The sequence below is a fragment of the Chromobacterium sphagni genome, from assembly GCF_001855555.1.
In the GTDB taxonomy this organism is placed as follows: Bacteria; Pseudomonadota; Gammaproteobacteria; order Burkholderiales; family Chromobacteriaceae; genus Chromobacterium; species Chromobacterium sphagni.
Genome location: NZ_MKCT01000001.1, coordinates 891,492 through 1,001,626, shown reverse-complemented (window position 1 = coordinate 1,001,626; position 110,135 = coordinate 891,492). Strand labels below are relative to the sequence as shown.

At 66.7% G+C, this 110,135-nt stretch carries 113 protein-coding genes (1 of these 113 only partly in view); 44 read left to right on the top strand and 69 right to left on the bottom strand.

Annotated elements, in window-relative coordinates:
- Window positions 1-13: 13 nt before the first annotated feature.
- From BI344_RS04870 to BI344_RS04845, 6 genes are all read left to right on the top strand, one after another.
- Window positions 14-616 (top strand): substrate-binding periplasmic protein, encoded by a 603-nt coding sequence (locus BI344_RS04870; RefSeq protein WP_158021031.1) that lies wholly within the window; start codon window positions 14-16, stop codon window positions 614-616.
- A 255-nt stretch (window positions 617-871) separates the two neighbouring features.
- Window positions 872-2,251, top strand: a complete 1,380-nt coding sequence (gene argH / locus BI344_RS04865) for an argininosuccinate lyase (protein WP_071111791.1) — start codon at window positions 872-874, stop codon at window positions 2,249-2,251.
- Window positions 2,252-2,391: 140 nt separating this feature from the next.
- The gene (locus BI344_RS04860) at window positions 2,392-3,930 is read left to right on the top strand and encodes an EAL domain-containing protein (RefSeq protein ID WP_071111790.1); all 1,539 of its coding nucleotides are present in this window, start codon (window positions 2,392-2,394) and stop codon (window positions 3,928-3,930) included.
- 244 nt (window positions 3,931-4,174) lie between these two features.
- Window positions 4,175-5,107 (top strand): IS5 family transposase, encoded by a 933-nt coding sequence (locus BI344_RS04855; protein WP_071111789.1) that lies wholly within the window; start codon window positions 4,175-4,177, stop codon window positions 5,105-5,107.
- Window positions 5,108-5,183: 76 nt separating this feature from the next.
- Entirely contained in the window at window positions 5,184-5,930 is a 747-nt protein-coding gene (locus BI344_RS04850; protein WP_071111788.1) for a zinc-dependent alcohol dehydrogenase family protein, read from the top strand.
- A gap of 24 nt (window positions 5,931-5,954) precedes the next feature.
- Window positions 5,955-6,722, top strand: coding sequence for a DeoR/GlpR family DNA-binding transcription regulator (locus BI344_RS04845; RefSeq protein ID WP_071111787.1), 768 nt, complete (start codon window positions 5,955-5,957; stop codon window positions 6,720-6,722).
- Between the two features lie 70 nt (window positions 6,723-6,792).
- On the opposite strand, the gene BI344_RS04840 is transcribed toward BI344_RS04845, so the two are convergent.
- Window positions 6,793-7,539, bottom strand: coding sequence for a BPSS1780 family membrane protein (locus BI344_RS04840; RefSeq protein WP_071111786.1), 747 nt, complete (start codon window positions 7,537-7,539; stop codon window positions 6,793-6,795).
- A gap of 241 nt (window positions 7,540-7,780) precedes the next feature.
- Here BI344_RS04840 and tkt point away from each other — a divergent pair, with 241 nt between their 5' ends.
- From tkt to moaE, 9 genes are all read left to right on the top strand, one after another.
- Entirely contained in the window at window positions 7,781-9,769 is a 1,989-nt protein-coding gene (gene tkt, locus BI344_RS04835) for a transketolase (RefSeq protein ID WP_071111785.1), read from the top strand.
- A 96-nt stretch (window positions 9,770-9,865) separates the two neighbouring features.
- Entirely contained in the window at window positions 9,866-10,876 is a 1,011-nt protein-coding gene (gene gap / locus BI344_RS04830; protein WP_071111784.1) for a type I glyceraldehyde-3-phosphate dehydrogenase, read from the top strand.
- Window positions 10,877-11,068: 192 nt separating this feature from the next.
- Window positions 11,069-12,154 carry a zinc ribbon domain-containing protein gene (locus BI344_RS04825; RefSeq protein ID WP_071111783.1) on the top strand — a complete coding sequence of 362 codons (1,086 nt, stop codon included), beginning with the start codon at window positions 11,069-11,071 and terminating at the stop codon, window positions 12,152-12,154.
- Window positions 12,155-12,162: 8 nt separating this feature from the next.
- The gene (locus BI344_RS04820; RefSeq protein WP_071111782.1) at window positions 12,163-13,338 is read left to right on the top strand and encodes a phosphoglycerate kinase; all 1,176 of its coding nucleotides are present in this window, start codon (window positions 12,163-12,165) and stop codon (window positions 13,336-13,338) included.
- Between the two features lie 136 nt (window positions 13,339-13,474).
- Window positions 13,475-14,104 (top strand): LysE family translocator, encoded by a 630-nt coding sequence (locus tag BI344_RS04815; protein ID WP_071111781.1) that lies wholly within the window; start codon window positions 13,475-13,477, stop codon window positions 14,102-14,104.
- 82 nt (window positions 14,105-14,186) lie between these two features.
- Window positions 14,187-15,251: a class II fructose-bisphosphate aldolase gene (gene fba / locus BI344_RS04810; protein WP_071112071.1), complete on the top strand. Its 1,065-nt coding sequence runs from the start codon at window positions 14,187-14,189 to the stop codon at window positions 15,249-15,251.
- 328 nt (window positions 15,252-15,579) lie between these two features.
- Window positions 15,580-16,455 (top strand): type 2 periplasmic-binding domain-containing protein, encoded by an 876-nt coding sequence (locus tag BI344_RS04805; protein WP_071111780.1) that lies wholly within the window; start codon window positions 15,580-15,582, stop codon window positions 16,453-16,455.
- Window positions 16,456-16,566: 111 nt separating this feature from the next.
- Window positions 16,567-16,818 carry a molybdopterin converting factor subunit 1 gene (gene moaD, locus BI344_RS04800; protein ID WP_071111779.1) on the top strand — a complete coding sequence of 84 codons (252 nt, stop codon included), beginning with the start codon at window positions 16,567-16,569 and terminating at the stop codon, window positions 16,816-16,818.
- Between the two features lies 1 nt (window position 16,819).
- Complete coding sequence (gene moaE, locus BI344_RS04795) at window positions 16,820-17,302, top strand: molybdopterin synthase catalytic subunit MoaE (RefSeq protein WP_071111778.1); 483 nt, start codon at window positions 16,820-16,822, stop codon at window positions 17,300-17,302.
- Window positions 17,303-17,311: 9 nt separating this feature from the next.
- Here moaE and thpR read toward each other — a convergent pair whose 3' ends face one another.
- The 5 genes from thpR to BI344_RS04770 form a co-directional block, all read right to left on the bottom strand.
- Window positions 17,312-17,842 (bottom strand): RNA 2',3'-cyclic phosphodiesterase, encoded by a 531-nt coding sequence (gene thpR / locus BI344_RS04790; protein WP_071111777.1) that lies wholly within the window; start codon window positions 17,840-17,842, stop codon window positions 17,312-17,314.
- Window positions 17,843-17,850: 8 nt separating this feature from the next.
- Window positions 17,851-19,464 (bottom strand): response regulator, encoded by a 1,614-nt coding sequence (locus tag BI344_RS04785; RefSeq protein ID WP_071111776.1) that lies wholly within the window; start codon window positions 19,462-19,464, stop codon window positions 17,851-17,853.
- A gap of 114 nt (window positions 19,465-19,578) precedes the next feature.
- Window positions 19,579-21,192, bottom strand: a complete 1,614-nt coding sequence (locus BI344_RS04780) for a response regulator (protein WP_071111775.1) — start codon at window positions 21,190-21,192, stop codon at window positions 19,579-19,581.
- Window positions 21,193-21,216: 24 nt separating this feature from the next.
- Complete coding sequence (locus tag BI344_RS04775; protein WP_071111774.1) at window positions 21,217-22,353, bottom strand: PilT/PilU family type 4a pilus ATPase; 1,137 nt, start codon at window positions 22,351-22,353, stop codon at window positions 21,217-21,219.
- Window positions 22,354-22,448: 95 nt separating this feature from the next.
- Entirely contained in the window at window positions 22,449-23,486 is a 1,038-nt protein-coding gene (locus BI344_RS04770) for a type IV pilus twitching motility protein PilT (protein ID WP_071112070.1), read from the bottom strand.
- 134 nt (window positions 23,487-23,620) lie between these two features.
- On the opposite strand from BI344_RS04770, the gene BI344_RS04765 reads away from it, so the two are divergent.
- The 6 genes from BI344_RS04765 to aroG all read left to right on the top strand — a co-directional run bounded on the left by BI344_RS04765 (window position 23,621) and on the right by aroG (window position 28,046).
- Entirely contained in the window at window positions 23,621-24,316 is a 696-nt protein-coding gene (locus BI344_RS04765) for a YggS family pyridoxal phosphate-dependent enzyme (protein WP_071111773.1), read from the top strand.
- 50 nt (window positions 24,317-24,366) lie between these two features.
- Window positions 24,367-25,167, top strand: coding sequence for a pyrroline-5-carboxylate reductase (gene proC, locus BI344_RS04760; RefSeq protein WP_071111772.1), 801 nt, complete (start codon window positions 24,367-24,369; stop codon window positions 25,165-25,167).
- A gap of 9 nt (window positions 25,168-25,176) precedes the next feature.
- Window positions 25,177-25,761, top strand: a complete 585-nt coding sequence (locus BI344_RS04755) for a YggT family protein (RefSeq protein ID WP_071111771.1) — start codon at window positions 25,177-25,179, stop codon at window positions 25,759-25,761.
- Between the two features lie 78 nt (window positions 25,762-25,839).
- Complete coding sequence (locus tag BI344_RS04750; protein WP_071111770.1) at window positions 25,840-26,145, top strand: c-type cytochrome; 306 nt, start codon at window positions 25,840-25,842, stop codon at window positions 26,143-26,145.
- A 282-nt stretch (window positions 26,146-26,427) separates the two neighbouring features.
- Entirely contained in the window at window positions 26,428-26,838 is a 411-nt protein-coding gene (gene dksA, locus BI344_RS04745) for an RNA polymerase-binding protein DksA (RefSeq protein WP_021478430.1), read from the top strand.
- Between the two features lie 143 nt (window positions 26,839-26,981).
- Window positions 26,982-28,046 carry a 3-deoxy-7-phosphoheptulonate synthase AroG gene (aroG, locus tag BI344_RS04740; protein WP_071111769.1) on the top strand — a complete coding sequence of 355 codons (1,065 nt, stop codon included), beginning with the start codon at window positions 26,982-26,984 and terminating at the stop codon, window positions 28,044-28,046.
- Between the two features lie 67 nt (window positions 28,047-28,113).
- Here the strand turns inward: aroG and BI344_RS04735 are convergent, their stop codons facing one another.
- Complete coding sequence (locus BI344_RS04735; protein WP_071111768.1) at window positions 28,114-29,106, bottom strand: extracellular catalytic domain type 2 short-chain-length polyhydroxyalkanoate depolymerase; 993 nt, start codon at window positions 29,104-29,106, stop codon at window positions 28,114-28,116.
- A gap of 268 nt (window positions 29,107-29,374) precedes the next feature.
- Window positions 29,375-30,646 (bottom strand): deoxyribonuclease II family protein, encoded by a 1,272-nt coding sequence (locus BI344_RS04730; protein WP_071111767.1) that lies wholly within the window; start codon window positions 30,644-30,646, stop codon window positions 29,375-29,377.
- 399 nt (window positions 30,647-31,045) lie between these two features.
- Between BI344_RS04730 and BI344_RS04725 the strand changes: the two genes are divergently transcribed.
- Window positions 31,046-31,780: a class I SAM-dependent methyltransferase gene (locus BI344_RS04725; RefSeq protein WP_071111766.1), complete on the top strand. Its 735-nt coding sequence runs from the start codon at window positions 31,046-31,048 to the stop codon at window positions 31,778-31,780.
- Between the two features lie 154 nt (window positions 31,781-31,934).
- Here BI344_RS04725 and BI344_RS04720 read toward each other — a convergent pair whose 3' ends face one another.
- Window positions 31,935-33,956: an oxidoreductase gene (locus BI344_RS04720; protein ID WP_071111765.1), complete on the bottom strand. Its 2,022-nt coding sequence runs from the start codon at window positions 33,954-33,956 to the stop codon at window positions 31,935-31,937.
- A 199-nt stretch (window positions 33,957-34,155) separates the two neighbouring features.
- On the opposite strand from BI344_RS04720, the gene BI344_RS04715 reads away from it, so the two are divergent.
- Window positions 34,156-34,722, top strand: coding sequence for a carbonic anhydrase (locus tag BI344_RS04715; protein WP_071111764.1), 567 nt, complete (start codon window positions 34,156-34,158; stop codon window positions 34,720-34,722).
- Window positions 34,723-34,801: 79 nt separating this feature from the next.
- On the opposite strand, the gene BI344_RS04710 is transcribed toward BI344_RS04715, so the two are convergent.
- The 17 genes from BI344_RS04710 to lptM form a co-directional block, all read right to left on the bottom strand.
- Window positions 34,802-35,413, bottom strand: a complete 612-nt coding sequence (locus tag BI344_RS04710) for a glutathione S-transferase family protein (protein WP_071111763.1) — start codon at window positions 35,411-35,413, stop codon at window positions 34,802-34,804.
- Between the two features lie 18 nt (window positions 35,414-35,431).
- Window positions 35,432-36,370, bottom strand: a complete 939-nt coding sequence (locus BI344_RS04705; protein ID WP_071111762.1) for an alpha/beta fold hydrolase — start codon at window positions 36,368-36,370, stop codon at window positions 35,432-35,434.
- A 17-nt stretch (window positions 36,371-36,387) separates the two neighbouring features.
- Window positions 36,388-36,558 carry a hypothetical protein gene (locus BI344_RS24305; protein WP_158020681.1) on the bottom strand — a complete coding sequence of 57 codons (171 nt, stop codon included), beginning with the start codon at window positions 36,556-36,558 and terminating at the stop codon, window positions 36,388-36,390.
- 25 nt (window positions 36,559-36,583) lie between these two features.
- A complete protein-coding gene (locus BI344_RS04700) occupies window positions 36,584-37,165 on the bottom strand; it encodes a GNAT family N-acetyltransferase (protein WP_071111761.1) in 582 nt (193 codons plus the stop codon).
- Between the two features lie 174 nt (window positions 37,166-37,339).
- Window positions 37,340-38,218 carry a phosphoribosylaminoimidazolesuccinocarboxamide synthase gene (locus BI344_RS04695; protein ID WP_071111760.1) on the bottom strand — a complete coding sequence of 293 codons (879 nt, stop codon included), beginning with the start codon at window positions 38,216-38,218 and terminating at the stop codon, window positions 37,340-37,342.
- Window positions 38,218-38,910, bottom strand: a complete 693-nt coding sequence (locus BI344_RS04690; RefSeq protein WP_071111759.1) for a DNA alkylation repair protein — start codon at window positions 38,908-38,910, stop codon at window positions 38,218-38,220. The genes BI344_RS04695 and BI344_RS04690 overlap by 1 nt, the downstream gene beginning before the upstream one ends.
- Window positions 38,907-39,326: a VOC family protein gene (locus BI344_RS04685; RefSeq protein ID WP_071111758.1), complete on the bottom strand. Its 420-nt coding sequence runs from the start codon at window positions 39,324-39,326 to the stop codon at window positions 38,907-38,909. The genes BI344_RS04690 and BI344_RS04685 overlap by 4 nt, the downstream gene beginning before the upstream one ends.
- 45 nt (window positions 39,327-39,371) lie before the next feature.
- On the bottom strand, window positions 39,372-40,502 hold the full coding sequence (locus BI344_RS04680) for a 5-(carboxyamino)imidazole ribonucleotide synthase (RefSeq protein WP_071112069.1): 1,131 nt from the start codon (window positions 40,500-40,502) through the stop codon (window positions 39,372-39,374).
- Window positions 40,502-40,990, bottom strand: a complete 489-nt coding sequence (purE, locus tag BI344_RS04675; protein ID WP_071111757.1) for a 5-(carboxyamino)imidazole ribonucleotide mutase — start codon at window positions 40,988-40,990, stop codon at window positions 40,502-40,504. Before purE ends, BI344_RS04680 begins: the two co-directional genes overlap by 1 nt.
- A 123-nt stretch (window positions 40,991-41,113) precedes the next feature.
- On the bottom strand, window positions 41,114-41,935 hold the full coding sequence (locus BI344_RS04670; protein ID WP_071111756.1) for a CPBP family intramembrane glutamic endopeptidase: 822 nt from the start codon (window positions 41,933-41,935) through the stop codon (window positions 41,114-41,116).
- A 74-nt stretch (window positions 41,936-42,009) separates the two neighbouring features.
- Window positions 42,010-42,342 (bottom strand): cytochrome c, encoded by a 333-nt coding sequence (locus tag BI344_RS04665; RefSeq protein ID WP_139166886.1) that lies wholly within the window; start codon window positions 42,340-42,342, stop codon window positions 42,010-42,012.
- Window positions 42,339-43,565, bottom strand: a complete 1,227-nt coding sequence (locus tag BI344_RS04660) for a molybdopterin-dependent oxidoreductase (protein ID WP_071111754.1) — start codon at window positions 43,563-43,565, stop codon at window positions 42,339-42,341. Before BI344_RS04660 ends, BI344_RS04665 begins: the two co-directional genes overlap by 4 nt.
- A gap of 136 nt (window positions 43,566-43,701) precedes the next feature.
- Window positions 43,702-44,001 carry a hypothetical protein gene (locus tag BI344_RS04655; protein ID WP_071111753.1) on the bottom strand — a complete coding sequence of 100 codons (300 nt, stop codon included), beginning with the start codon at window positions 43,999-44,001 and terminating at the stop codon, window positions 43,702-43,704.
- Window positions 44,002-44,089: 88 nt separating this feature from the next.
- A complete protein-coding gene (locus tag BI344_RS04650; RefSeq protein WP_071111752.1) occupies window positions 44,090-44,464 on the bottom strand; it encodes a hypothetical protein in 375 nt (124 codons plus the stop codon).
- 62 nt (window positions 44,465-44,526) lie between these two features.
- On the bottom strand, window positions 44,527-45,333 hold the full coding sequence (locus tag BI344_RS04645; RefSeq protein ID WP_139166885.1) for a hypothetical protein: 807 nt from the start codon (window positions 45,331-45,333) through the stop codon (window positions 44,527-44,529).
- 90 nt (window positions 45,334-45,423) lie between these two features.
- The gene (locus BI344_RS04640; RefSeq protein ID WP_071112068.1) at window positions 45,424-46,518 is read right to left on the bottom strand and encodes a pyridoxal phosphate-dependent aminotransferase; all 1,095 of its coding nucleotides are present in this window, start codon (window positions 46,516-46,518) and stop codon (window positions 45,424-45,426) included.
- A 101-nt stretch (window positions 46,519-46,619) separates the two neighbouring features.
- Window positions 46,620-46,793, bottom strand: coding sequence for an LPS translocon maturation chaperone LptM (gene lptM, locus BI344_RS24720; RefSeq protein WP_206600321.1), 174 nt, complete (start codon window positions 46,791-46,793; stop codon window positions 46,620-46,622).
- Between the two features lie 89 nt (window positions 46,794-46,882).
- Between lptM and cyaY the strand changes: the two genes are divergently transcribed.
- The gene (gene cyaY / locus BI344_RS04635; RefSeq protein WP_071111750.1) at window positions 46,883-47,200 is read left to right on the top strand and encodes an iron donor protein CyaY; all 318 of its coding nucleotides are present in this window, start codon (window positions 46,883-46,885) and stop codon (window positions 47,198-47,200) included.
- Window positions 47,107-47,649 carry an ammonium transporter gene (locus tag BI344_RS04630; protein WP_139166900.1) on the top strand — a complete coding sequence of 181 codons (543 nt, stop codon included), beginning with the start codon at window positions 47,107-47,109 and terminating at the stop codon, window positions 47,647-47,649. Before cyaY ends, BI344_RS04630 begins: the two co-directional genes overlap by 94 nt.
- Here BI344_RS04630 and BI344_RS04625 read toward each other — a convergent pair.
- Window positions 47,646-48,443, bottom strand: a complete 798-nt coding sequence (locus BI344_RS04625; RefSeq protein WP_071111748.1) for a sulfite exporter TauE/SafE family protein — start codon at window positions 48,441-48,443, stop codon at window positions 47,646-47,648. The two genes, BI344_RS04630 and BI344_RS04625, sit on opposite strands and share 4 nt — an antisense overlap.
- Before the next feature lie 122 nt (window positions 48,444-48,565).
- On the opposite strand from BI344_RS04625, the gene BI344_RS04620 reads away from it, so the two are divergent.
- The gene (locus BI344_RS04620) at window positions 48,566-49,426 is read left to right on the top strand and encodes an MBL fold metallo-hydrolase (RefSeq protein WP_071111747.1); all 861 of its coding nucleotides are present in this window, start codon (window positions 48,566-48,568) and stop codon (window positions 49,424-49,426) included.
- 10 nt (window positions 49,427-49,436) lie between these two features.
- Here the strand turns inward: BI344_RS04620 and BI344_RS04615 are convergent, their stop codons facing one another.
- Entirely contained in the window at window positions 49,437-50,063 is a 627-nt protein-coding gene (locus BI344_RS04615) for a tetratricopeptide repeat protein (protein WP_071111746.1), read from the bottom strand.
- 139 nt (window positions 50,064-50,202) lie between these two features.
- Here BI344_RS04615 and cysE point away from each other — a divergent pair, with 139 nt between their 5' ends.
- The 3 genes from cysE (at window position 50,203) to BI344_RS04600 (ending at window position 53,653) form a co-directional block, all read left to right on the top strand.
- Entirely contained in the window at window positions 50,203-50,985 is a 783-nt protein-coding gene (gene cysE, locus BI344_RS04610) for a serine O-acetyltransferase (protein WP_071111745.1), read from the top strand.
- 106 nt (window positions 50,986-51,091) lie between these two features.
- Window positions 51,092-51,934: an isopenicillin N synthase family dioxygenase gene (locus BI344_RS04605; RefSeq protein WP_071111744.1), complete on the top strand. Its 843-nt coding sequence runs from the start codon at window positions 51,092-51,094 to the stop codon at window positions 51,932-51,934.
- Window positions 51,935-52,111: 177 nt separating this feature from the next.
- Entirely contained in the window at window positions 52,112-53,653 is a 1,542-nt protein-coding gene (locus BI344_RS04600) for a sensor domain-containing diguanylate cyclase (RefSeq protein WP_071111743.1), read from the top strand.
- A gap of 15 nt (window positions 53,654-53,668) precedes the next feature.
- Here BI344_RS04600 and BI344_RS04595 read toward each other — a convergent pair whose 3' ends face one another.
- The 8 genes from BI344_RS04595 to hemC all read right to left on the bottom strand — a co-directional run bounded on the left by BI344_RS04595 (window position 53,669) and on the right by hemC (window position 61,524).
- Window positions 53,669-54,103: a MarR family winged helix-turn-helix transcriptional regulator gene (locus BI344_RS04595; RefSeq protein ID WP_071111742.1), complete on the bottom strand. Its 435-nt coding sequence runs from the start codon at window positions 54,101-54,103 to the stop codon at window positions 53,669-53,671.
- Window positions 54,096-55,682, bottom strand: a complete 1,587-nt coding sequence (locus BI344_RS04590; RefSeq protein WP_071111741.1) for an MDR family MFS transporter — start codon at window positions 55,680-55,682, stop codon at window positions 54,096-54,098. Before BI344_RS04590 ends, BI344_RS04595 begins: the two co-directional genes overlap by 8 nt.
- 92 nt (window positions 55,683-55,774) lie before the next feature.
- The gene (gene gcvA / locus BI344_RS04585; RefSeq protein WP_071111740.1) at window positions 55,775-56,695 is read right to left on the bottom strand and encodes a transcriptional regulator GcvA; all 921 of its coding nucleotides are present in this window, start codon (window positions 56,693-56,695) and stop codon (window positions 55,775-55,777) included.
- 363 nt (window positions 56,696-57,058) lie between these two features.
- Window positions 57,059-58,267, bottom strand: a complete 1,209-nt coding sequence (locus tag BI344_RS04580; protein WP_071111739.1) for a heme biosynthesis protein HemY — start codon at window positions 58,265-58,267, stop codon at window positions 57,059-57,061.
- A gap of 3 nt (window positions 58,268-58,270) precedes the next feature.
- Window positions 58,271-59,308: a uroporphyrinogen-III C-methyltransferase gene (locus BI344_RS04575; protein WP_071111738.1), complete on the bottom strand. Its 1,038-nt coding sequence runs from the start codon at window positions 59,306-59,308 to the stop codon at window positions 58,271-58,273.
- Window positions 59,305-60,036: a uroporphyrinogen-III synthase gene (locus BI344_RS04570; RefSeq protein ID WP_083338605.1), complete on the bottom strand. Its 732-nt coding sequence runs from the start codon at window positions 60,034-60,036 to the stop codon at window positions 59,305-59,307. The genes BI344_RS04575 and BI344_RS04570 overlap by 4 nt, the downstream gene beginning before the upstream one ends.
- Window positions 60,033-60,563: a DUF1697 domain-containing protein gene (locus tag BI344_RS04565; protein ID WP_071111736.1), complete on the bottom strand. Its 531-nt coding sequence runs from the start codon at window positions 60,561-60,563 to the stop codon at window positions 60,033-60,035. Before BI344_RS04565 ends, BI344_RS04570 begins: the two co-directional genes overlap by 4 nt.
- Window positions 60,564-60,594: 31 nt before the next feature.
- A complete protein-coding gene (gene hemC / locus BI344_RS04560) occupies window positions 60,595-61,524 on the bottom strand; it encodes a hydroxymethylbilane synthase (protein ID WP_071111735.1) in 930 nt (309 codons plus the stop codon).
- Between the two features lie 235 nt (window positions 61,525-61,759).
- On the opposite strand from hemC, the gene ppc reads away from it, so the two are divergent.
- Entirely contained in the window at window positions 61,760-64,456 is a 2,697-nt protein-coding gene (gene ppc / locus BI344_RS04555) for a phosphoenolpyruvate carboxylase (RefSeq protein ID WP_071111734.1), read from the top strand.
- 94 nt (window positions 64,457-64,550) lie between these two features.
- Here the strand turns inward: ppc and BI344_RS04550 are convergent, their stop codons facing one another.
- From BI344_RS04550 to BI344_RS04530, 5 genes are all read right to left on the bottom strand, one after another.
- On the bottom strand, window positions 64,551-65,816 hold the full coding sequence (locus tag BI344_RS04550) for a M28 family metallopeptidase (protein WP_071111733.1): 1,266 nt from the start codon (window positions 65,814-65,816) through the stop codon (window positions 64,551-64,553).
- 94 nt (window positions 65,817-65,910) lie between these two features.
- Entirely contained in the window at window positions 65,911-67,383 is a 1,473-nt protein-coding gene (locus tag BI344_RS04545; protein WP_071111732.1) for a M4 family metallopeptidase, read from the bottom strand.
- A 630-nt stretch (window positions 67,384-68,013) separates the two neighbouring features.
- Complete coding sequence (gene pdxH, locus BI344_RS04540) at window positions 68,014-68,655, bottom strand: pyridoxamine 5'-phosphate oxidase (protein ID WP_071111731.1); 642 nt, start codon at window positions 68,653-68,655, stop codon at window positions 68,014-68,016.
- A 107-nt stretch (window positions 68,656-68,762) separates the two neighbouring features.
- On the bottom strand, window positions 68,763-69,587 hold the full coding sequence (locus tag BI344_RS04535; RefSeq protein ID WP_071111730.1) for a S1/P1 nuclease: 825 nt from the start codon (window positions 69,585-69,587) through the stop codon (window positions 68,763-68,765).
- 123 nt (window positions 69,588-69,710) lie between these two features.
- On the bottom strand, window positions 69,711-70,622 hold the full coding sequence (locus tag BI344_RS04530) for a LysR family transcriptional regulator (RefSeq protein ID WP_071111729.1): 912 nt from the start codon (window positions 70,620-70,622) through the stop codon (window positions 69,711-69,713).
- A gap of 94 nt (window positions 70,623-70,716) precedes the next feature.
- On the opposite strand from BI344_RS04530, the gene BI344_RS04525 reads away from it, so the two are divergent.
- Window positions 70,717-71,637 carry a DMT family transporter gene (locus tag BI344_RS04525; protein ID WP_071111728.1) on the top strand — a complete coding sequence of 307 codons (921 nt, stop codon included), beginning with the start codon at window positions 70,717-70,719 and terminating at the stop codon, window positions 71,635-71,637.
- On the opposite strand, the gene BI344_RS04520 is transcribed toward BI344_RS04525, so the two are convergent.
- The 11 genes from BI344_RS04520 to BI344_RS04470 all read right to left on the bottom strand — a co-directional run bounded on the left by BI344_RS04520 (window position 71,611) and on the right by BI344_RS04470 (window position 83,081).
- Complete coding sequence (locus tag BI344_RS04520; RefSeq protein WP_071111727.1) at window positions 71,611-74,337, bottom strand: DEAD/DEAH box helicase; 2,727 nt, start codon at window positions 74,335-74,337, stop codon at window positions 71,611-71,613. The genes BI344_RS04525 and BI344_RS04520 overlap by 27 nt on opposite strands.
- 113 nt (window positions 74,338-74,450) lie before the next feature.
- A complete protein-coding gene (locus BI344_RS04515; protein WP_071111726.1) occupies window positions 74,451-75,791 on the bottom strand; it encodes a hypothetical protein in 1,341 nt (446 codons plus the stop codon).
- A gap of 54 nt (window positions 75,792-75,845) precedes the next feature.
- Window positions 75,846-77,174: a hypothetical protein gene (locus BI344_RS04510; RefSeq protein ID WP_071111725.1), complete on the bottom strand. Its 1,329-nt coding sequence runs from the start codon at window positions 77,172-77,174 to the stop codon at window positions 75,846-75,848.
- 197 nt (window positions 77,175-77,371) lie between these two features.
- The gene (locus BI344_RS04505; protein ID WP_139166884.1) at window positions 77,372-78,673 is read right to left on the bottom strand and encodes a hypothetical protein; all 1,302 of its coding nucleotides are present in this window, start codon (window positions 78,671-78,673) and stop codon (window positions 77,372-77,374) included.
- Window positions 78,674-78,821: 148 nt separating this feature from the next.
- Window positions 78,822-80,099, bottom strand: coding sequence for a glutamate-1-semialdehyde 2,1-aminomutase (gene hemL / locus BI344_RS04500; protein ID WP_071111723.1), 1,278 nt, complete (start codon window positions 80,097-80,099; stop codon window positions 78,822-78,824).
- Between the two features lie 212 nt (window positions 80,100-80,311).
- A complete protein-coding gene (locus tag BI344_RS04495; RefSeq protein WP_071111722.1) occupies window positions 80,312-80,773 on the bottom strand; it encodes a CYTH domain-containing protein in 462 nt (153 codons plus the stop codon).
- A gap of 4 nt (window positions 80,774-80,777) precedes the next feature.
- Window positions 80,778-81,239, bottom strand: a complete 462-nt coding sequence (locus BI344_RS04490; protein WP_071111721.1) for a hypothetical protein — start codon at window positions 81,237-81,239, stop codon at window positions 80,778-80,780.
- 14 nt (window positions 81,240-81,253) lie between these two features.
- Window positions 81,254-81,670: a CopD family protein gene (locus BI344_RS04485; RefSeq protein ID WP_071111720.1), complete on the bottom strand. Its 417-nt coding sequence runs from the start codon at window positions 81,668-81,670 to the stop codon at window positions 81,254-81,256.
- Between the two features lie 63 nt (window positions 81,671-81,733).
- Window positions 81,734-82,087, bottom strand: coding sequence for an MmcQ/YjbR family DNA-binding protein (locus BI344_RS04480; protein WP_071111719.1), 354 nt, complete (start codon window positions 82,085-82,087; stop codon window positions 81,734-81,736).
- A gap of 2 nt (window positions 82,088-82,089) precedes the next feature.
- Window positions 82,090-82,911, bottom strand: coding sequence for a M48 family metallopeptidase (locus BI344_RS04475; RefSeq protein WP_071111718.1), 822 nt, complete (start codon window positions 82,909-82,911; stop codon window positions 82,090-82,092).
- Window positions 82,912-82,916: 5 nt separating this feature from the next.
- A complete protein-coding gene (locus BI344_RS04470; protein WP_011133707.1) occupies window positions 82,917-83,081 on the bottom strand; it encodes a rubredoxin in 165 nt (54 codons plus the stop codon).
- Between the two features lie 74 nt (window positions 83,082-83,155).
- Here BI344_RS04470 and thiD point away from each other — a divergent pair, with 74 nt between their 5' ends.
- The 4 genes from thiD (at window position 83,156) to BI344_RS04450 (ending at window position 85,348) form a co-directional block, all read left to right on the top strand.
- Window positions 83,156-84,001, top strand: coding sequence for a bifunctional hydroxymethylpyrimidine kinase/phosphomethylpyrimidine kinase (gene thiD, locus BI344_RS04465; protein ID WP_071111717.1), 846 nt, complete (start codon window positions 83,156-83,158; stop codon window positions 83,999-84,001).
- Window positions 83,985-84,614, top strand: a complete 630-nt coding sequence (gene thiE, locus BI344_RS04460) for a thiamine phosphate synthase (protein ID WP_071111716.1) — start codon at window positions 83,985-83,987, stop codon at window positions 84,612-84,614. Before thiD ends, thiE begins: the two co-directional genes overlap by 17 nt.
- A 121-nt stretch (window positions 84,615-84,735) precedes the next feature.
- Window positions 84,736-85,083 (top strand): hypothetical protein, encoded by a 348-nt coding sequence (locus tag BI344_RS04455; protein WP_139166883.1) that lies wholly within the window; start codon window positions 84,736-84,738, stop codon window positions 85,081-85,083.
- A 58-nt stretch (window positions 85,084-85,141) separates the two neighbouring features.
- A complete protein-coding gene (locus BI344_RS04450) occupies window positions 85,142-85,348 on the top strand; it encodes a hypothetical protein (RefSeq protein WP_071111714.1) in 207 nt (68 codons plus the stop codon).
- Window positions 85,349-85,401: 53 nt separating this feature from the next.
- On the opposite strand, the gene BI344_RS04445 is transcribed toward BI344_RS04450, so the two are convergent.
- The 6 genes from BI344_RS04445 to zwf form a co-directional block, all read right to left on the bottom strand.
- Complete coding sequence (locus BI344_RS04445) at window positions 85,402-85,770, bottom strand: hypothetical protein (RefSeq protein ID WP_071111713.1); 369 nt, start codon at window positions 85,768-85,770, stop codon at window positions 85,402-85,404.
- A 160-nt stretch (window positions 85,771-85,930) separates the two neighbouring features.
- Window positions 85,931-87,574 (bottom strand): glucose-6-phosphate isomerase, encoded by a 1,644-nt coding sequence (pgi, locus tag BI344_RS04440; RefSeq protein ID WP_071111712.1) that lies wholly within the window; start codon window positions 87,572-87,574, stop codon window positions 85,931-85,933.
- Between the two features lie 10 nt (window positions 87,575-87,584).
- Entirely contained in the window at window positions 87,585-88,433 is an 849-nt protein-coding gene (gene hexR, locus BI344_RS04435; protein WP_071111711.1) for a transcriptional regulator HexR, read from the bottom strand.
- Window positions 88,426-89,472, bottom strand: a complete 1,047-nt coding sequence (locus tag BI344_RS04430) for a glucokinase (RefSeq protein WP_071111710.1) — start codon at window positions 89,470-89,472, stop codon at window positions 88,426-88,428. The genes hexR and BI344_RS04430 overlap by 8 nt, the downstream gene beginning before the upstream one ends.
- Complete coding sequence (gene pgl, locus BI344_RS04425) at window positions 89,453-90,130, bottom strand: 6-phosphogluconolactonase (protein ID WP_071111709.1); 678 nt, start codon at window positions 90,128-90,130, stop codon at window positions 89,453-89,455. Before pgl ends, BI344_RS04430 begins: the two co-directional genes overlap by 20 nt.
- A gap of 102 nt (window positions 90,131-90,232) precedes the next feature.
- Entirely contained in the window at window positions 90,233-91,711 is a 1,479-nt protein-coding gene (gene zwf, locus BI344_RS04420; RefSeq protein WP_071111708.1) for a glucose-6-phosphate dehydrogenase, read from the bottom strand.
- Between the two features lie 254 nt (window positions 91,712-91,965).
- On the opposite strand from zwf, the gene edd reads away from it, so the two are divergent.
- Both edd and eda read left to right on the top strand, forming a co-directional pair.
- On the top strand, window positions 91,966-93,798 hold the full coding sequence (edd, locus tag BI344_RS04415) for a phosphogluconate dehydratase (RefSeq protein WP_071111707.1): 1,833 nt from the start codon (window positions 91,966-91,968) through the stop codon (window positions 93,796-93,798).
- A 14-nt stretch (window positions 93,799-93,812) separates the two neighbouring features.
- A complete protein-coding gene (gene eda, locus BI344_RS04410; RefSeq protein ID WP_071111706.1) occupies window positions 93,813-94,439 on the top strand; it encodes a bifunctional 4-hydroxy-2-oxoglutarate aldolase/2-dehydro-3-deoxy-phosphogluconate aldolase in 627 nt (208 codons plus the stop codon).
- A gap of 159 nt (window positions 94,440-94,598) precedes the next feature.
- Here the strand turns inward: eda and BI344_RS23695 are convergent, their stop codons facing one another.
- The 5 genes from BI344_RS23695 to BI344_RS04390 form a co-directional block, all read right to left on the bottom strand.
- Window positions 94,599-94,850 (bottom strand): hypothetical protein, encoded by a 252-nt coding sequence (locus BI344_RS23695; protein ID WP_139166882.1) that lies wholly within the window; start codon window positions 94,848-94,850, stop codon window positions 94,599-94,601.
- A gap of 361 nt (window positions 94,851-95,211) precedes the next feature.
- Window positions 95,212-95,712 carry a DUF2867 domain-containing protein gene (locus BI344_RS04405; protein ID WP_071111705.1) on the bottom strand — a complete coding sequence of 167 codons (501 nt, stop codon included), beginning with the start codon at window positions 95,710-95,712 and terminating at the stop codon, window positions 95,212-95,214.
- Between the two features lie 81 nt (window positions 95,713-95,793).
- Window positions 95,794-96,621 carry a helix-turn-helix domain-containing protein gene (locus BI344_RS04400; protein ID WP_139166881.1) on the bottom strand — a complete coding sequence of 276 codons (828 nt, stop codon included), beginning with the start codon at window positions 96,619-96,621 and terminating at the stop codon, window positions 95,794-95,796.
- Between the two features lie 120 nt (window positions 96,622-96,741).
- Entirely contained in the window at window positions 96,742-98,130 is a 1,389-nt protein-coding gene (locus BI344_RS04395) for an aminopeptidase P family protein (RefSeq protein ID WP_071111703.1), read from the bottom strand.
- Window positions 98,131-98,231: 101 nt separating this feature from the next.
- Window positions 98,232-99,440 carry a benzoate/H(+) symporter BenE family transporter gene (locus BI344_RS04390; protein WP_071111702.1) on the bottom strand — a complete coding sequence of 403 codons (1,209 nt, stop codon included), beginning with the start codon at window positions 99,438-99,440 and terminating at the stop codon, window positions 98,232-98,234.
- Between the two features lie 116 nt (window positions 99,441-99,556).
- Here BI344_RS04390 and BI344_RS04385 point away from each other — a divergent pair, with 116 nt between their 5' ends.
- The 5 genes from BI344_RS04385 to BI344_RS04365 all read left to right on the top strand — a co-directional run bounded on the left by BI344_RS04385 (window position 99,557) and on the right by BI344_RS04365 (window position 104,257).
- Entirely contained in the window at window positions 99,557-100,981 is a 1,425-nt protein-coding gene (locus BI344_RS04385; protein ID WP_071111701.1) for an aminotransferase-like domain-containing protein, read from the top strand.
- Complete coding sequence (locus tag BI344_RS04380; protein WP_071111700.1) at window positions 100,978-101,490, top strand: GNAT family N-acetyltransferase; 513 nt, start codon at window positions 100,978-100,980, stop codon at window positions 101,488-101,490. Before BI344_RS04385 ends, BI344_RS04380 begins: the two co-directional genes overlap by 4 nt.
- A gap of 17 nt (window positions 101,491-101,507) precedes the next feature.
- Window positions 101,508-102,602 (top strand): NAD(P)/FAD-dependent oxidoreductase, encoded by a 1,095-nt coding sequence (locus BI344_RS04375; RefSeq protein ID WP_071111699.1) that lies wholly within the window; start codon window positions 101,508-101,510, stop codon window positions 102,600-102,602.
- Between the two features lie 47 nt (window positions 102,603-102,649).
- Complete coding sequence (locus BI344_RS04370; protein WP_071111698.1) at window positions 102,650-103,414, top strand: DeoR/GlpR family DNA-binding transcription regulator; 765 nt, start codon at window positions 102,650-102,652, stop codon at window positions 103,412-103,414.
- Window positions 103,415-103,477: 63 nt separating this feature from the next.
- Window positions 103,478-104,257, top strand: coding sequence for an EAL domain-containing protein (locus BI344_RS04365; protein WP_071112067.1), 780 nt, complete (start codon window positions 103,478-103,480; stop codon window positions 104,255-104,257).
- Here the strand turns inward: BI344_RS04365 and BI344_RS04360 are convergent.
- Window positions 104,212-105,384, bottom strand: coding sequence for an MFS transporter (locus BI344_RS04360; protein ID WP_071111697.1), 1,173 nt, complete (start codon window positions 105,382-105,384; stop codon window positions 104,212-104,214). The genes BI344_RS04365 and BI344_RS04360 overlap by 46 nt on opposite strands.
- 177 nt (window positions 105,385-105,561) lie before the next feature.
- Between BI344_RS04360 and BI344_RS04355 the strand changes: the two genes are divergently transcribed.
- Complete coding sequence (locus tag BI344_RS04355; RefSeq protein ID WP_241499250.1) at window positions 105,562-106,440, top strand: LysR family transcriptional regulator; 879 nt, start codon at window positions 105,562-105,564, stop codon at window positions 106,438-106,440.
- Here BI344_RS04355 and BI344_RS04350 read toward each other — a convergent pair.
- The 5 genes from BI344_RS04350 to BI344_RS04325 all read right to left on the bottom strand — a co-directional run bounded on the left by BI344_RS04350 (window position 106,437) and on the right by BI344_RS04325 (window position 109,626).
- A complete protein-coding gene (locus tag BI344_RS04350; RefSeq protein WP_071111696.1) occupies window positions 106,437-107,105 on the bottom strand; it encodes an O-methyltransferase in 669 nt (222 codons plus the stop codon). The two genes, BI344_RS04355 and BI344_RS04350, sit on opposite strands and share 4 nt — an antisense overlap.
- A gap of 35 nt (window positions 107,106-107,140) precedes the next feature.
- Entirely contained in the window at window positions 107,141-107,758 is a 618-nt protein-coding gene (locus BI344_RS04345) for a glutathione S-transferase family protein (RefSeq protein WP_071111695.1), read from the bottom strand.
- A 275-nt stretch (window positions 107,759-108,033) separates the two neighbouring features.
- Window positions 108,034-108,519, bottom strand: a complete 486-nt coding sequence (locus tag BI344_RS04335; protein ID WP_071111693.1) for a hypothetical protein — start codon at window positions 108,517-108,519, stop codon at window positions 108,034-108,036.
- A 166-nt stretch (window positions 108,520-108,685) separates the two neighbouring features.
- On the bottom strand, window positions 108,686-109,162 hold the full coding sequence (locus BI344_RS04330) for a hypothetical protein (protein WP_071111692.1): 477 nt from the start codon (window positions 109,160-109,162) through the stop codon (window positions 108,686-108,688).
- A gap of 194 nt (window positions 109,163-109,356) precedes the next feature.
- The gene (locus tag BI344_RS04325) at window positions 109,357-109,626 is read right to left on the bottom strand and encodes a hypothetical protein (RefSeq protein ID WP_071111691.1); all 270 of its coding nucleotides are present in this window, start codon (window positions 109,624-109,626) and stop codon (window positions 109,357-109,359) included.
- 432 nt (window positions 109,627-110,058) lie between these two features.
- Between BI344_RS04325 and BI344_RS04320 the strand changes: the two genes are divergently transcribed.
- Window positions 110,059-110,135, top strand: partial view of a hypothetical protein gene (locus BI344_RS04320; RefSeq protein WP_139166880.1) — the 5' portion only. Its footprint extends 625 nt past the window's final position; 77 of the gene's 702 nt are visible here — the first part of the coding sequence; it begins with the start codon at window positions 110,059-110,061; the stop codon falls past the right edge of the window.

Sequence of the window (110,135 nt, the reverse complement as noted above, 5' to 3'; positions counted from 1 at the left end):
AAGCAAAACCACCGTGAAGACACTGCTTGCCCTGTTGCTGTGCTGGCTGGGACTCGCTGTCCAGCCGGCGTCCGCCGCCGTCGACGGTCCGCGCCCGCTGGTGCTGGCCTACAACGCCTTCGCGCCGTGGAAGAACTACGACAGCCAGGGCCAGCCGACGGGACCGTACACCGAGATCGTGCGCGAGCTGGCGCGCAGGCTGGGAATGCCGCTGCGCTTCCTCCACTGCCCGTTGCCGCGCTGTCTGGCGGCGATGCAGCATGGCCGGGCCGACCTGATGATAGGCGTGCAGTACAACCCGCAGCGCGCCCGCTATCTCGACTATCTGGAGCCGCCCTTCGCCAGCGGCAACCGGCTGGCGCTGTACCAGCGCAACAGCGATCCGCGCAGCATCGGCCGCTATCAGGACCTGCTGCCGCTGAAGGTGGGCGTGGTGGAGGGAGTGCAGTATCAGGAAGACTTCGACAACGATGCCCGCCTGCGCCGCGACACCGCGCTGACAATGGAGTCCAGCTTCCGCAAGCTGGCCGCCGGCCGCATCGACGCGCTGATAGGCAACGAACAGCAAACCGCGTTGCTGGCGTCCAGCCGCGAATTCGCCGGACGGGTCCGCTGACGCTGGACGACACGCGGCCGCACCGGCTGGCGCTGGCGCTGAACTCGCCGCTGCACGCGGACAAAGCCCGCTTCGCGCAAACGCTGCGGGCGATGCTGGACGACGGCAGCGTCGCCCGCATCCTGAGCGGCCTGCCGCTGCGGCCGACCGCGCCCGCGGCGCCGCGCTAGGCGCGCGGGGAAAACCATGCTGGCCCTGAGCGATGGCGGCTGGCATAGTAGGGTCTTTGCACTATCACCAGTGGGACGCAACGCCATGCAAGACCAACACGCCTGGTCCGGCCGCTTTTCCGAGCCGGTATCCGAACTCGTCAAGCACTACACCGCCTCCATCGGCTTCGACTACCGGCTGGCCGCGGTCGATATCGAGGGCTCGCTGGCCCACGCCGCGATGCTGAACCGCGCGGGCGTGCTGTCCGACGCCGACCTGGCCGCCATCCGCCGCGGCATGGGCGAAATCCTGGCCGACATCGGCGCCGGCAAGCTAGCGTGGAGCGTGGACCTGGAAGACGTCCACATGAACGTCGAGCGCCGCCTCACCGACAAGATAGGCGACGCCGGCAAGCGGCTGCACACCGGCCGCTCGCGCAACGACCAGGTGGCCACCGACATCCGGCTGTGGCTGCGCGGCGAGATCGACGCCACCGTCCACCTGCTCGCCGAACTGCAAACCAGCCTGCTGGAACTGGCGGAGCAGCACGCCGCCACCGTGATGCCGGGCTTCACCCACCTGCAGGTGGCGCAGCCGGTCACCTTCGGCCACCACCTGCTGGCCTATGTGGAGATGCTGGCGCGCGACGCCGAGCGGATGCAGGACTGCCGCAAGCGCGTCAACCGCCTGCCGCTGGGCGCGGCCGCGCTCGCCGGCACCACCTTCCCGATCGACCGCCATTACACCGCGCAATTGCTGGGCTTCGACGACGTCTGCCACAACTCGCTGGACGCGGTGTCCGACCGCGACTTCGCCATCGAATTCACCGCCGCAGCCAGCCTGGTGATGGTCCACCTGTCGCGGTTGTCGGAAGAACTGATACTGTGGATGAGCCCGCGCGTCGGCTTCATCGACATCGCAGACCGCTTCTGCACCGGCTCGTCCATCATGCCGCAGAAGAAAAACCCCGACGTGCCGGAGCTGGTGCGCGGCAAGTCCGGCCGAGTGGTCGGCCACCTGATCGCGCTGATCACGCTGATGAAGGCGCAGCCCTTGGCCTACAACAAGGACAACCAGGAAGACAAGGAGCCTTTGTTCGACACCGTGGACACGCTGCAGACCACGCTGCGCATCTACGCCGACATGATGCGCGGCATCACGGTGAGGCCGGAGGCGATGCGCGCCGCGGTGCTGCAGGGCTACGCCACCGCCACCGACCTGGCCGACTACCTGGTGAAGAAGGGCCTGCCGTTCCGCGACAGCCATGAAGTGGTGGCGCTGGCGGTGCGCCACGCCGAGCGCCAAGGCGTCGATCTGGCCGAGTTGCCGCTGGCGGTGCTGCAAGGCTTCAGTGCGCTGATCACCGACGATGTCTATACCTTACTGACGCCGGAAGGCAGCCTGGCGCAACGCGACCATGTGGGCGGCACCGCGCCGGTCCAGGTAATGGCTCAGATCGCCCGCCATCGCAGCAGGCTGGGATGAACTGAGCCCGCCTGCGTGTTGAATCCAAGCCCTCCCGTCGGAGGGTTTTTATTTTTGGTTTAAAATAAAGTGGCAATTATAAATTAATCAGCCCAGCCACTCGCCCGCCAGCCTGGTTGCGGCCACGTTTCGGAGACTGGATGAACCCCCTGCACCCACGCCGCAAGCACCGGCTGGCACACCTGCTGCCGGCCCTGCTGGTCGGCCTGCTGCCGCTGTTGACCGTAACCCCCACCCTGCTGTGGCAGGAAAGACAAGACCTGCGCCGCCTGGCGCGGCAGCAGACGCAGCAGGGCCTGGAACTGGTGGACGAAATACTGGGCCAGGCCGACCTCGCCGCCCGCGCCATCCTGCCGCAAGCTGGCCAGCCCTGCGGCCAAGCGGTCTACAATCTGCGCCGCCAGGTGGCGGTAGTGCCCTTCGTGCGCAGCACCGCGCTGGCGCGCGGCGACGCCTTCTACTGCACCTCGCTGAGCGGCCCCATCGCGCTGCCGCTGCATAGCGGCCAATTCGTCAACGGCCTGCTGCAACTGTTGCCCGGCAACAGGATCACGCCCGACGTGCCGCTGCTGTACTACCGGCTGCAAGGGCCGAGCGGCGACGCGGTGGCCACCATAGACGGCCGCTATCTGCAACTGGCCTTGCAGGACGCCAGCAACAACAATCCAGTGTACCTGCAGATAGGCCGGGAATGGCTGGGTCCGCGCAAAGTGGGGCGAGGACAAGCGCCGCAGCCCTGGCAAATCCAGGAAAGCCGCCGTTCGCAACGCTATCCGTATACCGTGCTGACCGGCTACGACATCCCGCCCTGGCACCTTCTGCTGTGGCAGCACCACACCTCGCTGGCCATCGTACTGCTGCTGCTGGGCCTGTCGGCCGGCGTCACCCTGTACTGGCTGCTGGGGCGGCCGGCATCGCCGACGCGGGAGCTGCAGCGCGCGCTGGAGGGCGACGAGTTCGAAGGCTTCCTGCAGCCGGTGGTGAAGCCGGGCCAGCCCGGCTGGCAGGGCGCCGAGGTGCTGATGCGCTGGCGCCACCCGCGCGAGGGACTGATCCGTCCCGACTTGTTCATCCCGCGCGCCGAGGAAAGCGGCATGATTGTGCCGATGACGCGCAAAATGATGCGGCAGGTGGTCGGCCAACTAAGCCGGCAGCCGCTGCCGCCGGGCTTCCACCTGGGCTTCAACATCAGCCGCGCCCATCTGCAGGACAACCGGCTTTACGATGACTGCCAGGAACTGCAGCGCATGCTGGCCGGCAGCCAGGCCACCCTGACCCTGGAGCTGACCGAGCGCGAGATGATAGAAATCACGCCCGCGGTGGAAGAGCTGTTCCGCAAGCTGCACCTGTTGGGAGTGAAGATCGCGCTGGACGACTTCGGCACCGGCCATTCCAGCCTGGTCTACCTGCAGCAGCTGGCGGTGGACGGCCTGAAGATAGACCAGGGCTTCGTCGCCGGCATCGGCAGCGACGGCCTGTCCGGCCACATCGTCGACAGCGTGGCGGAGCTGGCGGCCAAGCTGGGATTGGAAACGGTGGCGGAAGGCGTGGAAACCGCCGAGCAGATGGAATACCTGAGCCGGTTGGGGGTGGGCTGGCTGCAAGGCTATCACATCGCCAGGCCGATGCCGCTGGCCGAGTTCATCCAACGCTTGCGCCAGGGCGACACCTGGAAATAGGTAAATGACATTGCCGTTGGCATGCTGGCTGCGTACACTGGGCCGCTTCGCGTCCGTCAGCGACGATCACCCGCAAGGGCTTTGTTGCATAACCCCGCCCAGAAATGAGCATCCCCTTACCCCTGGCGGATTTAGCCCATCGCGGCCACCGCCACGGCCTTCGGGGGGCCCAGAGCGGTAAAATGGTTCAACAACGGCTTTGTTGCACAAATACTCCCCCACCGCAGCTTGGTAAGATAGCGGCATGACCAAGCCCGCTCCAAAACGCTACCGAACGACCAACTGGAAAGCCTACAACCAAGCCCTGATCCGACGCGGCTCTCTGTCCGTCTGGTTCGACACAACCATGTCATGGCAGGCGACTCCGCAGGGCAAGCGCGGACGGACACAGACCTATAGCGATGTAGCTATTCAGTTCTGTTTGACCATCAAGAACCTATTTGGACTGCCTTTGCGGCAAACCATCGGTTTCATCCAAAGCCTGCTCAAGCTGGCGGGCCTGGACTGGAGCGTCCCCGACTACAGCACGCGATCCAGACGGCAGCAAACGCTGCAGGTCCAAATTCCCTACCAGAAAGGCTCGGGCGCGCTGCACCTGCTGGTGGATAGCACAGGCATCAAGATGCTGGGCGAAGGCGAATGGAAAACCAAGAAGCACGGCGCGGAATACCGCCTGCAATGGCGTAAGGTGCATCTGGGCATCGATGCGGAAACCCTGCAAATCCGCGCCATTGAAGTGACAGACAACCGCCAGGGCGATGCGCAAATGTTGCCTTCGCTCTTGGCGCAAATCCCGGCTGATGAGCCGATAGCCTGCGTGAGCGGGGATGGGGCTTTTGATACCAAGGCATGTCATGAGACGATTGCCGCGCGAGGCGCAACCGGATGCATTCCGACCCGCAAGAATGCGAGACCGTGGAAAGGAAATTCGCTGGGTGTGCGGGCTCGCAACGAGATTCTGCGGGCGACCAAGCGACTAGGCAGGGCAATCTGGAAACGCTGGAGCGGCTATCATCGCCGCAGCTTGGTGGAAACTAAGATACATTGCTTCAAACGGTTGGGGGAAAGGGTGACGGCACGGCGTTTCGATGGTCAAGTGGCAGAGCTGCAAGTGCGCGCAGCGATCTTGAACCACTTCAGCATGCGGGGCCGGCCGTGCACGGTGGCTATGGCATAAATCGGTTTGGGGAAAGGGGAAACTCGTCCTGCCTGGGATTTGTGCAACAGAGCCACTGCAACGCCATGACGAAGCCATGCCTCAGCCCGGCCGCGGCGAGGTCTTGCTGCAAGTGCGCGCCAGCTCGCTCAACTACCGCGACTTGGCGCTGCTCAACGGCCGCTATCCGATGAGCTATCAGGACGGCCTGGTGCCACTATCCGACGCCGCCGGCGAAGTGGTGGAGCTGGGCGCGGACTGCCGCCGTTTTACCGTCGGAGACCGCATCTGCAACACCTTCTTCCCGGAGTGGTTCAGAGGGCCGTTTCCGTTGCCGACGGCGGCGCGCCAGTACGGCAGCAATCTGGACGGCTGGCTGTGCCAGTACAAGGTAGTGCGCGAAGAGGCGCTGGTGAAGGCGCCGCAGCACCTGAGCTTCGCCGAGGCCGCCACCCTGACTTGCGCCGCGCTCACCGCCTGGACCGCTTTGCACGGCCCGCAGCCGATCCGGGCCGGCGACACTGTGCTGACCCAAGGCAGCGGCGGCGTATTCTTGTTCGCCATCCAGCTGGCCAAGCTGCTGGGGGCGCGGGTGATCGCCACCACATCCAGCGCCGCCAAGGCGCAACGGCTGACGGAGCTGGGGGCGGACGAGGTGATCGACTACACCGCCCGGCCCGATTGGGACGCGGCGGCGCGTGAGCTGAACGGCGGCCCCCCGCGATCCGGGCAAGGTAGTGATCCCGCACTGGGCCTGCGCCGCCGTCGTCGTGGCGGCGGCCGGAAACGGCTGAATTTGCAGCCGGCATTTGCTATCGGAGGGAAAAATATGTTACTAAAGTAACGTGATTTTCGATTCCGAATAGTTATGAGCCGCTCTCCACGTCACGACAAGATACTGCAACTGGTCCGCGAAAACGGCTTCATGCCGATCGAAGAGCTGGCCCGTCTGCTTGATGTCACGCCGCAAACCATCCGCCGCGACATCAACCAGCTGTGCGAAGCCAATCTGCTGCGCCGCTACCATGGCGGCGCCGCGCTGGGCAACAGCGTGGAGAACGAGGACTACTTTGCGCGCAAAGGAAAATTCCAGAGCGAAAAGGCCCACATCGCCGACATGATCGCGCGCAGCATCCCCGATCATGCCTCGCTGTTCATGAGCATAGGCACCACGATAGAGGCGGTGGCGCAGGCGCTCACCGCCACCCACAAGGGCCTGCGCGTGATCACCAACAACATCCACGTCGCCTCCATCATGTCCACCAACCCGGACTTCACCGCGATGATCACCTCCGGCACCGTGCGCGCGTCGGACGGCGGCATCACCGGCGTGGCGACGCTGGACTTCATCAACCAGTTCAAGGTGGACTACGCCATCATCGGCGTGTCCGGCATCGAATCCGACGGCTCGCTGCTGGACTTCGACTACCGCGAAGTGCGGGTGGCGCAGGCAATGATGAACAATGCCCGCCACCGCTACCTGGCCGCCGATCACAGCAAGTTCGGCCGCAACGCGCTGGTGCGCATGGGCCACATCAGCGAATTCCACACCGTATTCACCGATTCGATGCCGCCGGAGCCGGTGAGCAAGCTGCTGGAAGAACACAGCGTGCGGCTGGTGCTGTCCGAAGCCTGAGCCCCCAGCTCTGCCCACGCGAAAACGCCGTCCGCCCGAATAGGCCGACGGCGTTCGCTTTGGCGCGGCGTCAGCTCGGCTGGGCCTGCTGGCCGAAGATGTCCTTCCAGCTGGTGTAGGCGGTGACGTAAGCCACCGGAAACCACAGCAGCAGGCCCAGGCCCAGCGGCAGCAGCGCCAACAAGCCCAGCACGCTCAGCGTCAGCCCTGCCACCAATAGCGGCAACCAGTTGCTCAGGCCGGCCGACAGGCTGCTGCGAACCGCCGGCCAGGGCGCGACGCCGCCCAGCGCCACCTGGGCCGGCGCAAACCAGTAACTCAGGCTGACCACAAACACCACCACCGCCATCAGCAGCATCAGCAGGCCGACCACGCCGCCCGACGCCGCGGCGCGCTGGCCGGCCTCGATGTGGCCGCCGGCCAGCCCTCCCAGCACGCCGGTGGCCATGCCGGCGGCCACCACCGCCAGCGTCGCCGTCAGCATCAGGATGAAGAACATCGCGCCCACCTGCATCAGAGGGCCGGGCATCAGGCGGAAACCGGCGAACAGGTCGGCCAACTCCAGCTCCTCGCCGCGCTCCGACTTGCTGGCGGCCATCACGAAGCCGGCGGCGAACACCGGGGCGACGATGGCGCCGATCAGGTTGCCTATCATCGGCACCAGGCTGATGGCGAAATGGATCAGCAGGTAGACCAGCGCCAGCAGCACCCAGGTCAGCGGCTGCTCGCGCACGATGTAAAAAGCCTCCACGCACCAGCGCCAGCCGCGGCCGGCGCCGACTTTACGGGGAAGGGTAGGGTTGTCGAACGGCTGCATAGAAATTCTCCACGATGACGGTTTTAGCGCCGGATAAAGGGGGAAATGGCACAGACCATTCCATTCACGCATGGTTCTCCTTGATTCTACGCAATTTGCGAGCGGCATGGCTGGTTGCCGGCAAAGGGCAAAATCGGCGATAATCCGGCGGTTTTGCGGCGGTGGACCCTGTCTCCAGCAGCATGGGGCGTAAGGGATGGACCGTCGTACCGGTTCCCAATAGTCTTGAGGTTTTACCGAAATGGTTACCCGCACCGAGCTTGCCAACGCCATCCGCTTCCTCTCCATGGACGCCGTGGAGAAAGCCAAATCCGGCCATCCGGGCGCCCCGATGGGCATGGCAGACATCGCCGAAGTCCTGTGGCGCGATCACCTGAAGCACAATCCGGCCAATCCGTCCTGGGCCGACCGTGACCGCTTCGTTCTCTCCAACGGCCACGGCTCGATGCTGATCTACAGCCTGCTGCATCTGACCGGCTACGACCTCTCCATCGACGACCTCAAGAACTTCCGCCAGTTGCACAGCAAGACGCCGGGCCACCCGGAATACGGCTACGCGCCCGGCATCGAAACCACCACCGGCCCGCTGGGCCAGGGCATCACCAACGCGGTGGGCATGGCGCTGGCCGAGAAAATGCTGGCCGCCCAGTTCAACCGCGACGGCCACGACATCGTCAACCATCGCACCTACGCCTTCCTCGGCGACGGCTGCCTGATGGAAGGCATCAGCCATGAGGCCTGCTCGCTGGCCGGCACCTGGGGCCTGTCCAAGCTGATCGCCTTCTGGGACGACAACGGCATCTCCATCGACGGCCATGTCGAAGGCTGGTTCAGCGACGACACTCCGGGCCGCTTCGAAGCCTACGGCTGGCAAGTGATCCGCAACGTCAACGGCCACGATCCGCAGGAAGTGGCCACCGCCATCGCCACCGCCAAGAAGAGCGCCGACAAGCCGACGCTGATCTGCTGCAAGACCACCATCGGCTTCGGCGCCCCCACCAAGCAGGGCAGCCACGACTGCCACGGCTCCGCGCTGGGCGCCGCCGAAATCGCCGCCTCGCGCGAGCTGCTGAAATGGCCGCACGCGCCGTTCGAGATTCCGGCCGAGATCTACGCCGAGTGGAGCGCCCGCGACAAGGGCGCCGCCGCCGAAACCGAATGGACCAAGCGCTTCGACGCCTACCGCGCCGCCCACCCGCAGCTGGCCGCAGAATTCAGCCGCCGCATGGCGGGCGAGCTGCCGGCCGGCTGGGAAGAGACGCTGAACGCCGCGCTGGCCAAGATCGCCGACGCCGCCCAGACCGTGGCCACCCGCAAAGCCAGCCAGATCGCGCTGGAAGCGCTGTCGCCGTCCCTGCCCGAGTTCGTCGGCGGCTCCGCCGACCTGACCGGCTCTAACCTGACCAACTGGTCCGGCAGCAAGTGGATAGACGGCCAGGGCAACGGCAACTACATCAGCTACGGCGTGCGCGAGTTCGGCATGGCCGCCATCATCAACGGCATGACGCTGCACGGCGGCCTGCGCCCCTACGGCGGCACTTTCCTGATGTTCAGCGAATACGCCCGCAACGCGCTGCGCATGGCCTCGCTGATGAAGATCAACCCGATCTTCGTGTTCACCCACGACTCCATCGGCCTGGGCGAAGACGGCCCCACCCACCAGCCGGTGGAACAGGTGGCCACGCTGCGCTACATCCCCAACCACCACACCTGGCGTCCTTGCGACACCAGCGAAACCGCGGTGGCCTGGGCGCACGCCATCGAGCAGAAAACCACTCCGTCCAGCCTGGTGCTGAGCCGGCAGAACCTGCCCTTCGTCGCCCGCGACGCGGCGCAGATGGCCGCCATCCGCAAGGGCGGCTACGTGCTGCGCGACGCGGCCGGCGCCCGCGCCGTGCTGATCGCCACCGGTTCCGAAGTGGAACTGGCGCTGAAGGCGCAGGAAGCGCTGGCGGCCGAAGGCATCGCGGTGCGCGTGGTGTCCATGCCCTGCACCAATGTGTTCGACGCGCAGGACAAGGCCTGGCGGCAGAGCGTGCTGCCGGCCGGCCTGCCGCGCGTGGCCGTAGAGGCCGGCCATCCGGACTTCTGGCGCAAGTATGTCGGCCTGGAAGGCGAAGTGGTGGGCATCAACCACTTCGGCGAATCGGCGCCGGCGCCGCAGCTGTTCAAGGAATTCGGCTTTACCGTGGAAAACGTGGTCGCCAAGACCCGCGCGGTTATCCGTTGAGTTAGAAGTCAGGCCATCGCGGCAGCGCGATGGCCTTTTTTTCGCCATGCCATGTAGTCGCCGCACTACAAAAGTTTTACCGGGAGACCCTGCAGCATGACCATCCGCCTCGCCATCAACGGTTACGGTCGCATTGGCCGCCAAGTTCTGCGCGCCATCTATGAAAACAAGTTGCACGATGATTTCACGGTGGTGGCGGTCAACGCCTCCGGCGACCTGAACATCAACGCCCACCTGACCCAGTTCGACACCGTGCACGGCCGTTTCCCCGGCAGCGTGGAGCAGGATGAACAACACCTGATCCTCAACGGCGACAAGATTCCGTTCTTCAGCACCCGCAACCCGGCCGAGCTGCCGTGGCAGGACCTGGATGTCGACCTGGTGCTGGAATGCACCGGCGCCTTCACCAGCAAGGAAAAGTGCCAGGCCCATATCGACGCCGGCGCCAAGAAAGTGCTGATCTCGGCGCCGGGCGGCGACGACGTCGACGCCACCATCGTCTACGGCGTCAACCACGACACGTTGAAGCCGGAAATGACCGTGGTGTCGAACGCCAGCTGCACCACCAATTGCCTGGCGCCGGTGGCCAAGGCGCTGAACGACGCCATCGGCATCAAGAAAGGCCTGATGACCACCATCCACGCCTTCACCAACGATCAGGTGCTGACCGACGTCAAGCACAAGGACCTGCGCCGCGCCCGCTCCGCCACCGACAACATGATCCCCACCAAGACCGGCGCCGCCAAGGCGGTGGGTCTGGTGCTGCCGGAGCTGAAGGGCCGGCTGGACGGCTTCTCGGTGCGGGTGCCCACCATCAACGTGTCGCTGGTGGACCTCACCTTCACCGCCAGCCGCGACACCAGCAAGGACGAGGTCAACGAGATCCTCAAGAATGCGGCCGAAGGCGGCATGCAGGGCATCTTGGGCTACAACACGCTGCCGCTGGTGTCCGGCGACTTCAACCACACCGACGAGGCCTCCACCTTCGACTCCACGCTGACCAAGGTGACCGGCGGCAATATGGTGAAGGTGCTGGCCTGGTACGACAACGAGTGGGGCTTCAGCTGCCAGATGCTGCGCACCGCGCGCGCGATGTTCAGCTGCTGACACGGGTTTCAGGCGCAACCGGCGACGGGGCGGGCCGGCTTTATATGCCATTCGCCCTGTTGTTTTGTTACATAAAGCCGCGCATGAAATTTGATTGGTGTTAAAGTGGCGCCGTCATTTCGGCATACACTGCTTGCTAGGGAAGACAGTCCCGCCTGGGCGGGGTTTTCTTAGAACGCGATGGAGAACAGGATGCAGCAGGGTCAGGCCTTGTCCCGGCCGGAAAAAATGGTGCGGCTGGCCTCGTGGCTGGTGGCGCTGGTATTCGCCGGCCTGCTGGTCAGCCTGGGCGAACTGGTAATCCGCGACCTGTTCTACCTACCGGAAGGCGGCCCGCCGCAACAGGAAGTTTTCCGACAGCATATCGGGCTGGATCCGTTGAAGCGCCAGCAAGAACAGCTGCAACGGCAGACCGAGGCCTTGCGCGCCGAGCAGGAAAAGCTGGCAACCACCCGCGGCCAGCTGGAGCGCGGCTACCAGACCCAGCGCCAGGGACTCGACAACTGGCTGGCCAGCCGAGCGGTCACCGCCGATGCCGGCCAGAGCGCCGAAGTGCTGAAGCGCACCCGCGCGCTGGACGCCTTGCAGGCGCAGATCCTGCAATGGCAGAAGCGGGAAGACCAGGCCAGCGCTGGCCTGCTGGCGCTGGCGCAGCAGCAGCAGGCATTGCAGGGCCGCGTCGGCGCACTGGAACAGCAGGCTGGGCGGCAATACCAGCAGGCCTACAGCCGCTTTGAACTGAAAGTGTTCGCGCTCAGGCTGGCGGTGATCCTGCCGCTGTTGCTGCTCGGCGTGTGGCTATTCCTACGCTACCGCAGCCACCGCTACTGGTTCTTCGTCTACGGCTTCGGCCTGTTTTCGCTGTTCGCCTTCTTCGTCGAACTGCTGCCTTACCTGCCCAATTTCGGCGGCTATGTACGGCTATTGGTCGGCATCGCGCTCACCGTGTTCGCCGGCATGCGCATGATCCAGGCCTTCCAGCGCTACGCCGAGAAGAAGCGCGTCGAGCTCAAGCAAAGCCAGAGCGAGCGCGCCAGCCACGTCGCTTACCCCAAGGCGCTGCAGTCGTACCAGAAGCGCAGCTGCCCGTCGTGCGACCACCAGTACAATATCGCCGGCGACGACGCCGACTACTGCATCCACTGCGGCCTGCAGCTGTTCCGCGTCTGCGCCTGCGGCGCGCGCAATTTCGCCTTTTTCCCGTTCTGCAAGAAATGCGGCGGCGCCGTGGCCCGGCCAGCCGCCTTGCCTGATCATCCCGCATCCAAACCCGAGTGAGTGAAACGATGAAATTCAACAAACTCTCCGACCAGAACCTTACCGGCAAGCGCGTGCTGATCCGCGTGGACATGAACGTGCCGCTGAAAAACGGCGTGATCGGCGACGACACCCGCATCCGCGCCAGCCTGGCCACCATAGAGCTGTGCCTGAAGGCCGGCGCCGGCGTGATGCTGATGACCCATCTGGGCCGCCCGACCGAAGGCGAACCCAAGCCGGAAGACAGCCTGGCGCCGGTGGTGGCCCGCCTGGCGGAACTGCTGGGCAAGCCGGTGCGGCTGCAGGCCGACTGGCGAAGCGGCGTGGAGCTGGCGCCGGGCGAGGTGGTGATGCTGGAGAACATCCGCCTGAACCCGGGCGAGAAAAAGAACAACGCCGAGCTGGGCCGCGCCTACGCCGCGCTGTGCGACGTGTTCGTCAACGACGCCTTCGGCACCGCGCACCGCGCCGAGGCCTCCACCCACGCGGTGGCGCGGTTCGCGCCCGTCGCCTGCGCCGGCCTGTTGCTGTCCGCCGAGCTGGACGCGCTGGGCAAGGCCTTGCTGGCGCCGGCCCGCCCGCTGGTGGCCATCGTCGCCGGCTCCAAGGTATCTACCAAGCTGACCATCCTGGAAGCCCTGGCCGACAAGGTTGACCGGCTGATCGTCGGCGGCGGCATCGCCAACACCTTCCTCTTGGCCGAAGGCAAGAATATCGGCAAGAGCCTGGCCGAGGCCGAGCTGGTGGACGAAGCCAGGAAGGTGATCGCCAAAATCCGCGCGCGCGGCGGCGATGTGCCGCTGCCCGCCGACGTGGTGTGTGCCACCGAATTCGCCGAAACCGCCGCCGCCGTCACCAAGAACGTGGCCGAGGTGAACGCCGACGACATGATCCTGGACATCGGCCCGGACTCCGCCAGGGAGCTGGCCGCCATCATCGCCCAGGCCGGCACCGTGGTCTGGAACGGCCCGGTGGGCGTATTCGAGTTCGACCAGTTCGGACAAGGCACCAGGACGCTGGCCGACGCCATCGCAAAGTCCGCGGCCTTCTCCATCGCCGGCGGCGGCGACACGCTGGCGGCGATCGCCAAATACGGCATCACCGACGACATCGGCTACATCTCCACCGGCGGCGGTGCCTTCCTGGAATTCCTGGAAGGCAAGGAGCTGCCGGCGGTGGCGATTCTGGCCGAGCGCGCGCGCTAACCTGGCCGAGCGACCGTGGCGGCGCCCCTACCGCCACGGCCTGCCAGCCAGATGGAACCTGGCCGGAACACGGCGTTTCCAGCCAGCCGCCGAGGCATTCGTTATACTACCCGGTCAAGCCCCCACGGAGAGAGTCATGCCCCTGCACACCTGGCTGTTGTTCGTCACCACCATGTTCTTCGTGTCCGCCACCCCCGGCCCCAATATGCTGCTGGCGATGACCCACGGCATCCATTACGGCGTGCGCCGCACGCTTATGACCTGTTTCGGCCTGATGAGCGCGCTGGGCTTGCTGATGCTGGCCTCGGTGGCGGGGCTGGGCGCGGTGCTGGCCACATCGGAAGTGCTGTTCTCCGTCATCAAATACGCCGGCGCGGTGTATCTGGTGTATCTGGGGGTGAAGACCTGGCGCAGCCCGCCGCAGCCGGTGGCGGAACTGCGCGAGGACGCGACGGGTCAGCACGGCCCGTGGGCCTTGTACCGCCGCGGCTTCCTGGTGGCGATGAGCAATCCCAAGGCGCTGATCTTCTTCGCCGCGCTGTTTCCGCAGTTCATGGACGCGCATCAACCGCAGGGGCCGCAGCTGGCCATCCTGGCGCTGACCTTCTTCGTGGTCGAGTCGTCCTGGCAGCTGACCTACGCCAGCTGCGGCGCCAGGCTTGCCGGCTGGCTGAACAGCGCGCGCCGGCTGCGGCTGGTCAACCGTTTCAGCGGCGGCGCTTTCGTCGGCGCCGGCGTGCTGCTGACCAGCCTGTCGCGCCAATAATTCCGGCGGCCGGCGCCATGCCGGCCGCCCCGTTTTTTGCAAACAGGCTCCGCCGCGAGCGGAGCCCATGAGGGAGAAATTCATGGCACTCGTTTCTATGCGTCAGCTGCTGGACCACGCTGCCGAGTACAGCTACGGCCTGCCGGCCTTCAACGTCAACAATCTGGAGCAGATGCGCGCCATCATGGAAGCGGCCGACAAGGTCGACGCCCCGGTGATCGTGCAGGCTTCGGCCGGCGCCCGCAAATACGCCGGCGCCCCCTTCCTGCGCCACATGATCCTGGCGGCGATCGAAGAATTCCCCCACATCCCGGTGGTGATGCACCAGGACCACGGCACCAGCCCGGACGTCTGCCAGCGCTCGATCCAGCTGGGCTTCAGCTCGGTGATGATGGACGGTTCGCTGAAATCCGACGGCAAGACCCCGGCCGACTACGACTACAACGTCGGCGTCACCCGCACCGTGGTCGGCTTCGCCCACGCCTGCGGCGTGTCGGTGGAAGGCGAAATCGGCTGCCTGGGTAGCCTCGAAACCGGCATGGCTGGCGAGGAAGACGGCGTCGGCGCCGAGGGCGTGCTGGACCACAGCCAGCTGTTGACCGACCCGGAAGAGGCCGCCCGCTTCGTCAAGGATACCGGCGTGGACGCGCTGGCCATCGCCATCGGCACCAGCCACGGCGCCTACAAATTCAGCAAGAAGCCCACCGGCGACGTGCTGCGCATCGACCGCATCAAGGAAATCCACGCCCGCATTCCCAACACCCACCTGGTGATGCACGGCTCCTCCAGCGTGCCGCAGGAATGGCTGCAGATCATCAACCAGCACGGCGGCCATCTGGGCGAGACCTACGGCGTGCCGGTGGAAGAGATTGTCGAAGGCATCAAGCATGGCGTGCGCAAGGTGAACATCGACACCGATCTGCGCCTGGCCTCCACCGGCGCCATCCGCCGCTTCCTGGCGGAAAACCCGGCTGAATTCGACCCGCGCAAATACCTGACCAAGACCATAGAGGCGATGCGCGACATCTGCATCGCCCGCTACGAGGCTTTTGGCGCCGCCGGCCAGGCCAGCAAGATCAAAGCCATCAATCTGGACACCATGGCCAATAAATACCTGAAGGGCGAACTCTCGCAAATCGTGCGCTGAGCCTGCATGACGATGGATGCGGCGCCGATATGTAATCGGCATGTAAAACGCCTTGCAAGCCGCGCCGCCCACTGCAATAATTCATTTGTCATTTCAGGAAAGGGGTTTGCATGACAATTTTGCTTGCCGGACCACCGCGGCAATAGCCGCCAGTTCAGGCCAGCCAAACCCATGCTGATTACCCGACCCGCCGCCAAGGCGGGTTTTTTTATTCCGCGGCCATCTTGAAGCCAGCGCTATCGCTGTTGCAAAACCTGCTTGCGCGGCCAGCCGGCGGCCCGGAGCGGCTGTGCTAAATTAAGTGGATGGCGGGATAGGGGACACGGCGATGTGGAAGTGGCTATTACTGTTCTGCCTGGCTCAGGCCGGCCACGCGGCCGAAGCCATGAGAGTGGTTTATCCCGCCGGCGAAAGCGCAAGCGACCTCCGCTACGACGATATCCGGGAAATCCTGCGCACCGCGCTGGACAAGACCGTCGACAGCTATGGCCCCTACTCGCTGCAAGCCAGCGGCTGGCCGATGGACGAGGACCGCGCCTTGGTGGAATTGCGGCAAGGCAATGCCATCAATGTCGCCTGGAGCTCCACCTCGGACGAGCGGGAACTGCATCTGCGGCCGGTACGGGTGGATTTGCGCAAAGGCTTGCTCGGCTATCGCATCGCGCTGATAGACGGCAAGCGCCAGGAGGAGTTCGACCAGGTGCGGAGCCGCTCCGACCTAGGCCGTTTCCTGGTGGGCCAGGGCAAGGGCTGGGGCGACATCCAGGTCTACCAGGCCGCTGACATCCAGGTCAGCACCGGCCGCTACGACAAGCTGTTCGGCATGCTCAGCCACCACCGCTTCGACCTGTTTCCGCGCAGCGTGCTGGAAATATTCGACGAATACCAGCGCTTCCACAGCGAATATCCTAATCTCGAAGTCGAGCAGCATCTGCTGTTCTATTACCCCTGGCCCTACTACTTCTTCTGCAACCGCAACAATCCATTGCTGGCGGAGCGCTTGCGGCTGGGACTGGCGCGGATGCGCGCCGACGGCAGCTTCGACGCCATCTTCTGGAAATACCACCGCGACGTGCTGCGCCAGGCGAAGATGAGCGAACGCCGCCTGATTCCCCTCTCCAACCCGCTGCTGCCCGACAGCGCGCCGCTGAGCGACAAGTCGATGTGGTTCGACCCTCTGCGCGACCATCCGCCCAAACCCTGAGCGCCGCCAGCCGCTCCCACCGCATCGGCATTGGCCGGCCGGCGCCGATTGCTTACACTGCCTGATGAATGAAAGCCGCGGCCGAAGCGGCAACCCAGGGAGGGTCATGCGATGCAATTGAACATGCTGTATTTCGCCCGGCTGCGCGACGCGCTGGGCCTGGATGCGGAAACGCTGGACAGCGAGGCCGCCACGGTGGACGAGCTGATGGCGGAATTGCGCCAGCGCGGCGGCGAGTGGGCGCGCGCGCTGGCGCTCGGCCAGACGTTCCGGGTGGCGGTCAACCAGGACATGGCCACCGGCGACACCCCGCTGGCCGATGGCGACGAAGTGGCGGTATTCCCGCCGGTGACCGGAGGCTGAAATGGCGGTCAATCATATCCGGGTGCAGGTCGAGGATTTCGACGTCGGCGCCGAGGTCAGGCGCTGGTCCGCCAACCCAGCCTGCGGCGCGGTGGTCAGCTTCACCGGCCTAGTGCGCGATTACGGCGACCGCCAGGACGTGGTGGCGCTGGAGCTCGAGCATTATCCGGGCATGACGGAAAAGGCGCTGGCCGGCATCGTCTGCGAGGCGCGCCAACGCTGGTCGCTGAAAGGGGTGACGCTGATCCACCGCGTCGGCCGCCTGGCTCTGGGCGAGCCCATCGTGCTGGTGGTGGCGGCCAGCAGTCACCGCCGCGACGCCTTCGAAGCCGCCAACTTCCTGATGGACTACCTGAAGCAGCACGCGCCATTCTGGAAATGCGAAATCCTGGCCGACGGCAGCCGCCACTGGGTGGAAGCGCGCGCCGGCGACGCGCAGGCGGCGGCGCGCTGGGACGCCGATGCCGGCGCGAAGCCCCGCTGAACCTGTCCGTCAACTGCCGGGAGCGCGGCGCCAGCCATCCAGCCTGAGATGGCCTGCGCCGTCGGCGCGCCGGCTGGAGGCGATCAGCGCCACCTCGCGCAATTCCAGCCGCAACAGCGGCACCGGCTGCGGCGGCTGCGGCGGCAATGCCTGCTGCAGCTTGCGCAACAGGGTCAGATGCGGCTGGTAGGGCCGGTTTTCCACCGCCAGTCCCTCGAGGCGCAACGCCCGCCGCAAACGGTACACCCAGGCCTGCAGCGCAGCATCGGACCTGGCGGGTCCGCACCAGCCTATGCCGCTGTCCCAGCTGCCGCAGCTATCCAGCAGCAGGCTGTCGGGCAGGCTGGCCGCCGCCTGTTCGGCGCAGTCGGCGGCGCGCTGCAGCGCCAGCGGGCCGACCTCGCCCAGAAAAGCCAGGGTCAGATGCAACTGCGGCAAGGGCAGCTTGCGGCCGCCGGCCAGAACATGCATGGCGTCCTGCCACTGCGCCAGCCGCGGCAGGCAGTCGGCTGGCGGCAGGCAAGCGAAGAAGACCCGCATGCCCGGCCTCATTCGTGGTGGCGCAACAGCGCCTGCCGCCGCCTGACGAAGCCGTGCACCCGTTCGTTGTCGTGCGGCAACCATTGCAGTAGCTGGCGCAAAGCCTGCAATGGCTCGGCATAGTCTTGCTGCGCCTGCTGACGGTTTTCGCAGATGCGCAGCAGCATCGCGCAGCCATACATGCCCAGCCGCTGGTTGAGCGTGGCCATCGCGTCGCGGTGCAGCATGTCGGCCGCCGCCTCCAGCTGTCCCTGATTGGCCTGTTCCAGCGCCGCCTGGCTCTTGCCCTGCAACTGCTCGTAGGCGGTCTTGATCGACTGCAGGCAGGCCGGATGCTGGCGCGCGGCCTCCTGCAGGCTGCCGAGCTCGTGGCGGCCGTCGGCGAAACGCAGCGCGATAGTGTGCGCCCATTGCGGCGCCTGTTCCGCGCCGTGACCGGACGGCAACCGCGCCGTCGCCGCCAGAAAGCGCAGGGCGCTGTCGAAGTCGGTCTCCGCCGCGCGCAGCCATTCCGCTCCTTCCTCCAGCTGGCTCAACGCCTGCTCCGGCCGCTGCTGCGCCAACGCGGCCATCGCCCGGCACACCGCCAGCATCAGCTGTCCGCCGGGCCGCTTGCCCAGCTGGGTGGAAATTTCGTTCTGCAGCCGGTCCATCTGCTGGATTTGGCCGCTTTCGCTGCGCGCCTGCATCAGGTCGACCAGCACTTCCGGACCGAAGAAGCTGTTGTGGCGGCCGATGTCCACCGCGCGCTGCAGCTGATCGACCGCCTTGGCAGCCTCGCCGCTGCGCAGCAGCGCGTTGCCGTAACTGTGCAAGCGGGTGAAATTGCGCGGCGAGATGCCCACCGCCTTTTCCAGCACCGCGGCGGCTTCCTGGTAAGCGCCGTCGTCTATCATGTTCTGCGCCAGCAGATCGTAGGCTTCGGTGTAGCGCGGCGCGATGGCGATCACCTCGTCCAGCAGCGCGTTGGACTGGGGGCTGTCGCCCTGCTCGGACAAGATGCGCGCCACGCCCATCTTGGCCCAGGGAATCTCGTCCTGCTCCAGCAGCCCCTGATAAATCCGCAGCGCCTGCTCGTACTGGCCTTCGCGCACCATCAGCTCGGCGCGCAGCCGCAGCGCGCCGAGCCGGCTCTGGCGGTTGTCGGCCTGCTGCGCCAGCTCCTGCAGCGCCTGGATCGCCTGCTCCGTTTTGCCCTTGTCCAGCAGCTTGTGCGCCGGCGCGAGGAAGGCCTTGCGCTGGACGGCCAGTTCCAGACGGTCCAGCAGCTGCTGCGAGGTGAAAGGCTTGAGGATGTAGTCGTCGGGCACCATTTCCGCGGCGCTCACCACCTGGGTGTAGTTGCGCTCGCCGGTGATCATCACCCACAGCGTCGACAAGGGCAGCGTGCCGCTCTTGCGCATCGCCTCCAGCAGCTCCTGGCCATTCATGCCCTTGCCCAGGTTGTAGTCGCACAACACCACGTCGAAGCGCTTGCTGCGCAGCCGGTTGCTCGCCTCGCCGGCGTGGCTGGCGGTTTCCGACTGGGTGACCCCGGCCATCGCCAGGATGGCGCGGATGCCCTGCGCCATGGTCAGCGCATCGTCGACGATCAATACCGTGGTGTTCGCGCTGAAAGCCATGGGCAGCCTCGCGGGGGCCGGCGGCCAGCGGCCGCGGCGGGGTTGGATGGCGGCAGCCGGGCGACCCCGGCCTGCGTTGTTACCAGTCTAGCCTGCCGCGTCGCGGCGGCGCGCTCATTCGCATTCCGGATCCAGCGCCTGATGGCGGCGGATGAAACCGCGCACCCGCTCGTTGTCCTGCGGCAGCCAGTGCATCAGCTTCAGCACCTGGCGGTCCTCCTCGGGATATGGCTGGCCGGCCTTGCTGCGGCTTTCGCAAGTGCGCAGCAGCAGCGCGCAGGCGTTCATGCTGATGCGTTCGTTCAGCGTATTCTGCGACAACAGGTAGAGCATGGCGGCGGCCTCCTCCAGCTTGCCGGTGCTGGCCAGTTCCACCGCCTTGTTGCTTTCGGTCTGCAGCATGTCGTAGGCGGTTTCGATGGCGCCATGGCAGGCCTCGTGCTTGTGGGCGATCTCCAGCAGCGTGCCCAGCTCATGGCGGCCGTCGGCGAAACGCAGCGCGATGCTGTGCGCCCACTGCTGCGGCAGCTCATTGCTTTGCTCGGCGGTCAGCCGCACCGCGGCGGCGAGGAAGCGCTGCGCGCTGGGGAAGTCGGTTTCCCGCGCGCGCAAGTGCTCCGCCACCGATTGCAGCTGGGCCAGCGCGTCGCTGGGGCGCTTCTGCGCCAGCGCAGTCAGCGCGCGGCACACCGCCATGGTCAGTTGGCCGCCGGGCAGCTCGTCCATCCGGCTGGAGATTTCCGCCTGCAGCCGGTCCAGATGTTGGGTCTGGCCGCTTTCGCTGTAAGCCTGCAGCAGGTCCACCAGCACGTCGGGGCCGAAGAAATTGTTGTTGCGCCCCACCTCCACCGCCCGCTGCAGATAATCGGCCGCTTTGGTGGCGTCGCCGCAGCGCAACAGCGCGGTGCCGCAGCTCTTGAGCCGGTTGAAGTTGCGCGGCGAGATGGCCACCGCCTTTTCCAGCACGATGGCGGCGGTCTGGTACTGGCCCTCGTCGATCAGGTTTTGCGCCAGCAGGTCATAGGCGTCGGTATAGCGCGGCGCGTCGGCGATGATCTCTCGCAGCAGCGCATTGGACTCCTGGCTCTCGCCCTGCTCGGCGACGATGCGCGCCACCCCCATCTTGGCCCAGGGAATCACCCGCTGGGTCAGCAGCTCCTGGTAGATCGACAGCGCCTCGCCCTGGCGGCCTTCGTTGACCAGCAGCTCGGCGGCGAGCCGCTGCGCGTCCAGCCGGTATTGCGCGTTGGAGGTTTCGCGCGCCAGTTGCTGCAGCACCTGGATCGCCTGCTCCACCTTGCCGGCGGACAGCAGCTTGTGCGCCGGCGCGAGGAAAGCCTTGCGCTGGCCGGCCAGGCTCATCCGGTCCAGCAGCAGCTGCGAGGCGAACGGTTTGAGGATGTAGTCGTCCGGCGCCATTTCGGCGGCGGCCACCACTCTTTCGTAGTGGCGCTCGCCGGTGATCATGATCCAGATGGTGGACAGCGGCAGGTTGCCGCTCTTGCGCATCGCCTCCAGCAGCTCCTGGCCGTCCATGCCCTCGCCCAGATTGTAGTCGCACAGCACGACGTCGTACGGCTTGCCGCGCAGGCGGTTGCGCGCCTCGCTGGCGTTGCTGACGGCCTCCGAGCGGGTCACTCCGGCCATGGACAGCATGGTGCGCAGACCCTGGCGCACGGTGTGGGAATCTTCGATGATGAGTACGGTGGTATTGGCGTCAAAATGCATGATGGGCTATGGCGTGGCGCCAGTTCAGACTATATCCAGGTGGTCGATGCCTTCCAGCGGGTCGCGGTTGCGGCCGCTTTCGCTGTAGAGCTTGATTCTCAAGCGCAGGTCGTTGATGGAGTCGGCGTTGCGCAGCGCGTCCTCGTAAGTGATCAGATCGGCCTCGAACAGCTCGAACAGCGACTGGTCGAAGGTTTGCATGCCGGCCTCGCGCGAGCGCGACATCACTTCCTTCAGGCCAGCGATCTCGCCCTTGAACACCATGTCAGACACCAGCGGGCTGTTGAGCAGGATCTCCACCGCCGCCACCCGGCCGCGGCCCGATTTATGCGGCACCAGCCGCTGCGAAATGATGGAGCGCATGTTCAGCGACAAATCCATCAGCACCTGCTGGTGGCGCTCCTCCGGAAAGAAGTTGAGGATGCGGTCCAGCGCCTGGTTGGCGTTGTTGGCGTGCAGCGTGGCCAGGCACAGGTGGCCGGTTTCGGCGAACTGCAGGCCGTAGGCCATGGTTTCACGGTCGCGGATCTCGCCCATCATGATCACGTCCGGCGCCTGACGCAGCGTGTTCTTCAGCGCCACCTCCCAGTTGTCGGTGTCGACGCCGATCTCGCGCTGGGTGACGATGGACTTCTTGTGGGTGTGCACGTACTCGATCGGGTCCTCGACCGTGATGATGTGGTCCTGGTTGTTCGTGTTGCGCCAGTCCACCAGCGCCGCCAGCGAGGTGGACTTGCCGGAGCCGGTGCCGCCGACGAAGATCACCAGCCCGCGCTTGATCAGCGCGATGTCCTTCAGCACCTCCGGCAGGGTGAGCTGGTCGAAGTTGGGGATGTCGGTGTTGATCTTGCGCAGCACCATGCCCACGGTGCCCTGCTGCACGAAGGCGCTGACGCGGAAACGGCCGACGCCGGGCGGATTGATCGCGAAATTGGCCTCCTTGCGGCCCTCGAACTCCTCGGTCTGGCGGTCGTTCATGATGGCGCGCACCAGTTCCTTGCTCTGCTGGGCGGACAACGGCTGCGGCGCCACCGGGGTGATCTTGCCGTCTATCTTCATCGCCGGCGGAAAGTCGGCGGAAATGAAAATGTCGGAGGCATTCTTGCCGATGGCATGCTTCAGCAGATCATGAATGAATTTGGATGCCTGGTCTTTTTCCATGGCGGCTTAATCCTGCGTGGGCTGCTTCCAGTCTAGCCTGCTAACGCCGCGCGCAGCAGGCGATTGTAGCCGTGGCTTTCTGCCAAAAGCGCGGCTCAGAACGAGTCTTTGTTGCTGGCCTTGGCGCGGGCTTCGCCCGGCGAGACCATATTGCGCCGGACCAGATCCGCCAGACACTGGTCCAGGGTTTGCATGCCGTGCTGCTGCCCGGTCTGTATCATCGAGTTGATCTGCGCGATCTTGTTTTCGCGGATCAGGTTGCGGATCGCCGGCGTGCCTATCATGATCTCGTGCGCCGCCACCCGGCCCTGGCCGTCCTTGGTTTTCAGCAGGGTCTGGGCAATCACCGCCCGCACCGACTCCGACAGCATCGAACGCACCATTTCCTTCTCGCCGGCCGGAAACACGTCGACGATGCGGTCTATGGTCTTGGCCGCGCTGCTGGTGTGCAGCGTGCCGAACACCAGGTGGCCGGTTTCAGCCGCGGTCAGCGCCAGCCGTATGGTTTCCAGATCGCGCAGCTCGCCCACCAGGATCACGTCGGGGTCTTCGCGCAGCGCGCTTTTCAGCGCGTTGGCGAAGCTTTGGGTCTGCAGGCCCAGTTCGCGCTGGTTGACCAGGCTTTTCTTGCTTTCGTGGACGAATTCGATCGGATCTTCCACAGTAAGAATGTGCGAGAAGTCGTTTTCGTTGACATAGTCTATCATCGCCGCCAGCGTGGTGGACTTGCCGGAACCGGTGGGACCGGTCACCAGCACCAGGCCGCGCGGGTAGCCGGCGATATCCTGGAAGATCTTGGGCGCCGCCAATTGCTCCAGCGACAGCACCTTGCTGGGAATCACCCGGAACACCGAGGCCATGCCGCGGTTCTGCACGAAGGCGTTGACGCGGAAGCGGGCGATGCCGGGCAGCTCGAACGAAAAGTCGCACTCGTAGACGTCTTCGAAGATCTTGCGCTGGTAGTCGTTCATGATGTCATACACCATGTCGTGCACGTCATGGTGGTCCAACGGCGGCAGATTGATGCGGCGGATATCGCCGTTCACCCGTATCATCGGCGGCAGGCCCGCCGACAAGTGCAGGTCGGAAGCCTTGTTCTTGACGGTAAAAGCCAGGAGCTCGGAAATTTCCATATAATTCTCCACGATGATGACATCGCCGCCGCCCGCCGACGCCCTGCTGGCATGGCCGGTCCTGCAGTGCATTGTAAGCGCTGCTCGGGCCGTCGGATATCCCCCGTGGCGGCCGGCTCACGGATACAGACGACATGACAGACACCCTTTCCATCCGGTTGCAGCAGGTCGGCGCGCGGCTGGCCGAGGCCTGCCGCCGGGCCGGGCGCGCGCCAGACGAAGTCGCCCTGCTGGCGGTGAGCAAGACCTTTCCCGCCGCCGACCTGCGCGAGGCCTATGCCTGCGGCCAGCGCGCCTTCGGCGAGAACTACGTGCAGGAGCTGGAGCAGAAGAGCGGGGCGCTCTCCGACCTGGCGATAGAATGGCACTTCATCGGCCCGCTCCAGTCCAACAAAACCCGCATCGTCGCCGAACGCGCGCACTGGGTGCACTCGATAGACCGGCTGAAAACCGCCGAGCGGCTGTCGGCGCAGCGGCCGGCCGACATGCCGCCGCTCAACCTCTGCGTGCAGGTCAACGTCTCCGGCGAGGCCAGCAAGAGCGGCTGCGCGCCGCAAGACGCGGCGGCATTGGCGCGCGCGGCGGTGGTTCTGCCCGGCATCCGGCTGCGCGGCCTGATGTGCATTCCCGAGCCGGGCCCCGACCCGGTGCGGCAGGCGGCGCAGTTCGCCGCCTTGCGCGCGCTGGCGGAGCAGTTGCGGGCCGAAGGCCTGGCGCTAGACACGCTGTCGATGGGCATGTCGGCCGACCTGGAGCTGGCGGTGGCCGAAGGCGCCACGCTGGTGCGGGTGGGCTCGGCCATCTTCGGCCGGCGCGATTACCAACATTGACAATCCGCTTCCGGCCCAGCCGGGAGCCGCAGCATCCAGGGGATAAGCAGATGCAGATCACTTTCATCGGCGGCGGCAATATGGCCGGCGCCATCATCGGCGGGCTGGCCCGCCAGGGCGGCCACCGCATCCATGTGGTGGAGCACCAGCAGGACAAGCTGGACCAATTGGCGGCCGACTTCGGCTGCAGCGGCGGCCAGGCGCTGCCGGAGCGTTTCTCTGCGGATGATGTAGTGGTGCTGGCGGTCAAGCCGCAGCAACTGCGTGAATTGTGCCTGGAGCTGGCGCCGCGGCTAGGCGGCGCGCTGGTGGTGTCCATCGCCGCCGGCATCCGTCTGGACGCGCTGGCACGCTGGCTGGGCAGCGGCCGCATCGTGCGGGTGATGCCGAATACCCCGGCCATGGTGGGCAAGGGCGTGTCCGGCCTGTTCGCCGCCGCCGTTCCGGCGTCCGACCGTGCCGCCGCCGAGACCATCATGCGCGCCGCCGGCCTCACCGTCTGGCTGGACGACGAAGCCGGCATAGACGATATCACCAGCGTCTCCGGCAGCGGCCCGGCCTATGTGTTCTACTTCATCGAGAGCATGATAGAAGCCGGCGTCAAGGCCGGCTTCAGCGAGAGCCAGGCGCGCGAGCTGGTGCTGGCCACCTTCGACGGCGCGGTGGAGCTGGCGCGGCAGAGCCCGCTGCCGGTGGCGACGCTGCGGCGCAACGTGATGTCCAAGGGCGGCACCACCGAACGCGCCATCGCCCGCTTCGAGGCCGAAGGCGTCAAGGCGGCCATCGTCGCCGGCGCGATGGACTGCCGCGAGCGCTCTGTCGAAATGGGTCAACAACTCAGCCAGGAGTAAGCCAAGATCATGTTTGTCGATACCTTGCAGTTTCTGATCAAAACCCTGTCCGGCCTGTTCGTGCTGGTGCTGCTGCTGCGTTTCTACCTGCAGGTGGCGCGCGCGCCGTTCAAGCATCCCTTGTGCCAGTTCGTGATGTCCGCCACCAATTTCCTGGTGCTGCCGGCGCGCAAGCTGGTACCCTCGGTGCGCAATTACGACACCGCCACCATGCTGCTGGCTTGGCTGGTGTGCCTGCTGGCCAACGTCCTGATGCTGCTGCTGGGCTCGCTGCCGGAAGTGTTCACTTTCCCGCAAGTGTGGGTGGCGCTGTTCCTGCTGTCGGTGCTGGAAGTGTTCAAGCAATCGCTGACGCTGCTGATGGGCGCGGTGATCGTGCAGGCGGTGCTCAGCTGGGTCAATCCCTACAATCCCATCGCACCGGTGCTGGACAGCCTGACCCACCCCTTCCTCAGGCCGTTCCGCCGCGCGGTGGTGGGCGGGGTGGACCTGTCGCCGCTGGTGCTGCTGCTGATCATCCAGGTAATCATGATGCTGCCGGTGCGGATGCTGGAAGCAAGCTTCTTGATGCAACTCAAGGTGGTGATCCAGTAAAGCAGGTTATTTGTCATACTTTTGATAGTCGCCGGCTGCCGTGGCCGGCGCTTACGTGAAACGATCAGGAGAACTACGATGAGAAAAACCCTGCTTGCCGCCCTGTTGCTGGGCATGGCCGCCATGCCGGCGATGGCCAATCTGCAGTTGGCGCAAAAGTACAGCTGTACCGCCTGTCATGCGGTGGACAAGAAGATCGTAGGCCCGGCCTACAAGGATGTCGCCAAGAAATACGCCGGCCAGAAGGGCGCCGAAGCGATGCTGATGGCCAAAGTGAAAAACGGCGGCTCCGGCGTGTGGGGGCCGATTCCGATGACTCCGCACCCCAATATTCCCGACGCCGACCTGAAGGCGCTGGTGAAATGGGTGCTCAGCCAGAAATAAACACGGGTATTATCTGTGTGCGGCAAGCCTGCAACTAGGCTTGCAAACATCAAAGGCGGCCGTTGCCGCCTTTGAACTTGTATCGGGATATCTGGTCGAAACCGGCATTCTCATTACCTTTACCCAAATGGGTGGACTTGTTATCGGTGTCAAACCGGGCTATATAGAATGTTAGCGGCAGTGGGTGATTATTTGGATTTCAAGCTCAAGACAGTTGCGCAAACATTGGCCCGCCGGTAATCTTCTCCGCCTGTTGCCAACTCTATGCTGGAAGCACCAAACATGGCTAAACTGACCGAACAGGATATCCTCAACTGGGAAGGCGATGATTACATGAACGCCGACCATCTTGAGTTCTTCAAGGACCGGTTGTTGCAAATGCAGCAGGAGTTGCTGGTAAACGCCAACGCCACTGCCAACCATTTGCAGGAACAGGAAGCTACCCCCGATCCCGCCGACCGGGCCACGCTGGAAGAAGAGTACGCGCTGGAACTGCGCACCCGCGACCGCGAGCGCAAGCTACTGCAGAAGATCCAGGCATCCATCCGCCAGATCGACGACGGCTCCTACGGCTTCTGCGAGGACACCGGCGAACCCATCGGCCTCAAGCGTCTGATGGCCCGTCCGACCGCCACGCTGTCGGTGGAGGCCCAGGAGCGCCGCGAGCGCATGAAGCGCCAGTACGCCGACTGAACATCGCGCCGTTTTGCATCAAGCGCCACCGCCGCCAGGCCGTGGCGCTTTTTGCATGGCCGGGCGCGCCGAGGTTGTCGGCCGCCGACAAATGCGGTTATCTTGCTGCTATGCAGAAAACGAGTTAGCCAAGGGACACCAGCATGCAACGCCAGACCGACGACGTCAGAATCCGCGAGATCAAGGAACTCCTTCCGCCCATCGCCCACCTGTACGAACTGCCTATCAGCGAATCGGCTTCCGAGCTGATCTACAACACCCGGCGCGAGATCTCGGCCCTGTTGCGCGGCGAGGACGACCGCCTGCTGGTGGTGATCGGCCCCTGTTCGATCCACGACACCGAGGCCGCCATCGAATACGCGCAGAAGCTGGCGCCGCTGCGCGCCGCGTTGGCGGACGAGCTGGTGGTGGTGATGCGGGTGTATTTCGAGAAGCCGCGCACCACGGTGGGCTGGAAGGGCTTGATCAACGACCCGCACCTGAATGAGTCCTACGACATCAACACCGGCCTGCGCATCGCCCGCCGCCTGCTGCTGACGCTGAACAGCATGGGCGTGCCGGCCGCCACCGAATTCCTCGACATGATCACGCCGCAGTACTTCGCCGACCTGATCAGCTGGGGCGCCATCGGCGCGCGCACCACCGAGAGCCAAGTGCACCGCGAGCTGGCGTCCGGCCTGTCCTGCCCGGTGGGCTTCAAGAACGGCACTGACGGCAATCTGAAGATCGCGGTGGACGCCATCCGTTCGTCCAGCGTGCCGCACCATTTCCTGTCGGTGACCAAAACCGGCCACTCCGCCATCGTCTCCACCGGCGGCAACCCGGACTGCCACGTGATCCTGCGCGGCGGCAAGGAACCCAATTACTCGGCCGAGCATGTGCGCGCCGCGGCGGCGGAACTGACCGCGGTCGGCCTGCCTCACAAGCTGATGGTGGACTTCAGCCACGCCAACAGCCGCAAGGACTATCGCCGCCAGATGGAAGTGAGCGCCGACGTCGCCGGCCAGCTGGCCGCCGGCGAGCAAAGCATCTTCGGCGTGATGGTGGAAAGCCACCTGGTGGCAGGCCGGCAGGACCAGAAGCCTGGCTGCGAGCTGACCTACGGCCAGAGCATCACCGACGGCTGCCTGGGCTGGGACGACACCGAGAAGCTGCTGGCCCAGTTGGCCGAGGCGGTGAAGGCACGCCGCGCCCGCGCCGCCGAATAAGCCCGCGCCTCTCCCGCGCAACAACAACGCCCCGCGCGATGCGGGGCATTGTCTTGTCCAGCCGGCTTCAGCGCGCCGACACCAGATGATCGGCCATCGCCTTCAGCGCCCGCATCTGGATACCCTCCTTCCAGGCATAAGCCGGGCCGGTATAGGCGAACCAGTCCCAGCAGCCCTGCGGATTGGCCGCGGAGGTGGTGGTCTGCGGGTATAGCACCAGGATGCGGTTACTATCGGCCCAGTTGTTGTAGCCGGTGTGGGCGTAGAAATCGTCGCCCACCGCGCCGGCGTACTGTTTGCAGCCGTGCAGCGCGATGTGTACCTTGCAGGCCTCGCCCTCGGCGCAGGCGCGCGGCACGTAGACGAAGCCCTCGTCGGCCAAGCTGCTGCCGGTGCCGGCGTAGGGACGCTGGTCGAAGCGCACGATGCGGCCGCCAAGCGCCTGCGCCCTGGGCTGCAGAGGGCCGTAGATGTGCTGCAGGATGACTCCGGCCTGGTCGTAGCCCTGGCCCTGCCAACTGCAATGGTTGATATAGGGCGCGGCGGTGACGTCGCAGTCGTTGCCGAAAACCGGCGTGATCTGCGCATGGCCGGCCGGCAAGCGGCGTTCATACTGGATCTGCCGCTCCGGCACGCCGGCCAGACGGAAGAAGGCGGCGGCGCTATCCACCACCGGAGTCTTCACCGTGTTGTCCTGGCTGCCGCTGAACAGGTAGACCCGGCGCCTGGCCAGGTTCGGCAAGGGATCGATGTGGCCGCCGGCGGCGAAGGTGCTGGCGGCCGCCAGCAGCTGGACGGCGCTGGGCGGCGGGCCGCTCATGCAGGCCGCGGCGCCGGCGAAGGCGCCCAACGCGCAGTAATACGGGCCGCCGGCCACCACGCCGACTCCCACCACCGAGGCCGAAAAGGCCACCTGGTACTGCACCGCCATGAAAGCGCCGGACGACAACCCGGACACCGACGATTGCCGCGCATCGCCGTGGAAGGCCGGCAACGGCTCCGCGGCCCAGGCCGGCAAAGCCAGCAGGGCCGCCAGCAGGATCAAATGCCTGATGCTCATACATGCTCCTTGGAAGGGAAAGCCGGGCGCGCCGGCGGGATGACTTCAGGGTGCGGGGGAATGATCGAGTATGAAAATGGCAAATATTCCATTGAAAATCAATGATCATGGCGAGGATGCGCCATCCATGCGCGTCGGTGGTGGCCGTTAGACTGGGACGGAATAGGCGACATCCGGGAGCGAATCGGCCGCAAGAACGGGCCAGATGGCCGACGGTATCGCCGTCGGCCATTGGCGGCCTGGCCTTGCGGCCACGCGCCGGACAGGATCAGCGCGCCGCCGCGGTGCTGCCGCCGATCAGCGCGCCTACCGACTTGGCCAGCGTGGCGTTCTGCAGCACGAAGAACAGGCCGCCGCGGCCGTTCTGCGAGCTGGCGCAATCGCCGGACAGCGAACCTTCCTGGTTCATGTCGCCGAAGATCACGTAGGGCTTGCCGCCGCTGGTGCTGACGCCGATCTTGGCGTGATTGAAGTTGTTGCCCAGGCCGCCCTTCAACGAAAAGCTCTGGCCCTGCCAGCTGCCGGAAGTGGCGATGGCCACCGGGCCCGGCGTGGCGAGGCTGCTGTCCCAGCAGGCCGGCTTGCCGGCCTTGGTGGTGCTGGGAATCGCCGTGCTCTTGCTGCCTTCCCACCAGGTGGCGGCGCGCAGGGCCACGCCGCCCAGTTCGGCCGACACCAGCTGCCACGGCGCCACTTGCAGCGCCGACGGCTTGGAAATCAGGCTGACTCCGCTGGACAGCGCGCTGACGGTCGGCATGGCGCTGCCCGACTGCTGGCCCAGCAGGCCCACTGCCGCCTGAATGTCGGCCGGACCGCCGTTCTTGACGATTTGCGGGTTGCCCGGATCGGTCACCACGCTGGCGTTGGCCAGGCCCTGCAATACCGCCAGCACATCATTGTGGTTCAAGCGCAGCGAGAAGAAATGCTGGCTGACCTTGACATCGTTGTCGGCGACACAACCCAGGGTGTTGCCGTCGCTGCTGCGCGGGTATCGCGCATTGCCCGAAGCCGGCCACGATGGCGTGCTCACCTGCATCACCACGCCGTTGCCCTGCGCATCCCAGGCCAGCACGCCCTTGGAGTGGCCCCACGGCGCCGAGCAGGAATCGCCGGAACAGCTGGCGATGGACGGGTCGTCGTAGAATTGGTCGTTCCACACCACGTAGTTGAGCTGACCGTTGTAGATCTGATTGAAGGTGGCACCCACCGGGTCGGTCAGGGTGTCACCGACGCAGCCTCCGCCCTGGCTCAGACTGGGCTGGCTGCTGCTGGCGTAGATATACTGCTGGCTGTAGCTCTTGCCGCTGGTGTAGGTCTGCGGGCTACCGCCAAACTGACAGCTGTTGACCTGCGCTCCGCCACCGCAACCGGGGAAGGAATAGGCGTTGAACTTGAAGGCGAACCACCAGTCCACCGGATGGCTGCTGTCCAGCAGCGGAGCGGGGACATTGGCCGGGATGGCAGCGGCGCCGGCAAACTGGGCGCCGGCAACCATGGCCAGCACCAGGCAGACGTGGCGCCATGAGGGCAGAGTGGGCATGGGTTTCTCCTTTGTATTTATATCGACATGGGTAAGTACGCGCCGCAATAGCGACCGCGCGCCATGCTGATTGAATATTGTGTAGGGAGTGTGAAGCCGCAGTCCTGCGCAACACTTATTAACGATGTACAAACTTATGCACAACAGCCTGCCTATCCAGGAACTTATCCACCGCATGCGGCGCGGCGGCAAAACTGTTAACATGGCGGGATGCGCGAACTCGACACCCTGATCGTCTCCAGACCCGGCATCACCCCATCGCGGGGTGAGGGGGAGGGGTGCGCGCGCGTCCCGGGAGCCTAGCTCCGTCCTTCACAAGCCCCGCCGCATCCGGCTGGGCTTGGCTATTGGCATCAAACGCCCAGCGGTCGGCATTCCACCACATGGAGTTTTTTGACAATGACGCAAAACATCTACGACAACCCCGAGTTTTTCCACGGCTACAGCCAGCTGAACCGTTCGGTCCATGGCTTGGCCGGCGCGCCGGAGTGGCCCAGCCTGCAAACGCTGCTGCCGGACCTGAAAGGCCGCGCGGTGGTGGATCTCGGCTGCGGCTACGGCTGGTTCTGCCGCTGGGCGCGGGAGGCGGGCGCCGGCCAGGCGCTGGGCCTGGACGTGTCGGAAAAGATGCTGGAAAAGGCCGTCGCCGACACCCGCGACGATGCCATCCGCTACCAGCGCCAGGACCTGGAGCAGCTGCGGCTGGACGAGCAGGCCTTCGACCTGGTCTACAGCTCGCTGACCTTGCACTACATCGAAAACCTGGCGGGCCTGCTGGCCGCCGTCCACCGCGCGCTGAAGCCGGGCGGCCATCTGGTGTTCTCGATCGAGCACCCTATCTTCATGGCCGCCGAACAGCCGCAATGGCAGCGGGACCAGCAGGGCAGGCTATGCTGGCCGGTCAGAGGCTATCAGGCGGAAGGCCCGCGAGTGACCAACTGGCTGGCCGACGGCGTAGTCAAGCAGCACCGCACCCTGGGAACGCTGCTGAATCTGGTGATGGCGGCCGGCTTCACGCTGCGCCATGTCGAGGAATGGGGTCCCAGCGCCGAACAGGTAGCGGCGCAGCCCGCGCTGGCCGAGGAAAGAGAGCGGCCCATGTTGCTGCTGGTGTCGGCCCAGCGCCAGGGCTGATCCGGCGGCCATCCAAAACGTTCCCGCCGGGAGCACCGCCCGACGCAGCCCGCGCCGCGGGCTGTGTCGTTTTCCGCCATGAAAATGAAAATGCCGTCCGCTTGGCTCAAGCGGACGGCATCGCCGCCATGCCGCGCCATCGGCGCGCGGCCGATCAGATCGCCGCGGCCAGGCGCGTGCCCTGGTTGATGGCACGCTTGGCGTCCAGTTCGGCCGCCACGTCGGCGCCGCCTATCAGGTGCACGGTCTTGCCGGCGGCGAGCAGCGGCTGCTGCAGCTCGCGCAGCGGGTCCTGGCCGGCGCAGATCACCACATTGTCCACCGCCAGCACTTGCGCCTCGCCCTTCACCGTGATGTGCAGGCCCTGGTCGTCGATCTTGTCGTAGCTGACGCCGGACAGCATCTTCACCCGCTTCATCTTCAGGCTTTCGCGGTGGATCCAGCCGGTGGTCTTGCCCAGGTTTTCGCCCACCTTGCTGGTCTTGCGCTGCAACAGGTAGACCTCGCGCGGGCTCTTGTGCGGCTGCGCGCCTTGCGGAGCCAGGCCGCCGGCGGTTTCGCCGGTCATGTCCACGCCCCATTCCTTCATGAAGGCGGCGGCGTTCAGCGCGGTGGACTGGCCCTCGTGGGTCAGGTATTCGGCGGTGTCGAAGCCTATGCCGCCGGCGCCGATGATGGCGACGCGATGGCCCACCGGCTTCTTGTGCTTGAGCACGTCGATATAGCTCAGCACCTTGGCGTGCTCGATGCCGGGGATGGCCGGCAGCCGCGGCGCGATGCCGGTGGCCAGCACCACTTCGTCGAAACCCTGCAGATCCGCCGCCGCCACCCGGGTGTTCAGCCGCAGCGCCACGCCGCTGGTTTCGATGCGGCGCTTGAAGTAGCGCAGCGTCTCGTGGAACTCCTCCTTGCCCGGAATCTGCTTGGCGATGTTGAACTGGCCGCCGATCTCGCCGGCGGAGTCGAACAGCGTCACCGCATGGCCGCGCTCCGCCGCCACGGTGGCGAAGGCCAGGCCGGCCGGACCGGAACCGACCACCGCCAGCTTCTTCGGCGCGGCGGTTTTTTCATAATTGAGCTCGGTTTCGCGGCAGGCGCGCGGATTGACCAGACAGGAGGTCAGCTGGCCCTGGAAGATATGGTCCAGGCAAGCCTGGTTGCAGCCTATGCAGGTGTTGATCTCGTCGGCGCGGCCTTCGGCCGCCTTGTTGACGAAGTCGGGGTCGGCCAGGAAGGGACGCGCCATCGACACCATGTCGGCGCAGCCGTCGGCCAGGATCTGTTCGCCCACTTCCGGGGTGTTGATGCGGTTGGTGGTGATCAGCGGGATCTTCACCGTGCCCATCAGCTTCTTGGTCACCCAGGCGAAGCCGCCGCGCGGCACCATGGTGGCGATGGTCGGCACCCGCGCCTCGTGCCAGCCTATGCCGGTATTGATGATGGTGGCACCGGCCTTCTCGATTTCCAGCGCCAGCTGCACCACCTCGTCCCAGTTGCTGCCATCCTGCACCAGGTCCAGCATGGAGAGGCGGTAGATGATGATGAAAGCCTCGCCCACCGCCACGCGCACCGCCTTGACGGTTTCGATGGCGAAGCGGATGCGGTTTTCAAAGCTGCCGCCCCAGTCGTCGCTGCGCTTGTTGGTGGCGCGGGCGATGAACTGGTTGATCAGATAGCCTTCCGAGCCCATCACTTCCACGCCGTCGTAGCCGGCCTGCTGCGCCAGGCGGGCGCAATTGGCAAAGTCGGCGATGGTCTGGCGGATGTCGGCGTCGGACAGCTCGCGCGGCTTGTAGAAGTTGATCGGCGCGATCAGGGGAGAAGCCGACACGCAGCTTTCCTGGAAGCTGTAGCGGCCGGAGTGCAGGATCTGCAGCGCGATCTTGCCGCCGGCGGCATGCACCGCGTCGGTGACCAGCTTGTGGCTGGGCACTTCGTGCGCGTCGGACAGCTGCGCCGCGCCCTCGGCGACACAGCCTTCGGCATTGGGGCCGACGCCGCCGGTGACGATCAGGCCGACGCCGCCCCTCGCCCGTTCGGCGTAGAACGCCGCCATCTTCTCGAAGCCGCCTGGCGATTCCTCCAACCCGGTGTGCATCGAACCCATCAACACCCGGTTTTTCAGCGTGGTGAAGCCCAGGTCCAGCGGGGCCAGCAGATGCGGGTAAGCGCTCATGTTTCTTCCTCGTGTTGTTGTCGGCGGCCCGGGTGGTCCCAAGCCTTTGATTCATCTGGCGATGTCAGCCCTGGCCATCAAGATACTTACTGGTAAGTAAGTTGTCAACGGATGGCGCCGCAGGCAACTGTCATGCGCCGCGGCTGTCCACCTATAATCGCCACAGATGGCATCCGCCGTCAGACATAAGGAGAAAAACATGTGCCAGCACCCGCCCCACGCTCATACCGATTGCCTCGCCCCGCTGCCGCAGCGCCCGCTCGGCCGCCGCAGTTTCCTGCGCCTGGCCACCCTGGGCGGCGGCGCCGCGCTGCTGGCCAGCTTCCTGCCGCGCGCCGCCTGGGCCGCGGACGGCACCGACGTGCTGCTGCTGTCGTGCATGGATTACCGGCTGATCGACGAAACTTCGACTTTCATGAACCAGCAGGGACTGCGCGACAAGTACGACCATATCATTTTGGCCGGCGCCTCGCTGGGCGCCGTTACCGACAAGTACCCGGCCTGGAACACCACTTTCTGGCAACACCTGCAGGTGGCGATAGACCTGCACGGCGTCAAGCGGGTGATGCTGCTGGACCACCGCGACTGCGGCGCCTACAAGGTGATACTGGGCGAGGACCTGGCGCAGGACCCGGCCAGGGAAACCCTGGTGCATGCAGGCAAGCTGGGGCAATTGCGCAGGCTGATCAACGACAAATACCCGCGGCTGAAAGTGGAGGCATACCTGATGGGGATGGACGGCAAGGTGGAAACCCTGATCGTCTGACCCGGCCGGGAGCGACCGGGCGGGTAGCTTGCGTTCGGAGCAAAACGCCGCCCCCTGATGCCGGGGGCGGCGCGGCGCCTTATTCGCCGTGCTGGTCGGCCGCGCGGCGGTAAGCCGGCCGGGCTTCGATGCGCTCGACGAAGCGCGCCAGGTTGGGGTAGCGGCCGCGGCCGTCGCCCTTGGCCGCGATCTGCGCGACGAAGGACAGCTGCACGTCGGCGCCGGTCAAGTCATCGCCGACGAAATAGTCGCGTCCCGCCAGTTCGCCGTCCAGATAACCCAGGTGGTTTTCCAGCTCGCTGTGGATGCGCGGATGCAGCGGCGCGCCGGCCTCGCCCAGGAAGCCCACGTACAGCTGCAGCAGGATGGGCAACATCGCCGAACCTTCGGCATAGTGCAGCAGCTGCACGTAGCGGTTGTAGTCCGCGCTGTCCTGCGCCGGCGCGAAGCGGCCCTGGCCGTATGTGCGGATCAGGTAGTCGATGATGGCGCCGGACTCGATCAGCACCTGCTCGCCGTCGCGCAGCACCGGCGCCTTGCCCAGCGGGTGGATGGCTTGCAATTCAGGCGGCGCCAGCCGGGTTTGCGGGTTGCGCTGATAGCGGATCACCCGGTACTCCAGGCCCAGCTCCTCCAGCAGCCAGGTGATGCGGCGCGAGCGCGATTCATTCAGGTGGTGCACTTCTATCATGGCGAACTCCGGGGAAAATTAGAGGAGAGGCGGCGCGCAGTCGGCAGGTACCACCCTGGCCAGCCAGGCCAGGATATCGCCTTCCACTTCTGCGCGATTGCTTTCATTGAGCATTTCATGGCGGCCGCCGGGATACGCTTTGCTCTGCAGGTCCAGCACGCCGGCGTCGCGGTAGCGGATTTCCAGCTGGCCCAGCGCCAGCCGGCCCAGGCTGACCGGGTCGCGGCTGCCGGCGAACAGCAGCACCGGGCAGCGGCGGTTGACGCCGTCTCCGGCCGCCTCGCCCCGCTCCATCTCGACGATGCCGGCGAACAGGTCGGCCCACAGGCCGGGCGTCGGATCGAAACCGCATTGCGGATCGGCCAGATAGGCGTCCACCTCGGCCGCGTCGCGGCTGAGCCAGTCCATCCGGGTGCGGCTGGGGATGAAGCCGAGGTTGAAGCTGCCGAACACCAGCGCCGCCATCAGCCGGCTGGGGCGGTCCCAACCGTTGCGCCGGCCGAGAAAGCGGGCGATGGCGCCCAGCAGGCGCGCCAGCGGCCGCTGGCGGTAGCCGGTGGACGACAGCAGCAGGCCGGACAGCAAGCCGCCGTAGCGCAGGAAATAGGCGCGGGCGATGAAGCTGCCCATGCTGTGGCCCAACAGCATCACCGGCAAGCCGGGATGGCTGGCGGCGGCGTGGCGGCGCACCGCCTCCACATCGTCCACCACCTTGCGCCAGCCATCCCGCTCGGCGAAAAAGCCGCGCGCAGTCGGCGATTCGCCGTGGCCGCGGTGGTCGTGCGCGTACACCGCGTAGCCGGCGGCGGCGAGAACCTCGGCGAAGCGCTGGTAGCGCGCAGCGTATTCGCTCATGCCGTGCGAGATCAGCAGCACCGCGCGCGGCGCGGCGGCGGGCAACCATTGGCACAGCGGAATGGCCACGCCGTCGGCGGCTTCCAGGGTGGTACGGTGCATGCGGCGTCCTCGTCGGCTCAAGCGAAGCAGATGGTGGCGGCGTCCCGCACTTCAATGGGCGTGCCGAAACTCTTCAGGTTGCCCAGCGCGAAGCTGTTGTGCGCGCGCGCCGCCTCCCCGTCGTCCAGGAACGGCGTCTGGTCGGACATATGGCTTTGCACGTCTATCGCCAGCAGGGTTGTCTTCATCGCATTTTCCTTGGAGGGCGCCGGCTCAGGCCAGCAGCGGCTTGTCGTCGAAATCGGGGTTGGTCAGCGCGGTCAGCACGTGGTCGCGCCAGCCGCCGGCCAGGAACAGGTAGTCCTTGGCCTGGCCTTCCACGGTGAAGCCCAGCCGCTCTAGCAGCGCCGCGCTGCGGATGTTTTGCGGCTGGTAGTTGGCCTGGATGCGGTGCAGCTTCAGCTCGCCAAAAGCGAAGGCGATCAGCGCCTCGAGCGCCTCGCGCATCAGGCCCCGGCCTTCGTGCGCCTGGTCTATGCCGTAACCGAGGTGGCAGGCCTGGAACACGCCGCGGACGATGTTGCTGAGGCTGACGGTGCCGATCACGCGGTCAGGCTCTGTCGACATCGTCAACAGGAAGCGCGCGCCGCTGCCGTTCTCCCAGTCGCGCGCGCGCTGGCGCAATTGCATCTCCCAGTACAACTCGGTGTAGAACAGCTCGCCCGGCATCGGGTCCCACGGCGCGAAGTGGGCGCGGTTGCGCAGCTGGTATTCCAGCATCGAGCGCGCCAGCGCCGGATCGGCCGGCAGCAACTGCAGCCGGGAGGTGGACAGCACGGGTTGGGCGAGACTCATCGCTGGCGGCCTGTTTTTATGACAAGAAACTGGATGTTAGCCGCAAGCGGGCAGCGGCTCAAGCCGCGGTGGAGGATGGCCGGAAACGGGCCGGCCCCCGCGGACGCGAACCCCGGTGGAAAATCTCGGGACTCGCCGCCGCGGGGGCCGGCATGGACGGCTGCGGATCCGGAATCAGCCGGTCAGGCGCTGCAGCGCCTCGCGGTACTTGGCGGCGGTTTTCTCGCGCACCTCCAGCGGCACCGCCGGCGCCGGCGCCTGCTTGTTCCAGCCGGAGGCTTCCAGCCAGTCGCGGACGAACTGCTTGTCGAAGGACGGCGGGTTGCTGCCTTCGGCGTAGCTGTCGGCCGGCCAGAAACGGCTGGAGTCGGGCGTCAGCGCCTCGTCCATCAGCGTCAGGGTGCCATGCTCGTCCAGGCCGAACTCGAATTTGGTGTCGCAGATGATGATGCCGCGGGTGGCGGCGTATTCGGCGGCGGCCTGGTACAGCCGGATGGCGGTGTCTCGCACCTGGGCGGCCAGATCGGCGCCGATGATGTCCACGCACTGCTCGTAGCTGATGTTCTCGTCGTGGTCGCCCACCGCCGCCTTGGTGGACGGCGTGAAGATAGGCGCCGGCAGCTTGCCGGCTTCATTCAGCCCGGCCGGCAGCCGCAGGCCGCAAACGGTGCCGCTCTTTTGATATTCCTTCCAGCCGGAGCCGGCCAGGTAGCCGCGCACCACCGCCTCGATCGGCACCGCCTTCAGCCGCTTGGCCACCACCGCGCGGCCCTCAACCTGCGGCAGGTCGGCGGCCGACACCACGTCCTCCGGCTTGTCGCCGGTCAGGTGGTTGGGCACCAGGTCCTTGAGCTTGTCGAACCAGAAGTTGGAGATGGCGGTCAGGATCTGGCCCTTGGCCGGGATGGGATCGTCCAGGATCACGTCGAAAGCCGACAGCCGGTCGGTGGCTATCATCAGCATGCGTTGCTCGTCGATCTGGTACAGATCGCGCACCTTGCCGGAATAGATCTTCTTCAGGCTTGTCAGGTTGGTGGTGTTCAGTCCGGTCATCATGCTTCCTTCGAGGGCAAGGGTTCAATGCGTTTGAGCGCTTCGCGCCGCGACAGCGGCGACAGCGGCGTGGCGGCGACGAAGCCGCGCACGGAGTCTGGATCGGTATAGCCGTATTCGCGCAAGGCCCAGCCTATCGCCTTGCGGATGAAGAACTCGCCTTCGCCGGCATTTGCGGCGCAGTAGACGAACAGGCGCTCGGCGTCGGTTTCGCGCTTCCAATACAACTGGTGCAGGATGGCGACGCGGCGCAGCCAGAAGTCGCCATCCACGCTCAACGCGTCCATCCGCTGCTGCAAGGGGCGGTTGGCGCGCACCAGCTCGCCCACCACCCAGGCGGACAGACCGTCGACGGTGTCCCACCAGGATTTTTCCGCCGCCAGCGCCAGCAGCCGCGGCAGGCTGTCGGCCGGCAGCCGCGCCGCGCATTTGGCCAGCAGGTCCACTGCGGTGTATTGGAATTCGCGCTCCGGCTGCCGCCACAATGCTTCCGCCAACGCCAGCCAGGCTTCCGGACCGGCGTTCTTCAACGACTTCATCCACGGCGCGGCCAGCTTGCGCCGCGCCGGCGTCGCCACGCCCAGGAAATCGAACTGTTCGCGCATATAGGCGCGCATCGCCGGCCGCCTGGCGGGATCGGCGGCCGCCTCAAGCCGGAGGCGCAGGTCGGCCAATTCAAGCGCAACATTCATGGTTTCGGCTCTTCATCGTAAAACACCATGGCCGGATAGGGCTGGGCGCGGCAGGCCGCCAGGCGGCTGGCCAGCGAGCCGACGTGCAGCTCCAGCCGATGGCCGTCCGGATCCAGGAAGTAAAACGAGTCGCCCTCGCTGCGGTTGTCTTTCCAGCATGGCACGCCGGCATCGGTCAGCCGCGCCTTCCAGGCGGCGAAATCCGCCTGATCGACGCTGAAAGCGTAATGGGTGTAGCCGCCGCCGCTAGCCGCGTCGTCCAGCGCCAGGCATAGCCATAATCCGCCCAGGCTAAGGTAGCCGCCGCGCGCCCAGCGCGCGTGCGGCGCGGCGCCCAACTGCGCATGGTAAAAACACCAGGAGCGGTCAAGGTCGGTCACGGCCAGGGTCAGGTGGTTGAGTCCGTTCAGTTTCATCGCGGAAAAATGGCGAAGCCGCCGGCTTCGCCATCTGTTCCCATGCTACAGGGTGTCCTTCAACGCCCTGGCCTGCTCCAGCGCCTCGTCGACGCTGGCCGCCATCACGCTGAAGTGGCCCATCTTGCGGCCGGGACGCGGCTGCTTCTTGCCGTAGAGATGCAGCTGGGCATTGGGCGCTTCCGCCAGCACATCCCAGTGCGGCTCGCGGCCGTCCTCCTTCCACGCCTCGCCCAGCAGGTTCACCATCACCACCGGCGACAGCAGGTCGGTGCGGCCCGGCAGCAGGCCGCACATCGCGCGCACCTGCTGCTGGAACTGGTCGGTGAGGCAGGCGGTGAGCGTGTAGTGGCCGGAGTTGTGCGGACGCGGCGCGATCTCGTTGACCACCAGACTGTCGTCCCCCAGCACGAAGAACTCCACCGCCAGCACGCCGACGTAGTCCAGCTCCTCGGCCAGCCGCTGCGCCATCTTGCGCGCCTGCTCGGCCAGCTGCGGCGCCACCCGCGCCGGGACGATGGATTCGTCGAGAATGCCGTTCTTGTGGATGTTTTCCGCCAGCGGGAACACCGCGCTCTGCGCGGGGCTGACGCGGGTGACGATGGCCGACACTTCCAGCTTCAAGTCCAGCATCTTTTCCAGCACGCAAGCCTGGCCGCCCAGATCGGCGTAGGCGGCGCGCGCCTCGTCCTGGGTGCCCACCCGCACCTGGCCCTTGCCGTCGTAGCCCAGCCGCGCGGTTTTCAGGATGCCCGGCAGATAGGGCGTCAGGTCAACCTGGATGTCCTCGACGCTCTCTATCGCCAGATAGGGGGCGGTGGCCAAGCCGGCCTTGGCGATCCAGCTCTTCTCGGCGATGCGGTCCTGGGCGATGGCGACGCAGTCGCCGGACGGCGACACGCGGGTGCGCTTGGCCAGCTCGCGCATCGCGCCGGCATTGACGTTTTCGAATTCGGTGGTGACGGCGGCGCAGCTGTCGGCCAGCTCGCGCAGCGCGGACGGATCGTTGTAGGACGCCTGGATGTGGCGGTCGGCGAAGGCCGCCGCCGGGGCGTTTTCGTCGGGGTCCAGCACGGTGACGCGGTAGCCCATGGTCTTGGCGGCTACGACGAACATGCGGCCCAGCTGGCCCCCCCCCAGGATGCCCAGCATGGCCGGCGGCAGGATGGCGGCCATCATTCGATCTCCGGCAGCGTCATCGCCAGCACGGTTTCTTCCTGCTCTTTGCGGAAGGCCACCAGTTGCGCGGCCAGTTCCGGCCGGACACTGGCCAGCATGGCCACCGCGAACAGCGCGGCGTTGGCGGCGCCGGCCTCGCCGATGGCGAAGGTGGCCACCGGAATGCCCTTGGGCATCTGCACGATGGACAGCAGCGAATCCTCGCCGCGCAGGTATTTGGACGGCACCGGCACGCCCAGCACCGGCAGGTGGGTCTTGGCCGCCAGCATGCCCGGCAGGTGGGCGGCGCCGCCGGCGCCGGCGATGATGGCCTTCAAGCCGCGCCCGGCGGCCTGTTCGGCGTACTGGAACAACAGGTCCGGGGTACGGTGGGCGGAGACGACGCGGGTTTCGCAGGCGATGCCGAAGCTCTTCAGCATGCGCGCGGCGTGCTGCATCACTTCCCAATCGCTGTTGCTGCCCATCACGATGCCGACTTCAATCATGGAGATGCTGCTCGCAGTGGAGAGTAAACGGCGATTTTACCCGACTGCGGGGCCTACCCGGAATGGTTTTTTATTTTCAGATCAAGATAGTTAGCAGACGGAAAATTTCTCCTTGCCCGTGATTCACGCCAGTTTCGGATAGGTGAACAGCAACAGCTGCAGGGTATTGAAGCCCAGGTGCGCCAGCACCGCCAGCCACAGCTGGCGGCGCGCGGCATAGACCAGGCCGTAGCCTATGCCGGCCAGCGTGGCCAGCCCCGCCCAGACCCAGCCGCCGGCCAGATGGGCCAGGCCGAACAACAGCGACGCCGCCATCAGCGCGGCGAACGGTTCGGTGCGGATTTCCAGCCAGCGCTGCACGCCGCCGCGGAAGAAGGCCTCTTCCACCAGCGACACCAGGAAGCAGTTAGCGAACAACCAGGGCAGCAGCCAGGCCGGCCATTTAGGCGCCAGGGCTATGATGCCGAAGCCGGCAGCGATGCCGAACACGAACAGCAGCGCCAAGCCGCCCACCGCCGCCGCCGGCCAGCCCAGCGTGCGCTTGGGCAATGGCGCATGGCTCAGCTGCAGCAGCAGCAGCAGGCCGGCCAGGCCCTTGTCGTAGCTCCAGAACAGCTGGTAGGGCGCGCTGCCGGCGCTGGCCTTGCCCTGCCACAGCAGCGGGTTGTCGAAACCGGGCAGCGCATGCACCGCCAGCGCCAACAGCAGCGCCACCCATACCAGGAACAGCTCCGGCTTCGGGTAGCGGCGCAGGCTGAAAGTCAGGCCGACGGCGGCCGCGGTCGCCAACACGCCCAGCGGCTGCAGCACGCCGGCGGCCAGCGCCAGCATCGCGCTGGTAATCAGGGCGATCCAGCCCGGGGCGGCGTGGCGCAGGCTGGCGGCGATAAGGCCCAGTGCCAGCAACGCGAAGGCGGCCAGCGTCAGGGTGGGCGGCAGGGGCATGGCGACTCCGTGGCGTTGAATGGCATAAGCCTCCGATGATAACGGCAGGCGGTGGTCCGGCAAAAGCCCGCCGCTCAGGGCCGGGCCGGCGGCCTGGGTTGCAGCAGGCGCCGCTGCTGGGCGTCGGCCAGGTAGCCGGCGATCTGCTCCACCTCTTCCGGCGCGATCGGCGCCTTGAACGCCACCCGCATCTTGTCGACTACCGCCTGCCAGCGCGCCTGGTTGAAGGTCGGCTGCAGCGCGATATAGTCGGCCGAATGGCAGATCAGGCATTTCTGCAGCGCCGGCAGATAGCCGGGGTGGCCGCTGTCCGGCAACATCGCGGTTTCATTGGGCAGCAGGATGGAGACGGCGCCGGCCGGACCCGCCAGCCAGGCCAACAGGACGAACAGGACGGACTTCATCATGCGTCTCCCTTTATGGCGATTTCCACCCGCTCCACCACGTTGCGGGCATAGCCGCCGGGATTCCACGGCTGGCTCAGCGGCTGGGTCTGGCCGTCGTTGGCGGTGGCGCGGGCCATCAACAGCAAGGGGCCGGGACCAACCTTGTCCAGCGTATGCCGCCAGGGACGGAAGGCGAAACGGCTGGTTTCCCCGCCAAGGACGGCCGGCTGCCAGCTGCGGCCGCCATCGGCGGAAACGTCCACCCGGCGGATGCCGCTGCCACCGTCGAAGGCGATGCCGCGCAACTCCAGCCTGCCGTCCGGCGCCGCCGCCGTCTGGCCGCCGGCCAGGTTGGTGATGAAGCTGCGCACCTTCATCCGGGTGAGACGCAGCATCCGGTCCGGCTTGCTGCCAGGCGGAATGCCGTAGTCCGGCGTATCCGGCACCGTGTAGGCGGCGCTGGCGAACCAGCCGTCGAACACATGATCTATCACCTCTATCTGCGACAAGTGCTTCATCCAGTACGAGGCGTAGAAGCCCGGCACCACCAGCCGGATCGGGTAGCCGTTGAGCACCGGCAGCGGCCGGCCGTTCATCGCCCAGGCTATCATCGTCTCCGGCCGCAGCGCGTCGGCCAAGTCCAGCGAGCGGATGAAACTGGGCGTTTGCTCCAGCGCCGGCTGATCGGTGCCGCGGCAGGCGATCTGCACCGCGCCGTCGAGCACGCCGGCCGCTCGCAGCACATCGGCCAGCCGCACCCCGGTCATCTCCACGCAGGCCATCGAGCCGTTGCCCAGCTGCGCGCCCTGCACCCTGGGCTGCAGCAGCCCGCGGCCGTTGCCGGCGCACTGCATCACCACCGTCTGGCTGACCGTTTCGAAGCGGGTTTGCAGATCATGCAGCGTCAGCGTCAGCGGCTGCTTGACCATCCCCTTGATGGCGAGGGTATGGCTGGCGGCGTCAATGTCCAGCGGGTGGCCGGCCAGGTGATAACGGACGAACACCGCATCGTTGGGGGTGAGCAGGCTGTGATCGAACTGGGAAAACGGCGTTTCCAGATGCACCGGCCGGGTGGTAATGCGCAGCAGCGGCATCTTCTGCGGATAGGGCACCAACTCGCGCCAGCCGTTTTCAAAGCCCTGGTCCAGCCAGGGCGCCGCGCGCAGCCTGCCGGACAGCGCCAGCAGACCGGCGGCGGCCAGGCCGCCTTTCAATATCGCGCGCCGTTGCAGGGCGTCATCCATGATTGCGGCTCCTTGTATGCTCTAGGTGGGCCGGCAACCGCGCAGATGCCAATCGCATCGCCGGCGCTTGCGCCATCGTAGGCGCGCGCGCCGAATATGTCTACAGCATGGCCAGGATGGGAAACAGGCTGTTGCGTCAGCGGCGACGGCGACGGCGACAGGAAAATACCCGCCAGATCGCGCCGCCGGTAGTGGCGGCAATGCCCGCCAGCGCCAGCATCACCCCCAGGCCGAACCCCGGCGGCATCTCGCCGGAATCGGGCGTGACCGGACGGGCCAGCAGCATAGACAGGAAGCCGGCGATCAGCAGCAGCACGCAGCCCAGCCAGTGCAAGCGGCGCAAGCGCCAGGCCTGGCGCAGCGAATACAGCAAGGCGGCGGCGTAGAGGACCAGCAGGGCAATCAGCGGAATCAGTTCGGGATGGATCAGGGGCATGTGGCGCGGGTCTGCTATCGGGCGGGGACCCGGGATAGACCTGCGCCGGGAGGCGAGGTTCAGCGTGGGGAACCGTGGAGCCTGGTTGCTACTGCACCACGATGCCGCTCAGATGGTAGGTGCCGGTGCGGTTGGTCTGGCAGAACACCTTGGCCTTCACCGTAATGATCTTGCCCTTGTAGCGGCCCATGTCCTCCTGATTTAGCGCCAGGCTGGCCTTGGACTGCTCGCTGCAATCGGCGCCGTCGTCAAAGGTCATGGCCCGGCCCAGTTTCAGATGGTAGGCCTTGAAAAAGGTGCCGTCGGCCTTGCTGCCGGACGAGATCGGACCGATCACGGTGCCGCGCAGCGTGATCGGAGTTTCGCCGTCCTCGCGCACGGCAACGGCCTTGCCGGCGCAGGCCAGTTGGCTGGCCGCCAGCAGACAGAAGGCGGCGAGGCGGGTGGTACGGTTTGTTTTCATGTTTTCTTGCTCATCGCGGTTAAGCCGCTCCTTGCGATGAGGAGCGGTGGTTTTTGCCAATCTCAGCGCGGCTGGCTACAGCGGAAGCCCAACTTGGCCAGCAAGGCCGGCTGGCTGGAGGCGACCTGCCAGTCGCCGCCGTTGCGGGTGAAACGCAATGCCAGCTTCTGGCCGCCCTTCTCCAGCTGCAGCCCCAGGCTGTTGCCGCGCCAGGATTTGAAGGTACTCTCCGCCGAGGCGTCTTTCAGGCTGCAGAACAGGCTGGCCTGTTCTGTCTGCGGCAGCGATACCAGTTGCAGGCGCCAGTCAGGCGAACTCTGCAGCTGCAATAGCGCGCTGCCGTCGGGAGACGGGGCCACCATGTTTTCGGTGCTGTAGGTGAAGAAGACCTTGCCGCTGCGATTGTCGATCAGCAGGCTGCCCGGAGCGTCATGACCGAATTGCAGATCCACGCGTTGCAGGGCATTGCCGGCCAGCGGTCCCTGGTAGAGGAAGGTGGAGCTGTCTCCATCGCCCTTGGCGACTTTCCAGCTCTTGAACTGCAGGCGCTGGCCGGCCGGCGTGGATACGGTCAGCAATTTGCCCTGGCGCTGGCTGAGTTCAGGATGGGCCGCGATCATGCGCTTGTCGTCTTCCGGAATGCCCATCGGGTCCAGCAACTGGCGGCGGTCGCCGACTTCGCGCAGGATCTTCGCGCTGGCCGCGGCATCCAGTGTTTGCACCGCGATGGCGCGCGCGCCATGCTGCTGCCCGCGCAGCTGACCGGCCAGGTCGATCACCGGATCGCTGTCGAAATTGGTGATCGGCGCGGCAAGGGCGCCGCCTGCCGCCGATAGCAGCAGGCCAAGCAAGGGATAAATAGGTTTCATGATGAGAATAAGCGATACGGAATAATTTCCGCATCGCTTATGTCAATAACATTTGGCGATGTCAATGCAACTATGACCGCCCGTCCGCCCTCAGTGTCCGGCCAGCGCGTCCAGCACCTTGCTCGACAGCGCCTGCGGCTGCGCGGTGACGCGCAACAGGTGGCGCAGTGCCGGATGGGGCGGGCGGTGCACGGCGATGCCTTCGGCCAACAGCTGGCGTTGGATGGCCTCGCCGCTGGCGGCGTTGGGATAGAGCACGCTGACGAAATTGGTGTGCGAGGGCAGCACCGCCAGGTCGCGCACGCGCAGCGCGGCGCCCAGCTTGTCGCGCAGCTGCACGGTGGCCTGCACCAGCTGGCGCGCGTAGTCCGGGTCGTCCAGCACCAGTTGCGCCGCGTGCTGGGCCAGGCCGGACAAGGCGTACTGCGGGCGGATCTGGTCGGCCTTGGCTATCATCTCGGCCTGGGCCAGCGCAAAGCCGACGCGCAGCCCGGCCAGGCCGTAGGCCTTGGACAGCGTGCGCAGCCGCAGGGTATTGGGCAAGACACCCGCAAGAGGGGCATCCTGCGGGTCGGTACAGAAATCGATATAGGCTTCGTCCAGGATCAGCATGGTCTGGGTCGGCAGTTGCTGACGCAGCGCCTGGATGTCGGCGGCCGACCAATAGTGGCCGGTGGGATTGTCGGGATTGGCCAGGTAGAGCACCACCGCGCGTTCGGCGTGCACCACCTCGCACAGGCGCGCCAGGTCAGGCCGCAGACCAATGCCCTGCGCCTGGTAGGGCACCTCCAGGATGCGCGCGCCCACGCCTTCGGCGAAGTAGCGGAAAGCGGGATAGGTGCCGGCGCTGCACACCACCGCGTCGCCGGCGTTGCAGCGCAGCCGCAGCGCCAGCAGGATCAGGCTGTCGGCGCCGCTGTCGAAGATCACCTGGCTGCTTTCCACCCCGTGGCGTTGCGCGGCGCGTTCGCGCAGCGCCAGCGCGTAGGGATCGGGATACAGCCGCGCCAGCTCGGCCAGCGCCTCGCCCCACTGCGCCAGCAGCGGCGACTCCGGCTTGTTCATGCTTTCATTGGCGCCCAGCCGGCTGACCACCTTGTGCCCCAGCGCCGCCTCCAGCTTGGCGATGCCGGGAAAGGGATTGACGATGGTATGGTGTTCCAGGTGGCGGGCGTAGTGTGGCATGGCGGTTCCGATTCCCAAGGTGACGACGGCCATTCTAGGCCAACGCGTGTTCAGACAAACGATCGCTTGGAAATATCCTTAGCGCAAAGGAATCTCCCGGGTCAGCGGGCGGCCGAAGCCTCGCCCTTGGCCGCGGACGCGTCCACGTGGGGAGCCGGGGCGGCAGGATGGGACGCGGGACGGGACGGCGGAGCCTTGGGCAATACCAGCGGTCCTTTGTAACCACAGGCGGCCAGGGCCAGGGTCAGGCTTGCACAAGCGAGCAGGGTACGCATACTGACAGCAATCCGATATGGCAAAATCAGCATACTAGCAAAACCACGCCGCGCCGTGTTGCATCCGGCCGGCCATACAGGAAGCCACCATGAACGAAAGCGAATTTCTGCAACTGAGCGACGCCATCTTCGAACAGATCCAGGCCGCGATAGACGACTACGATCTGGACGTCGACGCGCTGCTGCTGGGCAATGTGCTGGAGATCGAGTTTGAAAGCGGCGAGAAGGTGATCGTCAACCGCCACGCCGCCAACCAGGAGCTGTGGATCGCCGCCAAGAGCGGCGGCTACCACTTCGCCCGCAAAGGCGACGCCTGGATCGCCAGCCGCGACGGCGCGGAATTCTTCTCCACCCTGGCCGAGGCCATCCGCGCCGGCAGCGGCGCCCAATTCGATTTCGACCTCTGAACGCCGCCTTCCCGGCCGGGCGCGCCAATCCTGCCGGCAAGCCTGCACGGCTCCGGCAGCGCGCCGCCGCCGTCATCGTCGTGATCGCCGCCGTGCTGTGCTGCTACGCGGTGCAGCTGAAAAACCGTCTGGCCTGGGACGACGCGCTGGACGTATGGGGTGTGCACGGCGTCGGCGGCCTGCTGATGGGCAATCCCGACTTCCTGTGGACGCAAGCGGCCGCCGCGGTGGTGTCGGGCGTGTGGGCGTTCGCCTTCACCTACGGCATGTTGTGGCTGAATAGACGGCGTCACCCCGGTCAAGGTGGACGCCGCCACCCAGCAGGCTCGGTCTGGATAACGCGCTGCACGGCGAGCAGGCCTATTTCCGACACCGGCGGCGGCATCCGCCGCGTGCCCAAGCCGCGGCGCGCCTGCGGCTTTTTGCCGGGAGCGGAGCCGCGCCGCTAAACGCTCCAGGCCCGATGCAGCAGCGCCACCGCCACCGCCGTCACCAGCAGGGAGAATCCGCGCAGCACCTGCGGCGGCGACAGCCGGCGGATCAGGCGCCGGCCCAGCAGCATGCCGCCCATCGCCGCCAGCACGAAAACGGCGCTGGGCAGCGCCGGGATGTGTACGCCATGCCTCCAGGCGGCCAGCACGCCGCCGCCGCCGACCAAAGCGATCACCAGCAGCGAGGTGGCGACGATGGCCTGCATGGACAGATTGCTCAACCGGCGCAAAGCCGGCACGATGACGAAGCCGCCGCCCACCCCCAGCAGGCCGGTGAGAAATCCGGTAAGCGCGCCGATGCCGGCCAGCGCGCAAGCGCCGGCCAGGTTCCAGCGCAGCCGGCCGGTATCCGGGTTCAGGCGGCACGGCGCGGCGCGCCCATGCTGCGCGGCGGCGGCGGAACCGGCAGAACGCCACGAACGCGCGGCCACGATCAGCATCGCCAGCGCGAACAGGCTGGACAGCAGCGGTGCCGGCAGCAGGTGAGCGGCGCGGGTCCCCAACATGGCGAACGGCACGCCGCTGGCCGCCATCCACGCGGCGGCGCGGTAGCGCACCAATTGCCGGCGCCAGCCCTCGTAAGCGCCCAACCCGGCGCCGGCCGCCACCGCCAGCAAGGCCACCGGCGCCGCCTGCGGCAGGGTCCAGCCCTGGCTGGCCATCAGCGCCGGAATCGCCAGGATGCCGCCGCCGGCGCCGGTCAAGCCCAGCACCGCGCCTATCAGCGCGCCCAGGACCAGCATCAGCAGCATGTGGGCGCCTGCGTCGTCGTTGCGGCGCCAAACGGGAAAAGCGTCATCGGGCAGTCTTTGCGAAATATCCTGGCCATCATTATATAAATTTATATAATTTAGGACCATACCGGGAGGACAACATGCCAGCGCAGATCGAAAGCTTCTACGACGCCGCCACCGGCACCGTCAGCCACGTGGTCTACGACCGGGCCGGCGGCCATGCCGCGGCGATAGACCCGGTGCTGGATTTCGACCCCAGGTCCGCCCGCACCTCGGGCCGCTCGGCCGACCGGCTGCTGGACTTCCTGCGCGGCCAGCGACTGACGCTGCAATGGATACTGGAAACCCATGCCCATGCCGACCATCTGTCGGCGGCGGCCTATCTGAAGCAGCGGGCCGGCGGCCGGATCGCCATCGGCGAGCGCATCACCCAGGTGCAGGACATTTTCCGCCAGGTGTTCAACCTGGAACCGGATTTCCGTAGCGACGGCTCGCAATTCGACCATCTATTCCGGGACGGCGAGACTTTCCGCATCGGCGAGTTGGAAGCCGAGGTGCTATGGGTGCCGGGCCATACCCCGGCGGACGTCGCCTACCGGATAGACGATGCGGTGTTCGTCGGCGACACGCTGTTCATGCCGGACGCCGGCACCGCCCGCTGCGACTTTCCCGGCGGCGACGCCGCCGCCCTGTATCGCTCGATCCGCCGGCTGCTGGCGCTGCCGGACCACACCCGGCTGCTGATGTGCCACGACTACCCGCCGGCCGGACGCGAGCCGGCCTGGTGCTCGACGGTGGCCGAGCAGCGCCGCGCCAATCTGCATGCGCATGACGGGGTGGAGGAGACCGATTTCGTGGCGATGCGCGAGGCGCGCGACGCGACGCTCTGCATGCCGCAACTGCTGCTGCCAGCGGTGCAGATCAATATCCGCGCCGGCCAGTTGCCGCCGGCCGAGGCCAACGGCGTGCGCTATCTGAAGCTGCCGCTGGACGCGCTGTAACGCGCGGCCGTCAACGGCGGGTTTGCGACTTGGCCAGGTCCAGCGCCTTGGCGCGGGCGCCGACGTCGCCCTGCACCGCCGCCTTGGCGTACCAGCGGATCGCGGCGGGAATGTCCCGCTTCACTCCCTCGCCATGCTCGTACATGCTGGCGATCAGGTACTGCGCGCCGACATCGCCCTGCTTGGCGGCCTCCTCGTACCAGTGGGCCGCCAGCCGGTCGTCCTGCGGCGCGCCGCGGCCGAGGAAATACTGGGTGCCCAGATCGATCTCGGCCGCCAGATAGCCCTGGCGCGCCGCCAGCTGGAACCAGCGAGTCGCCTCGGTAAGCGACTTGGGCACGCCGTCGCCGCGCTCCGCCAGCAAGCCCAGCGCGTATTGCGCCTGCGCCAGCTGCTCGTCGGCGGCGCGGCGCAGCCAGTACAACGCCTGCGTTTTGTCCACCGGCCCAGCCTCGCCGCGCCAGTCCATCATCGCCAGATCGAAGGCCGCCACCCGGTCGCCGCGCTCGGCCGCCTGCCAGAAGGCAATGCGGGCGGCGGACAAGCGCCCATCCTGGTATTCGCGCCAACCCGGCACTTTCGGCGCCGCCGCCAACGCGCCCAGGCTGAACAACAGCAACGCCGCAAACCGTTTCATCGCATTCTCCCCTGATTGCAGATTAGTCGGCGATGGCGGCGGCTTCTGATGGCGCGGACAAAATGATGTTGTGCTCCCGGCGCGGCCCGCGGCAGGCTACAATGTTTCGACTAGTTGCTATTGCCCCTGGAGTCCCCCAATGAGTTCCCCACTGGTTGATCCGCTGTGGTCGGCCATCCGCGATGAAACGCTGGTGGCGGTGAATGACGAACCGCTGCTGGCCAGTTTCCTGCACATGACCGTTTTGCGCCACGCCACGCTGGAAGACGTGCTGGCCTTCCATCTGTCCAGCAAGCTCGCCAGTCCGGTGATGGACCCGCGCGCGCTGCTGGAATTGTTCCGCGAGGCCTTCCAGGCCGATCCCGCCGTCAGCGCGGCGATGCGCGCCGACATCCGCGCCTGCTATGAGCGCGACCCGGCCTGCGACAGCTATTCCACGCCGCTGCTGTACTTCAAGGGCTTCCACGCCATCCAAAGCCAGCGCATCACCCACTGGCTGTGGCAGCAGAACCGCCGCACGCTGGCGCTATTCCTGCAGAACCGCATCTCCGAAGTGACCGGCGCCGACATTCATCCCGCGGCGCGCATAGGCGAAGGCGTGATGCTGGACCATGGCACCGGTCTGGTGGTGGGCGAAACCGCCGTGATAGGCAACAATGTCTCCATCCTGCACGGCGTGACGCTGGGCGGCTCCGGCAAGGAGCGCGGCGACCGCCATCCCAAAATAGGCGATGGCGTGATGCTGGGCGCCGGCTCGGCGGTGCTGGGCAATATCAGCGTCGGCGAATGCGCCAAGGTCGGCGCCGGCAGCGTGGTGCTGGAAGACGTGGCGGCGCATACCACGGTGGCAGGCGTGCCGGCGCGGGTGGTGGCGCAGGCTTGTCCCGGCACCCCGGCGCTGGACATGGACCAACGGGTGTAGCCCATGCCGACGGCTTGGCTCGCTGTAGTTTAGCGGCTACAATTCGCGCGCTGACGACCGCCCCGATATTGCCCGGCGGCGTCAGGTTCATCAGGAAAGCCACCCCATGAACGTCAAAGTTGTCGATTACCGCGCGCCGGATGCGGCGGAACGCTTCACCCGTTCGCTGCACGAGACCGGCTTCGGCGTGCTCACCAACCATCCGATTCCGCAAGACCTGGTGGAGAAGATCTACGCCGACTGGCTGCGCTTCTTCAACAGCGAAGAGAAGTTCGACTACGCCTTCTCGATGGAAAAGCAGGACGGCTGGTTCTCACCGGAAGTCTCCGAGACCGCCAAGGGCGCCAGCCTCAAGGACATCAAGGAATACTTCCACGTCTACCCGTGGGGCCGCGTGCCGCCGGCGCTCAAGGCCGACGCCGATCGCTACTATCAGGTGGCCAACCAGCTGGCGCGCGAGCTGCTGTCCTGGGTGCAGCAATACACCCCGGCCGCCATCGCCGCCAACTACCGCGAGCCGCTGTCGCACATGATCGAAGACAGCCAGCAGACGCTGCTGCGCGTGCTGCGCTACCCGCCGCTGACCGGCAAGGAGCCGGCCGGCTCCTTGCGCGCCGCCGCACATGGCGACATCAACCTGCTGACCATCCTGCCCGCGGCCAACGAGCCCGGCCTGCAGGTGCAGGACAAGAACGGCGACTGGATAGACGTGCCCTGTGATTTCGGCACTCTGGTGGTGAACATCGGCGACATGCTGCAGGAAGCGTCCGCCGGCTTCTATCCGTCCACCCAGCACCGCGTGGTCAACCCCAGCGGCGAGGGCGCGAAGAAGAGCCGGGTCTCGCTGCCGCTGTTCCTGCACCCGCGCCCGGAAGTGGTGCTGTCCGACCGCCACAGCGCCGGCAGCTACCTGGACGAGCGCCTGCGCGAGCTGGGCGTGAAGATGTAAGCCCACCGCCGCGAGAAAAGGCCGAAGCCCCGCTTCGGCTTTTTTTTCGGGCTGCGTCGGCAGGCTGCGCCAACTACGATGACAGTAGGACGCGGTCCTTGTCTTCCCGCCTTTACGGCGCCGCATCGGACTGCCCCGCTGGGCCGCGCATGCGGCCTGTCTGCAAGAGGGAATTTCATGCGCGGCATTCTTTCCGCTTTTCCGGCTGCCCCCAACTGGCTGGCCTGCGTCCTGGTGGCGGCGCTGTATTGCGCGTCGGCCTGGCTGGGCAGCCGTCTGCTGATGCTGGAGCTGGGAATGGACAGCGTGGTCTGGCCGCAGCCGGGCCTGGCGCTGGCGGCGATGCTGCTGCTGGGCCGGCGGATATGGCCCGGCGTGCTGCTGGGCGCGCTGCTGGCCGAGGGCTGGCAATGGTCCGCCCTGATCGACGGCCTGGGCTGGCTGCTGCCGGCCTGCGGCGTGGCGCTGGGCGTGCTGGCGCAGACACTGCTGGGCGCCTGGCTGGTGCGGCGCCATATTGGCCGCGGCAATCCGCTGGACAGTTTCAGCCACTGCCTGCTGTTTTTCGTCATCGTGGTGGCGATGACCCTGCTGGGCACGCTGATCGCCGTCGCCAGCCTCTATCTGTCCGGCCAGCTGCCGCAGAAGCAGCTGGTGGCGGAAGGCTGTCTGCGCTGGCTGAGCAGCGGTTGCGGCGTGCTGCTGTTCGGCAGCATGCTGCTGATTTTCCACCGCCACCGCTGGCCCAGGGTCGGCCGCGAAATCTGGTACGAGATGCTGGCCTATTTCGGCATGGTGACCCTGCTGACCGCCAGCATCTTCGTCTGGTGGCACCCGACGCTGGACACCACCTATCCGCTGGACATGCTGGTGCTGCCGCTGGTGGCCTGGGCGGCTTTCCGCTTCACCCCGCGCGAGGTGGTGCTGGCGCTGCTGCTGATCATGACGCTGGCGCTGTGGGGCACCCGCCACGGCGGCGGCCCCTATCTGGGCTACTCCGCCTACAGCACGCTGATCATCGTGCAGACCTATATCGGCATCCTGACCGTGGTATCGCTGTGCGTGGGGGCGCTGATGAGCGAGCAGCTGCGGATCAAGCAGGAGCTGGACCGCCAGCAGGAACTGCTGGAGCAGCAGGTGCGCATTCGCACGCTGGCGCTGGAGCAATCGCACGCCGAAGTGCTGGCCCTGTCGCGGGTGGACCCGGTGACCGGCATCGCCAACCGCCGCTGCTTCGAGGAAAGCCTGGACGGCGAATGGCGGCGCGCCCGCCGGTTGGGCGCGCCGCTGGGCATGCTGATGATAGATATCGACTACTTCAAGCTGTACAACGACCACTACGGCCACGTCAGCGGCGACTACTGCCTGCGCGAGGTGGCGCAGGCGATACGCAGCAGCGTGCGCCGGCCGCAGGACCTGGTGGCGCGCTACGGCGGCGAGGAAATCATCTGTCTGTTGCCGGACACCACCGAGGACGGAGTGGCCTGCGTCGGCGAGGCGGTGCTGGAAGCGGTGCGCGATCTGCAACTGCCCCACGTCGGCTCGGCGATCTCCGCCATCGTCACCATCAGCGTGGGCGGCGCCTCGGTGCTGCCGCGCGAGACGCCGGACAGCCGACAGCTGGTGGAAGCCGCCGACCGCCAGCTGTACCGCGCCAAGCAGCAGGGCCGCAACCGGATGGAAATCGCCGGCGACCAACCGGACCCGTCCACCGGCTGAGCCGGCCCCGGACGCTCAGCGCGTCTCCGCCGCCATCCGGCGGAAACGCTCCTCCAGCTGCCGCAGCACCTGCAGCGCGCTGTCCAGCTGCTGCGGCTCTATCCCCTCCAGCGCCTGGAGAAAAAAAGCCTGCCGCTGCGGCGCGGCCTCGCGCAGCAGCGCGTGGCCTGCGGCGCCCAGCGTCACCAGGGTCTGGCGGTTGTCGGCCGGATCGGTGCTGCGCGTCACCAGCTGCTCCGCCTCCAGCTGCTTCAACTGACGGGTGAGCGCGCCGGGGTCCATCTGCAGATGGCAGGCCAGCCGCTTCTGGCTGGCCGTTTCCAGCTCTTCTAGCGATTTCAGGATGCGCCAGCGCGGCAGCGCATGGCCCACCCGGCTTTCGAAGGCGCCGTACATGGCGCGGCTGCTGCGGCCCAGCTGTTGCAGCAGATTGGGCGTAGTGTCAGTCATGTTGCGGCTCCTGTGGCGAAACCGCGGAAGACAGCACCACCGCCGGCACCTTGCTCGCCAGCCACAACCCCAGCAACAGACCGCCGGCCACCAGCCACTGGCTGAAGTGGATGGCGTCCACCAGCAGCTGGCGGGTGCACGCCAGCAGCCGCTCCGGCCCTACGGCCGCCGCAGCGTGGCGGAACTGCGCCAGGCTGTCGGGATTGAGCAGGGTCTGCGGATCGGCCAGCCAGCGCAGCCAGGCTTGCGCATGCTGCGTGGCCAGCATGCCGGCCACGCCGTGCTGGAACTGGTGGCTGACCACCGCTCCCATCAGCGCGGTGCCCAGCATGCCGCCTATCATCCGCGTCGACTGCAGCATCGCGGTGGACACGCCCAGTTGCCGGCGCGGCGCCAGTTGCTGGACGAAGATAGTCAGATTGGGCATCAACAGGCCCAGGCCCAGGCCGCCCATCACCATATTGGCGATGATCAGCCAGTGAGCGGTCTCCGGTCCGGCCTGGCTCAGCAGCGCCGCCGTCAGCGCGAACATCAGCAGCCCCACGCTCAGCAAGCGGGTAGGGTGGCGCAGCCGCTGCACGATGCGGCCGTTGAGCATGCTGCCGATGGTGATGAACACTACCAGCGGCGTCACCAGGATGCCGGCGTGGTTGGGCGACAGGCCGAAACCGGCCTGGAACATCAAGGGTGCGTAGTACATCACCGCGAACATGCCGAAGCCCATCAGCAGCGACAGGCCGAACAGCGGCGCCAGGCCGCGGTGGCTGAGCATGCTGGGCGGCAGCAGAGGATTGGGACTGCGCTTTTCCCACCACACCAGGCCAACCAGCGCGGCCAGGCTCAGCGCGGCCAGCGCGCTCAGCAGCCACGGCGACTTGTGTTGCGGCAGCCACTCCACCGTCAACTGCAAGGAGCCGAGGAACAGCGCGATCAACGCCGCGCCCTGCCAGTCCAGCCGCGAGGGCGCGTGCGCCGCATGGCGGATCACCGGCAGAAAGCGCCAGACGAACCACAGGCTGACCACGCCCACCGGCAGGTTGACGAAGAACACCCAGCGCCAGCCCAGGTATTCGGTGAGGAAGCCACCCAGCGAGGGACCAATGGCGTTGGCCAGGCCGAAGGAAGCCGACAGCATCACCTGCCAGCGCAGCCGCTCGCGGGTGTGCGGGAACAGGTCGGGCACGCTGGCGAAGGTGGTCGCCACCAGCATGCCGCCGCCCACGCCCTGCAGCGCGCGCGCCAGCACCAGCTGCAGCATGTCCTGCGCCAGGCCGCACAGCATGGAGGCGGCGGTGAACAGCACGATGGCGGTCAGCACGAAGGGCTTGCGGCCATGGTCGTCGCCCAACTTGCCGAAGATGGGCACGGTGATCACCGAGGTGAGCAGGTAGGAGGTGCCGACCCAGGCGTAAAGCGAGAAGCCGCGCAGGTCGGCCACCACGGTCGGCATCGCGGTGCCGACCACGGTCTGGTCCAGCGCCACCATGATCAGGACGAAACACAGGCCCAGCATCGCCAGCAGGCGCTGGCGGAAATCCAGCCCGCTGGCCTGGCTGGAAGGATTGGAGGGAGCGTTCATGGTTGATGAGTCAATAGTTGCTATAGCAAGCATTTTGCCGGACAGCCGCCCCGGCTGTCCAAACCATGATGGTTAAGAAATGTGACGGCGCTTTAGTAGCCCTGCCGGGTCAGCCAGCTGGCTTCCTCGCTGAGAGCGACGGTGCCCACCAGCCAGTCGCGGAAGGCGCGCACCTTGGGCAGCTCCGCCAGTTCGTGCGGATACACCAGGTAGTAAGCCCATTCGGTTTCCAGCACGGTGTCGAACGGAATCACCAGCCGGCCGCTGTCCAGGTCCTGGGTCACCATCGAGGCCTGCGCCAGCGTCACGCCCATGCCGGCCACCGCCGCGTGCAGCGCGTACTCCAGCGCGTCGAAAGTGACGCCGCTTTCCGGATTGACGCCGGTCACGCCCGCCAGCTTCAGCCAGCGCTTCCAGGTGTTTTGGTCGCGCCAGGGATGCAGCAGGGTGTGGTGCTTGAGGTCGTGCGGTGTGTGCAGCGGATGCTTGCCGGCCAGCAGGCTGGGCGAGCATACCGGGATCAGCTTCTCGCGGCAGATGCATTCCAATCTGAGGTCGGCGGCAGCCTCGGGACTGGACAACCCCACCACCGCCAGGTCGTACTCGGCGCGGTTGAACGGCTTGTTGTGGATCAGCTGGGTCAGCAGGTGCAGCGTGTATTCGGGGTGGCGGGCCTGGAAATCGGCCAGGTTGGGCAGCACCCAGCGCATCGCCGGCGTCGGCGGCATCCGTACCCGGAGGTCGCTCTGGCGCAGCCGCAGCGCCTCGCTGGCCTCGTTCAGCAACTGGAAGGCTTCGCGCGCCGGCTTGAGCAGCGCCTCGCCCTCGGCGGTAAGGGCCAGGCCGCGGGCCTGGCGGGTGAAAAGCGTGGCGCCGTAGTACTCTTCCAGCGTCTGCACATGGCGGCTGATCGCCCCCTGGGTCAGGCTGAGCGCGGCGGCGGCGCGGGTAAACGACAGGTGTTCGGCGGCGACTACAAACACGCGCAGGGCATTCAGCGGAGGCAGCTTCATGCTGTTACATGCCTTTTCTTCATAGTTTTCATGAGATTAACTGCTTTGTGTAAAACCGCGCCGCCACGTATGCTGGGGCTGGTGTTGTCGCAAGCTGCGGCAACATGGCGACGGCAGCCGGTATGCATAGGACTCACGCCAACCATGCATAATGGTTGATTCTGGCACAGCTTTCGCCGCTCGGCATCCTTATTGTCTGACAGGATGCCTGCCTGCACTCTCGTATCGATTTGTTGTTGCCAGTCCACGTTGGCATGAGCGGGCTCCCTGGGGAGTCCGATTTTTTTGCCCGCGGCGGAAAACGGCAAGAAAAATGCCGCCGGCCAATCAGGCGGGCGGCATCGCGGCCGAAGCCGGCGCGGCTCAACAACCCTGGTTCAACGCCATTTCCAGGCTCTTCTGGTAATGCTGCTGCGACTGCTGCTCCTTGCCGGTGGCCTCGAACAGCCGCGCCAGTTCGGCGTGCGCGCACAAGGTCGGCTGGATCGAGACGCTGGCCTCCAGATAGTTCTGCGCCTTGCCCCACAGTTGCTGCGCCTGTGCCAGGCGGCCCAATGCCAGCAGCAGCCAGTGGTCGCGCGGCCGCTGCTTCAGCCAGCCTTCGGCGTTCTTCAGCAGCTCCAGCCGCTTTTCCACGCTCAAGTGGTTGGCCAGCTGGCCCAGCTCGCGCGCCAGCTCAGGCAATTCCATCTCGTCGCTGGCCAGCGCGCCGGCCAACAGCGTGGCGGCGTAGTCGTACTGCTGCAGCTTGATCAGATGCTTGACCACCTGCTGCAGCAATTGCGGGTTGCCGCGTTCGGCTTCCGGTATGCGGCGCAGCCAGTCGCGCACTTCGCGCTCGCCCAGCATGCCCGCCAGCTGTTGCTGATAGGCGGCCAGCCGGTAGCGGCGCGCCTGTTCCGGCTCCACCGCGTCAGCCTTCAGCAGTTTCTCGGTCAGGCCGAGGATGGCCTCCGGCTGTCTTTGCAGCAAGCGGACCTTCAACTCCAGCTTGAGCGCGTTGGTGAGGTTGGGCGACAAGGCGCGCGCGCGCTCGATCGCCGCCAGCGCGCCCAGCGCGTCCTTGTCCTCCAGCCGCAGCTCGGCGTCCAGCATATGGCGCGCCAGCTGCAGCCGCTCCGGCAATTGGTCCAGCTGGACGAGATATTCGTCGCGCTTGGAGCCGGCGCCTGCCGCGCCGGCGGAGCGGGCGGCGATCAGCAGCGCCAGCGCGCGGTTTTCCGGCGCGTATTCATCGCCAAGCGACTTGGCGGCTTCGCGCTCGGCCTTCTGGAAGCGACCCTCGAAGAAGGCGATGCCGGCCTCGCGCAGCGCGTGGCGCGCGGCCTTCAGCTTCTTCTGGCGCTGGAAGCGCTGCACCTGGCGCGGCAGATCGGTGGCCAGCGCGATCAGACGCAAGGTCAGGTGGGTGACGATGATCAGCGCGATCACCAGCACGATCATCAGGTTGAACGACACCTCCATCCGGTACGGCGGCAAAAACAGGATGGCATAGCCGGTATTCAGGGTGGAGGCCAGCCCCACCAGCACGGCCAGCGCGAACAGGCCGGTAATCCACAATGCGAATTTCACCGTTTACTCTCCGCTGTTGCCTTGGGCATCGCGCACCGCCTTCAGGCTGGCGGCCATGTCGGGCAGGCTGATGTCGAGCGGCGCGCCTTCCAGTTCGGATAGCGTCGCCAGCCACTGGGTGGTGGCGGCGGCGTCGCGGTCGAAATAGCGCTGCACGTAGCCGCGCGCGGCGGCGACGTCGGCGGCGTAGGTCTTGCCGTCGCGCTGCATCAGCGCCAAGCGGGCGTCGAGCAGGCGCATCTTCAGGTTTTCCCGCAGGAAGAAAGCCTGCTCGGGCGACAGCAGCAGCGCCTCGGGCTTGTCCATGCGGCGGATATGGATCAGCTCGCCCAAGCTGGCGCTGATCTCGGCGGAAAGGCGCTCCCACCACGGCGCGCCGGCCGGCAGCGCCGCCGGCTGGGCGGCATGGACGCCGCCCAGCCGGTGGGCATCCACCACCAGCGGCAGCGAGTCGACGCCCAGCATCAGCCGGTCGATCTTGACGGTGAGGCCGACGCTGTCCAGATACGGCAGCGCCTTCAGTTTTTCCAGATCGGTGGCCACCGCCTTCTTCACGCCTATCAGCTGCGGGCGGTCGAACTTGGCCAGCCGGGCGTCGACCATCTCCAGCGCCGACACCGCGGCGCCGACATTGCCGGCCAGCTGCAGCTGCTGGCTGGCGATGGCCAGCGTGTGCTCGATCTCGGACAGCAGCCAGTCGGTGCGGTTCTTGGTCAGTTCCTGGTACATGCCGTTGAGGGTGGCGTACTGGCCGGCGGCCTCGTTGACGCGGGCCTCCACCAGCGCCAGCTTGCCGTCGGTGGCGCGCGCGGCCAGCATCGCCTGCTCGGCGATGGCGCGCTGCTCCTTGCCGGCGCCGCTGCCTTCCGCCAGCCGGCGCGCCAGCTCTTGGCGCATCGAGTCCAGCTGCTGCTGGGTGGTGTAGAACTGCCAGCTTGCCAGGCCCAGCGCGGCGACGGCCAGCCACAGGGCCAGGCTGGGGCGTTTGCGGGCAGGGCGCGGCGGAGCCTGGACGGCTTCGTTGATCTGGGATTCGCTCATGGGTGACGACGGAACCATTCTTTGAGGCCGGCGACCAGTGCGGCATCGTCGGCTCGGGTTGTCACGATGCGTGTCGCGCCGAACGCGGCCAAGCGCTCGGCGATGCGCGGATGCGGCACGCAATATAGCAGGCATTGTAGCGTCCCCGCCCGACTCGGGCCAGCCAGTCGGAACAATTGCTCTACCATTTCGCCTGAGGTGAGGACGATGGCATCCGGCGGCGCGGCGTCGAAGGCGTGCCAGTCGGGCGCGCCGTCTACGCGGCGGTAGACCTCGGCCAACGCTACCTGCGCGCCGCGCTCGCTCAGCGTGTCGGCCAACAGCCCCCGGCCGCCGGCGCCGCGCACGATCAGCCAGTTCTGGCCCCGCACCTCGGACAGCTCCGGCAGCGCCAGCAGGGCTTCGCTGTCGCTGCCGTCGCGCGGATGCAGCACCGGCTGCCCGGCAAGCGCCTGCAGGCGGCGCGCGCTGGACGCGCCGACGCAAGCCAGGCGCTTGCCGGCCAGGCTTTGGCCCGACAAGGCCGGCCAGCCGGTATCGATGGCGCTGGGGCTGACCCAGAACAGCGTGTCCGCCTGCTGCGCCTGCCATGGCAGGGCGGCCAGCGCCGCCGGCTGCGGCATGATCTCCAGCAGCGGCAGATGCTCCGCCTGCCAGCCTTCGGCCCGCAGCTGCGACAGCAAGCCGGCGGCCTGGACCGGCGGACGGGCCACCATGACGCGCGTCACCGCGCCAGCGCCTGTTGCAGTTTCAGCACCGTGGCCCAATTGCGGGTGGTGACGCTGTCGCCCGTCCTCTGGTTGAAAGCCTGCAGCAGCTTGCTGTCCAGAATGCTGTCGGCGCTCCAGAAATAGGCGGCGTGGCTGCCCAGCGCCAGGCGCTCGGTGCCGGTCTGCCGCTCGGTCAGATCGTGGCAGGCCTGCAACGCCGCTGGCGCGGCGCTGAACGCCACCAGCAGACGGGAAGGGTTGCTGGCGATGTCGCGCAGCGGATTTCCCGCGATGATGGCCGGCAGGGCGTCGGCGCCCAGCGTGATCACCCGGGCGGAAAAACCGAAGCGGGCGGCGATGCCGGCTTCCAGATCGGCGGCCAGCGCGGCCGTCGATGCATAGCGGCACAGCAGATTGCCGCTGTTGAGCACGGTAACCGCGTCCTGGCCGCCCAGTTCCGCCGCCAGCTGGCGCAGATCGGCCATCGCGATGCGCTTGGCCTTGCCGACATTGATGCCGCGTATCAGTGCGATGCAGTGCTCCATGCCAGCCTCCCTTTATTGAATGGTCCTGTCCTCAGCGCGGTTCGGCCAGCACTGCGTCTATCAGCGGGCGGGCGCCGTCGTCGATCAGCTTCTTCGCCACCGCGCGGCCCAGCGCCTCGGCGTAGTCGGCCGGCGCGCTGGCGCTGGCGGTCAGCACCACCGAGCCGTCCGGATGCGCCACCAGGCCGCCCAGCGTCAACGTGCCTTCGCTCAAGGTGGCGAAGGCGCCCAGCGGCACCTGGCAGCTGCCGCCCAACTCCTTGGCCAGCGCGCGTTCGGCCATGGTACAGGCGCGGGTTTCGGCGTGGTTGAGCGGCGCGAGCAATGCCACTAGATCGGCGCGGCCCTCGCGGATTTCGATGCCTAGCGCGCCCTGTCCGGCGGCCGGCAGGCTTTCCGACGGCGCCAGTTCGCTCTTGATCCGTTCCGCCAGGCCCAGGCGCTTGAGGCCAGCGGCGGCCAGGATGACAGCGTCGAATTCGCCGTCGTCCAGCTTCTTCAGCCGGGTCTGCACATTGCCGCGCAGCGGCTTCACCACCAGCTGCGGGAAGCGGGCGCGCAGCTGCGCCTCGCGCCGCAGGCTGGAAGTGCCCACCACGCTGCCAGCCGGCAGTTCGGCCAGGCACTGGAAACGGTTGGATACGAAAGCGTCGCGCGGGTCTTCGCGCTCGCACACCGCCGCCAGCGCGAAGCCGTCCGGCAGCGTCATCGGCACGTCTTTGAGCGAATGCACCGCCAGATCGGCGCGGCCCTCGGCCAGCGCCACCTCCAGTTCCTTGACGAACAGGCCCTTGCCGCCGATCTTGGACAGCGTCTGGTCGAGGATCTGGTCGCCTTGGGTGGTCATGCCGAGGATTTCCACCGCGAGTTGCGGATACAGCGCTTGCAGGCGGGCCTGGATGTGTTCGGCCTGCCACATGGCCAGCCGGCTTTCGCGGCTGGCGATGACGATCTTGTCCATGAAACCGGGTCCCATCGGAAGGGGTGAAGTCAGGCGGCGATTCTACCACGCCGCCAGCATGGACTTGGCCGACATGTTGCTGCGACGCAGCAAGATCAAGGCCGATAGCCGGAAATTGCCGTAGTCTCCCCACTACGGCGCGCAAGCTGCTTATGATGGCCATTCGATTATGACAGGTGATGAATCGGCATTGGCGCAGTGCCGATTGATGACCAGTCGAAAACAGGGATGAAACATGAGCGAACAAGACAAGGACCTGCCGCTGCGGGCGGATCTGGCCTGCCTGGACCGGCTGCTGGCCGAAGTGGTGAACGAACAGGAAGGCCCGGTGGTGTACGGCGCGGTGCAGGCCATCGCCCAGCGCCGCGGCGATGAGCGCAGCCACCCGCTGCCGCAGCTGGCGCCCGAAGCCGCCGCCTCGCTGCTGCGCGCCTGCGGCCTGTACGCGCAGCTGTTCAACATCGCCGAGGATCTGCACCACAACCGCCGCCGCCGCGCCCACCAGCTGGCGGGCTCGCTACCGCAGCAAGGCAGCCTGGCCCGCGCGCTGCACAAGCTGCGCCAGGACGGCGTCAGCTTCCACAGCCTGCATCAGCTGCTCAGCCACGCCCAGGTCGGCGCCATCCTCACCGCCCACCCCACCGAAGTCCAGCGGCAGAGCGTGCTGGACGGTCATCGTGCGGTGCGGCGCTTCCTGTCCCAACTCAACGCCGCCGATCTGACTCCTGAAGAGCGCGAGGAGCTTGAGGCCAAACTCAAGCGGGTGATCCTTGGCCTGTGGCAGACCTCGGAAATCCGCCATTTCAAGATGACGGTGCGCGACGAGATCACCAACGGCGTCGCCTACCACCCGCTGGCCTTTTTTGAGGCGCTGCCGGCGCTGTACCAGCGGCTGGAGCGCGCAATCGGCCAGCTGTGGGGCGAGGTGCCCTGCCTGCCGTCCTTCATCCGCGTCGGCAGCTGGATAGGCGGCGACCGCGACGGCAATCCCAATGTCGACGCCGGCCTGCTGCGCCAGGCGGTGACGCGCCAGGCGCAGCAGGCGTTCGAACACTATCTGCGCGAATTGCAGAGCCTGTATCGCGAGCTGTCGCTGTCGTCGCGGCTGGTGAGCGCCAGTCCGACGGTGCTGGAGCTGGCGGCGGACTCGCCGGACGGCGCGGTCAGCCGCAGCGAAGAGCCGTACCGCCGCGCGCTGGCGACGATGCAGGGCAGACTGCGCGCCAGCGCCCAGCAGCGCGGCGTCGAGCTGAACTGCCGCTGGGACGAACGCCAGCCTTATGCCAACCACCACGCGCTGGCGGCCGATCTGGCGGCTCTGTCCGACTCGCTGCACGCGCACGGCAGCGCGCTGCTGGCCGAAGGCCGCCTGGCCAACCTGATCCGCGCCGTCGATGTGTTCGGCTTCTTCCTGATGCCGCTGGACCTGCGCCAGCACGCGGCGGTGCACGAGGGCGCGGTGGCCGAGCTGTTCAGCGCCGCCGGCCTGGAGGAATACCGGGCGCTGGACGAGGCGGCGCGGGTGCGGGTGCTCACCCGCGAGCTGGCCACGCCGCGGCTGTTGTATTCGCCCTATCTGCGCTACAGCGCCGAAACCGCCAAGGAGCTGGCCATCTTCCGCGAAGCGGCGGCGATCCAGCGCGAGTTCGGCGTCGACGCCATCGGCCAGTGCATCATCTCCAACTGCGCCAGCGTCAGCGACATCCTGGCGCTGGCGCTGCTGTGCAAGGAGGCCGGGCTGATCCGGCAGGAAAACGGCGCGCCGCGCGCCAGCGTCAACCTGGTGCCGCTGTTCGAAACCATCGCCGACCTGGAAAACAGCAGCGCGGTGATGGCGGCGCTGTTCGCCCTGCCCTGGTACCGGCAGTTGCTGGACAGCCGCACGCGGGTGCAGGAGGTGATGCTGGGCTATTCCGACAGCAATAAGGATGGCGGCTACCTGACCAGCCAGTGGCAGCTGTACCAGGCCGAAACCCGGCTGGTGAAGTGTTTTGACGAGGCCGGCGCGCGGCTGCAACTGTTCCACGGCCGCGGCGGCTCGGTGGGCCGCGGCGGCGGGCCATCCTACGAGGCCATCGTCGCCCAGCCGGCCGGCAGCGTGGCCGGCCGCATCCGCATCACCGAGCAAGGCGAGGTGATCACCGCCAAATATTCCGATCCGGCCATCGCCGGCCGCAATCTGGAAGCATTGGTGGCCGCCACGCTGGAGGCCAGCCTCGGCCATGCGCCGGGCGGCGAGACCGACATCCAGCCATTCGAGGAGCTGTCCTGCACCGCTTTCGCCGCCTACCGCGCGCTGGTGGAAACGCCGGGCTTCATGCAGTACTTCCTGGAGGCGACGCCGGTGACGGCGATCGCCAAGCTCAATATCGGCAGCCGCCCGGCCTCGCGCAAGAGCCTGTCCGCCATCACCGACCTGCGCGCCATTCCCTGGGTGTTTTCCTGGTCGCAGTCGCGGCTGATGCTGCCGGGCTGGTTCGGCGTCGGTTCGGCGGTGGCCGCCTATGTGCAGAAGCACGGCGACGCCGGTCTGGCGCGGCTGCAGGGCCTATACCGCCATTCGCCGTTCTTCCAGGTGATGCTGTCCAATATGGAACAGGTGCTGGCCAAGGCCGACCTGGGCATCGCCCGCCGTTTCGCCGGCCTGGTGGCCGACCGCGAACTGGCGGCGCGGCTGTTCGGCATGATAGAGGCGGAATGGCAGAAGACCCACGACGCCTTCTTCGCCATCAGCGGCCAAAACGCATTGCTGGAGGGCAACCCGACGCTGCGCCGCAGCCTGGAAACCCGGCTGCCCTACCTGGACGCGCTGGGCCTGCTGCAGATCGACCTGCTGGCCAAGCTGCGCGCCGAGCCCGAAGACGAAGACACGCTGCACGCCATCCACCTGACCATCAACGGCACCTCGGCCGGCCTGCGCAATACCGGCTGAACGTAAAAAAATCCGCGGCCCGGCGCGAAGCCGTAACCGCGGCAGAATCCATGGCGCCAGCCCCATGGCAGGCGGACGCCTGGACGGAGAGCGCTCAGCGCAGCTCGGCCACCTTGCTTGCCTTGGCGGCTGGGCCGTCGCTGCCCAGCTCCACCGCGTAGGCCAGCGCCAGCTGCGAGAACTTCAGCGCATGGCGCGCCTGGTTGCCGGAGCTGGCCAGGGTGTCGCTACTGCTGTGGATATAAGGGTTGGACTTGTCGAAGCTGGACTCGAACGGGAAGGACGCCGGGTAGCCCTGCGCGTGCCACGAAGCGTGGTCGGAGCAAGCGTAGCCGCACTGGCTGTAGCCGACTTTCAGGTTGGGCAGATAGGCCTTGGCCAGATTGGCGAGGAAGGTATTCTGCGCCGCGTTGGTGTAATCGGTGAACAGAAAGATGTCCTGCGCGTCGCCCTGATAGTTGGTCATGTCCAGTTGCAGCGCGCCCACCACCTTGACCTGCTGCTGCTTGAAGCGCTTGGCGATGTCGGACGAGCCGCGCAGGCCCACCTCCTCCGCCGCGTAGGCCATGAACTTGATGGTGCGGCGCGGCTGGTAATTGCTGGCCAGCAGCACGCGCGCCACCTCGGTCAGGCTGGCCACGCCGGAAGCGTCGTCGTCGGCGCCGGGGGCGCGGCTGTTTTCGCCGGTGCCATTGCCTACCGTAGAGTCCAGATGGCCGCCCAATACCAGGGTTTCGGCGGCGTTGTCCGTGCCCTTGATGGTGAGAATCACCGATTTCTGCGGCCAGCTGGCGTGGCTGAACTGCTCCACCGTGACATCGCTGCGGCTGCCGGCGAGCTGCTTCCACTGGCTGGCGATCCAGTTGGAGGCATTGACGCCGTGGCTGGTGGTGTAGAAACGGTTCTGGTAGCCGGACAGCGACTGGATGGTGCCGAGGATGTTGCTGTCCTGCAGCTGCGGCAACAGCTTGTTCACCGTCGCCTGGTTGTCTATCGCATAGCTGGGCGCCAGCGTGGCCAGCGCGGCGGCGGGCCCCCTCAGCGAAGCGCGCGCTTCCTGCAGGCTGGGGTGGACGATGAAGCCGCCGCAGTGGCGCAGGTTTTCATGGATGGCGTCGGACAGGCGCGGCAGCAGCGCTTCGTCCACGGCCACCAGATGCACGGTCTCGTCGGCCTCGCCCTTGGCCAGCGCGCTATTGGGCGCCAGCTTGCGGCTCTCCTGGCTCTTGATGCCGGCATCGAGCTTGCGCAGCAGCTGGTAGCCTTGTTCTCCCAGCGAAATCCAGACCGGTTGCGCGGCCTGAGCGGTGCCGGCCAGGCTCAGCATGGCCAGCAGTATGGTTTGACGCAGTTTCAACATGTATGGTGCTCCCGAGCGGAGGCCGGCGCCTCCCGGCGCCGGCACTGCTGTCAGATGCGGCCCCGGACGGGACCGCGGTCCTGGCGGCGGCTTATTACTGCTGGCAAGTCACGCCGACGGCGGAGAAGGCCTTGGTGACATCGGCGCTGCTGTAACCGCGATCGCCGGCCGCCTTGACCACGCCGCAAGCGGCGCTGTTGTAGGTGGCGTTGGCGGTCCAGTACAGGCGGTTGGCGTCGACGAACACTTCAAACGCCTTGCGGGTGTTCCAGCCCGGGCTGGTGGCGATCAGGTAGAACGCCTTGTTGTATACCCCGCTGGAATAGTGCACATCCAGGCCGTTGTAGTAGTCCTTGGCGTTGCCGATCGATTGGCCGTCCTTGGTCGGGTCGGCGAAGTAGCGCAGCGCGCCGGTCTTCTTGAAGATTTCCGCGCCCACCAGGAAGTCGTTCTTGCCCTTCATGTAGTACTCAGCGGCTTCGCCTGCCATGTCGGAGAATGCCTCGTTGATGCCGCCGGACTGGCCGTCGTAGACCAGGCCGGAGTTCTGCTCGGTGAAGCCGTGGCTGACTTCATGCGCGGACACATCCAGCGAGACCAGCGGGTAGAAGGTGCTGGCGCCGTCGCCGAAAGTCATCGCGGTGCCGTCCCAGAAGGCGTTCTCGTAGTTGCGGCTGTAGTGCACCTTCATCAGCAGCTTCTGATTGATCGGCTTCAGATTGAACCAGTCCTTGTACAGGTTGAACACCACGTTGCCGAAATAGTGGGCATCGTTAAGCGGCGAATAGGCGCCGTTGATGGCCTTGTAGGTATTGGTCGGGCAAGCGAACTTGTACGGCGTGGTGCCGCTGGTGCCGCCGTTGAGGTTGACGGTGGCGACGTTGCCGCTGTCCATCTTGCAGTCGCTGGTGACGATCAGCGGACCGTAGTCGGTGCCGTACAGGTATTTGCCGGTCTTGGCATTGCCGCCGGGGCCGTTGGCTTCGGCGTGGTTCAGGCCTTCCCATTGTTTCAGCACCTGCCCGCTGTTGGCGTCGATGATCAGGTGCGGGCGGCTCGGCTCCTTGCCGTCGACCACGAAGGACACCAGGTAGACCAGCTGGGCGGTGTTGCGCTCGTTCAGGCGCACCACCAGGTCGGCCTTCTCGTTGTAGGTGGGGTTGCCGTTGGCTTTCAGCGATTTGGCCTGCGACAGCGCCTGGGCGACGCTGAGAGTGGGCTTGGAGGACGCCAGGTCCGACTGGATGCCGGCGATGTAGTGGCCGGACAGCTTGCCGACAGTCTTGGCGACGGCGCCGGCCTGTTTTTCCTCAACCACGGCCTCGCCCCATACCGGCACGCCCTGGTAGTACTGCTGGAAGCGGGTAACCACTTTGCCGGTGGCGAATTGGGTGCTGCGCAGCGGCTTCAGGTCGGCCTGATCGACGCCGGCGAAAGCCGAAGCGCTGTTGGCCTGGGCCTTGCCCAGTTTTTCCAGGTCGATACGCTCGGCCGCCAGCGCCGCCGAGCTGAGCACCGCCAGGGCGGACAATACCAGACCACGCAACATCAATTGCTGTTTTCTCATCACGGACTCCAAATGTAGGCAAGGCAGGACGGGATGCGTCCTGCGCAACGTCGCCAGCTGATGGCCAGCGACAACGGAGCCGTAGCGCGGTCCCTGGACGGGCTGTCGTCATGCCGCCGGTAGTCCGGCGGTTTTGAAGGGAGAACCGATGCCGCCCGGGCGATGTACTGTCCGCCGGCGCCTCTCGCGGGAGCCGTGCGCATTGCCGGGCGCCATCATTCGCCACCCTGAAAACGGATTCCGAGGCGCGTCTGCGGCTAGCACCCGGGAGGGATCCGCCGCGACCCCCTGCCAGGTAGTCGCAAACTGGATGGACGGTGGTGACAGTGTCCTGACCCATTCAATCCCAAGTGCATAAATTATGTATTGGAATTTTCTTGCGCATATTCATCTGTACTTTCTGGCAGTTGAAGATAAGGTATGAGCGCCTGATGAGGCTGGATCAATTGCGGTATCTGGTTTTTTGTGTTCCGGCGACAGTCCCTTGGAAACGTAAATTAACGATATATTTCGCGATTGTTTTTATTTACGCGAATTTGTTGTAAAAATATGACAATAGTATTTTTTGACCGGCTGGAATGATCATTTTTCGACAGACACGGGCCGGCAAAACCGGCCCGGATGGGGAGGTCAGGGGGCGAGACGGGAGCGCTGCCAGCCGCCATCCAACTGCAGGATATACACCACGCGGTCATGCAGGCGGCTGGGGCGGCCCTGCCAGAATTCCACCCGGTCGGGCGCCACCGCATAGCCTCCCCAGTGCGGCGGACGCGGCACATTGATGGGATGGCGCGCGCCGAACATCGCCGCGCGGGTGACCAGCACCGCCTTGGAAGAGATTTCGCTGCTCTGCTCGCTGGCCCAGGCGCCCAGGCGGCTGGTATAGGGCCGGCTGGCGAAGTAGGCGTCCGAAACTTCAGGCGCCACCCTGGCCACCTTACCCTCCACCCGGACCTGGCGCTCCAGTTCCGGCCAGAAGAAGGTCAGCGCCACATGGGGATTGTGGTCCAGCTGCTGCCCCTTGCGGCTGAGATAGTTGGTGTAGAACAGCAGCTGGCCGTCCTCCACCCCCTTGAGCAGCACGATGCGCGAGGCGGGCCGGCCGTCGGCGCCGACCGAGGCCACGTTCATCGCGGTCGGTTCCGGCACCTGGGCGGTCAGCGCCTCGTTCAGCCACACTTCAAACTGCGCCACCGCATCCGGCAGGCAGTCCTCCGGCGACAATTCTTTCTTCGAGTATTCCAATCGGACATCGGCGAGATTGAGCGACATATTTCCTCCTGAGCCGGTCATCTTAGTGTATCCCGGCCGTCGCGGAAATGCGCCGCGTCAGATGGCCCGGCCATCCCGCCTGCCAGCGGGGCTGGCCGGACCCGAGCTCAGTTCAGCGCCTGGTTGATCACCGCGGCGATGCGGGCGCCGGCTTTGGCCAGTTGCTGCTCTACCAGCAGTCCGCCGGCGCGCAGATAGGTGTTGTCCAGGTAGACCGGGGTGGCCGGAGAGCTGCCGCAGGCAAAGCCGGCCAGCGGGCCGTAGACTTCGCTCCTGGCGTACTGGTTGGATTCATGCACCCAGTCCATCACGCTGCCGCGCTGCCAGCCGGCGACATCGCGCCGGTAGCGCTGCAGGTCCTGGCCGGCCCAGCTCTGTTCGCTGGCGCCGGCAAGCTGCTGCTGCACCAGGGCGGTATCCCATACCGAGTGCAGATTGCCGACCTTGCGGCTGCCGGGCAGCTGCACCTTGAAATCGTTGCCGCCGCGGTCTAGGTTGTCGGCCGCGTGCAAGGGCTGGTGGATGTCGCCCACCATGTGGATCAGGAAAGTCAGCGCCTGGGCGCGATCGGCCTTGGCGGCGGACTTGTCGGCCAACACCTGGCGGTAGCGCTCGATCTGGTTGGCCGCGCAGTTGCCGTCCGGGCACTCGTCCTCGGTCACACCGGAGCACACCGGCTCATCGTTGTAATGCCACTGGTCGGAACCGGGCAGCGTCTGTTTCAGCTCTTGCTTGTGCTGGTCCATGTACAGCGCCAACTGGGCGAAATCGGCGTTCGGGATCAGCTGGTTCACCGCCGTCCTGGCTTGCGCGCTCAGCAGCTGCTGGGCGATGTAGCCGGTGATGCGGTGGCCTTCCTGGCCCCAGGCCAGCGCCTGGGCGCTGTTGGCGGCGCAGCCCGCGGCCAGCAGCAATGCAACGATCTTCTTCATGTTTTCTCCCGGATGATTTCTGTTGTTCTATGGCTGACTTGTCGCAGCGACGCGCATCATACGGGATGAATATGAAAAACAGATAAATGCTTTAATATAAAGATAATACTTATCAATAACTTCTCATTGAAAACCATTTGAAATCAATATCGATTCTTCGCCGCCGCTGGCCGATTGGTATTTTTCCAGCAGCATCCGCCGCAGCGCGTCCAGCGCCGGCTGACGCCACTGGCGGCGGCGGATCAGCACGGTCAGCGCGCGCGCCAGGTCGGCAGGCAGCCCATGCACCGACACCTGCCCGGCCATCAGCGGCATGCTGTCCAGCAGGCTGCGCGGCACCATCGCCAGGCCCATGCCGCTGGCGACGCAACTGAGCATCGCATGGTAGGAGGTCAGCTCCACAATGCGCCGCGGCTGCACGCCCTGCTGCCGCAGCCAGTATTCCAGCCGCTGGCGGTAGGCGCAGCCGCTGCCGAAAGTCAACAGGGTGGAGTCGGCGAGAAAATGCAGCGACAACTGCCGCAAGCCGGCCGCCGCCACCAGCACGATTTCTTCCTCGAACACCACGGTCTGCTCCAGCCTGTCGTCGTCGGCCGGCCCGCTTACCAGCGCCGCATCCAGTTTGCCGTCCAGCACCGCATGGATCAGCGCGCGCGACTCCCCGGCCTGCAGCTCCAGGCGCACTTCCGGATAGCGGTGATGGTAGTCGGCCAACAGCGGAGCCAGCCGCGCGGCGGCGGTGCTTTCCATCGCGCCCAGGCGCAATTGGCCGCGCGGCGTCTGGTCCAGCATCGCCTGGCGCGCCTCCTCGGCCAGCGCCAGCAGGCGCTCGGCGTAGCCTCCCAGCCGATGGGCGGCGTCGGTGGGCAGCAGGCGCCTGCCCTCGCGCAGAAACAGCTCCACGCCCAGTTTGTCCTCCAACTGACGCAAGCGGGTGGTGACGTTGGATTGCACCCGGTTCAGCCGCTGCGCGGCACGGGTGATGCCGCCCTCCTGCAGCACGGCCTGGAAGATGCGCAGTTCATCCAGATCCATCATTCTCTCCTGAAGATTATTTTTATCATAATAATTCATTTTTAATGAATATTTTGCGGATCTACCATCAAGCATCCCACTCAAGGAGCTTCCGATGCCCGCACTCTCATCCCGCCAGGGTTATCTGGCCGCCGCCGGCGCCGTAGCCATCTGGACCGGCTTCAATATCGTCTCCCGTCTGGGCGGCAAAAGCGTGTTGGCCGGCACCGACATCCTGGCCCTGCGGGTCGGCACCGCCGCGCTGATCCTGCTGGCCTGCGGCGGCCTGCCGCGCGGCGCCATCCGCGACGCCAGACTGTGGCTGCTCACCCTGCTGGGCGGCCTGGGCGTCAGCGTCTTCGCCTACAGCGGCTTCAAATTTGCGCCGGCCGCGCACGGCGGCCTGCTGCTGCCGGGACTGCAGCCCTTCCTGGTGGCGCTATTCGCCTGGCTGCTAGCCGGCGAGGCGCTGCAACACCGCAAGTTGCCAGGCTATGGCCTGATCGCATTGGGTCTGGCCATCAGCGCCGTCCCGATGCTGGACGGAGAGTCGGGCGGCCAAGCCTGGCTGGGCGATCTGCTGCTTCTGGCGGCTTCCTTATGCTGGGCGGCCTTCGGCGTGCTGGCGCGGCGCTGGGGCTACCAGGCGTGGCCGCTGACGCGCGCCATCACCATCATGGGCGCGCTGCTCTATCTGCCGCTTTACCTGCTGCTGCTGCCCAAACATCTGGCGGCGGCGTCTTGGGGCATGCTGGCCTTCCAGGCGCTGTACCAAGGCGTGGCCGCCGCCATCCTGGCGATGCTGCTCTACCTGCGGGCCATCGCCAGCCTGGGCGCGGTACGGGTGGGGGCGCTGTTCGCGCTGATTCCGATCCTGGCAGGCGTGCTGGCGGCGCCCCTGCTGAACGAGCCCTTGACCGGCTACCTGGAGGCCGGACTGGCGCTGGTCAGCCTGGGCGCCTGGCTGGCGGCTCGGGAAACCCGGGCCACGCCGCCCCAGGCCTGCCGGCTAGGCGCTGCGCAGCAAGGCCAATAACGCCTCGCCGTCCAGCCTGGCGCTGATGTCGGCGCCGGCGAGCAGGCTGTCGGCCAGCGCGCGCTTTTCCGCGTGCAGCGCGACGATCTTTTCCTCTATGGTGCCGGCCGCCACCAGCCGGTACACCGTCACCGGGCGCTGCTGGCCCATGCGGTAGGCGCGGTCGGAGGCCTGGTCCTCCACCGCCGGATTCCACCACGGGTCCAGGTGGATGACGTAATCGGCGGCGGTGAGGTTGAGGCCGGTGCCGCCGGCCTTCAGGCTGATCAGGAACAGCTCGCCGTCGCCAGCCTGGAACGCTTCCATGCTGGCCTTGCGCTGCTTGATGGGCGTCGATCCATCCAGGTAATGGTAATGCACGCCCAGGCCGTCCAGATGGCGGGCGACGATGGCCAGGTGGTCGACAAACTGGCTGAACACCAGCGCCTTGTGGCCGTTGTCCAGCAGCTCCTCGCAGATTGCGGCGAAAGCCGCCAGCTTGCTGGCCGGCAGCGCGCTGTCCGGCTGCGTCAGCTGCGGATGACAGCAGAAGCGGCGCAGCCGGGTCAGTTCAGCCAGCACCTGCATCGCCTGGCCGCCGGCGGCCGGGTCGGCCTCGGCCAGCTTCTGCAGCGCCTGCTGGCGCATCGCCTCGTAAACGTGGCGCTCTTGGTCGGACAACTCTACCAGGCGGACGATTTCGGTCTTGGGCGGCAGCTCGGTCAGCACTTCGCGCTTGGTGCGGCGCAGCAGGTAGGGCTGGATCAGCGTCTTCAACTGCCGGCGGGCATCGTCGTCGCCATCGGCTATCGGCTGAGCGTAGCGCTGCTCGAACTGCGCCAGGTTGCCCAACAGGCCGGGCGCGACGAAGCGGAACAGGCTCCACAGCTCGCCCAAATGGTTTTCCACCGGCGTGCCGCTGGCGGCCAGACGGAAATCGGCGCGCAGGCTCTGCGCCACCTGGGCGCGCTGGCTGGTCGGATTCTTGATCGCCTGCGCCTCGTCCAGCACCGCCGTCGCCCAATGCACCCCGCAGAAGGCGTCGGCCTGGCGCTGCAGCAGGCCATAGCTGGCCACCACCAGGTCGCCGGGACCGACATCGTCCAGCCGGCGGTTCTGCTGATAGGGGCGCAAGCGCAGCGACGGCGCGAAGCGGGCGGCCTCGGCCAGCCAGTTCAGCGCCACCGAGGTGGGTGCCACCGCCAGCTGCGGCCCCAAATGGGCGCGGGTGAGCAGCAGCGCCAGCGTCTGCACCGTTTTGCCCAGGCCCATGTCGTCGGCGAGGCAAGCCCCCAGTCCCCAATGCGACAGCCGCGCCATCCAGGCGAAGCCCTGCAGCTGGTATGGCCGCAGGCTGGCCTGCAGCGTGGGCGGCACCTGCGGCTGGAAATCGGCCGCCGTCCGCCAGCGCGCCGCCTGCCGGCGCCAGTCCTCGTCGCCGCCGAATTCGCCGGCTTCCTCGCCCAGCTCCAGCAGCCGCGGCGCGGCCAGCGGGCTGATCGCCAGGCCATCCGGACCGGCGTGGTCCACCAGCCGCGACAGTTCGCCCAGGCGGTCGCGCAGGCTGCCAGACAGCGCCAGCCAATCGCCATCGGACAGCTTGAGGTAGTTGCCGCGCTGACCGGCCAAGGCCGCCAGCAGATGGCGCAGCGACACGATGCGGCCGTCGTCCAGCTCCAGCTCGCCGTCGGCCTGCAGCCAGCCGCCGCGCTTCTTCACCTTCAGGCGCAACTGCGGCAGGCCGGCGCCCGCCGCCAACCTGATCTTGTCGCCCTGCGGCCACAGGCAATGCACGACGCCTTCGCCCTGGGCCTGCAGCTGCGCCAGCATCGCCAGCGCCGACTGCTGCCCGGCGAACAGCCAGCCGTCGCCGTCGCGCTGGCCGCTGGCAATGGCCGGGCAAGACTCGCGCAGCGCGCGCAGGCGGCGGCGCTCGTCGGCGAGATCGCGCCGCAGCTGGCGGTATTCGCCGTCCAGCTCCAGCACCAGGCCCTCGGCGCCGCGGCCGGGCGCGCTCCAAGCGGCGGCCGGATGCGGCCTCACCTTCAACTGCAGCCGCAAGCCTTCCTGTTGCCGGGTCAGCAGCGCGTACAGCGCCGGGTCGGCCGGGCTGCTGGGCAGGGCCGGGTCGAAAGCCGGACTGGCGTCCCGCAACGGCAGGCCGGGCGCGACGTCGCGGATCGCCTCCAGCACCCGCATCCTGGCCTGCCACGGCACGGCCAGGCCGTGGCCGACCAGGTCGGCCAGCGCCGACAGCTCGGCGGTCAGCTCATACACCAGCAGCCGGTCCGGCGCCGGGCGCTGCCACAGCACGCCGCCGCAATTGGCCAGGCCGGCGGGAATCAGCCGCAGCCGCAGCTCGGCCCCCGCCCGCTCCATCTCCAGCGCCGGCTGGCCGCTTTCCACATGGATGCGCCGCGCAGGTTGTTCGGCATCGAACACCAGCGGGTGGCCGATCAGCATCGGCAATGCGGCGGTGGCGTCCAGCAGGCCGGCGTCGCCGTCATGCTGGTCCAGCTGCGCCAGCAGCAGGCGCAGCAAGGGCAGGTCGTGCGGGCGCAGCGCCTCGCTTTCCCTTTGCAGCAGGGTGGCCAGCGCGCAGGCGCGGCCGCGCCCCCAGCCATCGGCGGCAGCGGTTTGCAGCAGCGGCCGCAGCTGGACGCCGGAGTCGGCGAGGCGCAGGCGCCAGATCAGGCGAATGGAAGGTTGCGCTTCGGTCATGAGTCATCGCAGAACGGGAAATCGGGCCGATGTTGCCGGATTCGGCGCGCGCTGCAAAGCGCAATCAAAAACGGCAGCCTGGGCTGCCGTTTGCCTTGACGGTCAAAGCGCGCTTATTGCTGCTCAACGGGCGGCTCGCGGTCGCAGCCGCCGGGCTGGGTCGCCTCGTTGCGCAAACGCTGGTACTGCTTGCCGTCCCAACGCCAGACCGATTCGCAGAAACCGTTGCCGGTCAGCCGGATGTCATTGCGCGGATTGTCATCCGGGCTATTGGCGCCATCGGTCACCACCACCTTGGTCGCCGGCACGCCCAGACTGACGCGCAGATGGCCGTCGTCGTCGCGGTCGAAGGTCCAGATGCTCTGGCCGGTGTTGCCGGATGTGCAGTTGTCGCCGCCGCGGATCCAGATCTCGTTGTGGTCCTCATCGTGCGACTTGCCATAGGAACCGCTCAGGCGGAACGGCGTCCGGCATTTCTCGGTGACGAACCCCCAGTTGTCCTGGTCCTTGACCACATAAGTCATGCCCAACCCGGCCAACACCTCTTTCAAGTCGGCATCGGACAGCTTGTTGCCGTCGTCGAACAATGCGGCATTGGCGTCGGCGGGAGGCTGGTTGGCAGCCGTGCTCTGGTCGTCGCCTTCATCGCCCGGCCCGGAGTCGTCGACGCCGGCATCGGACCAGCGCTGCCAGCGCTTGCGGCAGCTGTCGTCGGCGCACTGGTACTTGCCTTCCTTGTCGTCGAAGACGAAGCGATAACGCTGCTTGTCGTTGCCGGCGGTCAGCAGCAGCGGATAGTAGCCGTCGCCGGATCCGGCCTCGACGCGGTAGTCGAAGCGCTGCTCGGCCTCGTCCGGCAGCTTGCCGAACAGCTCGCCGGCGATGTTCTCGATCTGCTCCTTGCGCGCGGCCAACAGCAGCGGCTCGCCGCGCCGGCTCGTCATGCCCTCCAGCAGCCAGCCCATGTCGCCCTTGCCGCTCAGTTGCAGCAGCCGGACATCGGACGGCGCTTTGCGGGCATCGTCGAGGAAGGACACCAGCCGGGTGCTGGCAATGACCTCATGGCTGTCGCCATTGACGATGACCGCGCCCAGCAGACTCCAGAGGTCGAGGTCGCCGGTCTCGGTCGGCATGGTGCGGCCATCGGCGCCGGCCAGCAGATACAGACGCGGACCGGCGGCGCTGTCGACGCGGTCCAGCTGGATGGGTTTCATGCAGAAATCGAAGTCGCTGGCGGTATTGGTCCAGCAATGCTGCTTGCCGTCATAGGCATCGTGGCCGTACAGCTTGTCCATCAGTTCGTCGGCCAACCGGCGATTCTGCTGGCTGCCCAGGTCCAGCCGCTCGACGCGGCCGTTGCTTTGGTGCAGCACGCGGTAGGCGGCAAAAATCAGGCCCAGCAGCACCACGCCCGTGATCGCCAGCGCGATCCAGTGTTTCTTGTTCAATTTCACGGAATATCCTTGGAAAGTCCCAGACAACGCGGCCGCAGGCCTGCGGCCGCCGTTTTATTCGCCGCCGCAGCCGCCGGGCTGGGTGGCGATATTCTTCAGGTGCTGGTACTGGCTACCGTCCCAGCGCCACACCGCTTCGCAGAAGCCATTGCCGGACAGCCGCAAGTCGTAGCGGCCGTTGTTGAGATCGCCGGTCACCGCGGCCTTGGTCGCCGGCCCCCCCAGGTTGGCGCGCAGATGGCCGTCTTCGCCGCGGATGAACAGCCACACGCTCTGGCCGGTGGCGCCGGAGGTGCAGGCGCTGCCGCCCTCCACCCACAATTCGTTGTGGCGGTCCTTTTCATCGCTGGGGTAGGAGGCGCTCAGCTTGAACGGCTGGCGGCACGGCCCGGTGACGAAGCCCCAGTTGTCTTGGTCCTTGACCACGTAAGTCGCGCCCAGAGCGCCCAGCACGTCCTTCAGGTCGGCGGCCGACAGCTCGGCGCCGTCGCTGAACAGCGCGGCGTTGGCGGTGGCCGGCGGCTGAGTCGACTGGCTATCGTCGCCTTCTGCTTCGCCCGCATGCTCCGGCTGATATTCCGGGATGCCCTGCTGCTTGCGGCAGGCCTGGTCGGCGCAGACATAGCGCCATTTATCGTGGTCGAAGCGGAAGCGGAAGCGAGCGACGACCTTGTCCGCGTTCACCGTCAGCAGCAAGGGGTAGACCTTGGCATCGGGTTGGCTGGCGTCGGGCTGGTAGTCGAAGCCCAGTGTCTCGGCCATGCTCTCCGTCTTGCCGAACACCTCGCCGCCAATTCCCACCACCTTCTTGCCCTTGGGCGCGAATAGTTGCGGATAGCTGGTGGTGATGCCCTGATGCTCATCGCCGCCCTCGGTGAACCAGCCCATATAGCCGCTGGATGACAACTGCAACAGCCTCACCTCTGCCGGCGCGCTGGCGAAGCTGTTGCTGAAAGACAGCTCGCGGTTGCCGGCAATCAGTTCGTGGCCCTTGGCGTCGACCACGAAAGCCCCGACCAGCGCCTCGCTATCGACATGGCTGCCATCGGGCCGGCTGGCGCCGGCGAACAGGTACCAGCGCTCCTCTCCGGCCGCATGCACGCGGTCCAAGGCCAGCGGCTTCATGCAATAGGTGGCCGAGTCCTCATCCTTGCTGGCCGCATGGTCGATGTTCCAGCACTTTGCCTTGCCGTCGTACGCGTCCTTGCCGTACATCTTGTCCATGATATCGCCGGCCAGTTGCCGGCCGGGATCACCGTCCAGCGCCAAACGCTCTACCTGCACCGCCTGGTGCGACTTCCAGTATTTCCAGCCGCCGAAACCGGCTGCGATCAGCAATGCCGCGGCGCCTGCCAGCAACGCGAGCTTTTTCTTGTTTTCCATATGATCTTGTCTCAATCCGGATGTATTGATGCCAATTGAAACAATAAACATCAATAAATTTGACTTGTCATTCTATCAGGCCGCATCAAAAGCGTGGATTGACTGGCGATGAAGGCAGGATGGACGGCCCGCCGGCGGAACCGCCGGCAGTCAGCAGAGGCTACGGCGAAATGACGCAGCGGCGGCGCGCCCCGCCGCTAGAGATCGGCGCCGTCGCAGCCGCCGGTCTGGGTCGGGATGTTCAGCAGATGGACGAAGGCCTTGCCGTTCCAACGCCACAGCCGGTCGCAAAAGCCGGCCGAGCCGACCCGCAGGTCGTGCACGCCGGCCGACACGTCCCGGGTGCGGCGCACATCGGCGGCCGGCATGCCTAGGTTGACGCGCAGGCGGCCGCCGCCATCACGGACGAAAATCCAGACGGAAGCGCCGGCCGCGCCCGAGGTGCAGCCATCGCCGCCGCGCACCCACAGCTGCTCCTGCCCGCCGTCGCGCTCGAAATGGGCGTCCAGCGGATAAGGCGCGTCGCAGCCGTTCTGGCCGATGAACCCGGCCGCGCCATCCTGCGCGACGTAACGCATGCCCAATTGGACCAGCACGTCGCGCAAATCGGCATCGGATAGCTTGCGCCCGCGGCCGAATAGCGCCTCGTTGGCGTCGGCCGCGAGCGCGGCCGGCTGCTGGGCGGTTTCCTCGCGCCCCGGCCGCATCGGCAGACCGGCGCGCACTCGGCAGTCCACGTCGGCGCAGACATATTCCCAGCGCCGGCGGTCGAAGCGGAAATCGAAGCTGGCCAGCTGCTTGCCCTTGCCGTCGCGGACGGTCAGCGACAGCGGGTAAACCCTGGCGCCGCCCTGGGCGCTGTCCAGCTGGTACGCGAACTTCAGCCCGTCGATGGCCTCAGCGTCGCGGCCGAACACTTCGCCGCCGATCGCCACCACCTCGTCGCCCCTGGGCGCGTAAAACTGCGGAAACTCCTCGGCCCCGCCGCCGGGCGCTGCGCGTCCGACCGCGAACCAGCCCATATAGCCGTCGCGGGACAATTGCAGCAGCTGCACCTGATCCGGGCCGGCGGCGCGGCGGTTGGAAAAGTCCAGCTCCCGGCTGCCGGCGATCGGCGCCAGGGTGTCGGCGTCGGCGACGAAAGCGCCGACCAGGCCGCTCAAATCCTCATCGCGCGCGCCGTCCTTGCCGCCGCCGGCGAACAGGTACAACCGGCGCTGGCGCCCCACCGCCACCCGGTCCAGCGCCAGCGGACTCAGGCAGTAATCGCCGCCGTCCTCGCGCAGGTAATGCCAGCAATTGCGCTGCGGATCATGCTGCTCGCTGCCATAAACCCGGTTCATGATTCCCGCCGCCTGCCGGCGGCCGCTGTCGTCGTCCAGCGCCAGCCTCTCGATGCTGACCTCGCCGCCGCCGCGCAACAGCCAAACCGCGGCCAAGACCACGACCGCCAGCGCGCCGACGCCGACGGCCAGGCGCAGCCTGGTCTTCCTTTCCATCCACATCCCCTTCACTGCCGCAATGTCCTGCGGACCTATTCGGTCCGAATGTTTTTTTGAATCCGGCGGCAATATTACCAATTCGGCCCGTTTTCTTCAGCGCAATAAAAAAGGGAGCCAAAGCTCCCTTGTTCATCTTTGTTAACGGTCAGACGCGCGCGAAGGCCCTGCCGGCGGCGGCGATGGTAGCCTCGATCAGTTCATCGGTATGGGCGATGGAAACGAAACCGGCCTCGTAGGCAGACGGCGCGAGGTAAATGCCCTCGTCCAGCATCGCGTGGAAGAAGCGCTTGAAGGCTTCGATGTCGCAACGGGTGGCTTCGGCGTGAGATTTGGGCGCCTGCGCGCTGAAGTAGAAGCCGAACATGCCGCCGACGCTGTCGCTGGACAGGGTGACGCCGGCCTGTTTCGCCGTGTCGGCCAGGCCTTGCGCCAAGCGGGCGGAGCGGCGGCCCAGCGTGTCGTGGAAGCCGGGTTGTTGGATCAGCTTCAGCGTGGCCATGCCCGCTGCCACCGACAGCGGATTGCCGGACAGAGTGCCGGCCTGGTAGACGGTGCCCAGCGGCGCGATTTTGCCCATGATGTCGGCGCGGCCGCCGAAGGCCGCCAGCGGCATGCCGCCGCCGACCACCTTGCCAAGCGTGGTGAGGTCGGGCGTGACGCCATGCAGACCCTGCGCGCAAGAGAGCGCCACGCGGAAGCCGGTCATCACCTCGTCATAGATCAACACCGCGCCGTATTGCTCGGTGAGGGCGCGCAGCGTCTTGACGAATTCCGCCGACGGCTGGATCAGGTTCATATTGCCGGCGATCGGCTCCAGGATCACGCAGGCGATCTTGTCGCCGATTTCGGCGAAGGTGCGGGCCAGCTGCTCCACATCGTTGTATTGCAGTACCAGCGTGTGCTTGGTGAAATCGGCCGGCACGCCGCCGGACGACGGATTGCCGAAAGTCAGCAGGCCGGAGCCGGCTTTCACCAGCAGGCTGTCGGAGTGGCCGTGGTAGCAGCCCTCGAACTTGACGATCAGGTCGCGGCCGGTGAAGCCGCGCGCCAGGCGGATGGCGGTCATCGTCGCCTCGGTACCGGAGGACACCAGCCGCACCTGCTCGATCGACGGCAACAGCTTGCAGATTTCCTCGGCGATCACCACCTCGCCCTCGGTGGGCGCGCCGAACGACAGGCCGCCTACAGCGGCGTCCTGCACCGCTTTCACCACCTCCGGATGAGCGTGGCCGACGATGGCCGGGCCCCAGGAGCCGACATAGTCCAGATACCGCTTGCCGTCGGCGTCCCAGAAGTAAGCCCCCTCGGCGCGCGTGACGAAGCGCGGCGTGCCGCCGACCTGGCCAAAGGCGCGCACCGGCGAGTTAACGCCGCCGGGGATCACTTGCTTGCCACGTTCAAACAGTTCCAGATTGCGGGACATGAGCTTTTCCTTGTCTGGCGGCCGTCTGGGCCGCGGAGTGAGATGAGGCGCGGTGGGGGATTGGGTCCACTGGGCTGGCCTTATTTTACATGATGACGGGAACCACGGTGGGGTGGGGCCGGATGGCGCGCCAAATTGCAAGATCGGCTGCCGTCCCGACCAGGACGCGACCCGCCTGGCCGGCATCGGCGCCGCGGCGGCAAGCCAGGCGTTTACCACTTGCGGTATGGATTCTTGGACAGATAGGCGTTGGTATAGCGCCCATCCTCCGTCACTTCCTCGCCCACCCACCGCGGCTTTTCAAACGGCGTGTCCTCCGCCGGCAGCTCTATCTCCGCCAGCACCAGGCCGGCGTTGTCGCCGAAGAACTCGTCCACCTCCCAAATAAAGCCGCCGTGCTCGATACGGTGGCGCAGCTTGTCCACCACCATCGGGCACATCGCCGCCATGATGGTCTGCGCATCGGCCAGCGGGATCGGGTATTCGAACTCGTGGCGGCTGACGTTGCTGATATTGCCTTTCAGCGTGAGCCAGGCTTGATCGCCCACCACCCGCACCCGCACCGTGCGCTCCTTCTCCACCGACAGGTATCCCTGCCGGTACTGCACCGCGGGAGCCAGTCCGCGCCAGGCGTCGCCGTCCACCACGAAGCGGCGTTCGATTTCCAATCCCATGATTTCATTCCTTTGCTTTGTCGGGGCCGGGCGGCGGGCAAGCGGCCTGCCGCTCCAGATAAAAGGTAAGGCTGCTGCGCTGCGGCTCCACCCCAGGCGCTTTGCCGTAGGGATACACCAGCTGCTGCAGGCCGCCCAGCAGCTGGCGGCCGTCCTCCAGCGCCAGCTGGCTGTCCAGCCGCTGCGCGCCAGCATCGTCGCGCCAGCTCAGCTGTAGATTGACCAGCGGATAAGCGTGTCCGCGCGGCGCCTGCAGCCGGCCTTGCGCGTCCAGTTCCGCGCCATCCTGACGGCGCGCAGCGTGGAAGCTGCCGTCGGCGGCCAGGCATAACGGCAACTGCCGCAACGGCTCGCCGTCGCGCTCCACGCTGAGCAGCAGCGCGGGCGGCAACGACGGCTGGGATGCAGGCGCGGCCTGGACCTGGGAGGCCGCCAGCAGCAGCCCGGCAAACACTATGCGCATCATGATCGGGCTACCTGTCAGAACGGCTTGACCACCACCAGGATCAGCACCGCCAGCAACACCAGCACCGGCAGCTCGTTGTACACGCGGAACCAGGCATGGCTCCTGCGGTTGGCATGGGCGGCGAAATCGCGGCACAGCTTGCCGCAATAGCCGTGGTAGACCACCAACACCCCCACCAGCGCCATCTTGGCGTGCAGCCAGCCGCCGGCGATGCCGAAGCCCAGCCACAACGTCAGGCCGGTCGCCAACGCCAGCAGACCCAGCGGAGTCATGAAACGGAACAGCTTGTTCGCCATCAGCAGCAGACGGTCGTATTCCGCCGGTTGCCGCGCCATGGCCAGGTTGACGAAGAGGCGCGGCAGGTAGAACAGGCCGGCGAACCACGACACCACGAAGAAGATGTGGAAGGCTTTGAGATAGAGATAGCTCACGGTGTGTCCGTAAATAATGAGGGATGGGCGATGGACTGCCGGTCTGGACCACGGTTCCCCCGGTCAGGGCGGATAGGCCAGCCGCAGCGCCTTGGGCAGTTTTTGCAGCACCAGCTGGCGCGAACGGGCGAGACCCTGGCGGATGTCGTCCGGCGTCAAGGCCTCGAGCGAGGCCACCTGCACCCAGCGCGCACGGGCCAGATACGGCGCCGGACGCACGCCAGGCAGGCCGCTCTGCATAAGAAACTGGTCGGCGTCCACCTTGTAGCTGAGCGTGTCCGCGCCGAACACCGCGAACATCTTGCCGCCGATGCTGGCCACCCGCTCGCTGCCCCACTTGATATCGAAGCTGGCGCCGGGCAGGCCGCAGGCGTACCGCAGCAATTCATCCAGCAAGGCGGCGGACAGGGCGCGCATGCTCAGCCCTTCTTCGGGGCAGCCTGGTACAACGGCCACACTTGAGCGATGTGCGACTGCAGATCGCGGATGCGGGTGGGGCCGGACGGGTGAGTGGACAGGAACTCCAGGCCACCGCCGTTGCCGGCCGCCTGCATCTTCTGCCACACGTTCACTGCGGCGTTGGGGTCGTAGCCGGCGCGCGCCATCAATTCCAGCCCCATGATGTCGGCTTCCGACTCCATGGTGCGGCTGTGCGGCTTGCTCAGCGTCACGTCGGTCACCATCGAGGCCAATTTCAGCTGGTCGGCGCTGAAGCCGGCCAGCACCCCCACCAGCGACAGGCCGATCTGCTGCGCGTACTCCTGGCTGAGGTTCTCGCGGGTGTGCTCGCGCAGCGCGTGCGAGATCTCGTGGCCGATCACCGCCGCCAGTTCGGCGTCGGAGAGCTTGAGCTGGCTCACCAGGCCGGAGTAGACCATGATCTTGCCACCGGCCATCGCGTAGGCGTTCATGTCGTCGGTGGCCAGCACATTCACTTCCCAGGGCCAGGTTTTGGCATCGGCGCGGAAGGCCGGGGTCTGGGCGATCAGCCGTTGCGAGATGCGCCGCACACGCGCGGTCAGCGCGGCATCGTGGTTGAGCCGTCCGGCGGCCCGGGCCTGGGCCAGCTGCTGGGCATAGGACTGCGCCGACATCTGCGCTACTTCCTGGCTGGACAGCAGCATGCTCTGGCTGCGGCTGACGCCCACCGCGCCGCCGCCGGTGGTGCTGACCTGCGCGCAGGCCGCCAGCAGCGCAGCCAGCCCCGCGCCGCCCAGCCAGCGTTTCCATAATCCGGACATGGCGGTCAGATCTCCACCATCTGGAAATCGTCTTTGCGCGCGTCGCAGTCCGGACAGGTCCAGTTGGGCGGCAGGTCTTCCCAGCGGGTGCCGGGCGGAATACCGTCTTCCGGACGGCCCGCTTCTTCGTCGTAAATGAAACCGCAGATCAGACACATCCAAGTACGCATCGCTTCGCCCTCGTGTTCGGATAAAATGAATATTCTAAATCGTGCCACCGCAATAAAACAAAAGAGGTTAGCCCTTGACCACTCCTTCTTCCCCTCCCGTGGTACTGACCCTGGCCGGTTCCGACCCTTCCGGCGGCGCCGGCATCCAGGCCGACATTCTGACACTCGCCAGCCTCGGTTGCCATCCGTTGTCGGTGATCACCGCCATCACGGTGCAGGACACCGTCGGCGTCAACGATCTGATGGTGCTGGACGCGGACTGGGTCAACGACCAGGCGCGCTTTCTGATGGAAGACATGCCGGTGGCGGCGTTCAAGATCGGCATGCTGGGCAGCGTGGAGAACGTCGCCGTGGTGGCGCAGCTGCTGGCCGACTATCCGGACATCCCGGTGGTGCTGGACCCGGTGCTGGCCAGCGGCGGCGGCCACGAGCTGGCCGACGAGGATCTGATCGGCGCCATGCGCGACATCCTGATCCCGCAGGTGTCCATCCTCACCCCCAACAGCCTGGAGGCGCGCCGGCTGGCCAGCAGCGATCCGGACGAGGACGAGGAGTTGACGCTGGACCAGTGCGCCGAGCGCATCCTGGCGCTGGGTTGCCCCTATCTGTTGATAACCGGCACCCATGAAAATACCAAGGAAGTGGTGAACAGCCTGTACAGCCCGGACGGCGTGGTGCGCGCCGACCACTGGGAACGGCTGCCCGCCAGCTATCACGGCTCCGGCTGCACGCTGGCTTCGGCCATCGCCGGCATGCTGGCCACCGGCCTGTTGCTGCCGGAGGCGGTACGCGAGGCGCAGGAGTACACCTACCAGACGCTGCTCAACGGCTTCCGCCCCGGCATGGGCCAGTTCCTGCCCGACCGGATGTTCTGGGCGCGCGGCGACGACGAGGACGGCGACGATGCCAAACCGGATTGAGGGGCTGTACGCCGTCACCCCGGACAGCGACGACAGCGAAAGGCTGCTGGAGCTGGCGGCGGCGGCGCTGGAAGGCGGAGCGCGGGTGCTGCAATACCGCGACAAGAGCCGCAACCCGGCGCGCCGGCTGTGGCAGGCCAATCTGCTGGCCAGCCTGTGCCGCAGCCGCGGCGCGGCCTTCATCGTCAATGACGACGTCCAGCTGGCGCTAGCGGTGGGGGCCGACGGCGTCCACCTAGGCCGCGACGACGGCGACATCGCCGCCGCGCGCGCGCGGCTGGGGCCGGCGGCCATCATAGGCGCGTCCTGCTACGATCAGTTGGCGCTGGCGCGGCGGGCGGCGGCGGCGGGCGCCAGCTACGTCGCCTTCGGCGCGGTGTTTCCGTCGCGGACCAAGCCCGGCGCGGTGGCCGCGCCGCTGTCGCTATTCGCCGAGGCGGCCGAACTGAAGCTGCCGCGGGTGGCGATAGGCGGCATCACCGCCGCCAACGCCGGCCAGGCCGTCCAAGCCGGCGCCGACGCCATCGCGGTGATAGGCGGCCTGTTCGAGCAGCTGGACCCGGCCGCGGCGGCGCGGGAACTGGCGGCGATGTTTCGCCCTGCCGCTGAATGATCCCGTCAGATGCGAATGCGGCACCGCAAATGGTAAAACCGTCCTTTTTCGCACAACAAAAGCATATTTCGCGCAGCGGCACCGCGCCGCCGCGCGCCATCCGTGTCGAAAGGATAGTTTTGTGAAAAGTGCAAGCGTCTTGCTGGCGGCAGCGGCGATATTGGCGGGCTGCGCCGCGCCCAAAGTCAAAATATCGGCGAATGCCGAAACGGCAATGGCCTTTACCGCCAAAGTCGGATCGAAGCGGCCGTTTTATACCAATCTGCACCGGGACTTCGGCCCTCTAACCTTGTATTGGCTGCAGGATAATCGCGGCGAAAAGACCCCGGTCGTATCGTCGAATGCCAATTACGCGGTCGGCCAATGCGTGACGCTGTGGCGCTCGTCACAAGACTCCTACCCCAAGATCTCCGCCGCCAACCGCGATTGCTCAACCCTGAAGCAGCAGCCGCGCAGTGTCGACACTTAACTATTACATATTACACCGTTCAGGACTGGGGCGCGGAACGGATGTACATCTTCAATATATGGATAACTGGCTGGGCCTGAGCGATAACCAACTGCTGGGCGCCAATTATTGGGGCGCGCCGGAAAATAGCTATGTCAGCGGCAAATCGAAATATCTGACCTACAAGCGGGTTTCCCCACAGGGCCTCTATCGGTGTAAAACCACCTTCGAAGTCCAGAATGGCGTCATCTTCAATTACCATGCCTATGGCAACGACTGCTGGTAACACCCGCGCAGCGTATCCAACCATCACGGCCGGCCTTGCGCCGGGCCTTGCGTTCACCGCAGTTCCACATCCGCCAGCCGGTAGGTGCCGCCGCGGTCTTCCTGGCAAAACACCCGGGCCTTTACCCTGACGGCGCGGCCCTTGAGCCGGGCCATGTCCGGCTGGCTCAGCGCCAGGCTGGACACGCGCTGGCCGCCGCAGGCGGCGCCGTCGTCGAAGCTCGCCGGCCGGTCCAGCTTCAGATGGTAGGCCTGGAAGAACGTGCCTTCGGCCTTGCTGCCGGAGTGCAGCGGGCCGATCACGGTGCCGCTGAGCGTGACGGGGGCGTCGCCGACGACATGAACAACCTGGCCGGCGCAGTGGCCGGCCAGGCTGATGGCCAGCAGAACGCCGGCCAGCAGGGTATTGCAGAACTTACTCATCCCGATGAATCTTCTTCAGTCCATTGTTTTTGTCAGACTTGTGCCGCCATTTCAGCAGGCCTGATCCTGTCCGACAATCGGGGTTATCCCGACTATGGCGCAAAACAAACAAAAAGCCCCCACCGGATGACAGGGGCTTTGGGTCGATGGCTATCCCGTTTCAGGCGTTGGCCTTGCGGTACAGCTGGATCAGCCGGCTGGTGGAGCTGTCGTGCTCGGCCCGCGGCAGCTTGCCGGTGAGTTCGCCGTGAATGGTCTTGGCCAGCTGCTTGCCCAGCTCCACCCCCCATTGATCGAAGCTGTTGATGTGCCAGATCACGCCCTGGACGAAGATCTTGTGCTCGTACAGCGCGATCAGCGAGCCCAGGTTGCGCGGGTCCAGCCGGCTCATCAGCAGCGTGTTGGTCGGGCGGTTGCCGTCGAACACCTTGTGCGGCACCAGATCGTCCAGCGCCGCGCCTTTCAGCCCCTGCTCCGCCAATTCGGCGCGCGCCTCGTCGGCGGTCTTGCCGCGCATGAAGGCCTCGGCCTGGGCGAACACGTTGGCCAGCAGGATCTCGTGGTGGCCCGGCAGGCTGGAGCGGTTTTCCAGCGAGGCGATCAGGTCTATCGGCGAGATGTGGGTGCCTTGGTGCAAGAGCTGGAAGAAGGCGTGCTGGCCGTTGATGCCGGTTTCGCCCCAGATGATGGGCGCGGTTTCAAAGTTGACCGGCTGGCCGTCCAGCATGGTCTTCTTGCCGTTGGACTCCATGTCCAGCTGCTGGATGAAGGCCGGCAGCCGGTGCAGGTATTGGTCGTACGGCGCGATGACGTGGCTGCCGCCGCCGTAGTAGTTGATGTACCAGACGCCTATCATCGCCAGCAGCACCGGCATGTTCTGCTCGAACGACGCGTTCTTGAAGTGCTGGTCCATGATGTGGGCGCCGTTCAGGAGCTCGGTGAAGTTCTCCTCGCCCAGATACAACATGATGGGCAGGCCGATGGCCGACCACAGGCTGTAGCGGCCGCCCACCCAGTCCCAGAATTCGAACATGTTTGCCGGGTCGATGCCGAAGTCCGCCACCGCCTTCTGGTTGGTGGAGACGGCGACGAAGTGCTTGGCCACCGCCTTTTCGTCGCGGGCGCGCGCCACGAACCATTCGCGCGCGGTCAGCGCGTTGGTCAGCGTTTCCTGGGTGGTGAAGGTCTTGGACTCCACCACGAACAGCGTGGTCTCTGGATGCACCTTCTTCAGCGTTTCCTTCAACTGGGCGCCGTCGACATTGGAGACAAAGTGCATGTTCAGCCGCGGGTGGGCAAACGGCTTGAGCGCGCTACAGACCATCAGCGGCCCCAGGTCGGAGCCGCCGATGCCGATGTTGACGATGTCGGTGATCGGCTGATTGGTATAGCCCAGCCAGTAGCCGGAACGCACCGCGTGAGCGAACTTGCCCATCCGCTCCAGCACAGAGTTCACCTTCGGCATTACGTCCTCGCCGTCAACGAAGATCGGCGAGTTGGTGCGGTTGCGCAGCGCCACGTGCAGCACCGAGCGGTTCTCGGTGCGGTTGATCTTGTCGCCCTTGAACATCGCCTTGATCTTGGCCGGTAGGCCGGCTTCGCGCGCCAGCTGCATCAGGCCCAGCAGGGTGGCATCGGTGATGCGGTTCTTGGAATAGTCGAGGAACAGTCCGCCCACTTCCAGCGAATAGCGTTCGGCGCGCTCGGGATCGGCGGCGAACAGCTCGCGCATGTGCAGATGCCTGGCCTCGGCAAAATGGTCCCACAGCGCTTGCCAGGCCGGCAGCTCGGTCAGCTCACTCATGACGTATGTCCTATTCCGGTTGTCTATTGTCCAGCCTGCGGTTCTTCAGGCTGTGCTTGGTCTTTTCCAGCTGGCGGATCAGCCCCGGGCCGCGCCGCAGCGCCACGCTGACGGCCAAGATGTCGATCTGCACCAGATGCACGATGCGCGAAATCATCGGGCTGTAGGTTTCGTTGTCTTCCAGCGTGTCGGCGATCAGCGACACGGTGGCGCGGCGCGCCAAGGGCGAGCCGCTGGTGGTGAGCGCGATCACCTTGGCGCCGGCGGAAATCGCCACGTCCACCGCCTCCAGCAGCTCCATGGTGCGGCCGGAGCTGGAAATGGCCACCAGCACGTCCTCGGGGCCCAGCACCGACGCCGCCATCATCTGGATGTGGGTGTCGGAATAGGCGACGGTGGGGATGCCGAAACGAAAGAACTTGTGCTGGGCGTCGGCGGCGATGATGCCGGAGTTGCCCAGGCCGTAGAACTCGATGCGGTGGGCGTCGGTCAGCAGCTGCACCGCGGCCTCGATCGCCTGCGGATTGACGTCGTTGCGGCACTTGAGCAGCGCCGACACGGTGTTGTCGAACACCTTGGCGACGATTTCCGAGGTCGGGTCTTCCGGGCGCACGCTGGAATGGACGTAGGGCACGCCGGTGACCAGGCTGCCGGCCAGCTTGAGCTTGAAGTCGGGCAGGCCGGAGCAGCCGACGGTGCGGCAGAAACGGATCACGGTGGGCTGGCTGACGCCGGCGTTCCTGGCGATGTCGGCCACGGCGGCCTGGATCACGGTGTAGGGTTGCTCCAGCACCAGCTCGGCCACCTTGCGCTCGGCCGAAGACAGCGTCTCCAGTTGGCCTCGGATGCGATCAAGCATGCATGTCTCCTGCAAAGCCGCCTCGAGGAGGGGTGGAGGCATCCACCGGGGCATGGTCGCTGCGCGACGCCAGATGGGCCGCCAGACGGGCGGCCACCCCCGGCAAGGCCGGGTAGGCGCTGGTAATCAGGTAAACCGGGATGGCGGCAAGATAGCCCGACATCCGTCCCTTGTCCTCGAAGCGGCGGCGAAATGGGGATTGTTCAAAAAAACCGCTCAGACGCGGCACAATACCACCACCTATATACACCCCGCCATGGGCACCGAGCGTCAACGCCAGATTGCCGGCCGCCGAGCCGAGGATGCCACAGAAGATTTCCAGCGCCTCGCGGCAGCGCAGGCAGCGCGCCGACAAGCCAAGCGCGCTGATTTCGGCCGCGCTGCGCGGCTGGCCGCTCTCGCCGTCGCGCTCGCACAGCGCCTGGTGCAACAGCGCGAGGCCCGGGCCGGACAGCAGCCGTTCATGGGAGACGTGGCCGAAGCGGGCGGCGGCGTAGCGCCAGATCTCCACCTCGCGCTCGTCCGCCGGAGCGAAGGAGACATGGCCGCCCTCGCAGGACAACGCGCGCCAGCCGCCGGCGTGAGGCACCAGCGCGGAAACGCCCAGGCCGGTGCCGGGGCCGATCAGCGCCAGCGGCGCGTCGTCCCTGGGCGCGCCGCCGCCTATCTGCTCCAGCTCGTGGCGCGGCAGGCAGGGCAAGGCCAAGGCCAGCGCGGTGAAATCGTTGAGCAGCAGCAGGGTGGTGAAGCCCAGCGCCTGGCGGGTGGCCTCGATCGAGAACGCCCAATGGCAGTTGGTCATCCGCACCTGGTCGCCGTTCAGCGGATTGGCGATGGCGATAGCGGCGTGGGCGACGCGGCGCGCGCCCACCTGGTCCAGATAGCTTTTCAGCGCGTCTTCCAGCGTCGGGTAGCCGGCGATGGCCAGCACCAGGATGTCTTCTATCACCCCGGGGCCGGTTTCCAGCGCGAAGCGGGCGTTGCTGCCGCCCACATCGGCCAGTAGCCGCGGCCAGGTCTCAGGCAGACCAGTAGACATCGACCGGCACCCGGGTCTGCGCCAGGAAGTGGCTGATCGGCAGCGCGTCGCTCGCCTCGCGAAGGGCGGCGTCGAACACCTCGCGCTTCTTCGCGCCCTGGATCGACAGCACCAGGCAGCCGGCCTGCAGCAGCGCGGCATAGCTCATCGAGATGCGGCGGTGCGGCGCGGCCGGCGGCGTGACCGCCAGCAAGGGCCGGGTTTCCTCCGGGTCCAGGCCCTCCACCAACTCGGCAGCGCCGGGAAACAGCGAGGCGGTGTGGCCGTCCTCGCCCATGCCCAGGATGGCGACGTCGGGCGCGATGAATTCATGGCAATCGACCGCCACTTCGGCGGCGATGTCGGCGATCTCGCGCACCAGCGGCAAAAAGCGCGCCGGCGCGGCGCGGCCGGTCAGCAGATGGCGGCGCACCAGCGCGGCATTGCTGTCGACGTGGTCGGGCGCGACGAAGCGCTCGTCCACCAGGGTGACGGTGATGCGCGCCCAGTCTATCGCCATCTCGCTGAGCAGCTGGAAGAAGGGAATCGGCGACTTGCCGCCGGACACTGCCAGCACCGCCTGGCCGCGGCTTTCTATCGCGGCGGACAGCCGCGAGGCGACGCTGTTTGCCAGCGCGCTGGTCTGCTGCGCGGCGTCGGGAAATTCCAGCCAGTTCATTCGCTTACCTCGGTTGTGTTTGGTGCGGCGCGGCGCGCCGATGTCCGGTCATTGTATTGGTAGGGTGCGTCACCCCGAAGGGGCGACGCACCGATCAAGCGTTCAGCACTCCTCGTGCCAGCCGATGCCGTCGCGCGACAACAGCGCGCTGGAGGCGGCCGGCCCCCAGCTGCCGGCGGTGTACTGCTTGGGCGGGGTATTGTTGCTGCGGCTCCAGGTGTCCATGATCGGCTCCACCCAGCGCCAGGCTTCTATCAGCTCGTCGCGGCGCATGAACAGCGCCAGCTTGCCGCGGATCACATCCAGCAGCAGACGCTCGTAGGCGTCGGCGCGGCGCACCTTGAAGGCCTTGTAGAAGTCCAGGTCCAGATAGGCCGGCTGCAGCCGCATGGTGTCGCCCGGCTCCTTGGCCAGGAAGTACATGCGTATGCTTTCCTCCGGCTGCAGGCGGATCACCAACCGGTTGGCGGTGTGGCTGCCGCCCATCGGGCCGGTGAACAACTGGTGCGGCACATCGCGGAAATTGATGACGATTTCGGCCAGCCGCTCCTGCATCCGCTTGCCGGTGCGCAGGAAGAAGGGCACGCCGGCCCAGCGCCAGTTGTCGATCTCGGCCTTGATGGCGACGAAGGTTTCGGTCTGACTGCCTTCCGGAATGCCGTTTTCCTCAAGATAGCCGACCACCGGCTGGCCGGCGATGGCGCCGGCCTTGTACTGGCCGCGCACGGTCTTGCCGGCGACGTCCTGCTCGCTGAACGGCCGCAGCGCCTTCAGCACCTTCAGCTTCTCGTCGCGCACCGCGTCGGCCTCCATATTGGCCGGCGGCTCCATCGCCACGATGCACAGCAATTGCAGCAAGTGGTTCTGCACCATGTCGCGCAGCGCGCCGGTACCGTCGTAGAAGTCGCCGCGGCTGCCCACGCCCAGCTCTTCCGAGATGGTGATCTGCACGTCGTGTATCCACTCGCGGCGCCACAAGGGCTCGAACAGCGCGTTGGCGAAGCGGATGGCCATCAGGTTCTGCACCGATTCCTTGCCCAGGTAGTGGTCGATCCGGTACAGCTGCTCTTCCTTGAAGAAGCGCGCGACCTCGTCGTTGATCTCGTTGGACGAAGCCAGGTCGGTGCCCAGCGGCTTCTCCAGCACCACCCGCACATTGGCGCGGTTCAAGCCCACCGCCGCCAGGTTGTCGCAGATGCCGGCGAACAAATTGGGCGCGGTGGCCAGATAACAGACCACCACCTTGCCATTGTCAGCGCCGACCTTGGCGGCCAGCGCCGGGAAATCGGCCGCTTGCGAGGCGTCCACCTTCAGGTAGTCGATGCGGGCGCAGAAGCTGTCCCAGGCGGCGGCGGAAAAATGCGACTTGACGTGGATGCGGGAGTTCTTCTCGACGAAAGCCAGATAATCGTCGCGGCTCAGGTCCTTGCGGCCCAGCGCCAGGATGCGGCCTTGCTCGTTGAGCAGGCCGGCGGCGTGCGCCTGGTACAGCGAAGGCAGCAGCTTGCGCATCACCAGATCGCCGGCGCCGCCGAACAGCACCATGTCGAAGGCCGGGGTAGGGGTGGAACGGGTCTCCATCCTGATCTTCCATCTCGAAGTGTATTAGATGTAGTTATATTACCATTCGATACCGCGCTGTCTACGTCAGGACAGGCCTAGTGGCCGCTTTTGCAACACCTTTTGCCCTGGCGCAATAATTGGATAATTCCGCTGGAAATCTCGCGCTGGAAAGCGGATAGTCTCGCTAAGCCGCCGCTGGCGGCGCGTAACTCGCCTTGCATTTTGCGTGTAGTAAAACTACTATCGGCTTCAATTCAATACGGAACGTCACCATGGCCTTGCATCCCACCCTGTCCGCCGTTACCGACCGCATCGTCGCGCGCAGCCAGCCGCGCCGCAGCGCCTATCTGGAACGCGTGCGCGCGGCCGCCCAGCTAGGCCGGGTGGAGCGGGCCCATCTGTCCTGCACCAATCTGGCGCACGCCTTCGCCGCGATGCCGGACAACGTCAAGATCCACCTGAAGGAAGAGCACCGCCCGAATCTGGCGATTGTATCTTCCTACAACGACATGCTGTCGGCGCACCAGCCGCTGCAGGCCTTCCCCGCCTGGCTGAAGGAGGCCGCGCTGGCGGCCGGCGCCACCGCCCAGTTCGCCGGCGGCGTGCCGGCGATGTGCGACGGCGTGACCCAGGGCCAGCCCGGCATGGAGCTGTCGCTGTTCTCGCGCGATGTGATCGCGATGAGCACCGCGGTGGCGTTGAGCCACCAGATGTTCGACGCCGCGCTGTACCTGGGCGTGTGCGACAAGATCGTGCCCGGCCTGATGATAGGCGCGCTCAGCTTCGGCCATCTGCCGGCGCTGTTCGTTCCCGCCGGCCCGATGACCACCGGCATCGCCAACGACGAAAAAGCCAAGGTGCGCCAGCTGTACGCCGAAGGCAAGGTGGGCCGCGAGGCGCTGCTGGAATCGGAATGCCAGTCCTACCACGGCCCGGGCACCTGTACCTTCTACGGCACCGCCAATTCCAATCAGATGCTGATGGAGATCATGGGCCTGCACCTGCCGGGCGCCGCCTTCGTCAACCCGGGCACCCCGCTGCGCGAGGCATTGACCCGTGCCGCCGCCGGCCAGGCGGCGAAAATCGCCGCCCAGGGCAAGCAATTCACCCCGGTGGGCGAGATGATCGATGAAAAATCCATCGTCAATGCCATAGTCGGCCTGCTGGCCACCGGCGGCTCCACCAACCACACCATGCACATCGTCGCCATCGCCCGCGCCGCCGGCATCGACATCAACTGGGACGATTTCGACGAACTGTCGGCCGTCATCCCGCTGTTGGTGCGCGCCTATCCGAACGGCAAGGCCGACGTGAACCACTTCCACGCCGCCGGCGGCATGGGCTTCGTGATCCGCGAGCTGCTGGCCGCCGGCCTGCTGCACGAGGACGTAGGCACCGTGGTGGGCCGCGGCCTGTCGCACTTCGCCAAGGAGCCGTGGCTGAACGGCGGCGAGCTGCAATGGCGCGACGCGCCGGCGGTCAGCGGCGACGACAGCGTGCTGCGTCCGGCAGCCAACCCGTTCTCCGCCGACGGCGGCCTGCGCCTGATGTCCGGCAACCTGGGCCGTGGCGTGATCAAGGTGTCGGCGGTCAAGGCCGAGCACCGGGTGGTGGAAGCGCCGGCGGTGGTGTTCCACGATCAGAACGACATGCTGGCGGCGTTCAAGCGCGGCGAGCTGGAGAAAGACTTCATCGCGGTGATCCGCTTCCAGGGCCCGCGCGCCAACGGCATGCCGGAGCTGCACAAGCTGACCCCGGCGCTGGCCATCCTGCAGGAGCGCGGCTTCAAGGTGGCGCTGGTGACCGACGGCCGCATGTCCGGCGCGTCCGGCAAGGTGCCGGCCGCCATCCACATCTCGCCGGAAGCCCTGTCCGGCGGCGCCATCGGCAAGGTGCGCGACGGCGACTTGGTTCGGCTGGACGCCAACCGCGGCGAACTGTCGGTGCTGGTGGACGCGGCGGAATGGGCGGCGCGCGAGCAGGCGCAGGCGGACCTGTCGCACAACGATTTTGGCGTCGGCCGCGAACTGTTTGCGGTGTTCCGCGACGTGGCCGACGATGCGGAAGCCGGCGCGATGAGCTTCCGCCACCCCGGCTGGAAATAATCTAGGAGAATGAAATGGATGCACTGACCCTGTTGCGCCAAGGCCCGGTAGTGCCGGTGATCGTCGTCAACGACGCGGCGGCCGCGGTGGACCTGGCCCACGCGCTGGTGGCCGGCGGCGTGACCGTGCTGGAAGTGACGCTGCGCACCAAGGCGGCGCTGGCAGCGATGCGCCGCATGCGCGACGAAGTGCCGGGCGCCATCGTCGGCGCCGGCACGCTGCGCAACCGCGCCCAGCTGGAAGCGGCGGTGGACGCCGGCGCGCTGTTCGGCGTCAGCCCCGGCTTCACGCCGGAACTGGCCGCCGCCGCCCGCGCCGCCAACCTGACGCTGATCCCGGGCGTGGCCACGCCATCGGAAGCGATGCGCGCGCAGGACGAGGGCTTCAATGTGCAGAAGCTGTTCCCGGCCGAGGCGGTGGGCGGCATCAAGCTGCTGAAGTCGCTGGCCGGCCCATTCGCCGACCTGCGCTTCTGCCCGACCGGCGGCATCGACATCAAGAAGGCGCCGGAATACCTGGCATTGCCCAATGTGTTGGCGGTGGGCGGCAGTTGGCTGACCCCAGACGACGCCATCGCGGCGCGCGACTGGGACCGCATCACCGCGCTGGCCCGCGAAGCCACCCAGCTGGCGCGCGGCTAAGCCTCAGCGCACCTTGCATCGAACAGGCCGCCGGAAGCATCCGGCGGCCTGTTTGCTTTCCAGTCCGGCAGACCACGTTCACACCGAAGTGTCGCGGCGCCTGCCGCGCGGACAACGATTCAGATCGTCGTTCCGCCCGGATGATGGCGGCAGCGCGGCTCAGGAGCAGTTGGCGTTGAGCGAGGGATAGGCGGTGTTTAGCAGCCAATTGCCGCCGCTGCCGGGCGTGTTGTAATACCAGAAGCACAGCTTGACCGGGGTGAAGTTCTGCCAGGTTTCGCACAGGCCGTTCTGCGCCGCCTGGGTGCACTTCCGGCCCTGAGTGATGTTGACAGCTTGGCGTGGACAATGTCCTTGGGGCCGCCGCTGGTGCCGCAGTTGACGCGGGTCTGCTTGTCGTCCTTCACCCACAGGTCGTGCGCAGGATTGGACCCATCGCCATCGCTCAAGCCGACATCGGCAGACCCGAACCAACGCGCCGCCATCCCCATCAGCGCAAGCCGGCTCTGGAGCCATTCCCAAGGTTTTAAGACGCCGGTTGTTCGACGCGGGGCGACGTTAGCGCCCCGCTAGTTCCGGCGGTTCCTTGGGAATGGGTTTGAAACCGGGGTTTCGCCGCGCTGTTGTGGCGGCCTGGGATTGCCAAGGCGCTGGCCGCACAGCCGCTGCCCCCGTCAGCCGGGCGGAACCGGCATCAAAATCAATCGTTCGCGAAGCGAACACGAAACCCAAAACGGTGCGTCGCCCCCTTCGGGGTGGCGCACCCTACGGCTCATCCCCTCTCCAGCGCCTCCACCATCCTCTTGATGCTCGCCGCCACGATCAAATGATGAAACGGCGTCACCGCCGCCAGATAGGTCCTCCCCAACAGATTGTGCGTCCGCACCAGCGTGCTCACCTGCAGCCTCCCCGGCCGCCACTGCAACACCAGCCGGAAATCCAGATGCCGGTCGTCCTCGCCCAGCACCGCATCGTGCTCGCCCAGATGCAGGATGCGGAACACGCCCAGTTGCTGGCCGACACGGAAAGGTTCGGCCGAGGCGGAGGCCGCCGGGGCGGTTTTCAGGCCCAGCGGCGCCACCAATAGATCGCGCAGGCGCATCAGCGCGCGGGCCCAGGGCGGCATCGCGGTGGAGAAGGCGCGCAGCAGGCTGGCGGAGTCGGCCACCGGCGCGCCGGGCGGCAGGGGCTGGCTGCGGCAGTCTTGCCATGGATAGCGGCTGGACGCTTCGACAAGCAGCGGGATGGCGGAAAAATCAGGCTGGACGGACATTGGAGTCTCCCCGGGTGGCGATAGCCGCAGCATGCCGAACGGCGGCGGGGCCGTCTTGAAGCGAAACGACGCGCGGCCGGCTCAGGCGCGCAGGCCGGGCTCGGCGCACATCCGCAGTATCGCCTCCCGGGGCAGGCGGTACAGCCCCAGCGCCGGGTTGGCGTCGCCCAGGCCCCGGACATAGGCGCTGGGCGTGCGGCCGGCGTAGCGGACGAAGTCGCGGTGCAGGTGGGCCTGGTCGGCGTAGCCGGCGGCGGCGGCCACGTCGGCCCAGTCGGGCGACGGCGTCCAGCGCGCGTGCAGCAGCAGGCGATTCAGGCGCGCCTGCGGCCGGAAGGCGCGCAGGGTCTGGCCGGTGCTGGCGCGAAAGCGGCGTTCGAACTGACGGAGGCCGAGGCCGAAGTGCGCGGCCAGATCATCCGTGCCGCGGGCCGGCCAGCCGGACGGCAGCGCCAACGTAGGCAGCCGGTGGCCATGCTGGCGGGCCAGGCGGAACAGCAGCGCTTCCGCGTGGAGGCGCAGCGCGTCGGCTGCGGCATCGGCCAACGGCGACAGCCAGGCCGCCGGCAGCAGCAGGTCGAGCGGCAGATAGGCGTCGAACGCCTCGGCGGCGGAAATGCCCAACAGGCGCGGCAACTGGCCAGGCTTCAGCCAGGCCATCCGCACGCGCGCCCCCGGCGACGCCGTGGCCAGCCTAACGCCGGCGCTGCCGCCCAACAGGCCGGCCCGGGCCAGCGCGCCGCCGTTTTCCAGGCGGATGTCTCCCGCAGCGACAAACACCAGCATCGGGTGCAAGGTGGCCGGCAGCAGCAGCGGACCGCCGGGCAGCGCGATGTCCAGCGTGTCGCCCAGCAGCGCCCCCAGGCCTGGCGGCGGCGGCTGCAATGCGGGGAGCGGCGGGAGTGTCATGACGGGTGGGCGCGAGATAGGTTGCCGCCATTGTGTCGCCGCCGCGGCCGGCCGGTCAATCCGGACGCCGGCCATGAAAAACCCCGCTCAAGGCGGGGCTGTTCCGAGCCGGGAGGCGGCTTATACCGCCATCACGGCCTCTACTTCCTCCACCGTCTTCGGGATCGGCTCGCCCAGCACCCGGCTGCCGGTCTCCGTCACCAGCACGTTGTCCTCGATGCGGATGCCGCCGAAGTCGGTGTATTCGCGGAACTTGGCGTAGTTAATATACTGGCTGTGGCGGCCTTCCTTCTCCCAGGCGTTTATCAGCGCCGGGATGAAATAGATGCCGGGTTCCACCGTCAGCGCCATGCCTGCCTTCAAGGTTTTGCCCAGCCGCAGGTAGCCCAGGCCGAACAGGCCGCTGCGCTCGGCGCCGTCGCCGTAGCCCACCAGGTCTTCGCCCAGCGCTTCCATATCGTGCACGTCCATGCCGATCTGGTGGCCCAGGCCGTGCGGGAAGGCGATGGCGTAGGCGCCGGACTCCACCACTTCATGCGCGTCGCCCTTGAAGAAGCCCAGCTCGGCCATCCGCTCCACCATCACCCGGGCGGCCAGCTTGTGGATGTCCTGGTATTTGACGCCCGGCTTGATCGCATCGATGGCGGACAGCTGCATGTCCAGCGCGATGTCGTACAGCTCGCGCTGGCGGGTGCTGAACTTGCCACCCACCGGGAAGGTGCGGGTGATGTCGCTGGCGTAGCCCTGGCCGCTGCTGCAGCCGGTGTCGTTGAGGATCAGGTCGCCCTGCTGCAGCACGTTGTCGTGGTGGTGGTTGTGCAGCACCTCGCCGCGGCGCGAGAAAATGGACGGGTAGGCCAGCTGCCAGTCGTGGCGGCGCATGATGCCTTCCATGATGCCCACCACCTGGTATTCGATCACGCCCGGCTTGGCGTTTTGCATCGCGGCGATGTGCATGGCGTGGGTGACGCCCAGCGCGGCCTCCATCTCGGCGATTTCCTCGACGCCCTTGATTTCGCGCAGCGCCACCACCGCGCGGGTGAGCGCGGGCGAGAAGCCGTCTTTGACCTTGGCCGGGTGCACGTCCAGCAGCCGGCCCATTTCGATCAGCGTCTCGCCGCGATACGGCGCCAGGTAGTGGACGGCGCGGCCGGCGGCGCGCGCTTCGGCCAGCGCCTGCGCCAGCTCGCCGTAGGCGCGGCTGCTGTCCAGCGCCACCTTGGCGGCGCGCTCGGCGAGCGACGGCAGCGGGCCGGTCCAGACGATGTCGGCCACATCCGGGTCGTTGCCGAACAGGGTGGCCTTGCCGCTGTCGGCGTCGATCAGGCCGGCCAGGCCCGGCTCGTTCAGGCCGAAGAAGTAGCGGAAACTGGAGTCCTGCACGAAGGGCAGGGTGTTGTCGCGGTAGTTCATCGGCGAATCGACGTTGCCGACGAACAGCAGCAGGCCGGACAGGCCGGAAGCTTGCAGGCGGGCGCGGCGCTGAGCGTAAATGGCGGGGGCGAACATGCTTTTCTCCTTGGCCGCATGGCGGCGGGAGACGGCCACGCGGCATATTGTATGCAGCCGTATAAATTATCACGCGCGCGCCGCGCCGGCCAGCCGCCGGCCTATCCGGCGGGCGCGGTTTTGGCCGCTTTCTGCGCCGGTTTGCCCGGACGCAACAGCCGGCACAGCGCGCCGCCGGCCAGCAGCGCCCACAGCGGCGCGCCCAGGCCGGCGATGGTGACGCCGGAGGCCGCCACCACGAAGGTGAGCAGCGCCGCCTCGCGGTGTTCGCCGTCGGCCAGCGCCGCGCCCAGCGACGAGGCCAGGGTGCCGAACAGGGCCAGGCCGGCGGCGGTCACCACCAGCGCCTTGGGCAGCAGCAGCACCAGGGCGGCCAGCGCGCCGCCCACCAGTCCCAGCGCGATGTAGAGCAAGCCGCAGAAGATCCCGGCCACATAGCGGCGGCGGCGGTCGGCATGCGCCTCCGCCCCGGTGCAGATGGCGGCGATGATGGCGGCCAGCGTCACGCCGTGGCTGCCGAAAGGCGCGGTGAGCATGGACATCAGCCCCAGCGCCGTCACCGGCGAGCGCGCCGGCAAGTCGTAGCCCGAAGCGCGCAGCACCGCCATGCCGGGCAGGAACTGGCTGGTCAGCGCCAGCAGCGCCAGCGGCAGCGCCAGGTTGACCATCGCGCTCCACGACCACTGCGGCATCGTGAAAAGCGGGCCGCCGCCCAGCGCCAGCGCGCCGGCGGGACGGCCCACCTGGCCGGCCCACAGCGTCAGCGCCACCCCCAGCGCGATGGCGGCCAGCAGGGAGAAGCGCGGAAACCCGCGCCGGCCGATGAAGAACAGCGCGCACATCGGCAGCACCAGCCACAGATCGCGGGCGGCCTCGCCCACCACTTCGCTGACGAAATGGAACAGGATGCCGGCCAGCATCGCCGCCGCCAGCGCCGGCGGGAACACCCGCATCAGGCGGTCGAACATGCCGCTTGCGCCCACCGCCGTCACCATGGCGGCGGCGGCCAGAAAAGCGCCCACCGCTTGCGGATACGGCACGCCGGGCAACGACGCCAGCAGCAGCGCCGCGCCGGGAGTGCTCCAGGCGGCGATCACCGGCGCCTTCCAGCGCCAGCTCAGCCAGATGCCGGCGATGCCGGAGCCCAGCGACACCGCCCACACCCAGGAACCCAGCTGGGCGGCGCTGAGTCCGGCCGACTGCGCGGCGTGGACGATGATCAGGAAGGGGCCGGAATAGCCGACCAGCAAGGCCAGCACGGCGGCCAGCAGGGAAGAGGGCGCGGCGTCGCGCCACAGGGTTTTCAACATAGCCATCGCTCCAGCAATCAGGACATGACCGCAGCTTGACATGCCGCGGCCAAGCTCCCTCCCACAAGCGGCGCAAACAGTTTATGCTGCAATCAATCTGTTCTATATAACAGTCCATGAGCGCACGTTACCAAGACATCGCCCGCCAGCTGGAACGCCGGCTGGACGCCGGCGAATTCCCGCCCGGCAGCCGGCTGCCGTCGGTGCGACGGCTGGCCAGCGAGCACGGCGTCAACAGCTTGACCGCGCTGGCCGCCTACCGTTGGCTGGAGCAGCGGCAACGGGTGCTGGCGCGGTCGCGCGCCGGCTTCTACGCCGCGCTGCCGCCGGCCGACCCGCTCGCCCACCCTGCCCAGGCGCTGCCGTCGCCGGCCACGCTGGTGGAAGTGGACAGCCGCATGTCGCAGCTGCTGGCGCTGTCCGGCTCCGACATCGCCGTGCAGCTGCACATGGCGGAGGCTCACCACAGCCTGTACCCGTCGCAAGAGCTGGCACGCCGGCTGCAGCAGACGCTGGCGCAGCGGCCGGAGCTGATCGGCGCCTACCTGCCGGCGGCGCAGGAGGCGCGGCTGCGCCGCCTGCTGCAAAGCCTGGCGGCGGACTGGCGGCTGGACTTGCCGGAAGAGGAAATCCTGTTCTGCAACGGCATCACCGAGGGCATCAGCCTGGCGCTGCGCCACCTCACCCGCCCCGGCGACACGGTGGCGGTGGAGACGCCGGTGTACTTCGGCCTGCTGCAGACGCTGGCCAGCCTGGGGCTGAAGGCGCTGGAGATTCCCTGCACGCCGGACGCCGGGCTGTCGCTGGAGGCGTTGGAGTTCGCTCTGCAATACGGCCCGCCGGTGCGCTGCCTGGTGACGGTGACCAATTTCCAGAATCCCAGCGGCGCGCTGATGCCGGACGACAACAAGAAGCGGCTGTTGGCGCTGGCGCGCCGCCACGGCCTAAGCATCATAGAAGACGACGTGTTCGGCGAGCTGTACTTCGGCAACCAGCGGCCGACGCCGCTGAAGGCCTGGGACCGCGACGGCGACGTGGTCTACTGCGCGTCGTTCACCAAGAGCCTGGCGCCGTCGTTCCGGCTGGGCTGGCTGTCCGGCGGCCGCCACCACGAGGCGCTGGCCAGGCTGCGCGCCAGCAGCAGCCTGGTGAGCCCGGCGCTGCTGCTGGGCGCGCTGGCCGACCTGCTCGCCAGCGGCGACTACGCCCGTATGAGCCAGAAGCTGCGGCAGCAGTTGGCGCAACAGATGGAACGGGTGGCCGACGCTGTGCTGGCGGCCTTTCCCAGGGGCACCCGCCTGCGGCGGCCGCAAGGCGGGTTGTTGCTATGGGTGGAATGTCCGGAGGGACTGGACAGCGGCAGGCTGCTGGAGGCCGCGCTGGCGCAGTCGATCAGCTTCGCGCCCGGCATGCTGTTTTCGGCGCAGCCCAGGTTCCAGCACTGCCTGCGGCTGAACTTCGGCCAACCTTGGAACGCGGCGCAAGCCGACGCCATCGCCGCGCTCGGGCGGCTGGCGACCGAACAATTAAGGCGGACATGAGCGCGGACTCCCGATTCATCCGGCCGGCCGCGCCGGCCGACCTGCCCCTGCTGGCCGATATCGAACTGCGCGCCGCCAGCCTGTTTCCCGAGCGCGATCTGCCGCCGGCGCTGCGCGGCGCCGCCTTGCCGGCCGACGAGCTGTGGCAGGCGCAGACCGCCGGCCTGCTGTGGGTGGCGGAGGACGGCGGCCAGGTGGCCGGCTTCGCGCTGGCGGAGACGCTGGACGACCAGCTGCACCTGGCGGAGATGGACGTGGACCCGGAGCATGCCCGCCGCGGCCTGGGCGGCATGCTGCTAGCCCGGGTGGTCGCGCATGCCGGTCGGCTTGGCCACGCAGCCGTCACCCTCACCACTTTTTCACACCTGCCATGGAACGCGCCGTTCTACCGCCGCCACGGCTTTGTCGAGATCGCGCCGCCGCCTGGATCCCAGCTGGCGGCGCGGCTATGGGAGGAGGCGGCGCTGGGGCTGGCGCGGCGCGTGGCGATGCGGCGCGCCATCGTTTAATCGAGCGGGAGCGGACAATGGACAAAGTGGACGCGGTGGTGATAGGCGCCGGCGTAGTCGGGCTGGCGACAGCGCGCGCGCTGGCGCGGGCAGGGCGCGAAGTGGTGATCGTCGAGGCGGAGCAGGCGATCGGCCAGCACGCCTCCAGCCGCAACAGCGAGGTGATACACGCCGGCCTGTACTACCCGGCCGGCAGCCTGAAGGCCAGGCTGTGCGTGGCCGGACGCGACGCGCTGTACCGCTACTGCGCCGAACGCGCCATCCCGCACCGCAGGCTGGGCAAGCTGATCGTCGCCAGCCGCGCCGGCCAGCTTGAGAAACTGGCGGCGCTAGAGGCGCAGGCGCGCGCCAACGGCGTCGGCGACCTGCAAAGGCTCGACAACGCCCAGCTCAAGCGGCTGGAGCCGGCGCTGGACGCGGCGGCGGCGTTGCTGTCGCCGTCCACCGGCATCATCGACAGCCACGCGCTGATGCTGTCGCTATTGGGCGACGCCGAGGCCGCCGGCGCGCAGCTGGCGCTGGACTCCGCCGTGGAAGGCGGCGCGGCGACGGCGGACGGCATCGCGCTCAGGGTGGCGGGCATGGAGCTTTTGGCCGACATCGTGGTCAACGCCGCCGGCCCGTTCGCCCCGGACGTGGCGCGCAGCATCGCCGGTATCGCGCCGGACGCCATCCCGCGGGCCTGGTACGCGCGCGGCGTGTATTTCTCGCTGCAGGGCAAGGCGCCGTTCTCGCGGCTGATATACCCGCTGCCGGAACCCGGCGGGCTGGGCAGCCACCTGACGCTGGACCTCTACGGCCAGGCGCGCTTCGGCCCGGACGTGGACTGGGTGGACGGCATCGACTACCGCGTCGACCCGGCGCGCGCCGACGCCTTCTATCGATCGGTGCGCGGCTGGTGGCCGCAACTGCCGGACGGCGCGCTGTCGCCCGGCTACGCCGGCATCCGCGCCAAGATCGCCGGCCCCGGCCAGCCGGACGCCGATTTCGTGGTCCAGGGCGAGGCAATCCACGGCGTGACGGGCCTGGTCAACCTGTTCGGCATCGAGTCGCCCGGCCTCACCAGCTGCCTGGCGCTGGCAGATGAAGTGCGACGCGTGCTGGCGATTTAGGGCGGATCGCTTACAATCGTCCGCAGACTGCGGAGAAACCCATAAGCATGCTGATCCTGAATCAAAGACAACAAGAGCTGCTGGACCTGGTCAAGCGCGAGAGCTACGTCAGCGTGGAGAAGCTGGCCGACCACTTCTCCGTCACCCGCCAGACCATACGCCGCGACATCTCGCTGCTGTCCGAACACCAGCTGCTGCAGCGCTACCACGGCGGCGCCAGCGTGCTGTCCAGCGTGGAGAATGTCGCCTACCAGGCGCGGCAGGTGCTGTGCATAGAAGAGAAGCGCCGCATCGCGCGCTGCCTGGCGCGCCACATCCCGGACAACGCGTCCTTGTTCATCAATCTGGGCACCACCACCGAAGAAGTGGCCAAGGCGCTGCACCGCCATCGCGGCCTGAGGGTGATCACCAACAACCTGCACGTGGCCGAGCAGATGTGCGACTACCCGGACTGCGAGGTGATCGTGCTGGGCGGCACGCTGAGGAAACGCGACCGCGGCCTCACCGGCGAAGCCACGGTGCAGCTGATCCGCCAGTTCCGCGTCGACTACGGCATCATCGGCGTGTCCAGCATCGAGGCCGACGGCACGTTGCGCGACTACGACTACCGCGAGGTGCGCACCACCGAGGCCATCATCCAGCAGTCGCGCCAGGTGTTCCTGGCCGCCGACCACAGCAAGTTCGACCGGCCGGCGCTGGTGGAGCTGGGCCGGCTGAGCCAGATCGCCGCGCTGTTCACCGACAAGCCGGTCAGCCCCCCGCTGGCAAGGTTGATGCAGGAAGCCGGCACCCAGCTCCACATCGCCGAATAAACGGAATACGTATTATCCACAGTTGCTATGCTGAAGCATCATGTCCTGTCCGGCAGGTGCTTCATGCAGCGAACCTTCAGTCCGCAGGCCGACGGCCTGCTGTTCCGCGACGCCTCCGGCCGCTACTGCGCCCGCCTGTCCGGCTACCGCTTCTACAGCGTGTTCCAGCCGCTGTTCTACCGCGGCGGCGGCCTGTTCGGCTACGAAGCGCTGCTGCGGGTGGTGGACGATGACGGCGAGTGGTACGCGCCCGACCGCTTCCTCGCCAGCCTGCCGCCGCAACAGGCGCTGGAGGCCGACCGGCTGGCGCGGCTGATCCATGTGCGCAACTTCGCCCAGAGCCGGCAGGACCACTGCCTGACCCTCAACCTGCTGTCGCATACCGTGCTGGGCGACCACGGCGGCCGCACCCACCTGCCGCTGCTGCAAGGCCTGCTGCAGAGTCTGGAAATCGACAGCGGCGGCGTGATCTTCGAGTTGCCGGAATACGAAGTGGAACAGCACGGCCAGCCGCTGCTGGACGGCCTGCGCCATGCGTCGGACATCGGCTTCGGCGTGGCGGTGGACGACTTCGGCGCGCTGGACTCGCGCCATGGCCGGGTGGGCGAGCTGTGCCCGGACATCATCAAGATCGACCGCAGCCTGCTGCTGGACTACATGGCCGGCGAGAGGCAACGGCTGCCGGCGCTGCTGGAGTTCGGCTGGCAGATCGGCAGCCGCATGCTGGTGGAGGGCATAGAAAGCGCCGAGCAGCACCAGGCGATGCAGGCGCTGGGCGTCGAACTGTACCAAGGCTATCACCTGGGCAGACCCACCGAACTGCCGGTGGCCTGCCAGCTGTAGCCGCGCCGGTCCAGGCGCAAACTGAGCCAGCCCAGCAAAGCCAGCGCCGCGCCCAGCCACAACGGCGCGCGCAGGCCCAGCCCCGCCTCCAGGCAAACGCCGCCGGCCCAGGCGCCGAAGGTCAGCCCCAGGTTCACCACCGCCATGTGCAGGCTGTTCGCCATCGGTCCGCTGCCGCCGACGCGCGCCACCCGCGCCACCATCGCCGGGTTCAGCGGCAGACCGGCGAATCCCAGCAGGAACACGCAGACCGCAGTCAGCGTCCGCCATTGCGCGCACAGCGCCAGCAGGACCAGCGTCGCCAACAAGGCGAGCAGGCCCAGATTCAGCACGCCGCGGGTATGGCTGTCGGCCAGCCTGCCGGTGAGCATATTGCCCAGCACCGTGGCCGCGCCATACACCGCGAACAGCAGCGGCACCGCGCCGGCGTTAAAGCCGCTGACGCGGGTAAGCAGCGGAGCCAGATAGGTGAAGGCGGCGAACACCGCGCCTATGATCAGCCCGCTGGACAGATAGGCCGCCCACAAGGCCGGCGCGGCCAGTTCGCGCCAGCCCTCCCGCATCCTCCCCGCATCGGGCTTGTCGCCGGCCGGCACCAACAAGACGATCGCCGCCGCCGCCAGCAACACCAGCACGGCCACCAGCCAGAACGCCGTCCGCCAACCCCAGTGCTGGTCCAGCAGGGCGGCCAGCGGCAGGCCGGCCACCGAAGCCAGCATCAGACCGTTGAGCACCAGCGCGGCGGCGCGGGCAATCCTCTGCGGCCCCACCTGTTCCGCCGCCAGCGCCAGCGCCACGCCGAAGAAGGCCGACTCAGCCACCCCGCAGATCACGCGCGATGCCAACAACTGGGCATAGCTGTCGGCCATCGCGCCGGTCAGCTGCCCCAGCAGGAACAGCAGCAGCAGTCCCAGCAGGGTCGGCTTGCGGCGAGCCCCCCGCAGCCACAAGGTCAGCAACGGCCCGCCCGCCACGATGCTCAACGCGTACGCCGACACCAGATTGCCGACGTCGGCCAGCGAAACATGGAAGGCGGCCGCCAGCGACGGCATCATGCCGGCCACCATGAATTCGGAAGTGGTCTCGGCGAAGATGCACAGGCCGAGGATATAGATGGCGATGGGCATCAGGCGGCTCCTGGCGGCGGGTTTTCAGTCCGCGCGGCGTCAAAATGGCAGATAGCGCTTGTCGCTTGCATGTCAGTCCTGGAGGTAGCGGGACAGTCAATGCTAGCGGCCGGCGCGTGACGAATAAATGGTTTAGCATTCCGCTTATAATGGAAATAATTTCCGCAATAAAATGCCATGATGGAAAAAATGAATGGAATCGAGTTGTTCGTGCAGGTGGCGCGCCAAGGCAGCCTGGTAGCGGCCGGCCGGCAGCTGGGCCTGTCGGCGTCGGCGGTGGGCAAGGGGCTGGCGCGGCTGGAACAGCGGCTGCGCGTGCGGCTGGTCCATCGCAGCACCCGGCGGCTGGCGCTGACCGCCGAGGGCAACCAGTACCTGGCGCGCTGCCTGCGCATCCTGGACGAGGTGGACGCGGCAGAGCGGGAGCTGCTGCAAGGACTCGCCGCGCCCAGCGGCCGGCTGAAGGTGGGCCTGCCGCACGAGAGCGGGCTGTTGACGCCGCATCTGGCCGGCTTCATGCGCGCCTATCCGCAAGTGGGGCTGGACCTGGACTACAGCGACCGGCTGGTGGACGTGATAGGCGAAGGCTTCGACGTGGTGGTGCGCGGCGGCGAGCCGGGCGACTCGCGGCTGTCGGCGCGCCGGCTGGGCGGCTACCAAATGCTGCTGGCGGCAGCGCCGGCCTATCTGGCCGAACACGGCGCGCCGCGGACAGCGCGGGACCTGCTGCGCCACCGCTGCCTGCATTACCGCTATCCCAGCAGCAGCAAGCTCGCTCCCTGGCCGCTGGCCGAGGGCAAGCAACTGACGCTGCCGGTCAGCGCCAGCTGCAATACCGGCGAGGCGCTGATCGAACTTGCCGAGCGCGGCATGGGCATCGCCTGCCTGCCGGACTTCTCGGTGGCCCGCCAGCTGCGCGACGGCCGGCTGCAGCGGCTGGGCCAGCCCGAGGCGGCGCGCAGCGGCAATATCTACCTGCTATGGCCCAGCACGCCGCAGATGCCGCCCAAGCTGCGGGCCTTCATCGACTACATGGCGGAAAACGCGTTCGCCTAGGCTTCCACGATCGCCAGCGCGAAACCGTCGTAGCCCTTGGAGCCCACCGTCTGCAGCGCGGTGGCGGACAAACGGGGGTTGGCGCCCAGCAGCTCGATGAAGCGGCGCGTACCCTGGATCGCCGGATCGGCGCTGGCGGCGTTCACCACCTCGCCCTTGCGCACCACGTTGTCGCCGATAATCACCGTGCCCGGCCGCGACAGCCGCAGCGCCAGCTCCAGGTAGTGCGGATTGTTGGGCTTGTCGGCGTCGATGAAGATCAGGTCGAACGGCGCCGCGCCTTCCGCGATCAGTTGCGCCAACGTGTCCAGCGCCGCGCCCTGGCGGATGTCCACTTTGTCGGCCTGGCCGGCGCGCGCCAGATTGGCCGCCGCCACTTCCACATGCCTGGGCTCGAACTCCAGCGTCACCAGGCGGCCGTCCGCCGGCAGCGCGCGCGCCAGCCAGATGGCGCTGTAACCGCCCAGCGTGCCGATCTCCAGAATCCTCCGGGCGCCGTGGATGCGCGCCAGCAGATTGAGGAACTTGCCCTGGTTGGGCGCCACATTGATCGCCGGCAGGCCGGCGGCGGCGCTGTCAGCCAGCGCCGCCTCCAGCGCGGCGTCCTGTTTGACCAGGCTGCGGCTGAAATAATCGTCCACCGCATTCCATTGCTGAACTGACATGTGCTTTCCTTTGCTCGCTTGGATCGGATATGCGCTCAGGCCGCGCCCAGATTGCCGTGAGCGAGGTAGGCCGGCCGTTGGCGCAGCCTCTGGTAATAAGCTTCCACCCCGGGCAGACCGGGTTTGTCGAACGGCGTCAGCAGCCAGCGCTGCACCGACAGGCCCAACACGATGTCCGCCAGCGTGAAGGCGTCGCCCAGCAGCCAGTGGTCGCCCAATTGCGGCTCCAGGATGGCCATGCATTCGTTCCAGCCCGCCACGCTGGCGGCGATGCGCGCCGGGTCGCGGTGGTCGGGGCTGTTGCGGCTGAGGGCGTGGAAGGCGTACATCCAGCTGGCGTTCAGCTCGGTGGCCTGCCAGTCCATCCACATCTCCACCTTGGCACGGCCGGCCGGGTCCTGCGGCAACAGGTCGTGGCGGCCATGCTTGGCGGCCAGGTAGCGGCAAATGGTGTTGGATTCTCTCAACGCGGTGTCGCCGTCCACCACCACCGGGATCAGGCCGTGCGGGTTGAGCGCCAGGAATTCCGGGCTGCTGGTGGGCTGGAAACCGCGGCCCCAGTCTTCGCGTTGGTAATCGATGCCGATCTCGTGGCAGGTCCACAGCACCTTGCGCACATTGATGGAACTGGTACGGCCGAGGATACGCAGCATGGCACAGCCTTTGCTCAGGAGTGGTAACGGTGCGTCAGTGTAATCGACGTTATGCCATGTATGTATGAAGAAATGCCGGACGCTGTGTTCAATGAAACCGGCCGGCCCCGCCCGGCGACGCCGGCGGATAGGGCCCTGGACGGATCGCGAGGAGGGTGGATGGGCGAGAACACCGTGTTCTTTGGGCCAGCCCGCCACGCGGCCATGGCGAGGGAAAACCGGCGGACGACCCCGACAGGGGCCGCCGCCTGACGCCGCGAAGCGCGGCCGGACGGTCAATTGCTGCCGGCCTTGACTGGAGCGGCAACAGCGGCCGGTTGGGAAGCGGCAAAGTCGATGTGGCTTCTGGCGCGCTCGGCCTCCAGCAGCGTCGGCTTGTATTCGGTCCAGTTGTCGCTGTCCTTGACGCGGTAGCGGATGATGCCCCGGTCCAGGTCGAAATCGTAGAACGGATAGACTTCGCGCAGGTTGAAGAACAGCGCCGGGGCGAAGAACAGGATGTCGGCGGCCACGTAGCCGCCATTGAACTTCAGCGGCAGCAGACCGTAGAGCGGCTGCTTGCCGTCACCGGTGGCTTTGAACTCATAGTTGCCGAAGCTGGTGGTGGGATAGGTTTCGCTCTTCGGCAGCTCCAGCGTGGTCACCTGCTGGCGCTGGTAGATGGAAACCGCGCCCTTGGGGGCGGAGTTGCTCATGGTGGTCATGGCACTGCAGCCGCTTAGGGCCAGCGCGCAGGCGGACAGCGCGAGTATTTTTTTCATCACGGTTCTTTATGGTTATTTGCCGGAAAACAGCCGCGCTGGCGGATAGCTCCAGGCGCGGGCAGATATTATCCAATACCGACAGTCTCAACCATAAATTCCATGGGAAGCGGGTGGATCGACTGCGTCCTCTCACGCGGACGCGTCCGACCGCAAAAACATGCGTTCAATTGTTGCGCGGTATGGCGGCAACTGGCTCGGAGGCGGCGAAATCTATGTGCCGCCTGGCGTTATTCGCTTCCTGCTCGGTGGGTTTGTACTCGGTCCAGTTGTCGGTCTCCCTGGCGCGGTAGCGCACCACGCCCTGGTCCAGGTCGAAATCGTAGTAGGGGTACACTTCGTGCAACAGCAGCAACGCCGGCGGGAACAACAGGATGCCGACGGCGATGTTGCCGCCGTTGTACTTCATCGGCAACAAGCCATACAAGGACGGCTTGCCTTCCCCGGACGCCTTGAATTCGTAATGGCTGGTCGGTGTGACAGGGTAGGCCTTGGTTTGCGGCAACGGCAGCCGGGCGACCTGCTTGCTGTCATAGATGGCGACCGCGCCGTTGGGGGCGGAGCCACTCAAGGTGGTGGTCGAGGTGGCAGCGCAGCCGGACAATGCCAGCGCGCAGACCGCCAATACGGGGAAATTCTTCATGGCAAATCTTCAATCGTCGGGTAAAACAAAACCGGCGGGATTCACCCGCCGGCTGCAACGCGCATTTTACCCGCGAAAAAATGTTTGATCCAGATAATTTCACATGCAATCAACAATCAAGCCATTGAAAATAATATGATTTTTGCGTTGAAATTCATTTGGCATGAATGATTTCTCCTACGGCCCTCACCGGCTCAATCTGGTTCGCTCCCGGTCCGCAGCAGCCTGGCATGCAGCACCATGTTCTCCAGCGTCAGCCGCGCGGTGGCGGCCAGATAGACCAGCATGCGCCGCGACTGGTCGGGTTCTTCGGCGCGGAACAGCAGTTCGCGCTCCAGCAGCGAGTCGACGATCAATTCACGCAGGTTGCGCTCGTCGAACGGCAGGTCGGCATAGTCTATCGGGTCCTCCGCCTCCACATCCTCCACCAGGCAGAGCAGGTTTTCGCGGCTCAGCATCTCCATCGCTCACTCTCCCGCAGCATGGCCCCGGCGCCCGACGCAGCCGAGCAATGCCAGCCTGCATTCTGAGTGTAGCGGGTTTGGCGCGGGCGCATGGATGGTCCGGCGCTTGCGGCCATGACCCAGTCTCCGCTGGCCGGATGTGCCAGCATGATCGCGCCAGCCCGGCCTTCCGCCATCCGTGGCTCGCAAGACTAGACTTATCCACAGCAGTCCGCCAGACGGCCTGTTATCCACAGCCGTGGCCGACGGCGCCCAATCGGAAGCGATTTACCCTGAAATCCGCCGCAAGATGCCGAAGCGCCTTGAAGCGCTGGACGGTCTGGAACCGTCGAACCGGGGAAGAGTCGCTCAAACCAGGCGAATAGGTAAATTGGGCTTGCCAGACTGCTATGGCAAAATCACACAGTTATCCACATTTTTTGCGAATCCAAAATGAAAAGAACGTTGCTCCCGCTGTTGCTTGGCCTGCTGGCCGTATGCCACCACGCCGACGCCGAAACCATCAAAAC

Bases quoted from the DNA above. Each gene is read 5' to 3' on its own strand.
- argH (WP_071111791.1), top strand. From the start codon at position 872: ATGCAAGACCAACACGCCTGGTCCGGCCGCTTTTCCGAGCCGGTATCC.
- BI344_RS04860 (WP_071111790.1), top strand. From the start codon at position 2,392: ATGAACCCCCTGCACCCACGCCGCAAGCACCGGCTGGCACACCTGCTG.
- BI344_RS04855 (WP_071111789.1), top strand. From the start codon at position 4,175: ATGACCAAGCCCGCTCCAAAACGCTACCGAACGACCAACTGGAAAGCC.
- BI344_RS04850 (WP_071111788.1), top strand. From the start codon at position 5,184: ATGCCTCAGCCCGGCCGCGGCGAGGTCTTGCTGCAAGTGCGCGCCAGC.
- BI344_RS04845 (WP_071111787.1), top strand. From the start codon at position 5,955: ATGAGCCGCTCTCCACGTCACGACAAGATACTGCAACTGGTCCGCGAA.
- BI344_RS04840 (WP_071111786.1), bottom strand. From the start codon at position 7,539: ATGCAGCCGTTCGACAACCCTACCCTTCCCCGTAAAGTCGGCGCCGGC.
- tkt (WP_071111785.1), top strand. From the start codon at position 7,781: ATGGTTACCCGCACCGAGCTTGCCAACGCCATCCGCTTCCTCTCCATG.
- gap (WP_071111784.1), top strand. From the start codon at position 9,866: ATGACCATCCGCCTCGCCATCAACGGTTACGGTCGCATTGGCCGCCAA.
- BI344_RS04825 (WP_071111783.1), top strand. From the start codon at position 11,069: ATGCAGCAGGGTCAGGCCTTGTCCCGGCCGGAAAAAATGGTGCGGCTG.
- BI344_RS04820 (WP_071111782.1), top strand. From the start codon at position 12,163: ATGAAATTCAACAAACTCTCCGACCAGAACCTTACCGGCAAGCGCGTG.
- BI344_RS04815 (WP_071111781.1), top strand. From the start codon at position 13,475: ATGCCCCTGCACACCTGGCTGTTGTTCGTCACCACCATGTTCTTCGTG.
- fba (WP_071112071.1), top strand. From the start codon at position 14,187: ATGGCACTCGTTTCTATGCGTCAGCTGCTGGACCACGCTGCCGAGTAC.
- BI344_RS04805 (WP_071111780.1), top strand. From the start codon at position 15,580: ATGTGGAAGTGGCTATTACTGTTCTGCCTGGCTCAGGCCGGCCACGCG.
- moaD (WP_071111779.1), top strand. From the start codon at position 16,567: ATGCAATTGAACATGCTGTATTTCGCCCGGCTGCGCGACGCGCTGGGC.
- moaE (WP_071111778.1), top strand. From the start codon at position 16,820: ATGGCGGTCAATCATATCCGGGTGCAGGTCGAGGATTTCGACGTCGGC.
- thpR (WP_071111777.1), bottom strand. From the start codon at position 17,842: ATGCGGGTCTTCTTCGCTTGCCTGCCGCCAGCCGACTGCCTGCCGCGG.
- BI344_RS04785 (WP_071111776.1), bottom strand. From the start codon at position 19,464: ATGGCTTTCAGCGCGAACACCACGGTATTGATCGTCGACGATGCGCTG.
- BI344_RS04780 (WP_071111775.1), bottom strand. From the start codon at position 21,192: ATGCATTTTGACGCCAATACCACCGTACTCATCATCGAAGATTCCCAC.
- BI344_RS04775 (WP_071111774.1), bottom strand. From the start codon at position 22,353: ATGGAAAAAGACCAGGCATCCAAATTCATTCATGATCTGCTGAAGCAT.
- BI344_RS04770 (WP_071112070.1), bottom strand. From the start codon at position 23,486: ATGGAAATTTCCGAGCTCCTGGCTTTTACCGTCAAGAACAAGGCTTCC.
- BI344_RS04765 (WP_071111773.1), top strand. From the start codon at position 23,621: ATGACAGACACCCTTTCCATCCGGTTGCAGCAGGTCGGCGCGCGGCTG.
- proC (WP_071111772.1), top strand. From the start codon at position 24,367: ATGCAGATCACTTTCATCGGCGGCGGCAATATGGCCGGCGCCATCATC.
- BI344_RS04755 (WP_071111771.1), top strand. From the start codon at position 25,177: ATGTTTGTCGATACCTTGCAGTTTCTGATCAAAACCCTGTCCGGCCTG.
- BI344_RS04750 (WP_071111770.1), top strand. From the start codon at position 25,840: ATGAGAAAAACCCTGCTTGCCGCCCTGTTGCTGGGCATGGCCGCCATG.
- dksA (WP_021478430.1), top strand. From the start codon at position 26,428: ATGGCTAAACTGACCGAACAGGATATCCTCAACTGGGAAGGCGATGAT.
- aroG (WP_071111769.1), top strand. From the start codon at position 26,982: ATGCAACGCCAGACCGACGACGTCAGAATCCGCGAGATCAAGGAACTC.
- BI344_RS04735 (WP_071111768.1), bottom strand. From the start codon at position 29,106: ATGAGCATCAGGCATTTGATCCTGCTGGCGGCCCTGCTGGCTTTGCCG.
- BI344_RS04730 (WP_071111767.1), bottom strand. From the start codon at position 30,646: ATGCCCACTCTGCCCTCATGGCGCCACGTCTGCCTGGTGCTGGCCATG.
- BI344_RS04725 (WP_071111766.1), top strand. From the start codon at position 31,046: ATGACGCAAAACATCTACGACAACCCCGAGTTTTTCCACGGCTACAGC.
- BI344_RS04720 (WP_071111765.1), bottom strand. From the start codon at position 33,956: ATGAGCGCTTACCCGCATCTGCTGGCCCCGCTGGACCTGGGCTTCACC.
- BI344_RS04715 (WP_071111764.1), top strand. From the start codon at position 34,156: ATGTGCCAGCACCCGCCCCACGCTCATACCGATTGCCTCGCCCCGCTG.
- BI344_RS04710 (WP_071111763.1), bottom strand. From the start codon at position 35,413: ATGATAGAAGTGCACCACCTGAATGAATCGCGCTCGCGCCGCATCACC.
- BI344_RS04705 (WP_071111762.1), bottom strand. From the start codon at position 36,370: ATGCACCGTACCACCCTGGAAGCCGCCGACGGCGTGGCCATTCCGCTG.
- BI344_RS24305 (WP_158020681.1), bottom strand. From the start codon at position 36,558: ATGAAGACAACCCTGCTGGCGATAGACGTGCAAAGCCATATGTCCGAC.
- BI344_RS04700 (WP_071111761.1), bottom strand. From the start codon at position 37,165: ATGAGTCTCGCCCAACCCGTGCTGTCCACCTCCCGGCTGCAGTTGCTG.
- BI344_RS04695 (WP_071111760.1), bottom strand. From the start codon at position 38,218: ATGACCGGACTGAACACCACCAACCTGACAAGCCTGAAGAAGATCTAT.
- BI344_RS04690 (WP_071111759.1), bottom strand. From the start codon at position 38,910: ATGAATGTTGCGCTTGAATTGGCCGACCTGCGCCTCCGGCTTGAGGCG.
- BI344_RS04685 (WP_071111758.1), bottom strand. From the start codon at position 39,326: ATGAAACTGAACGGACTCAACCACCTGACCCTGGCCGTGACCGACCTT.
- BI344_RS04680 (WP_071112069.1), bottom strand. From the start codon at position 40,502: ATGGCCGCCATCCTGCCGCCGGCCATGCTGGGCATCCTGGGGGGGGGC.
- purE (WP_071111757.1), bottom strand. From the start codon at position 40,990: ATGATTGAAGTCGGCATCGTGATGGGCAGCAACAGCGATTGGGAAGTG.
- BI344_RS04670 (WP_071111756.1), bottom strand. From the start codon at position 41,935: ATGCCCCTGCCGCCCACCCTGACGCTGGCCGCCTTCGCGTTGCTGGCA.
- BI344_RS04665 (WP_139166886.1), bottom strand. From the start codon at position 42,342: ATGATGAAGTCCGTCCTGTTCGTCCTGTTGGCCTGGCTGGCGGGTCCG.
- BI344_RS04660 (WP_071111754.1), bottom strand. From the start codon at position 43,565: ATGGATGACGCCCTGCAACGGCGCGCGATATTGAAAGGCGGCCTGGCC.
- BI344_RS04655 (WP_071111753.1), bottom strand. From the start codon at position 44,001: ATGCCCCTGATCCATCCCGAACTGATTCCGCTGATTGCCCTGCTGGTC.
- BI344_RS04650 (WP_071111752.1), bottom strand. From the start codon at position 44,464: ATGAAAACAAACCGTACCACCCGCCTCGCCGCCTTCTGTCTGCTGGCG.
- BI344_RS04645 (WP_139166885.1), bottom strand. From the start codon at position 45,333: ATGAAACCTATTTATCCCTTGCTTGGCCTGCTGCTATCGGCGGCAGGC.
- BI344_RS04640 (WP_071112068.1), bottom strand. From the start codon at position 46,518: ATGCCACACTACGCCCGCCACCTGGAACACCATACCATCGTCAATCCC.
- lptM (WP_206600321.1), bottom strand. From the start codon at position 46,793: ATGCGTACCCTGCTCGCTTGTGCAAGCCTGACCCTGGCCCTGGCCGCC.
- cyaY (WP_071111750.1), top strand. From the start codon at position 46,883: ATGAACGAAAGCGAATTTCTGCAACTGAGCGACGCCATCTTCGAACAG.
- BI344_RS04625 (WP_071111748.1), bottom strand. From the start codon at position 48,443: ATGCTGCTGATGCTGGTCCTGGGCGCGCTGATAGGCGCGGTGCTGGGC.
- BI344_RS04620 (WP_071111747.1), top strand. From the start codon at position 48,566: ATGCCAGCGCAGATCGAAAGCTTCTACGACGCCGCCACCGGCACCGTC.
- BI344_RS04615 (WP_071111746.1), bottom strand. From the start codon at position 50,063: ATGAAACGGTTTGCGGCGTTGCTGTTGTTCAGCCTGGGCGCGTTGGCG.
- cysE (WP_071111745.1), top strand. From the start codon at position 50,203: ATGAGTTCCCCACTGGTTGATCCGCTGTGGTCGGCCATCCGCGATGAA.
- BI344_RS04605 (WP_071111744.1), top strand. From the start codon at position 51,092: ATGAACGTCAAAGTTGTCGATTACCGCGCGCCGGATGCGGCGGAACGC.
- BI344_RS04600 (WP_071111743.1), top strand. From the start codon at position 52,112: ATGCGCGGCATTCTTTCCGCTTTTCCGGCTGCCCCCAACTGGCTGGCC.
- BI344_RS04595 (WP_071111742.1), bottom strand. From the start codon at position 54,103: ATGACTGACACTACGCCCAATCTGCTGCAACAGCTGGGCCGCAGCAGC.
- BI344_RS04590 (WP_071111741.1), bottom strand. From the start codon at position 55,682: ATGAACGCTCCCTCCAATCCTTCCAGCCAGGCCAGCGGGCTGGATTTC.
- gcvA (WP_071111740.1), bottom strand. From the start codon at position 56,695: ATGAAGCTGCCTCCGCTGAATGCCCTGCGCGTGTTTGTAGTCGCCGCC.
- BI344_RS04575 (WP_071111738.1), bottom strand. From the start codon at position 59,308: ATGAGCGAATCCCAGATCAACGAAGCCGTCCAGGCTCCGCCGCGCCCT.
- BI344_RS04565 (WP_071111736.1), bottom strand. From the start codon at position 60,563: ATGGAGCACTGCATCGCACTGATACGCGGCATCAATGTCGGCAAGGCC.
- hemC (WP_071111735.1), bottom strand. From the start codon at position 61,524: ATGGACAAGATCGTCATCGCCAGCCGCGAAAGCCGGCTGGCCATGTGG.
- ppc (WP_071111734.1), top strand. From the start codon at position 61,760: ATGAGCGAACAAGACAAGGACCTGCCGCTGCGGGCGGATCTGGCCTGC.
- BI344_RS04550 (WP_071111733.1), bottom strand. From the start codon at position 65,816: ATGTTGAAACTGCGTCAAACCATACTGCTGGCCATGCTGAGCCTGGCC.
- BI344_RS04545 (WP_071111732.1), bottom strand. From the start codon at position 67,383: ATGAGAAAACAGCAATTGATGTTGCGTGGTCTGGTATTGTCCGCCCTG.
- pdxH (WP_071111731.1), bottom strand. From the start codon at position 68,655: ATGTCGCTCAATCTCGCCGATGTCCGATTGGAATACTCGAAGAAAGAA.
- BI344_RS04535 (WP_071111730.1), bottom strand. From the start codon at position 69,587: ATGAAGAAGATCGTTGCATTGCTGCTGGCCGCGGGCTGCGCCGCCAAC.
- BI344_RS04530 (WP_071111729.1), bottom strand. From the start codon at position 70,622: ATGGATCTGGATGAACTGCGCATCTTCCAGGCCGTGCTGCAGGAGGGC.
- BI344_RS04525 (WP_071111728.1), top strand. From the start codon at position 70,717: ATGCCCGCACTCTCATCCCGCCAGGGTTATCTGGCCGCCGCCGGCGCC.
- BI344_RS04520 (WP_071111727.1), bottom strand. From the start codon at position 74,337: ATGACCGAAGCGCAACCTTCCATTCGCCTGATCTGGCGCCTGCGCCTC.
- BI344_RS04510 (WP_071111725.1), bottom strand. From the start codon at position 77,174: ATGGAAAACAAGAAAAAGCTCGCGTTGCTGGCAGGCGCCGCGGCATTG.
- BI344_RS04505 (WP_139166884.1), bottom strand. From the start codon at position 78,673: ATGGAAAGGAAGACCAGGCTGCGCCTGGCCGTCGGCGTCGGCGCGCTG.
- hemL (WP_071111723.1), bottom strand. From the start codon at position 80,099: ATGTCCCGCAATCTGGAACTGTTTGAACGTGGCAAGCAAGTGATCCCC.
- BI344_RS04495 (WP_071111722.1), bottom strand. From the start codon at position 80,773: ATGGGATTGGAAATCGAACGCCGCTTCGTGGTGGACGGCGACGCCTGG.
- BI344_RS04490 (WP_071111721.1), bottom strand. From the start codon at position 81,239: ATGATGCGCATAGTGTTTGCCGGGCTGCTGCTGGCGGCCTCCCAGGTC.
- BI344_RS04480 (WP_071111719.1), bottom strand. From the start codon at position 82,087: ATGCGCGCCCTGTCCGCCGCCTTGCTGGATGAATTGCTGCGGTACGCC.
- BI344_RS04475 (WP_071111718.1), bottom strand. From the start codon at position 82,911: ATGTCCGGATTATGGAAACGCTGGCTGGGCGGCGCGGGGCTGGCTGCG.
- BI344_RS04470 (WP_011133707.1), bottom strand. From the start codon at position 83,081: ATGCGTACTTGGATGTGTCTGATCTGCGGTTTCATTTACGACGAAGAA.
- thiE (WP_071111716.1), top strand. From the start codon at position 83,985: ATGCCAAACCGGATTGAGGGGCTGTACGCCGTCACCCCGGACAGCGAC.
- BI344_RS04450 (WP_071111714.1), top strand. From the start codon at position 85,142: ATGGATAACTGGCTGGGCCTGAGCGATAACCAACTGCTGGGCGCCAAT.
- BI344_RS04445 (WP_071111713.1), bottom strand. From the start codon at position 85,770: ATGAGTAAGTTCTGCAATACCCTGCTGGCCGGCGTTCTGCTGGCCATC.
- pgi (WP_071111712.1), bottom strand. From the start codon at position 87,574: ATGAGTGAGCTGACCGAGCTGCCGGCCTGGCAAGCGCTGTGGGACCAT.
- hexR (WP_071111711.1), bottom strand. From the start codon at position 88,433: ATGCTTGATCGCATCCGAGGCCAACTGGAGACGCTGTCTTCGGCCGAG.
- BI344_RS04430 (WP_071111710.1), bottom strand. From the start codon at position 89,472: ATGTCTACTGGTCTGCCTGAGACCTGGCCGCGGCTACTGGCCGATGTG.
- pgl (WP_071111709.1), bottom strand. From the start codon at position 90,130: ATGAACTGGCTGGAATTTCCCGACGCCGCGCAGCAGACCAGCGCGCTG.
- zwf (WP_071111708.1), bottom strand. From the start codon at position 91,711: ATGGAGACCCGTTCCACCCCTACCCCGGCCTTCGACATGGTGCTGTTC.
- edd (WP_071111707.1), top strand. From the start codon at position 91,966: ATGGCCTTGCATCCCACCCTGTCCGCCGTTACCGACCGCATCGTCGCG.
- eda (WP_071111706.1), top strand. From the start codon at position 93,813: ATGGATGCACTGACCCTGTTGCGCCAAGGCCCGGTAGTGCCGGTGATC.
- BI344_RS04405 (WP_071111705.1), bottom strand. From the start codon at position 95,712: ATGTCCGTCCAGCCTGATTTTTCCGCCATCCCGCTGCTTGTCGAAGCG.
- BI344_RS04400 (WP_139166881.1), bottom strand. From the start codon at position 96,621: ATGACACTCCCGCCGCTCCCCGCATTGCAGCCGCCGCCGCCAGGCCTG.
- BI344_RS04395 (WP_071111703.1), bottom strand. From the start codon at position 98,130: ATGTTCGCCCCCGCCATTTACGCTCAGCGCCGCGCCCGCCTGCAAGCT.
- BI344_RS04390 (WP_071111702.1), bottom strand. From the start codon at position 99,440: ATGTTGAAAACCCTGTGGCGCGACGCCGCGCCCTCTTCCCTGCTGGCC.
- BI344_RS04385 (WP_071111701.1), top strand. From the start codon at position 99,557: ATGAGCGCACGTTACCAAGACATCGCCCGCCAGCTGGAACGCCGGCTG.
- BI344_RS04380 (WP_071111700.1), top strand. From the start codon at position 100,978: ATGAGCGCGGACTCCCGATTCATCCGGCCGGCCGCGCCGGCCGACCTG.
- BI344_RS04375 (WP_071111699.1), top strand. From the start codon at position 101,508: ATGGACAAAGTGGACGCGGTGGTGATAGGCGCCGGCGTAGTCGGGCTG.
- BI344_RS04370 (WP_071111698.1), top strand. From the start codon at position 102,650: ATGCTGATCCTGAATCAAAGACAACAAGAGCTGCTGGACCTGGTCAAG.
- BI344_RS04365 (WP_071112067.1), top strand. From the start codon at position 103,478: ATGCAGCGAACCTTCAGTCCGCAGGCCGACGGCCTGCTGTTCCGCGAC.
- BI344_RS04360 (WP_071111697.1), bottom strand. From the start codon at position 105,384: ATGCCCATCGCCATCTATATCCTCGGCCTGTGCATCTTCGCCGAGACC.
- BI344_RS04355 (WP_241499250.1), top strand. From the start codon at position 105,562: ATGATGGAAAAAATGAATGGAATCGAGTTGTTCGTGCAGGTGGCGCGC.
- BI344_RS04350 (WP_071111696.1), bottom strand. From the start codon at position 107,105: ATGTCAGTTCAGCAATGGAATGCGGTGGACGATTATTTCAGCCGCAGC.
- BI344_RS04345 (WP_071111695.1), bottom strand. From the start codon at position 107,758: ATGCTGCGTATCCTCGGCCGTACCAGTTCCATCAATGTGCGCAAGGTG.
- BI344_RS04335 (WP_071111693.1), bottom strand. From the start codon at position 108,519: ATGAAAAAAATACTCGCGCTGTCCGCCTGCGCGCTGGCCCTAAGCGGC.
- BI344_RS04330 (WP_071111692.1), bottom strand. From the start codon at position 109,162: ATGAAGAATTTCCCCGTATTGGCGGTCTGCGCGCTGGCATTGTCCGGC.
- BI344_RS04325 (WP_071111691.1), bottom strand. From the start codon at position 109,626: ATGGAGATGCTGAGCCGCGAAAACCTGCTCTGCCTGGTGGAGGATGTG.